The following is a 112,786-nucleotide window of genomic DNA, read 5'->3' as shown; positions in this document are numbered from 1 at the left end:
CCAGGGCGTTGCGCAGGATCTGCTCGTCCGCCAGGGTGCCCGGCGTGTCGATGAAGATGTGCTGGTACTCGTCCTTCTCGCCGAGGACGTCGAAGGTGCACGCCGCGAGGTTGACCGTGGTGGTGGTCTTGCCCACGCCGCCCTTCTGGTTGGCGATGACGTGGATCTTCGCGCCGGTCTTCTTGAGGTGGACGAGCTGTTCGGCCTGGTCGTGCGCCGCCATGAAGTCGAACGGCAGGTTGTCCCCGACCCGCTCGGCCCAGACGACGGCGGACCCCTGGGGGTCGGTGGACACGACAAGCACTGATGGCTTCATGATGTTCCGTTCTCTCCGTGGGCTTCCCGGGCGGTGTTGCCCGGTACTTCGGAATGCCCGCCGCTCAGAGCCATTGGACGGCGGACGGGGAACAGCATTCCAGATGATCAACTGAGAGCTCGACACGACCCGCGTGCGTTTGCGCACAATGATCGGTTTCGTGGGCCGGTTACGGGGGCCGATTCCGTGTCGGAAGCCGTGTCGGAAGCCGTGTCCGGAGCCGCGTTGGAAGCTGAGTCCCGTCCCGCCCGAGTGCTCGGCCGTGCACGCACGGCGGAGGGGGGGAGGAAACACGGAAAGGCGGTGTGAATGGGGTGGTCGTGACCGGCGGGTGGGGCGTGCGAATAATGCCTGCCGTGACTTCCGGCATGGGCGGGCTGTCCCCGGGGCGACGGCGCCGTTGAAAGGGGGGAGCCCGGGCTCGGTGTCTTCGTCGGGCCCAGGCTCCTGTGGGGTCGGCCGGTCCCCGTCAGACCTTGATGGTGAGCCAGGCGCCGAGGCCGCTGCAGCCGCGGGCGTCGTAGGAGGTGCTGCGGTAGCCGGCGGGGATCGGGGAGTACGGGCAGGTCCAGATGCCGTTGCGGACCAGTTCGTGGAACCAGGCGCCGACGCCGCTGCAGCCGCGGGAGTCGTAGTTCGTCAGGACGTAGCCGGAGACGATCGGTGAGCCGGAGCAGGTCCAGAGGCGGTTCTGGGCGGGCTGCTGGAACCAGGCGCCGTGGTTGTTGCAGCCACTGGCGTCGTACATGGTGATGACGTAGCCGGCCGGAACGGGCGCTCCGGAGCAGCTCCAGCCGCCGGTGGCGGAGGCGGTTCCGGCCGTCGTGCCGGTGAGGGCGGCCGCGAGGACGGCGACCGTGGCGGCCGCCCTTGCAGCCCGGGTGGTCAGCTGACGGAGGATCCTGGTCACGGTGACACCGTTCCGTTCGGTCTGCTCCCCTGCTGCGGGTACGGCCGCGGGGGAGGGCGTAACAACGGGGACGGGCCGCACCCTAGCGACGGGTGATCGGTTGCGGATAGGTCTGGATCGAAGGATCGGCGCACCTGACCGAAAACGATCGGGTCGGCGGGTGCGGGGGGCCTTGCGGGTGTGCAGGACGGCGGCGCCCGGGATCCCGGGTGGGTGGCACGGCGCCGTCAGGCCTCCAGGACCAGGTGCAGCAGTGCGCGCAGGTCCTCGCGCTGGCCCGTGCTGAGCCTGGCCAGGGGGTCGGCGGCGAAGGGCATCCGGGTGCGCAGGTCGGCGGCGACGCTGCGCCCCGCTTCGGTGGCGGCGACGCGCTTGACCCGGCGGTCGCCCGGGTCGACGCTGCGCTCCACCAGGCCCCGGGACTCCAGTCGGTCGATGATCACCGTCACGTTGGACGGCTCGGCGTGCAGCCGCTCCGCGATCCGGCGGGTCGGGACCGGCTCCTCGGCGGCGAGCAGCGCCTTGGCCTGCAGCGACGTGAGGTCGTGGGTCGCCGCGGCGGCCTCGAACTCCTTGGCGTAGCGGCGGGTGACGGCCGCGATGAGGCCGACGATCTCCCGGGTGAGCTCATCCGGTGGCTGGGACATGCCGTCCAGCATACCGAGGTACTTGACAGGCTGAACTATCGGGGAGCATAGTTATGACCCATATTGGTTATGAAACATAAGTAAGAGGGAGTTCCCACCATGACTACGGCGACCACCAAGACCGTCCTGATCACCGGCACCTCCTCCGGCATCGGCCTGGCCACCGCCGTCGCCGCCGCGCGCAGCGGCTGGCACGTGATCGCCACCATGCGCGACACCACCAAGGCGGACGCGCTGCTGGCGGCGGCAGCGGAAGCCGGGGTCACCGTCGACGTCCGGGCCCTGGACGTGACCGACCCGGCCTCCGTCGAGGCCTGCCTGTCCGGCCTCGACCGGCTGGACGCGCTGGTCAACAACGCCGGCGCGGGCCACGTCGGCACCCTGGAGCAGGAGAGCGTCGAGGACGTCCGCGCCGTGATGGAGGTCAACTTCTTCGGCGTCCTGCACGTCACCAAGGCCGCCCTGCCCCTGCTGCGGGCGAGCAAGGGCCGGCTGCTGACCGTCACCAGCGTCGGCGGCGTGGTCGGCCAGCCCTTCAACGAGGCCTACTGCGCCGCCAAGTTCGCCGTCGAGGGCTACATGGAATCCCTCGCGCCGGTCGCCGCCACCGCCGGCGTGTCCGTCAGCGTGGTCGAACCGGGCGCGGTGGCCAGCGAGTTCGTCAGCAACGTGCGCCTCGCCGAGGACCCGCTGGAGCAGGCCGGACCGTACGCACCGGCGCTGGCCGCCTACCTGGAGCGCACCCGTGGCGCCTTCGCCAACGCCCAGACCTCGCAGGACGTCGCCGCCCGGATCACCGACCTCCTCGCCGCCGAGCAGCCGCCCTTCCGCCTGCTCACCTCCGACGCCGCGCGCGCCTTCGCCGCCACCAAGCTCAAGGACCTCGACGGGTCGGCCGTCCAGACCCTGACGAGCGCCTGGGTCGCCTGAGGACGGACGGACCGTCGGTACGTCGACGAAGCCGGCGAGTTGGCGCGTCGCCGGCCCGGTCGTCGTCGCCGCTCCGGCACTGCTCCGTCGCTGCTTGGGCGCCGCTATCGGCCGCTGCCGAGCACGTCGTCGGCGAGGAGGGTGAGGCGGGTGCGGCTGCCGGTGGCCGGGAGGGCGGTGAGTGCGGCACGGGCCCGGTGGAGGTGGCGTTGGGCGATGCGGTGGGCCGCGGCCATGGCGCCGGTGCGGTGGACGACCTCGTGGATCCGGCGGTGTGCGGTGTGCGTGTCCAGGCGGCCGGCGAGCATCTGCTCGACGGTGTCGCGGTCGCCGGGGCTTGCCGTCCGGTGGGCCAGCAGGATCGGGAGGGTGGGGCGGCGGTTGCGCAGGTCGCTGGTGGCCGGCTTGCCGGTGGGGGAACGGTCGTGGTCGTAGGGCAGCAGGTCGTCCTGGATCTGGAACGCGGTGCCGAGTTCGTCCCCGTAGACGCCGAGCGCGTGGACCTCCTCGGGGGTGCCGCCGCCCAGGACCGCTCCGATCTGGCAGGCGCCCCGGATCCCCGCCGCGGTCTTGAGCCGGGTCATGGCGAGGTAGTCCTCCACGGTGCAGGAGGGGTCTCCGCCCAGCGCCAGTTCGACCGTCGCGCCGCGGCACAGGTCGGCGCCCATGTCGGCGAAGACGCGCAGGGCCTGGACGATCCGCTCGGTGGGGACGCCGCGGTCCTGGCATTCGGCCAGCCCCTGGAACATCGAGAAGATCATCCTGTCGCCGGCCAGGATCGCGCGGTCGATCCCGAACCGGTGCTGCACGGCGGGGCGTCCGCGCCGGGTGTCGTCCCCGTCGATGATGTCGTCGTGGATCAGGCTCGCCACGTGGCCGGCTTCGATTCCGAGCGCGGCCGGCATCACCTGGGCCGCCGTGCCGCCGACCGCGGCCGTCGACTCCAGGCAGAGCAGCGGGCGTACGAGCTTGCCCGCCGGGAGCAGCGCGTGGCGGCAGATCGTCTCCGGCTCCTGCTGTTCGGCGCCCCAGCGCCGCTCGACCTCGGCCCGGAGCTCGTCGCGGTAGGCCGAGAGCGTGCGCCGGTACCCGGCGCGGTGGTCCGGGGTCTCGGGCTGCCGGAGGGCGGCGGATTGCAGCGGGTGGGGCATGACGATCCTCTGATCTGCTCGTGGGGACCGCCGAGTGCTCGGCAGCGGCTTCCTTGACATCCCTGATGCCCAGCGCGCCCGCACGATATGGGCAGCCAGGTCACTCGAACGGGTGGGAATGGTGCGGCGCGGGCCCGCCGAACGGCTGGGTGGGCCCCCTCCGTTCGGCCGGAGCCGGCGCCGGGGCCGCCGATCGTCAGCAAGTTGCCACCCGATCGGCTTGATTGACGCTTCGACGGGTTCGTAGGTTGCCTACATACCGATTGTCTGATCATCAATCAGAAGAAAGCCGAGTTCCTGATATGAGCATCAAGGCCAAGCTCGTCGCCACCGTGACCCTGACGGCGGCGATCACCGCCGGCCTCGCCGCCCCCGCGGTCGCCGCCCCGGCCGCCCCGGCCCCGGCTGTTTCCGCCGCTGCTCCTGCCGTCGCGGCCGGCAGCTCGGTGAGCGAGCAGCAGTGGTTGGCTGACGTCACCGCGGCGATCGCGCCCGCCCGCGCCTACATCGAGCAGCGCACCGCCACCCCGAAGGCGGGCGAGAAGCCCGCGATCGTCTTCGACATCGACAACACCACCCTGGCGACGCACTTCCACCCGTTCACGATGCCGGGCATAGCGCCGGTGGTGGAGCTGGCGCAGTACGCCCACGCGCGCGGGGTCACGATCATCTTCGTCACTGCGCGCCCGGGCTTCATCGAATCCGTCACCCGGTACAGCCTGCAGAAGGCCGGCTACACCGTGGACGAGCTGCGCGGACGCGACCTGGGCGACCTGACCAAGCCGGTGCAGCAGTACAAGACGGAGGAGCGGATCAAGGTCGAGAACGAGGGCTACACGATCGTCGCCAGCGTCGGCAACAACTGGACGGACCTGAACGGCGGCCACGCCGAGAAGACCTTCAAGCTGCCGGACTACGACGGCCTGCTCTCCTGACCGTTCCCGCAGTGACGCAGTGACGCAGTGACGCAGTGACGCAGTGACGCAGTGACGCAGTGACGCGTCCGGGGCCCGGCCGTGGTGCCGGGCCCCGGACGATGCCTCGCCGCTACGGCGGTGGGGGAGGCTGGTGCTCCGCCCGGAAGGTTCGCCGGGTTGGTGGTGGGGGCGGTGGGCGGGGGCTGTCCGGCGCGGACGACGGCGCCGCCCCGGAGGCCCGATTCGGTCGGGTAGAGGGACGCCTCGAAGCCGCCCGAGGCGCAGTGGACCCAGGCGTCGCCAACGTTCATGCCGTTGTCGGTATCGAACACCTCTCAGGCCGAGGCGGTGGGGCCGCTGTAGTTGCCGGACTCGGTCGGGTAGAGCTCGATCTCGACCCCGCCGATGATGCCCATGCCGCAGCCGATGCTCGCACCGCCGTTGTTCCGGGCGCTCTGCGACCAGTCGTTCCAGTCGGTCCAGATGTTCTGGTCGGTGCAGTTGCTGACGACCTTGAGGTGGAAACGCTCGTCGGTCTTCGAGTAGCTGGTGTTCACCGACCAGGAGACCGTGGCGTGGGTCGGGTCGTTGTAGGTGAGGCAGACCCGGTACTCGGTGGCGTAGTTGCTCCACAGGTAGTCGGAGCAGTTGGTGCCGGCGTGGGCGGTGCCCGCGCCGAGCGCGATGACGCCGCCGGTCGCGAGCGCCAGCGCGGTCGCGGAGCGGGTGAGTGCGCGGAGTGCGCGTTTCATCGTTCCCCCAAGTGAGTAGTCTCTGGTGTTCGCGCGATGGGCTGTGAGCCGTGGGCTGTGGGCGATGGGCCGGGGGCGTGGGCGTGGGCCGTGGGCGACGCCCCGGTCAGCACCGGTAGCTTCCCCAGGTGTTCGGGGACGGCGTTCCGGTGTGGAAGTCCCACCAGGCGGAGCCCTGGTCGATCGAGCACGTGTTGTAGACCCAGCCCAGGAAGGCGGTGAACTGCATGCTCGGGTACCCGTCGATGGAGGCCGGCGGCGTCGTGTAGTCCGAGAAGGACGAGTTGCCGCTGGAGACGTTCCTGACGACGGCGGGCGCGGCCTTGTTGTTGTAGAGCGAGAGGTCCACGTTCCAGCCCGAGTGGTGGGACGTGAAGGTGGAGTCGACGTGGAAGTGCGCCTCGACGCTGCGGCAGGCCGGGGCGTAGAGGAGTTCCACGAAGCCGACGTACTCGCCCTGCGAGGTGCGGATGTCCTGCGTCCCGTAGCGGCCGGTGTAGGAGCACGAGGCCGCGGCGGCCGGGCTCGCCGCCGCGGTGTCCGCGATCCCGGCGAGGAGGGAGGCGCCGATCAGCGCCCCGATCATGAGCTTCCTGCGTATGGCGGGCATGAGGCCTTTCCGGGGGTGGGTGGGTTCGGCGGGGTCGGCACCAGGACGGCACCAGGACGGCACCGTGCTGGTCCCGCCCCTTCGTCCGCACACCAGGGTGCCGGTCACGAGGGGGACGGGGAACGACGTTGACCGGACGTTGGCCTGACACTCGCGGGCCCCGCCGCCCGGACCGTCCCTTTCCTCCCCCCTCCCCGGAGCGCCCGCCGTACGGAAGTGTCCGGTCAACGACGGGTCAACGTCGTGGTGGGCCGACACGTCCGACGGCAAGGATGGACGCCGAACCGCCCGCCACCACGCGGCAGTCGGCACCACCGGTGGTACGGCCGGCTCGCAACGGATCGTTCCTTCCGTCCGAATCGAAGGGGAAGACATGCAGTTCAAGTCGGGGCGTCGAGTCGCCTCCCTCGCCGCGGTGACCGCGCTGACCGTCACGGGGCTGGGGCTCGCCTCGGGAACCGCGTCCGCCGCGACCGGAGTCGACTCCAACTCCGCGCACGGCGTGGAGATCACGGGCTGGCACACGTCGGACGAGAACCCGTGGGTGTCCGCCCGGCTGTGCAACTACCAGAGCTCGGCGAACAGCTTCTATTTCTGGATCAGGGACACGGCGGGCCACTACGTCACCAGCCCGGGGCACGTCACCCCCGTCCTCGCGCCCGGCCAGTGTGACTACGTCTCCGGCGAGGGCTACGGCAGCACCCCGATCCAGGTCTACGCGAGGTCCGGAAGCTCCTGGACCTTCGGCACCGACCCGATCTACCTCGGCTGACAGCCGGACGGACACCGCTTCGGCCGAGCGACCCAGCCGGCCGATTCTTCACAGGAGGAAGACGTGAGAGCGAAACGACTCACGGCGCTCGGAGCTGCGGCTCTGGTGACCGCCGTCGGCCTGAACGTGGGTGTGGCCGGAACCGCAAGCGCGAACGGAGGTTGCCGCGGCCAGACGGACCCGGGCACCTACCCCGAGTCCATTCAGCTGAACCCGTGCATGGTCACGGACGGCGGATGGGTCGCCGGGGTCATCACGCCGGAGACGGACATCCAGGTGTGGTACTCGATCATGGACAAGCCGGCCTGGCAGTCAGGAGGGCCGATCTACACGGTCGTACCACCCACCAATCTGGGCATCATCGGTCCGGCCATCGGTCCCGACTGGGGCCGGAAGGTGTACAGCGGCCACATCGCCATGGCGACGAGCCACTGTTACTACCTGCGCGTGTGGTTCGTCGACGGATCGACCACGTACGGGTACGCGGAGTCTCCCGGCGCCTGTGTGTGAGCCCGGCGCTCCCGACACTAGCGGCGGCGCTTGCCGCGGTACTCCGGGCAGGGGCAGATCCTGCCGTTCGGGTACAGCTCGCCGACGTCGAAGTCGTCACTCCTCGCAGGCGAGCCTTCCCCACGCGTACACCGCCATCCGCCCTCCCTCGCTCTGCTCTCCGCAAGACATCCTGACGCCGTCCTGACGCGGACCTGACGGCCTCTCAGGCTGCCATCTCCCCGCGCGTCGCGGTACCCCCGGGCGCGTGCGGGTGGGTCAGCCGTGCTCCGCCGAGCCGGTGAGCCGGAGCTTGCGCTGGGCCCGCTGGTAGAACGTGGTCCGGCCGAGCCGCACCACGCGGGCGGCGGCGGGCAGCATGGTCACCTCGACGACGCCGCCCGGTGCGAGCCGGCCGACCAGGAGGCCGTCGGCCTCCACCGCGAGGTCGCCGCTGTGCGGCAGGACCTCCAGTTCGAGCCGTTCGCCGCTGGAGAGGAACACCGAGCGGTTGAAGGCGGCGTGCGGAGCCACCGGGGTGATCAGCAGCCCCTCCGCGTTGGGGGAGACGATCGGCCCGCCGGCGGAGAAGCTGTACGCGGTGGAGCCGGTCGGTGTGGCGACGACCACCGCGTCGGCGGTGTAGGCCACGAAGGGCTCGCCCTGCACCCGTACGGCCACCGCCGCGGACTTGTGCCCCGGGCTGCGCACGAGCACGACGTCGTTGAGCGCCGTCTCCTGCTGGGCGTTGCCGGTGTTCCCGGCGTCCCCGAAGCGGGCGTGGACGGCGGAGCGGGCCTCCAGCGTGAACCGCTGGGCGTCGATCGCGTCCAGCGCGGCCGGCAGCTCCGGGATGTCGACCTCGGCGAGGAAGCCCAGGCGTCCGACGTTGACGCCCAGGACCGGCGCATGGCCCCGGGTCGCCAGTCGCATGGTGCGCAGCATGGTGCCGTCCCCGCCGAGGCTGATCAGCAGGTCGGCGCTCGCGGTCAGCTCCTCGGGCCCGACCGGGATGGCCTCGCAGCCGATCCGGGCCACCTCCGTCGCCAGCCCCAGGACCTTCGTCCCCCGGGCCCGGCTCCACCGGACCACGGCGTCCACGGTGGGCGCGCAGGTGCGCTCGGGGTGGAGCACCAGCCCCACCGTGCCGATGAATCCCATTCCGGGCACCTCGATGTCGGCCAGGCCACTGTTGCTCCCTCCAGTCACGCACAGCCGCCCGCGGGCTTCAACGTCAACTTCAACGTCAACGTCAACTTCAACGGCAACGTCACCGCCGGCGATCTAGCATGGACAGAGCAATGTTTCGGCTCCGGGCCCGCGCCCGGGCCCGCGCCGCAGCGGCGGGGAGGTCGACATGGCGTTCGACACCACTGGCTTCGGGCAGGCGGAAAGCTCCCGCTACCTGCCGATCTCCGAGCACGGCCTGATCGGCGATCTGCGGACGACCGCCCTGGTCGGCACGAACGGCACCATCGACTGGTACTGCTGCCCGCGCTTCGACGCGCCCAGCGTGTTCGGGGCCATCCTGGACGCCGACCGGGGCGGGTCGTTCGAGCTGGCCGCGGACGTCCCGGCGCGCACCCGGCAGTTCTACTTCCCGGACACCAACGTGCTGATCACGCGGTTCTTCGCCGCCGACGGGGTGGCGGAGATCCAGGACTTCATGCCCGTGGCCGAAGGGTCGGCTTCGTCGACGGCATCGGCATCCTCGACGGCCTCGGCCGAGGCGGCCCGGCACCGGCTGATCCGGCGGGTCGTCTGCGTCCGGGGGACCCTCCCGTTCAGGGCGCGGATCGCCCCCCGCTTCGGCTACGGCGCCGAACCGCACACCGTGCACCTGGAAGGCGACAAGGCGGTGTTCCGCGCCCCCTCGCTGACGCTCGCGCTCACCTCCACCGCCCCGCTGGAGCCGGCGACCGACGGCCGGGACGTCTGGTCGCACTTCAAGCTCCTCGAAGGCGAGTCCCACGTGTTCGCGCTCGACCAGGTCGGCGACGACGTCCCGGTCCGCTCGTGCCCGCGCGCCGAGGCCCAGGAGGAGGCGGAGGCGACCGTACGGTTCTGGCGCCACTGGCTGTCCCGCTCCCGGTACCACGGCCGGTGGCGGGAGATGGTGCACCGTTCCGCGCTGCTCCTGAAGCTGCTCACCTACGCGCCGACCGGTGCGATCGTCGCCGCACCGACCACCAGCCTGCCCGAGCGGATCGGCGGCGGACGCAACTGGGACTACCGGTACGTGTGGGTCCGCGACGCCGCCTTCTGCGTCTACGCGCTGCTGCGCCTCGGGTTCACCTCGGAGGCCGAGGCGTTCATCGGCTTCCTCTGCGATCGCCTGCGCGGCCCCGCCGCCACCGGCCCGCTGCAGATCATGTACGGCATCGACGGGCGCACCGAGCTGCCCGAGTACGAGCTGCCGCACCTGGAGGGCCACCTCGGCTCCGCACCGGTGCGGGTCGGCAACGCCGCCACCGGCCAGCTCCAGCTGGACATCTACGGAGCGATGATCGACTCCGTCTACCTGTACGACAAGTGGGGCCAGCCCATCAGCAGCGACGCCTGGGAGGACATCGGCGCGGTGGCGGACTGGCTCTGCGAGCACTGGGACCAGCCCGACGAGGGGATCTGGGAGACCCGCGGGGGCCGCAGGAACTTCGTGTACTCACGGCTGATGTGCTGGGTGGCGCTGGAACGGGCGATGCGGATGGCGACCCGCCGCGGACTGCCCGCCGACCTGCCCCGCTGGCGGCAGTCCCGGGACGCGATCTACCACCAGATCATGCGGCGCGGCTGGTCGAGCGAGCGCCAGGCGTTCGTCCAGTCCCTGGACGACGGCGAGCTGGACGCGTCGCTGCTGATGATGCCGATGGCCAAGTTCCTCTCGCCCACCGACCCCAAGTGGCTCTCCACCCTGGACGCCCTCAGCAGCGGCCTGGTCTCCGACTCCCTGGTCTACCGCTACGACCCGACCACCAGCCCCGACGGCCTGCAGGGCCCCGAGGGCACCTTCTCCATCTGCTCGTTCTGGTACGTCGAGGCGCTGGCCCGGGCGGGCCGGCTGGAGGAGGCCCGGCTGGCCTTCGAGAAGATGCTCACCTACGCGAACCACGTCGGCCTGTTCGCCGAGGAGATCGGCCGCACCGGCGAACAACTCGGCAACTTCCCGCAGGCGTTCACCCATCTCTCGCTGATCAGCGCCGCCTTCAACCTGGACCGCGCCCTGGGGTGACGCGGCCACCGGGGGCTGCCCGGTCGACTGCGAGGTTCACCCGTCGGGTTCGCCCTTCGAGGCTCATCCTTCGGCGAGCTGCCGCGGTACGTGCACGACGGCCAGGGCCGCTGCCGCGGCCGCAAAGCCGAGGACGGCGCCGGCCGCGACGTCGCCCGGGTAGTGCACGCCCGTGTGGACGCGGGAGTAGCCGACGGCCACCGCCAGCGCCCCGAGCGGCACCGCCGCCGGGGGCAGCACGACGCTGACCGCGGTGGCGAAGGCCGTCGCCGACGCGGTGTGCCCGGACGGGAAGGACGCCGACTCCGGCATCGGCACCTGCCGGGACACGATCACCCGGGCCCGCTCCCGGTCGGGCCTGCGCCGGTGGACCATCCGCTTGCCGATCAGGTTCGCGGCCACCGAGGCCAGGGCGACGGCGGCGACCCCGACCACGGCCGCCTGCCGGGGCCGGCCGGGGACCAGGGCGAGGCCGGCGGCGACGGTCAGCGAGATCTTCGAGTGGTCGGCCGCGCGGGACAGTCGGCGCAGCGCCGAGTCCAGGGCCGGGGTGGGGGTGGCGGCCACGGCCGCGTAGAGGGCTCCGTCGATCGCGCGCAGGTCGGTGAGCACGTCGGCGGGGGATGTCGTCCGGTGGTTCCGCCCGTTCCGCTCGTTCCGCTCGTTCCGCTCAGTCATGGGCCTGTCCTCCGGAATCCCGTCCTCTGGAGCCCTGCTCGCCGGAGTCCCGCTCGCCGGAGTCCCGCTCGCCGGAGTGCCGCTCGCCGCGGTTGAACGCGAGGGCCGCGAGCAACCGCCAGTCCATCCGGGGGATGGCCGGGGCGCCGACGCCCGGGCGGTCGCGCGGCACCAGCACCCGCAGGGCGCCCGGGCGCAGCGTGCACACCACCGGTGTGGGCATCTGCAGCGCCTCGCCGTCGACGGCCACCGGGATCTCGTCCTGGTCGCGCTGAGGGTGGTCGGAGGTTACCTCGACCCGCCGCGCGGTCAGCACGGTCAGCCCGGTGGACTGCGAGCCCCGGACGGCCAGGTCCGCCGCCTGCGTCGCACTCTCCACCCGGACGCCCAGCACGCCCAGTACGCCGCCGTCGAGCCGCGACCGGCGGCCGCCGCCGTCCAGCTCCGTGGGGGAAGCGTACGGGTTGTTGCTGACCAGCAGCGCCTGCTGGCCCGAGAGCGAGGCGGGCGCGGGGTCGTCGACCCGGCCGTCGATGCGGGCGTCGACCCGCCGTACGCCCTCGCCCACCAGCAGGTCCGGCAGGAGGTTGAGCATGGTGCCCGCCTTGTCGTCGCGGTACTCGGGGCGCTGCACGATGTCCGCGTACACCCCGAAGGAGACGGTGTTGACGAAGGCCCGGCCCGCGACCTCGCCGAGGTCGACCCGCAGCTCCTCGCCGTCGGTCAGCGCGTCCAGGCAGCGCGCGGGGTCGGAGCGGTCGAGGCCGAGGTCCATGGCGAAGTGGTTGCGGGTGCCGGCGCAGATCACCAGGAACGGCAGTCCGTGCTCGGCGGCGACCGCCGCGACCAGGGCCTGGGTGCCGTCGCCGCCCGCGACGCCGAGCAGGTCGGCGCCGTCGGCCACCGCCTCGCGGGCGAGCGCGGCGACGTCGGCGTGGACGGCGGGGTCGAGCAGCACCACCCGGGCGCCGAGCCGCTCCGCCCGCTCCACCAGCCCGAAACGGCCGACCTTCCCGCCGCCCGACTTCGGGTTCATGATCAGCACCGGCCGCCGGGGCCGCGGCACCTGCTGTGGGCGCTGCGCCCGCTGGGCGTGCGCCCGGCGCAGTGCCTCCCGCGCGAGCACCAGCGCCGCGCCCCAGAGGAGGAAGAGGAGCAGCGCCGTCAGCCACAGGTCCCGGTAGACGAACAGCACCAGGACTCCGACGGGCGCCGCGACCGCGAGGAACGCCCCGAGGACCCGCACCAGTCCGCGGTACGCCACGAACCACCAGAGGCCGGCCGCCCAGACGACCAGTTCGAGGAACCCGGCCACGATCACCACCAGGCTGCCCGAGCCCACCGCGAACAGCAGCGCGACCACGGCGCCGACCGCGGCCAGCAGCGCACACCGCGCGAGCACCCGCGCGGTCAGGCTCCGCTCGGAGCTCACCTGCCGTGTCCCGTCGATCTCGTCCTCCCCATGCTGTGTTCGTGCCTTGAGTGCCTTGAGTGCCTTGAGCCCGTGTGAGCAGCCTGCCCATTTTCCGACCCGTGAGCACCTCGGCCGCGCCGTCCCGGTGAAGGGCAGTGGGCGACGCCGGGGTTGACACGGTCGGATCGAACCCGCAGCGGAGGCCGAACCGACCGGACCGACGAGACGACGTCACCCGGGTCACCTGCCCGGGACCAGGGGCGTGCGGCTCCCTCCCGGGAGGGAGACGGGAGCCCTCTGCGGCGGGATCCGCCCCGGGCGGCGCGCCGGTTGACTGGCGGTCGACGACGATCCGGGGAGGAAGACCCATGATGCGCACGCGAATCGGACGGCTGGTGGCGCAGGCCGCGGCGGTGGTGGTGCTGGCCGGGACGGCCGTGCTGCCCGCCGCGGCGGCTGCGCAGGCCGGCCCGGTCGGCTCAACCGGCTCAACCGGCTCAACCGGCCCGGCCGACATCCGGGCGGCCATCGAGGCGGTGCCGGGCCTGCGGATCGTGGAGGAGAAGCCGGCCGCGCCCGGGTTCCGGTTCTTCGTCCTGACGCTGCACCAGCCCGCCGACCACCGCCACCCCGAGCAGGGCGGCTTCGAGCAGCGCCTCACCCTCCTGCACCGCGGTACCGACCGCCCCACCGTGCTCTACACCAGCGGTTACGGACTCTCCACCGGCCAGTACCGCTCGGAGCCCGCCGAGCTGGTGGACGGCAACCAGGTCAGCACCGAGCAGCGGTTCTTCGGCACCTCCCGGCCCGAGCCCGCCGACTGGAACGACCTCGACATCCGGCAGGCCGCCGCCGACCACCACCACGTGATCGAGGCGCTGAAGGCCGTCTACCGGGCCCCGTGGATCTCCACCGGCGGCAGCAAGGGCGGCATGACCACCGTCTACCACCGCCGCTTCTACCCGCGGGACGTGGCCGGCTCCATCGCCTACTCCGCGCCGAACAACATCGACGACCGCGAGGACTCCGCCTACCTCGCCTTCCTGCGCACGGTCGGCACCCCCGAGTGCCGCACCGCCCTGCAGGCCGCGCAGCGCGCCCTGCTGGAGCGCCGCACCGCTCTGGTCGCCCGCTACCAGGCCTGGGCGGACGCCAGGGGTGACGGCTTCCGGCTGGTCGGCAGCGCCGACAAGGCCTTCGAGATCGCCGTCCTGCGCGCGCCGTTCATGTTCTGGCAGGGCCGGGGCCAGGCCGCCTGCCCGGCCGTACCGGCCCCGGACGCCTCCGATGACGCGCTCTACGGCTGGCTCTCCGAGGTCGCCCAACTGCCGGTCTACGCCGACTCGGTGGCGAACCAGTTCGTCCCGTACTTCTACCAACTGGGCACCCAGCTCGGCTACTTCCAGGTCGATACCGACCACCTCGCCGACCTGGTCCGCTACCCCGGTGCCACCGAACCGCGCACCTTCGTCCCCCGCGACGTCCCGCTGCACTACCGGCCGCAGGCGATGCGCGACGTGGACCGCTGGGTCCGGACCCACGGCGAGCACCTGATGTTCGTCAACGGCGCCGCCGACCCGTCCGTCGCCGAACCCTTCCGCCTCGGCGACGGTTCCCGGGACTCCTGCCTCTACCAGGTCCCGGGGGGCACGCACGCAGCCCGGATCGCCCAACTGCCCACCGCCGACGCCACCGCAGCCACCGCGACCCTGCGCCGCTGGGCGGGGGTGTAGCGGGCGACACCGGGCAGGCCCCTAGGAGGTCACCACGTTGGACGCCTCGTAGATCTTGGGCTCGGTCTCGGGCATCCCGGCCTCCCGCATCAGCGGGGCGATCTTCTCCACGAACCGCTGGAACGCCTCCTTGGACTCCCAGACGTCCGTCACGTGCCAACCGTCCGGGGTGGGTCCGGCGCAGTGCGAGATGAGCCCCGGTACCGGCCAGTCCGAGCGCGACCTCACGACGCCGCGCCCCCCGGTCATCTTGTCGGTGACCTCCTCGTACTGGGCCCGGGTGCCGCCCGGAATGTCGAACACGATGATGACGGCCATGCTGAACCTCACTTTCGATCGACTACCGCCGGTGCTACCGGCCGGGTCCAGCTGACCAGCCACGCCTGCGGTCGGCACGGGGAGCGCGGCCGTACGAGGGCTTCGCAGTCTTCGCGCGGCCCGGGGGTGGGGGCACGGGCACGGGCTGGTCGCCGTCGATGACGACTCATCGACGGCAGCTCATCGATGTCAACCCTGACGATCGTCAAGGTCGCTGCCTGGCTTTCGGGTCGGGTCCTGGCAGGCCCTGCGCTCCTACTGTCCCAGGCATGACGAGCATGACGACGAGAACGGGCAGGAAGAGGGCAGCCGGGAACGGCCCGGCCGCGGGTGTGCGGGTGGCCGGTGCGGCGGCGCTGCTGGGTACGGGCGCCGGCGTGGTCGGATGGCTGGCACCGGCCGGCGGGGGAGCGGGCGGGCCGCTCCGGGTGGTCACCGGTGCGTCCGCCTCCGGCTACCGGCGGGTGGCCGGTGCGGTCGCGGACGCGCCGGAGGCCGTGGCCGGGCTCCTGGCGCCGGCCACCGAGGCCGGGTTGCTGGTGCTGGGGCTGCTGCTGGCGCTGTGCTGGTGGTCGGCGCGCGGGCGCCGGGCGGCCGGTACCGTCGCGGGAGTGGTGCTCACCGGCCTCGGCACGGTGCTCTCGTACGGGGCGAGCGAGGTGCTGAAGGTCCTGATCGACGAGGAGCGCCCCTGCCGCGCCTTGCCCGGGCTGCCGGCCAGTGCTGCGGCCGACTGCCCGCCGCCCGGTGACTGGTCGTTCCCCAGTAACCACGCGACCCTGGCCGTGGCCCTGGCCACCGGTCTGGTGCTGCTGCGCCCGCGGTGGGCGTGGCTGGTCGTCCCGGTCGGCCTGGCGACGGCCGCACTGCGCGTGGCCGCCGGGGTGCACTACCCACACGACGTGGTGGCCGGGGCGGTGCTCGGCGGCACGGTCACGGCGGCGGTGGTTCTCGCGCTGCTGCCGTCCGTGACGGCGGCGGTCGGCGCGCTGGGCGGGGTCCGGTTGCTCGGCACGCTGCTGCTGGCGCCGGGGCGAATACCACCCACCACCGCCGTCCCCGCCGCTGTCCCCGCCTCCGTCCCCGTGCCGGCCTCCGTACCGGTGCCTGGCGTCGGCCCGGCCTCCGTGCCCGGGTCAGCCCCGGGCGTCGGCGCCCAGCCCGGCCTCGTGGGCGAGTACGGCGGCGGCCGCCCGGTTGGCCACCCCCAGTCGCGCCAGGACGGAGCTGACGTGGGCCTTCACCGTCCCTTCCACCACGCCGATCCGGCGGGCGATCTGCCCGTTGGACAGCCCGGCCGCGACCAGGGCCAGCACGTCCCGTTCCCGGGCGGTCAGCGCGGCGACCTGTTCCCGGGCGGCGGCGCGCCGGTCGGCCGGGCCGCCCACCCCGGTGGCGGCGAGGTGGGCCACCGCCCGGGCGGCCACCTTGGGTGAGAGGTAGGCGGCACCGTCCGCCACTGCCCGGACGCCGGCGATCAGTTCCTCCGGTTCGCCGGACTTGACCAGGAACCCGTTGGCGCCGCCGCCGAGGGCCCGCAGGATGTAGTCGTCCTCGCCGAAGGTCGTCAGCATGACGATCCCGGTGGCGGCCCCGGAGCGGGTGGTCGCAGCTGCCCGGCGGATCTCTGCGGCGGCGGCGATGCCGTCCGCGCCGGGCATCCGGATGTCCAGCACGGCGACGTCCGGGCGGTGCCGCCGGACCAGTTCGACCGCCTCGCGGCCGTCCCCGGTCTCGGCGACGACCTCGATCCCCGGATCGGTCGTCAGGACGGCGCGCACGCCCGCGCGCACCATCGGCTCGTCGTCCGCGATCACCACCCGGATCGCTGCGTCGGCCGTGGCCTGGGCCGCCGGTGCCGGGGTACCCGCTCCGCCGTTCAACGGGCGCTCACTCGACCAGGGCGTCCAGGGAGACCAGCACGTCCCCCCGGAAGCAGAGCCGGTACGCGTCCCCGGACCGGTCGTCGTCGAACGCCGCGGCCGTCATCGCGTAGTACTCGCACGTCACTCCTTCTGCCCGGGGCGGTGGATCGCCCACTGACGGATGGTACGGAACCTGGTGCTCCGGCAGGAACGGCTGCACCGTCGCCCGGTCCTGCCCGACCCGCAGCGACGCGTAGTCGGCCGGGTCCAGCACGGCGCGTCCGGCCGTGTGGACGGCCCACCCGCGCAGCACCGTGACCAGTGCCAGCGCGGTGAGCAGCGGCACCAGGACGACCGCCACCACCATCCGGACCACCCGGCGGCGGGCGTGGCGCAGTTCCCGGGCCGGCGAGACGGCCGCCGGCCCGGGCGCGGGGGAGGGGACGGACACGGCGGCGGAGCGCGGGAGGCGGGCGGACACCTCGAAGCCCCCGCCCCCGGCGCGGGGCCCGTGCTCGAAGGTGCCGCCCGCCAGGCGCACCCGCTCGGCCAGGCCGAGCAGGCCCCGGCCGCCGGTGCCCGGCACAGCCACCGGGGTGGCGGGCGGGGCGGCGGGCGGGGTGTTCACCGGGGCTGCCGGCGCGGCTGCCGGCGCGGCCGCCGTCGGGGCCACGGCCGGGGCGTCGTTGGCCACCCGGACGTGGGCGCCCTCCGGCGTGTACGTCACCCGCACGGTGACCGGCGCGCCCGCGGCGTGCTTGGTGGCGTTGGTCAGCCCCTCCTGCACCACCCGGTACGCGGCGTGCTCGGCCGCGCGCGGCATGCCGTCCGCCTCCCCGGTGACCGTGAGCCGCACGTCCAGGCCGGCCGCGGCCGCCTCCTGCACCAGCTGCGGGATGCCGGCATCCGCGGGGCCGGGGGCGGCTCGCCCCTCGGCCTCCTCGCGCAGGACGCCGATCACCTCGCCCAGACGCTCGACCGCGGCCGCCGCACCCGCCCGGATCTCCTGGGCCGCCTGCCGGTGCGGCGGGGCCAGGTCGGGTGCCAGCTTCAGTGCGCCGGCCCGCAGGGCGATCAGGCTCAGGTCATGGCCGAGGGCGTCGTGCATGTCCTGCGCGATCCGCGCCCGTTCGCGCAACCGGGCCTGCTCGGCGACCAGTTGCTGTTCGCGCTCGGCCCGCTCCGCCCGCTCCCACCCGGCCCGCACCAGTTCCTGCGACTGCCGCCAGAACCGGCCCACCATCCACGGGCCCATCCCGGCGCAGACCAGCAGGGACACGAACGACGTCCCCCGCACCGTCCACGCCGGTACCGCCACCACCGCCAGGACGCCGACGGCGACCAGCACCCCCAGCACCACCACCGCCGGCCGGGCCCGCTCCATGCGCAGGCCGGCCAGGAACGCCGCCGCGATCGCGGCCAACACCCACCAGATGGCCACCGAACCCAGCCCGACCGCGCCCGCCGCCACCGCCAGCAGCCCCCGGTCCACCCATCGCGTACTCGTCCACACCCCCCTGACCCTACGGATCACGCGGCGCCCGCCAAATCTGTCGAAAGTCATCTACTCGTCGGTCAACTACACCACCGACTTCGTCACGGTCTCGGCGCCGCAGGTCTACTTCGACCCCGGGTACGACGCGATCGACGGCGACATGACGGTGGGCGTGAACGGCGTCAACTACCTCTACTTCAAGAACAACAGGAACGGGACACTGCTGGGCACCCGCTCCACCTCGCTCGCCCCGGGCAGCTTCACGCCCTTCACCCCGGCCGTCTCACACGGCGGCACCGAGGCCCCTACCGTCGTCAAGTCCCTCACCTCCAGTACCTCCTGGATGTGGGGCGACACCTACACGCCCAACGGCGTCTTCTACTCCTGGCAGACCACCGACCTGGCGGTCGGCACCTGGACCCCGCTCGACCAGAAGACCTACACCCAGTCGCTCAACTCCAAGCACTGCGGCATCACGACCGTCGCCACCGCCGAGTACGACAACCTGCTCGCCAAGTGGGGTGCACCGGACTGGAACCGGCTCAAGTCATACAACTTCCCAACCCGGTACCTCCGGCACTCCGACTACCTCCTGCGCATCGACCCGATCTCGACGGCCACCGAACGGCAGGACGCGACCTTCCGCGTCGGCTACTGACGGCGCTCCCGGCTCCGACCGGCCAACGGCCCTGAGCTGCTCGCCTGGCAGTGAGTCAGCGATGCGGACCCCGCCGGCGGTGGTCCGTGGCACCGTGCCGCCGAGCAACGACCGATGGGGGCACGGCAGGATCGGGCACGGGGTTCCTCCGGATGGGGGGCGGTCAGCGGGGTGGCCGCGGGTGCGGGTGCGGGGGCGGCGGGTCGAGTCGGACGAGGTGCCGGTCCACGGTGCCGTCGGGCCGGTGCACGGTGCGGTAGGCGTACGGGACGGTGCTCTCGGGGAACGTGGCGACGCCCTCCTCCACGACGCACCGCTGCTCGGCGATCGCGCGCAGCCGCGCGTCGGTGTCGGCCGGCAGCTCCGGGGCCGGCGGGCGTCGGTGTCGGCCCATCGCCCTCACGCGCCGACCAGGGTGCGCGGGTCGAAGCGTTCGTCGTCCCAGCCGTGGGTGGAGAAGCCGCGTCCGCCCGAGAAGTGGAGGGTGAGGGCGGCGTGCGCGGTCGGGAACATCGGCAGCGGCGGCGCGTCGGCCGGGGACCAGGTGACGGCGAGGTGCTTGTCCGGCTCGGTGTTCGTCAGCTCGCCGCGCCAGGTGGTGGCGAGGAACACCGACAGCAGGAACGGGCCCTTGCCGTCCCAGCCGGCCCGGACCTGGATCGTGTGCACGAGCCGCAGGTCCTCCGGGTCGGTGATCAGCCCGGTCTCCTCGCGGAGTTCGCGGGCGGCGGCCTGGTCGAGGCGTTCGCCGACCTCGACCTTGCCGCCGGGGATCGTCCACGCCGGTGTCGTGCTCCAGCTGTTCGCGGCGTAGTGGATCGTCGCTACCAGCTGCCGGGCCCGGTCATGGGCGATGACCGCCACGGCTTGGCGAAGGCTCTCCACGGTGCTACCTCCGGGAGTGTTCGGGGACGGGGACTCGGGGTACTCGGGGGACTCGGTACGGCCGGCGCGTGCTCATGTCGGCCGGGTGGTGGTCGAAGCGGGTCACACGTTCTTCCCGCCGGGCCGGTCGGCCGCTGTGGCGAGCAGCGGCAGGTAGTGGGTCATAGCGTGTACGGCCCGTCAGAGCACGGCGAGCCGGTCCACGAGCAGGTCCAGCCTCGGCTCGGTGTCCTCCGGGGGCAGCCGTCCTGCGCGGGTCAGCGTGGCCAGTCCGTGCAGGGCCGCCCAGAAGGTCTCGGTGAACAGTCCGGGGTGGACGCCGTCCCCGGCGACCTCGCCGAGGCTTTCCAGCAGGGCGGCGAAGGCGTCCTTCAGGGGTTCCGGGGTGTCCTCGTGGGCGAAGGCCAGGCCGCCGTCGAGCTCGAAGATGGCGTCGTAGACCGCCGGGTTGCGGGCGGCGAAGTCGAGGTAGGCGCGGGCGAGGGCGGCGACCCGGGCGCGCGGGCCGTCGGCGGCCGAGGTCGCCGCCCGTACCGCCGCGGCCAGCTCGGCGGCGCCCTCCAGGGCGACGGCGCCGATGATCTCGCGCTTGCCGCGGAAGTGGCTGTAGAGGACGGGCTGGCTGTACTCGATGCGCTCGGCGAGCCGGCGGGTGGTGACCGCCTCCCAGCCGTCCTGCTCGGCGAGTTCGCGGGCCGTCGCCACGATGAGGCGCTCGCGCTCCGCCCGTTCGCGCTGCTTGCGTTCCTGTACCGACATGATTCGATCCTAGCACCGCTAGACAATCGAACGGCAGCAGTGCTAGCGTTGCCTTGGCATCTAGCGGCGCTAGATTTCGGCGGGGCGCCTTTCGGCGAAACCGACCCGACCTGTGGGAATGCAGCACCGCACGACTCAGCATGCTCCACGAAGCTCACCAAGCGGACGCGTGCGTAGCCGCCCTCCACCCGGAGCTACTGGCCGGCGCGGCGGTTGAGCCAGGACTTCTCCAACTCCGACAGCGGCGGGTCAGGCACAGGCCCGGTGTCGTTGTAGACAGCGATGGGGTCATCCGGTGCCGACCACGAGCCGACCGTCACCAGCCGGTACACATACTCGCCGCCTTCCGATAGCGGAGCCGTGATCGTCTCGGGAGCAGGCGGCCCGGGCACGCACCGGCCGACGTCCTCGCCGTAGGGCCCACCGCCGAAGAGCGCGTGCATCCAACCACATGGTGGTCTTCCGGTCACATCGAAGACGTCCTCCATACCCTCCCCTTCTGCCGCAAAGATCGTATCGGCGCCAGACCCCAGAGGTTCCACATCAAGATCGGCCGGACAGCTCCTAGCGCGCGGCTCCGGCCGCGCGGCGGAAGCTCCGGGCCACGTCGGCGAAGGGGAGGTCCTTCAGCACGTCGGCCGGTACCGAGGCGTAGTCCTCGCCGAACTCGGTCCGGAACTCGTCCGCGAAGCGCAGGCCCAGGCGGTAGTGCGCGCTGACGAAGTCGCCGTCCGGCAGCCGGAAGTCGTCCGGGACGCGCAGGCCGAGCCGGACCAGCACGAACCTCAGGAAGTCCACCACGCTGGGAACGGTCACCTCCCGGATCTCGTCCAGGCTGGGCACGGAAGCGGGCACGGGTGCGGTAGCGGTGACGGTGGCCGCGGGTGGCCGCCCGTTCGGCGTCACCGAGCGGGCGGACACGCGGCTGTCCCTCATCAGAACGGCCTGGACGACGGCCGCGCAGTACTCGTCCTCGAACCGGAAGGTCACCGGCCACGCCCGGTCGATCAGGAGCACGTGCAGGAGGTCGTGCTTGAGCACCCTGTCCTTCACCGTCCCGCACGGCAGGAAGTACGCGATGTCGAACACGGGGAGTGCACCCATCGACGCCGTCAGCACGTCGAGGACGCTGGAGGTCGGTTCCGCCATGGGGACAGGAAAGGCGGACCGCGCGGGGACCGTCAAGCGCTCAGCCGGAGGACGGCGGGATGCCGACGGCTGTCGGCCCGATGGCACCGGGGCCCGACAGCTGGCGGCGGGCGGTGCGCAGGAGGTCGGCGGCCTCGCGCAGGTGCCGGCAGGCCATGGCGGGGGCGGCGGCGCAGGACGGGGGCAGCAGCCAGCGTTCGGCGGCGTGGACGGAGCCGAGCGCGCCGGTCAGGGCGTGGTGGGCCGGGCGCAGTGCCGAGGACTCGGCGCTCTCGTGCACAGTGCGGGTGAGCAGGACGGCCAGGTCCTCGGTGTCCGGCCACGCACCGTCGGTGAAGTCGTGGCCCCACCAGGACAGTTGGGAGGCGCACACCTCGACCCATCTCTCCAGCCGATCCTCCCAGCTCGCGGCCCCGGTGCTCGCGGTCGCGGCGTTCGCGGGCCGGGCGGTCGGGGGCTGGGACTGGGACTGATGCTGGGGCGGGTTCGGGGTGATCGGCACACGGACATGATCCGCCCACGGAGTGCCGCCATGTGGGGGAATCGCGGGAATCCGTGCATGATCCGTTGCGCGACCGCGCACGCCACGCCCTGGGTCGCGCGCCCCCCGAAGCCGCCCGCCAGCCCCCAGCCCGACGGCCGGCCCGCCCGCTCGCCAGGGTCGTCCTGCCCGTACCGTCAGGCCCGCAGGTGCAGTAGGGCGGCCGTGGGCCGGGGGATGCGGCTGATCACCGAGCCGATCAGGGTGCCGACGGAGACGCCGAACACGGCCGACACGGCGGTCAGGACGGCGTGCGCCCCGTTGCCGACCTCGATCTGCGCGGTGTTGAGCAGGCCGAAGGAGCCGGGGACGACGATCCAGAAGGCCGGGAGGTAGAGCACCTGCCAGGAGGAGCCGCGCCGCAGCCAGTGCGCGACGGTGGCGGCGGCCGCGGCGGTGACCGCGCCGGCCAGGCCGCCGACCGCCGCGCCGTTGGCGGTGGTCACCGTGACCTGCACACAGGCCGTCACCGCAATCACCGCCACGATCCACGGGATGGCGGTCGGCGGGGTGTTGACGTTGATCACGACGCCGGCCACGGCGAGCGCCAGGCCCAGGCAGATCATCCACCAACTGGGCGTCGCCACCTGGGTGTTGGCCAGGGCGGAGGCGGGGACGCCGGTGGCGGTGGCGGCGGCGACCACGCCGGTGAGGAAGAGCGCCAGCTGGACGGAGCCGGACACCAGCCGGGCCGTCCCGGCGCTGGCCGCGCCCGCGGCGATCTCCGACAGGCCGGTCACCAGGAGGCCGCCCGGCAGCAGGATCGCCAGGGTGGCGACGATCGTGCGCAGCGGCCCGTCCAGCAGCGAGGCGCGGGCGGCGGCCAGGACGAGGACGGAGACCAGGAAGCCGGCGGTGACCGGCAGCAGCGGTCGCACCAGCCGCAGTCGGCGGGCCGTCATGGTGAGGCCCACCACGATCAGCGAGCCGATCGCGGTGACGAGGACGTTCACCGCCACCGGCTGCAGGTAGAGGCAGAGCCCGACCCCGACCGGCAGGATCCCCAGGTCGGCGACCCAGGCGGGCCAGCGGGCCGGCGCCCGGCGGATCGCGTCCAGGTCGCGCAGCGCCTGGTGCCCGTCGAGTCCGCCCGCGCGCAGCCGGTGCACCAGGTCGAGGACGTCGGCCGTCTGCTCGAACCGCAGCGCGGCGCCGACGGGCTCGAACGCGGCCGCGTCGTCCGCGTCCAGCGCGACGAAGAGCCCGGTGGTCAGGGCGGCGACCCGTACGTCGGGCGCCCCCAGGGCCCGTCCGAGCCCGCGCAGCTCCTCCTCCACGTCGTGGACGGGCAGGCCGCCGCTCAACAGGCCCGCACCGAGTTCGAGCAGGAGGCGGCGTCGCGGGTCGGGCGGGGAGGTGTCCCGATCCGGCGGAGATGTGCTGAACATGGCGGATATGGTCGCATGCGGTCGGTTTGCCGCCCCGGGCGGGCGCCGCTGAGGTGCATGACGCGCAATGCCGCAGGGGCCGCAGCGCCTGCGCGCGCTGCGGCCCCCGCGGTTCCTGTGGCCCGATGGTTCCTGTGGCCCGGTGATCCCTGTGGCCCCTGCGGGCGTCGGGGGACCGGTCAGGAAGTGGTGAGGGAGGTGTCGTCGATGACGAAGCTGGTCTGGAGGGAGGAGTCCTCGGTGCCGGTGAACTTGACGGTGACGCTCTGGCCGGCGAAGGCGGAGAGGTCGTAGCTGCGCAGGGTGTAGCCCGCGGCCGCGTTGACGTTGCTGAAGGTGGCCAGGGTGGTGGAGCCGGCCTGGACGGTCAGCTTGTCGTAAGCGGTGGAGCCGGACTCACCCGTGTCGATGTGCAGGTAGAAGCTGAGGGTGGCCCGGCAGCCGGACGGGATGGTGACGGTCTGGGCGAGCGTGTCGGTGTGGCTGGAGCCGTAGCCGTCGAGCCAGGCCTTCCAGCTGCCGCCGTGCGCGGGCTCGCTGCTGCTGTTGTCGATGACGCCGCTGGTCGCCGTCCAGGGGGAGGCGCTGCCGGTCTCGAAGCCGGGGTTGCCGAGCAGCTGGGTGCCGGTGCAGCCGCCGCCGGTGCCGGTGACGGTCCAGCCGAAGGTGGTGGAGCCGCTGGCGCCGGTGGCGTCGGTGGCGGTCACCGTCGCGGTGTAGCTGCCGGCCGTGCTCGCGGTGCCGGTGATCAGGCCGGTGCCGGAGTTGACGGACAGCCCGGTGGGCAGGCCGCTCGCGCTGTAGCTGAGGGTCTGGCCGGAGGCGGAGTCGGTGGCGTGGATCTGCAGGCTGACCGAGCCGCCCTGGGCGGTGGTCTGGTTGCCCGGGTTGGTGACGGTGACGGTGTTGCCGCCGGTGCTGCCGTTGGTGAAGGCGGCGGTGCCGTTGGGGGTGCCGAGCCCGGTCGGGCCGTCGTAGCCGCTGCCGGCGGTGCAGAGGTAGGACGGGGAGCAGCTGCCGTTGGCGCCGCTGGTCACGTCGAACAGCGAGCCGGTGTGCGCGTACGGGTAGGAGGCCGGGGTGGTGCCGGAGGCCGGAGTGCCGGCCAGCGCGTAGACGGCGGCGATGATCGGGGACGAGGCACTGGTGCCGCCGTAGACGTTCCAGCCGCTGCCGCCGTACGTCTGGTAGACGGCGACGCCGGTGGCCGGGTCGGCGACCGCGGAGACGTCGGCGACGGTGCGCTTGGCGCAGCCGGTGTCGTGCTGCCAGCTCGGCTTGGCGTCGTACGCGGAGCAGCCGGAGCCGGCGCCGTTGCCGCCGGAGCTGCTTCCCCACACGCTCTCGCTCCAACCGCGGGTGTTGGAGGCGCGGTTGAGGCTGGTGCCGCCGACCGCGGTGACGTACTGCGAGGCGGCCGGGTACTCGACGCCGTAGCCGGAGTCACCGGAGGAGACGGTGATGGCGACGCCGGGGTGGTAGAAGTAGCTGCTGTCCGAGCTGGGGTCGGTGGAGTCCTCGGAGCCGCCGTAGCTGTTGGAGACGTACTTGGCGCCGAGCGAGACGGCCGTGTTGACGGCGGCGCCCAGGTTGTCCATGGTCGCGCTGTCGGCTTCGACGAGGAGGATGTGGCAGTTGGGGCAGACCGCGCTGACCATGTCGACGTCGAGCGAGATCTCGCCGGCCCAGCCGCTGTCGGCGGTCGGGTAGCTGGTGCCGCCGCGCTGGTCGACCTTCTTGAAGCAGCCGTTGGCGGTGGTGCAGGCGGGCAGGTTGTACTGGGAGCGGTAGGTGGCGAGGTCGGACTCGGCGTTGGGGTCGTCGTTGGCGTCGACGATGGCGACGGTGGCTCCGGAGCCGGCCGAGGCGGGCAGCTTGTAGGCGGAGGTGAGGTCGCTGGGGCCGTAGCCGGAGGGGTTGATGTTCGGTGCCAGGCCGGGCTGCTGGGCGATGTCGGTGCGGGCCAGAGCGAGGCAGGCCATCTCACCGGGGTGGGTGGGGGCGGCGCAGAGCCGCTTGGTGGGGGCGGTCGTCGTCGCGGCGGTCGCGGTCGTCGTCGCGGTGGCGGGCTCGTTGGAGTGCGCGCCGGAGTGCGGCGCGGTGGCGGCCGCCGTGGCGCCGGGGGCGGTGACGAGCAGCCCGGCGCCGGCCATGGCCAGGGCGGGCAGGACGGCGAGGAGCTTGCGGGCTCTGGGCAGGCGCGGCCTGCCGGGGGACTTGAAGCGCAAGGATCGACCCTCCGTGGGGATGAGGGCGCGGCCGGTGCCGGCATTGGGGGGTGTGCGCCGGTACGGGCTCGGGCCCGTGCTGACGGATCGCGGCATGTGCGGGCCGGCCCCGGCGGATGGCCGCGGGCCGGCTTGGAGCTTGCGCTGGACGGGAGTTGGGGCCCCGGGGTGTTGGTGCCTGGTGCCTGGTGCCTGGTGCCTGGTGCCTGGTGTCAGTGGCAGGACGGGACAGGACGGGACGGGACGTTCCGACGTGCCGTCCCACGTCCGTGCCGGTGACCGCACCGCTCGCACGGCCCCGCCGGCGAGTTGGTGTGACCATGACGTTACTGACGGGTCGTCGACGGCCTCAAGATGGCGTTCGCAGCCTTTACCGGGCTTTGCCCATGAATTGCCCAAGGAGTGAGACGGCGGCCCCCCGGGACGGGCGCGGAAGGTGGCGGCGGGGCAAGTGGGCGGGAAGGGGCGGAAGTTGCCGCCTGCCCCGGACCTCGACCGGGCGGACCGACTGACCACCGGATCCGACGGACCGGAGCAATCTCGAAGTTGGTGCACCGGTGTGGCTGTCACGACGATGGAGCGCTGTCCATCCTTGATGGATCGCTCTCCATCCTTCCCCGACAAGGGAGTTCACCGTGCCGCACATCAGCATCGACAACGGTCTGCCGGGCATCAGCGGCCTGCTGACCCTGCGCCCGGACACCGCCGCCCCGCTGGGGATGCTCGCCGACGCGCTGCTGCGCAACCCCGCGCCGATGAGCCGGGGCGAGCGCGAGCTGGTCGCCGCCTACGTGTCGCGGCTCAACGGCACCCGCTTCTGTACGGGTGCCCACAGCGCCTTCGCCGCAGCGCAGTTGGAGGGCGGCGAGGAGCTGGTGGAGGCGGTCCTGGCCGACCCCGCGACCGCGCCGGTGACGGACCGGATGCGGGCCCTGCTGCGGATCGCGGCGGAGGTGCAGGGGGCGGTCGGGCCGGTCTCGAAGGAGGCGGTGGCGGCCGCCCGCGAGGCCGGCGCCGGCGACACCGAGATCCACGACACCGTCCTGATCGCGGCCGCGTTCTGCATGTACAACCGGTACGTCGACGGCCTGGCCACCGACCTGCCCGACGACCCGGAGTACTACGCCCAGGGGGCGAAGCGGATCGTCGACTCCGGCTACGGCGGCGGCAACTGAACCGCCCGGTGAGCACCTTCGCGTCGGGCCGGTCGGGCCGGTCGGGCCGGTCCGGCACACCGGCCCGCCACGGCCCGCGGCACCGCCCCTCCCGCACCTCACTGTTCGTCACCGGGGACTTCCCCGCGCGCCGCTGGCCCACCCTGCTGCTCGGCACCGCCGGCGGGCTCCTGCTGGCGTACGCCTGGAACGCGAAACTCGTCGACGACGAGATCGGTTTCAGCAGCGCCGACGCCCTGCTCGGGCACGACGCCCACGGCACGCCGATCACCGGGGTGCTCTCCGGCATCCTGTTCGCCTTCGTCTCCGGCCTGGCCGGCTCGTTCACCGCCTGCAACATCGCGGCCTTCGGCGCCGTCGGCCCGCTGGTCGGACAGACCCCGTCACGGCGCGGCCGCCTCCTGCACGTCGCCCGGCCGCTCGGCTGGATCTTCGCGGGCATGGCACCGGTGTCCGCCGCGTACGGGGCGCTGGTCGGCCTCGCCGGCACGCACATGCCGCAGTTCTCCACGGCCGCGGGCAAGGGCCTGACCCCCCGCTCGATCCAGTCGATGGCGACCTTCGGCCTGATCGGGCTCGTGATGGTCGTGCTCGGCCTGGCCGCCGTCGGCCTGATCAGGGATCCGCTGGCCGCACTGTCCCGCCGCTTCCCGAACGCACCGCTCGTCCTCGTCGGCGCCCTGATCGGTGGCTTCCTGATCGGCCGGCCGTACCCGCTCTTCCGTGACCTCTTCCGGCACGCCGCCAACACCCACAACCCGCTCTACGGCGCCGGCGCGTTCCTCCTCCAGTCGATCGGCAACATCGCGGTCATGGCACTGCTCTTCCTCCTGCTCGCCCGCGGCACCGGCGGCCGCCTCCAACGCCGCCTCGCCGCCGACCCCACCCGGATCAGCATCCTGACCGCCGCGGCCTTCCTCGTCGCCGGCGTCTTCACCCTCGTGTACTGGGACGTCCGGATGCTGGCCAGGCTCGGGTACCTCTGGTTCCCGCCCTCGCCCTGGGGCTGACCCCGCCACCGTTGCGGGGCCGGTCACCGGTGCGGACCCGGGGCACCGTTGCGGGGCCGGTCACCGACCGGCCCCGCCGCCGGGTTCACGCGTCGAGGGCGTGCCCGGTCGTCGCGTCCACGTGGTCGGGGATGTCGTCGTGGCGGTCGCCAACGGTGGGCGTGCCGGTCGGCTCGAACATGAGGATCGAGGCACCGGACGGGGCGGACGGCCTGTGCTCCGTGCCCCGCGGGACGGTGAAGACCGACCCTTGCGGCAGCACGACCGTGCGCTCGACCACGGGCGCGGCGCCGGGCCCGCTGCCGGCTTCGCCCCCGGGCTCGCGCAGGGAGATGCGCAACTCCCCGTCGAGCACCAGGAAGAACTCGTCGGTGTCGTCGTGGACGTGCCAGATGTGGTCGCCCTGCACCTTGGCGATGCGGACGTCGTAGTCGTTGACGCGGGAGACGATGCGGGGGCTCCACAGCGCGTCGAAGGAGGCCAGGGCCTGGCTGAGGGGGATGGGCTGGTTGCTCATGGGCCCCATCCTGGGGTGTTCCCTCCGGCCGGTGTGAGTGCTAGGAATCGCACATGACGCAAGGATCCTCGCACCGAGCTCGCGCAGCGGGCCCGCACCGGGTGGTCGTGATCGTGGACGCGAACTCGAACCCCTTCGAACTCGGCTGCGCGACCGAGGTCTTCGGCCTGCGCAGACCGGAGATCGGCCGCGAGCTGTACGACTTCCGGCTCTGCTCCCCCGAACCGCGCACCCGGATGCGGGACGGGTTCTTCACACTGACGGAAGTCGCCGACCTGGCGGCGGCCGATGACGCGGACACCCTGATCGTCCCCAACCGTCCCGACGTCGACGTGCCCCGCCGCCCCGCGGTGCTGGACGCCGTCCGGCGTGCGCACGCCCGCGGCGCGCGCCTGGTCGGCTTCTGCAGCGGGGCCTTCACCCTGGCCGAGGCCGGAGTCCTCGACGGACGCAGGGCCACCGCGCACTGGCAGTGGGCGGACGCCTTCCGGGCCCGCTTCCCCTCCGTCCACCTCGAACCGGACGTGCTGTTCGTGGACGACGGCGACATCCTCACCGCCGCGGGCAGCGCGGCCGCCCTCGACCTGGGGCTCCACGTGGTCCGCCGCGACCACGGCGCCGAGGTGGCCAACGCCGTGAGCCGGCGGCTGGTCTTCGCCGCACACCGGGATGGCGGCCAGCGCCAGTTCGTGGAGCGGCCCGTGCCCGACCAGCCCGACGAATCCCTGGCACCGGTGCTGGCCTGGGCGCAGGAACGGCTGGACTCGCCCCTCACCGTCCCGGACCTCGCGGCCCGGGCGGCCGTCAGCCCGGCGACACTGCACCGCCGCTTCCGGGCTCAGCTGGGCACGACCCCGCTGAAGTGGATCACCGGCGAACGGCTCGCCCTGGCCTGCCGGTTGATCGAACGCGGTGAGCACCGCTTCGAGCTGGTAGCGCGACACAGCGGGCTCGGCACTGCCGCCAACCTGCGCACCCTGATGCGCCGCGACACGGGCATCACCCCGTCGGCCTACAAGCGCCGGTTCGGGCGCGAGGGCACGACGGGATGGAACGACGGTTCGTCGGGGTACCAGTCGGAGTACTAGGCTGACCGGGTGTCGGCCAGCTCCCAGCGTGACGAGAGACGAGCAAGCCCGTACTCCACGGGTGGTGGCGGGACCGTACTGGAACACCGTTACGGCGCCCTGCTGTTGAGTCATCTGCTGACCGGCGATCCGCTCACCGAGCTCGGAGACGACGTCACACCGCACGAGGTCGCCTTCCAGGCGAGTGATGTCAGCGCGGTGGACGACTTCGTGGTGACCGGCTTCGCGCCGGACGGTACGGAGCGCACCGTGTCGATCGGCGTGCGGCGCGATCCCTCCTTCGTTCCCAGCGACACCGCCTCGGTCGAGCTGATCGGGTCCTACCTCCGTGTCCTTCGCGACCAGGCGCCCCGGGTGGCCTCGGGGCGGTGGCAACTCGGTCTGACCGTCGCCGGTTCCAACGCTCAGGTGAAGGAGATCGCCGACCTGGCGACCATCGCCCGGGACGTCGCGGACGAACGGGCCTTCCGTTCGGCCGTGGCGTTCCCGGGACGGACCAACCAGGCCAATCGGCGCCGACTTGAGTACCTCGACGAGGTCGTCGCCGCCGCTGCACACCATGTCGGCATTGACACCGCGTCAGCGGACGGGACCGAGCTGACCTGGCGCCTCCTCAGCGCGCTCACCGTGCGGGAGCTCCGCATGGAAGGCGTCGACCAGAGCGATCGTACGCACGCCGTCGCTCGACTCCGGCACGTCACGTCAGCCGGCACGGCGGAGGCAGCGGACGCCCACCGACGGTTCCGGTCGACAACCGGAGCACGGGGCAAGCGACTTCGGCCGCCGCCCCGGACGGCAGCACATCCCTGCCTGCGCAGGAGGCCACGCCTGCCCACCCGGTGGACGACGGCGCCGAACCGATCCGGGCCGAGCTGGTCCGGGCCGAGCTGGTCCGGGCCGAACAGGTCGCCCGGGAGATCAGCCACCCCTACCAGCAGGCCAAGGCCCTGATCGCCGTGGCGCGCAGGGCGGAGGCGGCGGCCGAACCCGAGCAGGCCGAACGCAGCATCGGCGCGATCACCCATCCACAACTGCGTATCGGAGGCTTCGCCGCACTCGCCCTGACCGTAGCCGGCAACGGCGATTCCGCACGGAGCAAGAGGCTCCTCGGACAGGCCGAGCTGGCAGCCGACTCGATCGCCAACACCCCCTACCGGGAGCAGGCCATCAGCGAGATCGCCCGTACCTGCGCGCAGGTGGGAGACCTGCCGCGGGCCGAGGAACTCGCCCGGTCCATCACCACCGAGCCGCTGCGGGCGACCACCCTGGCCGACGTCGCGTCGGTGATCGCCGCAGCCGGCGCACCCGACCGAGCCGCGTCGATCATCCACACCATCGACCAACCACGGACGAGAGCCAGGGCCCTCGCCGAGACCGTCCGGACCTGCCTCGACCTGGGCGACCAGGAGCAGGCCGAGCAGCTGGCCCGACTCATCCTCGAACCCCGCCCCCAAGCCGAGGCGCTGGCAGCCGTCGCCCATCACCTCGCCAAGGCCGGCGAACCGAGGCGCGCCGAGCAGCTTGCGCGGTCGATCGCGGACCCGTCCGAGCAGGCCCGCGCACTCGCCGCCATGGCCCCCGACCTCCCACCCGCCGACGGCCGCCGCGTCCTTGCCCACGCCCTGGTCATCGGACACTGGCAGCTGTGCCTGCCGACGCTGCTCCGCCTCGAACCCGGTGCGCTCGCAGTCCTCTCCGAGGAACTGTTGGACACCACCGACCAGGCCGACCCGGCGTGAACGCCCGCCGATCGGACGTCGCGGTGAGCGCCGGGCCGGGGCCTTCGACCGGCGTACGAGGGCGTGGCCGGGGGCCGATGGCGCTGTCGGTAGGATCGGGCGCCGGTGGGAGAGGGAGGACCGCGTGGTCGAGGCAGTTCGGAGCAGCGTCGAGTGTTGGTGCTGCTCGAACGGGCTGGTCGTCTTCTCCGTCGACACCGACGGGGGGCGTGTGCTGCTGGAGTGCGAGGAGTGCATGGCCGGTCGGTGGGCGCCGCCCGGGGAAGGGGCGCCGGAGGACGGCTTCGTGACCGTGGACCTGCTGACCAGGCCGGCGAGCCTGGGCGAGATCCGGGCGAGCGGGTGGGAACGGCTCATCCGGGCCGAGGGCGAGGTTCTCGCTGGGCCGACCCGGTGATCGAGGACGGACCGCCTGCGGCCGTGCCCCGTAGGCGGCGCAGACCGAGATGCTGACCGAGCGGTCCTGGCTCCGATCGGAGCGCGCCGCGCTCCTCGGGGGTTCTGGGAGCTGAGCTCACCGGGCAGGGCGGGGCCGTGTCGGGAACGTGGCCCAGGGGCGTGGTTCAGGCGAGGGGCATCCAGCCGGGCGGGGTGAGGGCGGTGTCGGCGAGGATCCGTCCGACCGTCCTGTCCAGGGTGCTGTGCTGGCCGATGACGACTTCGAGGCCGTGCGGGAGGAGGTCGTAGGGCTGGTACCAGTCGGCCATGGCCGCTGGGGAGAACTCGGCGGCCTGCGGGCGGGTGGCGTGTCGGCGGACGGTCTCCGCGAAGTCGACGTCCAGGTAGTAGAGGTGGCTGCGCCCCCGGTGGTCGGCGGCGAGCCGGGCCAGCATCTCCCGGTAGCGCTCGGCGGCGAGGACGCCCTCCACGACGACGTGGAAGCCGTGGTCGAGGGCATGTCGCGCGACCACGTCGATCAGGCCGATGTTGGCGCCCCCGGGGACGTCCCGCTCGCGCAGCACGGTGCGGCGCAGCAGGTCCTGGGCGACGACGGCCAGGCCACGCCCGTACGCGGTGCGCAGGCGCGCGGCGACGCTCGACTTCCCCGCGCCGCTCGGGCCGCGCGCACCACCACCAGCACCGTCTCCTGGCTGCCCGTCATGCCTGGCTGCACACTCCGATCGGCCAGTGCGGGCCGTCCGGGGTGTGGAGCCAGGCCCACTGCCTGTCGGGGGTGACGGTGATGCCGTAGTCGTAGCGGCTGGGGCGGCCGAGGGCGTCCCACTGGGACCAGGCGGTGAGCACCTCGTCGCCGATCGGGCGGGGGCCGCCTTGGAAGAGCAGGGCGGTGCCGTCGCCGCGGGCGGTGAGGGCCGCCCAGGAGCGGTCGCCGTCGTGGATCCAGGCGTTGACGCCGTCCTGGTCGCGGCCGGTGAGCAGCACCGCGTCCGGTACGGCGACCCGGATCGCGAACCGCAGGTGCCAGTCGTCCGCGAGCGGGGCCGGGTCGCGGTCCACCGGGCTGCGCGTCTGCGGTTCGCCGTCGCCGCGCACTGCCGCGTAGGCGAGGCGGCCGGCGGGCGCGGGGGCGGTGCGGTCGGCCATGAACCGGGCGAGGCCCTGCACCCACCCGGCGGCGCTGCGGCCGTCCTCGGCGCGGGTGAGGGCGACGTGCCCCAGCCGGCCCCACGGGTAGACGATCCGCCCGCCCGGTCGTACGGCTTCCACCCAGCCCCAGGGGACGGCCTCCACCGCGTAGCCGGCGTGGATCCGGTCCACCGGCCGGCCGCCGGGCGGTCCGTCCCGGGTGGCGTCGCCGGTCAGCACCTCGGCGTCGGCGCCCGCGGCCGCCAGTCGCCGGCGGGCGAACTCGGCCAGCCCGGCGTCGAGTTCGGTGGCGACCACCCGGCGGGGCCCGGCCCGGTGGACGGCGAGCGCGGTGGTCCAGCCCTGCCCGGCGCCGATGTCCCAGACCCGGTGGCCGGGCTCCAGCAGGAGGCTGTCCAGCATGTCGGCGACCACGGCGGGCGCGGACAGCGAGGAGGACGGCAGGCCGCCGGTGTCGAGCCGGGTGACGGCCGGGGCGTGGATGCCGCCGTACAGCTCCTCGGCCCAGCCGCGCGGATCGGTCGCCCGGTCGAGCGGTTCGTAGGCGCGGCCGTCCCAGCGCCACAGCCGGTCCGGCGCGAACCGGTCGCGCGGCAGCACGGCCATGGCCTCGCGCACCCAAGGCGAGTCGGCCGGCCACGCCCCGTCCTGCGCCATCGCCGCGTCCTGGCCCGCTCGGTGCGCGTCCAGAGCGGCGGTGTTGTGACGGCCGGTCACTTCTTCTTGTGCTTCCCGTCGCCTGGCGGCGGGGCCGGGACCTGCCCGTCCGCGTTGCCCGGCGGCGGGTCTCCCTGCCCCGGATCGGGTGCGGGCTTCTCGTGCTCACCCCTGGACGGCTGCATGCTGCTCCTTCCCGTAGGCGATGTGATCGGCTGCCCATCCTCGCGTCCCGTTCTGCCGCGCGGTAGACGGCGTGCGGGAGCACCGCGGGCGCGCCGCAGGGCCGTTGTGCGCCGAGGGATGTGCCGACGGATGGCGGGCTCGTGGCCGGGAAAGTGGTGGAACACTCCAAGACCGGGTCATGATCATTGTTGCTGGTGGGGACACCGCCCGCCCTCCGGCCTGTCGCAGACTGACGGGGACGCGGCGGCCCGGTCCGGCTGGGCGCTGCGCTTCCGGACCGTCGACCCAAGGACTGACTGCCATCGTGAGCGAGCGCGTTCCCGTCCCCCGCAACCGGGGCTTCCTCTTCCTCGACTCCCACCCGGCCGGCTGCGAGCGGGTGGTGACCGACATGTGGCAGGCCTACCCCGACCCGTCCGAGGCGCCGGAGGGAGCGGGGCCGGTGGCGCTGGTCATCGGTTCCTCGGCCGGGTACGGCCTGGCGGCCACCGTCGCGGGGCTCAAGCGGGCCGGCATCCGCGGCATCGCCGTCTCCTTCGAGAAGGCCCCCACCGAACGGCGGACCGCCACGGCCGGCTGGTATCGCACCGCCGCCACCGCCGAGCTCGCCCGCAGCGCCGGGCGAGAGCTGGTCTTCCTCAACGGCGACGCGTTCTCCGACGCGATGAAGGAGCAGGTCGCCGACCTCGTGGAGCAGCGCTTCGGCGGCAGGCTGGACTACCTGCTCTACTCGGTGGCCGCACCCCGGCGCACCGACCCCGACACTGGCGCCGGCTACGCCTCCGTCCTCAAGCCGATCGGCCGCGCCGCCCGCACCAGGACCCTCGTCTTCGACGACCAGGGCGTCCCCGAGGTCCGCGAGGTCGAGACCGAACCGGCCGAGGGCGACGACGTCGAGCAGACCGTCGCCGTGATGGGCGGCGCGGACTGGGAGCGCTGGATCGACCACCTGGCCGGCCGGGGCCTGCTCGCCGACGGCTTCACCACCGCCGCGCTGTCGTACATCGGCTCGCCGCTGACCGCGGCGATCTACCGGCAGGGCACCATCGGCGCGGCCAAGGCCCACCTGGAGGCCACCGCCCGCACCCTGGACGCGCGGCTCCGCACGACGGTGGGTGGACGGGCCGTGACCTCCGTCAACGGCGCCGCCGTCACCCAGTCCTCCACCGCCGTCCCCGGCATCGCCCTCTACACCGGCCTGCTGCGCGGCGTGCTCGGGGAGGAGATGGTCCCGCCGGTGCGTCAGCTCGCCGCCCTGTGGGACCAGCTCACCGGCGCCGCCCCGCTCGCCCTGGACGACGAGGGCCGCATCCGCCTCGACCGCTGGGAACTCACCGACGAGGTCCAGGCGGCCGTCGCCGAACGCTGGGCGGCCGCCACCACGGAGACCATCGCGGGCCTCGCCGACCTCGACTGGTTCCGCGCCGAGGTCCGGCGCCTGTACGGGTTCTCCGTCCCGGGCGTCGACTACACGGCCGCGGTGGCCACCGACGTCCCCTGGCCCACGCCGGCACCCTGACGCCCGGTGCCGCTGATCCTGCTCGGCCCCGCTCCCCTCGGGCTGCGCCGGATGTCCGCAGGAGTACCGGCAGGTCGTGGACCAGCTCTGTTCCTTCGCCGGCGAGTGCGCTGAACTCTTCGCCAGAACGGAAACCAGGGGCTGATCCTCCCGGCCTGACCGCTGGATGCCGACTGCTTCGGACTCCTCGGTAGAGTCTGGGCAATGACAGGAAACCAGGGCCGTCGGCCAGAGTTCGACCAGGATGGTGGCATCGAGGACGTGACACTCCTCATCCTGGAATGGCTGGGTGGGCAGGGCGTGAATGCCATGGTCAGGATTGACGCCGAGAGGGTGGCTGATAACGCGCCGGCGTGGACGTTCGCAGCCAGCGGCGGTCCCTTGGAGCATGGCCTGCGTGCCGATGGGAGGACTGTGCAGCAGTGCATGTCCACAGCCCTCTCCCAACTGCGCGAGGCCGGGCTGTCGGTTCCGTTTTGATCCTCTTGTGCCCCATCTGCCGAAGTCCGGAGGCCGGGGCGGGCGTTGGAGTGACCACCGAACAGTGATCAACGGGATCTTGTTCCGGATCCGCACAGGAGTCCCTTGGCGGGATCTGCCGAACCGGTTCGGGAGCTGGAAAACGGCCTATGAGTGGAGCGATAGCCCGCAGTTGATCCCAGTCCTCGAACGCATCCGGGTAAAGCGCCTCGGCGGTGGGCATCCAGGTACCCGTCCCGACCGCTTGGGCGGCGATAAGGCATACAGCTCCCGCCGTAATCGCTCGCGCTGGTGCTGGAGCATGGTGAGTCTGCTCCACCGGAACGCCACGGACGGTCACCGATGATCTGCTGGTACAGGCTCAGTGAGGGTTTCCGGTCGGCGGCCCGGGACGCGGTGGCCGGGATGGAAGTGTTGACGGCGTGGCTAGGTTTGGATCATGAGCGAACGCGGGGCGGACGGCAGCGCAGGGGATGCGGACTACGGCACGATAGGCGGCGGGTACGCCACCTACCGACAGCCGGACGCAAGGATCGAGCAGGCGATCACCGCCGCCCTGGGTGGGGCGCGCACGGTGGTCAATGTCGGGGCCGGGGCGGGGTCATACGAGTCGGCGACGCTGGAGGTGACGGCGGTTGAGCCGTCGGCGTCGATGCGTGCCCAGCGCCCCGCACACCTGTCGGCCGCCGTCGATGCTGTGGCCGAGAACCTGCCGTTCGGCGACGACGTGTTCGACGCGGCGATGACCACCTTCAGCGTGCACCAGTGGAGCGACTTCAAGGCAGGGCTGCGCGAGATGCGCCGGGTGGCGCGCGGCCCCGTCGTCGTGCTGACCTGCGACCCTGATCTCGTTCGGGACTTCTGGCTGTACGAGTACGCGCCGGAGGTGTTGGACACGGAGGCGCGCCGTTATCCGGTGATCGCGGATCTGACCGAGACTCTCGGCGGACACACGACGGTGACCCGGGTGCCGATACCCGTCGACTGCACCGACGGCTTCAACGAGGCGTACTACGCGCGCCCCGAGATGCTGCTCGACCCCGGTGCCCGGCAGGCGTGCTCGGCGTGGAGCTTCGTCGACGAGCAGTCGCGCGAACGATTCGCCGCGGATTTGCGGGGCGACCTGGACAGCGGAGCTTGGGACGCCCGGTTCGGCGCCCTGCGGCAACAGCCTTTCTATGACGGCTCGTTGGTTGTGATCCGGTCCGTTCCGGCCTGATACCTGCGTCGCGGTTCCGCTCGCGCCGTGACCCGAGAAGGGCCGCATGGGTTGGGTGAGTTGTGACGCTTACCTGGGCTCGTGCGGCCTGTTCCCATCCTGCCCTGTCCGGGGTCTCTCGCGGACATCTCGGTGAGTTGCCCGGAGAGTTGTCGCCACGTTGGTGGGCCCGGCGTGAGTCGGAACTTGGTCGACAGCGGGGCGGCGAGCGGCGCCGGGCGGAGGGAGCCGGCCGCAAGCCGAAGCTGGAGTTCGTCGACCGGCTGCTGGCCACCCACCAGCAGCCGAACCACCTGCAGGTAGATCGCCAATGGTGGAGTCGGGAATTGGAACCGCCCGAATGCCCTGATGGGATGGTCATGATCCGCATGTCTGGATCAGAGAGGCAAGGACTCCTGCCGGATCATGCAGCGGGCGGGCGCCATCGGTGACGACGCGACGTGTGCCAGGGTCGACGGGAATCCGGCCTCCCCCGTCTCAGGACGGGGGAGGCCGTTGCCGTGCGGAGCGGTGCTGCCGGCGGACGGGGTCACGCGTCGGTTGGTGCTCCGGGGGTGAGCAGGCGGAAGACGCCGACCTCCCAGCCGAATCCGACGATCAGCCGGTCCGCCGGGGCCGTGGCCAGGGCGTGGACCGGAAAGGGCAGGACCAGGTCGGGGCCGATCGGGTCGAGGGTGGCCAGGTCCCAGGTGCGGACGGTGCCGTCGGTGGTGCCGGTGATGAGGGCGGGTCGGCCTGCGACCTGGGTGGTGGTCAGCGCGGTGGGGCCGTCGTCGGCGGTGCGCAGGGGCGGGCCGGTGAGGGCACGGGTGGTCAGGTCCCAGAGGTGGACCAGGCCGTCGTCGCTGCCCACTGCCACCACCGGGCGGCCGTCGACCAGGGCCGTTGCCAGCGTCTCGATGCAGGGAGTGTCTTCGGCCTCCGGCAGGGCGAGCGGGGTGCCGAGCGGAACCCCGAGCGGGGTGCCGATCGGCGCGCCGGAGGCCAGGTCCCACAGCCGTACCGTTTCTTCGTCCGCCGTGACCGCGACCGGGCGGCCGTCGATGGTCGTGGTGGCCACCGCGATCACCTCGGATTCGTGTCCGGTCAGGGGGCCGTGCAGGTCCTCGCCGGTGGTGAGGTCCCAGACCCGGACGTCACCCTCCGTGCTGCCGGTGACGGCGACCGGGCGGCCGTCGAGCGTCGCCGTCGCCACGGCGTCCACCTCGGCGTCGTGGGGGAGGGGGTTGCCCGGGAGGGTTCCGCTGGCCGGATCCCAGAGCCGGAGCTCGGTGTCGTGCCAGGCGGTGAGCACCACGGGACGCCCGTCGATCACCGCCGTCGCCAGCGCGCGCACCGCGTCGCCGCCGCCGTACCCGTGATCGGTGTCGTCCTCGTCGCTGTTCTCGTCGTCGTACGCGTCGTCGTCCTCGGCGTCGTACGTGTCCTCGTCGTACCCGCCCTCGGTGCCGTCGTCGTCGCCGTCCCCTGTGAGCGGCAGGCCCGTTTCGGCGCCGGTGGCGAGGTCCCAGAGGCGTACCGTTTCGTCCCAACTGGCGCTGACCACCACCGTGGTGCCCTCGCCCGTCGTCACGGCCGTCACCGCCGTCACCGCCGTCACCGGGGCGCCGTGACCGGGCAGCGGGTGGCCGACGGGGCGGCCGTCGGTGGCCGGATCCCAGCGGTGGACCCTGCCGTCGTCGGTGCCGACGAGGACCACCGGCCGCCCGTCCGTCACGGTCAGGGCCAGCGCCCGCGTCTCGCCGAGGGGGCCGGCGAAGGCCTGGGCGGTCTGGCGTCCGGTGGCCGGATCCCAGAGCCGCACGATGCCGGTGTGGTCGCTGGTGACCACCACCGGGCCGGCCCCGGTCTGGGCCGCCGCCACCGTCTGGTCCCACGGGGTCGAGCCGGCAAGGCTCTCGCCGACCTGTGCGCCCGTCTCCAGGTCCCACAGCGTGGCCGTGCCGTCGGACCCGCCGACGACGGCCGTCGGGCGGCCGCCGACCGGCAGTACGGCCAGCGACTGCACCGCGCCGGTCCCCGTGGCCAGGGGCCTCCGCAGCTGGCGGCCCTTCTCGAGGTCCCACACCCGGACGGTCCCGGCGAAGTCACCGGTGACCGCGACGGTCCGGCGGCCGAGCTCCGTCGTGGCCACCGCCGTCAGCCTGCCCAGACGGGGGTTGCCGCGGTCGGCCAGCTCGCTCATCGGCCGGCCGACCGGGTCGCCGGTCGCCAGGTCCCAGACCCGGACGCTGCGGTCGTCGCCGCAGGTGACGGCCACCGGGCGGCCGCGCAGCGCGGCCGTGGCGACGCCGGTCACCCAGTCGGTGTGCCCGGCCAACGGCGGGTGCAGGAGCCGGTGCGTCGTCAGGTCCCAGATCCGTACGTCCTGGTCGGTGCCGGCCGACAGCGCCACCGGGCGGCCGTCCAGGTCGGCCGTCGCCACGGCGTAGACCGGCCCGGTGTGGTCGGCCATCGGCTCGCCGACCGGGTCGCCGGTGGCCAGGTCCCACAGGCACACGGTGCCGTCGTCCCCACCGGTGACCACGACCGAGGCCCGGGCCGCAGCTCCCACGGCGACCGCCGACACCCCCTGCGGGTGACCGGCCACGCTCCAGCGGCAGCCGCCGAGTTGGGTGCCGCTGGCCCACTCGACGCGCCGGCGCGGGGAGCCCTCGTCGGCCACCGGCACGGCGTCGATCCGGGCCGCCAGCTCGGGCTCCCCGTACCGGGCGGCGTCCAGCGCCAGCAGCTGGCGGCGCACCGCGGGGCAGGCGTCCCGGTGCCGGTGGGCGGAGGCCTGGTACACCGCGGCGCCCAGCCGCCCGAAGCCCCAGGCCTGGGGAATCAGGGCCTGTACGGTCGCCGGTTCGGCGTTCACCAGGAACCGGGCATCGGAGAAGGGGATGGACCCCAGGTAGACCTTGACGGCCTGGCGCAGGCCGGGGTCGGGCCCCTCGGCCGCGCGCAGCCACAGGGCGACGGCCTCCTCGACCTCGCCGTTCTCGGACAGCAGCGTCCCGAGCCGTTCCTCGGCCAGCTGCCGGTAGGGGTCGACCACCGACTCGACCGCGCCGCGCAGCAGGCGTTCGGCCTCCTCCCGGTCGCCGTCCGCGCGTGCCTGGTCGGCCTGGTCGATCGTCGCCGCGACGCCGACCAGGGCCTCGGCCAGGTGCGGGGGCAGCGAGGACAGGTCCACCAACTCCGCGGGCCTGGTCCACGCCTGTGGGTCCTCACCGGCAGCCGATCCGGGGGCCGAAACGGGGGCCAAGCCGGCGGCCGATCCGGCGGCCGAGCCGGGAGCGGCGGTCCGGTCCGGTGCGGCCTGCCCCGGTACGCCCTGCCCCGGTACGCCCTGCCCCGATACGGCCTGAGCGGGCGGCGTGTCACGCCCGGCGCGCGGACGGCGGCCGCCGCCGAGCAACCGGCCTATCCAGCCGCGCTGTTCCTTCGATCCAGCCATCGCTCTCCCCGACTCCCGCCTCTGCACTCCGGTACCGGTCCGGGCTCACCCTACTGATCCTCCGTCAGCGATCCGACGGGGAATCCGGCCTTGTCAGTGCCTCCTCATAGAGTGGGAAGCACGTCGGAGGGAGCGCCGGAAAGGCGCCGAAAAGGCGTCACGAGAGCGTCGACACGAGGGGTAGAAGCATGTCCGCGAACAGGATCAAGCACAAGGTCAACCACGTCTCGCTGGTGGTCGACAAGTCCGGCTCGATGCGCCGGCACGAGGCCCAACTCATCCGCGTCGTGGACGAGTTCGTGAAGGGCCTGCAGGAGGAGTCGGACCGGCTCGGGCACGAGACCCGGATCAGCCTCTACGCCTTCGACCACGAGGTGCAGAACCTGGTCTGGGACATGGACGTCAAGCACCTGCCGTCCCTTCGGGGCCTCTACGGGGTCGACAACGGCGCGACGGCGCTGATCGAGGCAGCGATCAAGTCCGTCGACGACCTGAAGAACATCTGGGAGGGGTACGGGGAGCACTCCTTCCTCCAGGTCGTCGTCACCGACGGCGAGGAGAACGCCTCCGGCTACTCGCAGAACGGCCAGATGCACACCCGCATGACCGGCAGCCAGGGCGCGAAGGTCCTGCGCACGTGGAAGGACCGCATCCACGGCGCCATGGACGACCTCCCCGACCACTGGACCTCGGCGATCCTCGTCCCCAACTCCCTGGCCAAGCGCACCGCCCAGGAGTACGGCTTCCCCGCGGGCAACATCGCGATCTGGGACGCGGACTCCAGCGAGGGCGTCGAGGAGGCCATCGGCACGGTCAAGTCGGCCGCCACCAGCTTCCTGCGCGGCCGCGAGCAGGGCGTGCGCGGCACCAGGAACCTCTTCGCCATGGGCCAGGACCTGAGCACCGCCGACGTCGCGGCCAACCTCGACGCCCTGGACTCCGGCAAGTACATCCTGATACCGGTCGACCGGCAGACGCCGATCCGCGACTTCGTCACCAGCACCGGGCACCCGTACACCACCGGCTGCGCCTTCTACGAGCTGTCCAAGCGCGAGAAGATCCAGGGCAGCAAGCAGCTCGCCGTGGCGGAGAAGGACCCGGACACCGGCCGGATGACGGGCCGCGTCTTCTCCGGCCCGGCGGCCCGCCGGCTCCTCGGCCTGCCGGACTCGGAGGTCACGGTGAAGCCGGGCGACAACCCGTCGTACACCGTGTTCGTCCAGTCGACCTCCGTCAACCGCAAGCTGGTGCCGGACACCAAGCTGCTCGTCATGCTGTAGCAGCTGCACGAGCCGGCCGCAGCAGCCGGCTGTACGCGAGGGGCGACCCGGGACGAAACCGTTCCCGGTGACGGCCCGGTCACCGCTACGCTCCGTGCATGACCGAGGCCTCCCGTCCCGTCCGTGTCCGATTCGCCCCGAGCCCCACCGGCATGTTCCACGTCGGCGGCGCCCGTTCGGCCCTGTACAACTGGGCGACGGCGCGACAGCAGGGCGGCACCTTCGTGCTGCGGATCGAGGACACCGACGCCGCCCGCAACCGGCCCGAATGGACCGCGGGCATCATCAGCGCCCTCGCCGCGATCGGCATCCACGCGGGCGACCCGGCCTTCGAGGGCCCTACTTCCAGTCCGCGAACGCCGAACGGCACCGTGCCGCCGCCGAGAAGCTGCACGCCGCCGGCCGCGCCTACCACTGCGACTGCACCCGCGAGGAGCTGGCCGAGCGCACCGGCTCGGCGCAGCTCGGGTACGACGGCTTCTGCCGGGAGCGGGGCCTGGGCCCCGCCGGGGGGCGCGCCCTGCGCTTCCGCACCCCGGACGAGGGCGCCACCGTCGTGGTGGACCTGATCCGCGGGGAGCCCGCCTTCCCCAACTCCGCCATCGAGGACTTCGTGATCGCCCGGGGCGACGGCAGCCCGGTGTTCCTGCTCGCCAACGTCGTCGACGACCTGGAGCAGGGCATCACCCAGGTCGTCCGCGGCGAGGAGCACCTGTCGAACACGCCCAAGCAGCAGCTGCTGTGGGAGGCGCTCGGGGCGGTGCCGCCGGTCTGGGCGCACCTGCCGGTGATCGTGAACGAGAAGCGGCAGAAGCTGTCCAAGCGCCGGGACAAGGTCGCGCTGGAGGACTACCTGGCGGACGGCTACCTGCCCGAGGCGATGGTCAACTACCTGATGCTGCTGGGCTGGGGGCCGAAGGACGACGTGGAGCTGCGCCCCTACGCCGAGCTGGAGCAGTCCTTCCGGGTGGCGGACGTCAACGCCGCCTCGGCGTACTTCGACGTGGCGAAGCTGCGCTCCTTCAACGGCGAGTACCTGCGGGCGATGGGGGAGGAGGAGTTCACCGCGGCCTGCCGCCCGTGGCTCACCGCACCCGAAGTGCCGTGGGCGGCCGAGGACTTCGACCCGCAGGCCTTCGCCGTCCTCGCCCCGCTCGCCCAGTCCCGGATCGCGGTGCTCGGCGAGATCGTCCAGCAGGTCGACTTCCTCTTCCTGCCCGAGCCGGTGCGCGACGAGGCCTCCTGGGCGAAGGCGATGAAGGACGGGGACCGCTCGGCCGCCCTGCTGCGCACGGCCCGGGAACGGCTCGCCGCGACGCGGCCCTGGGAGGCCGGGGAGCTGCGGGCGGCGCTGGAGGCGGTGGCCGCCGAGCACGGGCTGAAGCTGGGCAAGGCCCAGGCGCCGGTGCGGGTGGCGGTGACCGGCCGGACGGTGGGCCTGCCGCTGTTCGAGTCCCTGGCGGTCCTGGGCCGTGACCGCACCCTGGCCCGTCTGGACGCCGCCGTACGGCGGCTGGCGATCGGGTGACTGCGGCGGGGCGATCCTTCCGGGGCGCCCTGCCGCAGTCATCCGAACAGGAGGCCCGTCAGCCCCAGGTGCCCACCAGCGGGACGTCGCCCGGGTTGCCGAACTGCTTGCTGTAGATCACCAGGTCGGAGTTCTCGGCGGCCCCGTAGAAGGTCTGGTCACCGGGCCGGTAGACGCCGATGGTCTCCTTGCCGGTGCCGTCCCAGTCGCCCTTGACGGGAACGTCGCCGGGGTTGCCGAACCTGACGCCAGGCCGCGGGTGCTCCGTCTGGTTGGAGTCGTTCAGGTAGAAGGTCTGGGTCTGCGGGTCGTAGACGGCGACGGTGGTGGTGCCGTTGCCGTCCCAGTCGCCGACCAGCGGCTTCCAGCCCGCGTTGCCCAGCTTGATCCGGTACTTGACGGTGACGTTGTCGTCGGACAGGTAGAAGACCTGCTCGCCGGGCCGGTAGACGCCGACCGTGGTCCGTCCCTGCCCGCTCCAGTCGCCGACCAGCGGGACGTCACCGGGGATCCCGAAGGGGAAGGTGGCGGCCACGGTGGCGTTGTCGTTCGACAGCTGGAAGGTCGCCGTTTCGGGGTGGTAGACGCCGACGGTGTCGGTGCCCGGCCCGTTCCAGTGGCCGGTCAGCGGGACGGCGTTGCCGCCGCCGCCGAACACGCTCTGGCCGGTGTACCAGCCGTTGTGGGCGGCCTCGCCGAAGCTGCCGTCGGACGGCCGGTAGACGCCCACCGAGGCGGGCACCGGCGTGGGCGTGGCGTTGACCACGGCCGCGCCGATCCGCTTCTGCGCCGCGACGGTCAGCGGCACCTTGGCCGGCTGGTCCGGGCCCAGCCAGCGGAAGTTCTGCAGGTAGACGACGCGCGGGTCCTGCGCGGCGATCCCGCGGTACTCGGCGTTGAACGCCGCGACGTCGGCGTCGGTCCGGTCGGGGAAGCAGTTGTCGGCGATGCCGGTCTGGTTGGTGGACTCCGGGAAGAGCATCAGGTGCTGGTCCGGCGAGGAGAGGAAGGTCTTCAGGTGGTCCAGCCGCCACTGCACCTCGTGCCGGCCCTTGCAGTAGTAGTCGAAGCCGACGATGTCGACGGTGGACGGGATCGGCGCGGTCTGCTCGGCGTTCCAGCGGTCGAGGCTCATGATCAGCAGCTTGTCCGGGAACGCGGCCCTGATCTGCTGGGCCTGCGTCATGACCTCGTCGGCGCTCAGACCGTGCGAGTAGGCCTCGTCCGTCATGTCGACGGCGCCGATCTTGTCGATGTTCGAACCGATGCGCTGCACCAGGTCGAGCAGGTTCTGCGCGGCGTTCGGGTTCGGGTTGACCTGCCAGTCATTGGGCGAGCGCGGGACCACCGTCTCCTGGTTGAGGTCGATCACGCAGGAGCCCGGCAGGCACTGGTCCAGGAACTCCAGACGGCGGTCCTGGTCGCGCAGGTAGTTGTTGAAGTTGGTCCACTGCGCCACCTCCGGCGCGTGGTTGGCGCCGTAGTTCGGCGAGTTCGGATCCCGGATGTCGAAGAACCCGTAGTAGCCGAGCCCGCCCAGCATGGTGACCCGCAGGCCGTCCACCGTGGTGACCTGGCCGGCCGCCGAGTGGTGGGCGCCGAGCGAGACGTAGCCGTCGCGGGGCAGCTGGGCGGCGGTGCGGCCGGAGAAGACCGTCGCGCCGTTGACCTTCACGGTCGCCTGCTGCCGGTCGCCGGTGGCCAGGGTGAGCGACACCTCGTAGGAGCCGGCCGGCCGGGCGGCGGTCGGGACGGCATTCGGCGGGACGGCGGCCAGTGCGGTCGGGGTGCCGCCCTGGAAGAGTGTCAGCCCGCCGTCGGCCTGGACGCGCAGGCCGATCGCGACGTCCTCGGCGTCCACGGCACCCGTGCCGCCCGAGGCGTTGCTGACGGCGAGCGAGGCCCAGTCCTGGCCGGCGGCGCTGCCGGCGCCCGGGGTGCTGCCGACGACCGGTGTCAGGACGGCGTGCACCGTGTAGGCGCCGGTCGGGACGTCCGAGGTGGCCGGCCTGTTCAGCCGGACGGCCGAGGTGCCCTTCGGGAACGAGAGCACGTTCGGGTGGGCCGGGCTGTTGACCTGCACCGAGCCCGCCGGCGGGTCGACGGCCAGGCCCTTGACACCCGAGACGGCGCTGTAGTTCGCCGAGACCAGGCTCGGCTGGCGGGCGCTGAGGTCCCGGTTGAGGCCGAAGTCGGCAGTGGCGTTGGGCGCGCCGTCGAAGGTGTCGACGAACGGCTTGGCGCTGCGGGTGGCCGTGGTGTCGATCCGGCTGACGTTCAGGCCGTGACCGGCGCCGTCGCCGAAGGTGGTGACGCGGTCCCCGCTGGAGAGGTAGGCGCCGAGGTAGAGGAACTCGCTGCCCGGCCAGCGGGTCACCCCGGCCGGCGCGGAGACGGTGAACGGGGTGCCGTTGACCGTCAGGGTGACGGCGCGGTCGGCGCCGGTGGAGACGGTCAGCGAGACGGCGTACTGCGCCGTGGGCGCCACCGTGCCGGTCCAGAAGGGAGTCTCGCCGCTGCCGCCGTGGAACAGGGCGAGCTTGCCGCCCGAGGTGACGGTCAGGCCGAGGTCGACGTCGCCGCCGGTGACGTAACCGTTGCTGCGGTGGCTGCGGCTCAGCACGATCGAGCCCCAGTCACTGCCGCCGGTGTCCCCGACGACCGGGTCGATGACCGTCGAGACGGTGTAGTGGCCGCTGTCGTCCGCGACGGCCGGCGCGCCGAGCATCACCGCGGAGACGCCCTTGGCGAACAGCAGCTTGTTGGGGTGATCCGGGTGGCTGGTCTGGACGAACCACTGGTCGGGCGCCACCGAGGTGTCCCAGCGGCCGGAGACCCGGGTGTAGGAGATCCCGTGCTGACCGGCGGGCGGCGACTGCCGGGCGTCGAGCCCGACGTTCAGCCCGTACAGCGGGTCGGTGTCCAGGGCCGGGTCCAGCCGGAAGGTGTCCGAGAAGGCGCGCGTGGCATCGAGGTCCACCGGCGTCGGCCCGGACCCGTCCCCGGCTGAAACGTCGGACGGCGCGGCGGCGGCCGTCACGGGCGCGAGGCCCGCCGGCAGCAGCGCCAGCGCGAGCGCCGAGGCGCCGGCCAGCAGCCCGCGGCCCAGGCGTTGAGTGGGTATCACCGAGAGTTCGTCTCCCGCTCGTCGGATCGGCGACGCGGTCCCGCGCCGCCGAAGGGAGAGCGGACACAGCGGTGTCGTACCAGCCCAGCGACCTGTCCCCCCAGGGCTGGATCATAGAGGGTGGATACGAACGGCCTCGTCGACGCCCGGCCGCCGCAGCTCCTTCTGCCTGGTCAAGCCTGGTCGGGCCTGGTCAGGCCCCGGCCGCCTCCGTTCCGGCCGCCTCCGTTCCGGCCGACCGCAGGGAGGCCGACAGGGCCCGGGCCTCGTGCTCCGTCATCCGATCGGTCTCGTACGGCACGGCGTTGACCCAGCGCTGCGTCAGCCGGGCGATCCGCTCGCCGTACCGCCGCGCGGTGATCAGGTCACCGCGCGACCCGGCCTGCTCCGGGCCCTGGTCGGCGTGGCTCTGGCTCATCAGGCCCAGCCACGAGCCCAGCCGGTTCACGTCGTCGCGCGAGCCACCGCTCCAGTTGTTGCCCGGCATGTCCCCCACGCCGATCCACTGCATCCCCAACTGCGCAGCGAAGACCGCCAGTTGCTCCAGCACCGCCAGCTTGTCGCCACTCTGCGAGGCGGACATGGTGAACCCGCCGGCCAGCTTGTCCTTCCACGCCTGCGTGACGAACGGCGTGAACGCCGCCTCCATGAACGCCTTGAACACCGCCGACACACTGCCCATCAGCGTCGGACACCCCAGCACGATCGCATCGGAGCGCTCCAGCAGCGCCAACACCTCCGCATCGTGCCAACGCCCCGCGACCACATCCTCGGCCCGCACCTCCACCAGGTGCACCCGGGCCCCCGGCACCAGCCGCGCCCCCTCGGCAAGGTGCTCGGCCAACACCCGGGTGTGTCCGTGCACCGAGTGGTAGACCACCGCCACCGTGACCGCCGGCGCCTCCTCATTGTCCACGCCGACGCCAACGTCCTTGACTGCCATGCCTGTTCACTACTTCCATTGCTCGGGAACTCGCTGCTGCCCACCCATCACACCCCCACGCACCCCACCGCATCAACGCCGAACTCCGACCCGCAGCGATCGGCCCCACCGATCGATCGCGCTAACCTGCTCCGGTGGACCGGATCGAGCTGGAAGCATTCGTCGTCGTCGCCGAGGAACTGCACTTCGGCCGGGCCGCCGCGCGGCTGCACCGGGGGCAGCCCACCGTCAGCGACGCCGTCAGGCGGCTGGAGAACGCCCTGGGCGGGCGGCTGTTCCACCGCACCAGCCGCCGGGTGGAACTGACCGAGCTCGGCGAGGCGCTGCTGCCCGACGCCCACGCCGCCCTCGCCCAGCTGCGCCGCTTCCAGCAGCGCGGACGCGCGCTCGCCGCCGGCGGCCGGGCGGCCACCACCCTGGTCGTCGCCCACGCCGAATACACCGGCCACCAGCTGCTGTTGCGCTGCCTGCCGCAACTGCGCGAGCGCTTCCCCGACGTGGCGATCGTGCCCGAGACCATGCCGACCACCGCCCAACTCACCGCCCTGCGCGCGGAGTCGATCGGGCTGGGCATCGGCTGGGCGACCGACGGCATCACCGGCGTCCGCGCGACCGTCCTGTCCACCGAGCGGTTCATGGCGCTCGTCCCGGACGCCCACCCCCTCGCCGGCCGCAGCGAGCTGAGCGCCGCCGAACTCTCCACCACCGGCCTGCTCACCTGGCCCCACCAGATCAACAGCGGCCTCTGCGACCGCCTCCTGTCCGCCTTCCACATCGGCGGGGCCGACCTGCGCATCATCAGGACCGCCGACAGTGTGCACGACATCGCTGCCCACGTCGCCGCCGGTACGGGCATCGGCATCACCGTCGAATCCGCCCTCGACCACCGGCCCTCCGGACTGCGCGTCATCCCCCTCACCGGCCCCTCGACCACCGCCGACCAGGTCGTCCTCACCCCCGCCGAACCGTCGGAGGCCGCCACCGCCCTACGCGACCTGCTCCTGCAGGCCGCGGGTCAGACGGCCGCCGCGAGGCGCTGAGCGGGTGGTGTTCCGCGGGCTGGGCTCATGCCCGCCGAGCACGCCTGCGCGAAGGGTCCGCATCGGGGCGGGCCGCCGGCCGGCGAAAGTCGGGTGACCCTGCCGAGGGCATCGGCGACACTGACGCCATGACTGGTTCTGCACGGCCACGACTGCCGCAACTGCCCAGACTGCCCCAACAGCCCCAACAGTCTCGACTGCCTCAACTGCTTCGACCGCGTGCCCTGGTGCCCGGGGACCTCGTCGTCATCGCCTCGCTCTCCGGTCCGTTGGAGGCCGCTCACGAGCCCAACGTCGAGCAGACGGTGGCCGTGTTCGAACGGATGGGGTTCCGGGTGCGCCGGGCGCCGCTGCTCGAAGCAGGACGCCGCCAGTGGTGGAGCGCGGCCACGCCGGCGGAGATCGCCGGGGAGCTCAACGGTCTGCTGCGCGATCCCGAGGTGCGCGCGATCGTCGCGAGTGACGGCGGACAGACGGCGCTCGGCTATCTGGACCTGATCGACGTCGAGGCGATCAGGGCCGACCCCAAGCCGATCCTCGGCTACAGCGACATCTCGCTGCTGCACCTGGTGCTCCATGCGCGCACGGGTTTGGTCGGGTTCCATGCCGACATGGCCGTCCCGGGCTTCGGCGGGCACTGGCAGTCCGCGCCCGTGGCGCGCCGAGCGGAACTCGTCGAGCTCTACGCCAGGTTGCTGACCGGGACCGAGGCGATCGGTGCGCTGCCGGCGAGCCCGACGTGGGAGTGCTGGCGTCCTGGCCGTGTCGAGGGCCCGCTGATCGGCGGGGTGATCAATCGCATCGTGCTGGCGCAGGCGACGCGTTTCGCGCTGCCGCTCGAACGGTTCGACGGTGCGGTGCTGTTCTGGGAGGAGATGGGCGGACTGGCCTCGTACGTGTGGAGCTACCTGCAGGTGCTGCGGCACAGCGGCATCCTCGATCGGATCTCCGGCATGGTCGTGGGTGTGCCGCGCGGGATCGGCGGACTGGAGCCCGGCGCCTCCCCCACTCTGCCCGAGCTCGTCCTCGACGTCCTCGGCGACCGTGACATCCCGGTCCTGGGCAACGTCGACTTCGGGCACGCCGGCCCGAACCTGCCGATGCCGGTCGGCATCCGTGCCGGCCTCGATGCGCAGCAACGGACCTTGTCGCTGCTCGAACCGGCGGTACGGCCCTGACGGCTCCGACCCGTGCAGGAGGGGCCGTGAGCACGCCGGCGGCGCGGCGGTCCTCTTGCGCGCCTTGGGCGGGACGGCTCAGGCTGCGCGAGCCTGTTTGGCATGTCATCGTCAACCAGGGAAGAGTGAAGTCGTTGCGGCTCACGAAAACCGGTCACAGCAGCGGTATCGGCGGCGATCTTCGGTGCTCTCGCACTGGGCGGCCTGGCCGGGCCCGCCCAGGCCGCTGTCCGCGTCCCGTCCGCTCCGTCCGTCCCGTCCGCTCCGGATGCTGTCGTCGAGCCCAGCCCGGCGGCCGGGAGCGTGCCGTGCTGGACGTCCTTCAAGCCGTCGAATCCCCACGGCGCACCGCTGGACCAGTACTACAACTACCGCTAGTCGACGCCGCTGACCTGCCGAAACGCTAACTTTTCGGCCAGGGAGGGCACATCGGGGGCACAACGCTGGACGATGCGCGCAGCCAGAAGCGTGTCGACCAGCCCCCCGGTGTGCCCCCGGGCGTCGGGCGCTAATCGGCTCATTCGGCGCCAGCCCCGCGCCCCCTTGACGCCACACGCATCGGAAAGACCGCCTCGGGAATCCCTATGTGATCAAACGGTCACGCAAAACCACCGAACGGCGTAGCCTGTTCTCGGCCTGCAGGGTGGCCTGCTGGTGAGGATGAGGGGGCAGCGTGAGTCAGGAGCAACCGCTGTGGCGACTGGAGGTGCTCGCCGGCGGCGACACACTCCGCCAGGAACGTCTCACTCGGGACCTGCAGGACGCGCTCCGTCGCGCTGGCACACCCGAGACGGCCTACCTGACCGCCGAGACCACGCCTGCGGACGACGGCCGCAAGGGCGGGGCACTCAGCGAGATCACAGCCCTTGGGCTCGCAGCCGCCGCGGCTCGGCCGGCATCCCGCATCCTGATCGAGTTGATCAAGGAATGGTGCGCCAAGGACCGCCACCGGAAGGTCGAGATCACTGACGGGGAACGGTCTCTCACGGTGACCGGTCGGCCTGACGAGGCGCAGGAGCGGATCATCCAGGCCTTCCTCGACCAGGCCGACGAGTCGGACACCCCCGAGGGCGAGCAGGCGTGAGTCGCTTGGTGCGGCGCCGCGCGCTGCTGATCGCCAACGAGAACTACGACGACGGCCGCTTCGGCCGCCTGCCCTCCACCAAGGCGGACGTCTGGCACTTGGGGCAGGTGCTCGAACATCGCAGCATCGGTGCCTTCGTCTCGGTGAAGACGGTCGCCGACCTCACCGCGGACGACATGCAGTACGAGATCAGCGAGTTCCTCGAAAGCTGCGATCAGGACGAACTCGCACTCCTCTACGTCTCCGGCCACGGCACCAGGCTCTCCGCTCGCGCGGGTGGAGAGTTCCACTTCGTCGCCAAGGACACCGACCACGACCGGGTCGCCGCGACCGCAGTGGGCGCGGGCTTCGTCAACGAGCGACTGGAGTCCTGTTGGGCACGGCAGAAGGTCGTGATGATCGACTGCTGCCAGAGTGGTGGTTTCGCAGTCGGCCTGCGGACCACGGACCAGCCGAGCGCACCGGCCGCGAAGTCGGGTGCGGACTCGCCCCTGCGCAGCCACGGCGTGTACGTGCTCTCGTCCTCGCGCGTCGGTGAGGACTCGTACGGTGGCTCCGAGGCCGGTGGCGTGATCGAGCCGTCCGCCTTCACTGCGGAGGTTGTCGAAGCGCTACGCACTGGCAAGGTCAGCAAGAGCGGGACTGGAGAGGTCTCCGTCGGCGACCTGTTCGACTACGTCGTCCGACGCATGCGCGCCAAGGGATCGGCACAGATCCCGGTCAAGTCCGCCCACGGCGTCGATGACCGGATGATCCTGGCCAGTTGCCCCGTCGGCAGCGCCCCGCGACTCACACCGCTCACTCGGCGAATCACTCCTGAGTCCCCGTCGACCGAGCAAACTCCCAAGGCGGCCACACCGGGTCGAAGCCAACCGGGGTGGCCCGAACTCCTCGCCTACTACCAGCAGTGCGTGCTGTCGGATCAGGCGGACACGCCACTCATGTCCGTCTACGACCACGGCACCAAATATGTCTGCCTCACCGGATCAGAGCGCCTGCTGTCCGGCGAGTTGGATGAGGACGACTGCACCGAGGTGCCCCAAGAGGCCGTGGAGTTGATCGAGGCAGCCGCAGCTCAGGATGCGGACCTCTGGGCCGGCTACCCCGTTGTCCTCCTCAACGGCCCTCGAAACGGAAAGAGCTGGGCGGCTCCGAAGTTTGCCCCGCTGCTCGTACGCCGGGTCGAGGTGGTGCATCACGAGAACAGCACCCGACTCAAACCCTACGGCCCGGTCATGCCGCACCCGCGGCTGGCCGAAACGTGGCTCGGCAAGGAGCAGGCCGCAGAGCTCTCGGAGACCTACCAGCCCACCTGGCATGCGGGACAGCATGATCGAATGGCTGTGGACGTGCGCAACCTCCTGATGCAGGAGTACGAGTTGCCGTGCGTCCATGAGCCCCGCCCCGACCATTTGGCCGACAGGATCGACGTCAGAACGCCTGGCAACGGTGCGCGCAACTCAGCAGTGCTCTTCCTGGCTCCACGTGATCCCACGGGGCCGACTAAGAAGCTGTTGGCCGACTTCAAGGACATCACCAAGAAGGTCCCCGAGGTCGGGCGCACTGCACTCGCCGCGCTCTCACCGGTTCAGGCCGAGCGTGCGGAGTCCCAGGCAACGGCCCCGAAGCCGGTCCGCCTGGTGACCCCACTGCCCTCCAACGAGGCACAGTCAGCCGTGCTGCGGTCAGCGATGACGCGTCGGCTCACCGTAGCGACTGGCCCACCCGGAACCGGTAAGAGCCAGCTGGTGGCCAACCTCGTCGCAACAGCCCTGGCCGCGGGCGAACGCGTGCTCATCGCCTCCACCAATAACCAGGCCGTCGACGAGGTCTGGCAACGATGTGAGCGGCTCTCGCCCGGCAGCGTCGTTCGCACCGGCTCCTCCTGGGGCGAGACCGACTATCGAGGGATCGAGGACGCCACCCTTCGCAAGCTGTTGGAGGTCCCAGAGCCATTTCGCAACCTCAGGACCGCCGAGCTAGAGGTCGACGTCGCGACCGACCGCCTCTCGAAGCTGCAGAAGGAGTTCGCCCAGGCAGCCGCTCTTGAGCGGGCCTTGCGTCAGAGCGGCGAGGCTCGGGAGCAGCACGCCGACCGACTCGGCTTGCCGGTCGGTGACCTAGGCGAGCTCCTGGCCACCGATGATCTGGAGAGGCTGTCGCGAAAGGCCGCCGGCCTGTCACGTGCCTGGTTCCTCGGCGAGCGACGCCGCAAGAAACTGCTGCGTCGGATCGGAGTCGAGTCCAACGGACAGCCGACCTCCGAACTGTGTTCGGCTCTGTCGGACTTCGCCACGACTGAACAAGGTTGGCGCAGGGGGCGCGAGCGCGCGCTGGCCCTGCCGAACGACGCAGTGCTGTCGGAGGCACTCGACAACGTCGAGGCCGGGGTCCGCTCCACCAGCAGTGTGCTACTCGACAGCGCCGTGAAGACCGCAGCCCGTACGGGGCGGCAGGCCATCATCAAACTGCTCACAACTCGCGACGCCAACGGAAACGACTGGCCGGCGGTCAGGTCGGTGCTGTCCGCTGCCCGGGGCTGGGCAGTGACCAGCCTCTCAGCCCGGAACTTTCCGCCGGATGCCGGGCTCTTCGACCTGGTCATCGTCGACGAGGCCAGCCAGTGCTCCATCCCCGCCGTGCTGCCGCTGCTCTTCCGAGCACGCCGCGCCCTGATCATCGGGGACGCCATGCAGCTGCCGCACATCACCAAGATCGGCCCGGAGCGCGAGTCGATGATCCGGCGAAGCAGCGGACTTCGCTCGGACTGGCTCGAGCGCCACCAGCTGGCCTACCGGCGGCACAGCGCTTTCCACGCCGCAGAGCGGGCCGCAGGAGCCAGCCTGCTCCTGGACGAGCACTTCCGCTGCCACCCGGCGATCGCGGATGTCTCCAACCGTCTCTTCTACGACGGCCAGCTGACCGTGCTCACGGACGTCCGCTCGCGCCCATCGCTGGACCGGCCGGCGATCGTCTGGTCGGACGTCCGGACGCCCGCGACAAGGCCGCGCTCTGGCGGCTCCTGGGTCAACGACGGTGAGACCGAGATGGCCGAGAACTTCGTCCGGAGTCTGCTCCGCGATCTTCCGGCTGAGGCCACCATCGGTGTCGTCACCCCGTTCAAGGCCCATGAGGAGGCGCTGCAACGCCGCCTCGGCCGCACGGACCCTGCCCGGGTCCGAATCGGCACCGTCCACACATTCCAGGGCGGTGAACGCGACGTCGTGGTCTTCTCACTCGTCGCGGGCGGCGGGATGCACCCTGGTGCGGTCAGCTGGGTGGACCGACAGATCAACCTGTGGAACGTCGCCATCACCCGTGCCCGCTCACACCTCATCGTCGTCGGCAACGCCGACCTGTGGCAGCAACGAGGCGGCGTTGGCACCGCGCTGTTCCGAGCAGCCACGGCGGCAAGCCCTCCTGGCCCATCGGAGCACGACGGGCACGGCGAGTTGATCAAGCGGCTATACACCCGCCTGTCGGCTCCCCCTGGGGCAACCGTCGAGCTCGACGCCGTAGTAAACGGCCATCGAGCTGACGCCGTCGTTCGAAATGGCCAGGACCGGATAGCCGTTCTACTTGACCCCGGGCATGACGATGCAGATGACGCGGCTCGCCATCTGCGCCTCATGCTGCGTCGGCGGCAGTTGCTCGACGTCGAGGGCGGCCGAGCCGCTGAACGGGTCCCGGCCTGGCGGCTGTTCGACATGGCCACCAGGCCCGATCAGCAGTGATGTTCAAATCGAGCTGATCGCCACCTGACCGCGCGGAGGACACATCGAGGGCACAGCACTGAAGACCGCCTCGATCGCCGCCCTCGTTGTGTCCTCCTCATCCGGCCACAGGTGCGTGTAGGTGTTGAGCGTGATCGACGGCTTGGCGTGGCCAAGCCGCTTCTGCACCGTCTTGACGCTCTCGCGGTGCTTGATCAGCACCGAGGCGTAGAAGTGCCGGAGGTCGTGCATCGTGGCGTCGAGGAGGACAGCTGCGGCGGAGCGAGGATCCTCGCCGACATCCGCCGGATCTTCTTCGCCCACGGCGATCCGCCGAGCCGCCGCTGACCGCAGCCAGACCATCGCCCGCTTCTGCGCCACCGGCACCCTCAACGACGCCCGTGGCCTGAGTGCCGGCGATCCGCAAGACCGCCTCGACCGCGCCGTCGACGAACTGGCCGCCAGCCGCGCTCAACTGGCCCGGGTCGGCAACAACCTGAACCAGATCGCCTTCGCCCTCAACGCCCACGGCTTCCTCCGCCCCGCCGAACTCGACGCGGCCCTGGGTCTCGTCCGGCGAGCTGTCTCCCAGGTCGACACCGCCGCCGCCGAACTCGTGGGGCGGTAGGAGCCGGGTGGCAAACGTCGACAGCACCGCCACAGCACAACACAACCACCTTGACTGCTACAGCAGTTGATGTCGATTTGGTGTCGCTATCGGTGATCGGGAACATTCCCGAGCAGGGATGTCTTGTGTCGGGTTCCCACCGACCCGCACCCCTGGAGGCGCCCGTGCCCGACCCCGCCAACACCGCCCGCCCCGTGATCCGCGCTGTCCCCCACCCTGACCCGCTCAACCCGCTCGGCACCACCATCACCTGCCCACTGTGCAACGCCGCCCGCGACTGGCTTCTCCTGAACGTCCGCGCCCACGTGTTCGTCCGTTGCCGCTGCGCCCACGAATGGCACCAGCCCGACCTCACCCGCGACTACTTCGATCAGCACTTCACCGACCCCGAAAACGAGTGGGACGACTTCAACACCGCCATGCGGGCGCTCGCATTCGACGGCCTTCTCGCCGGGGCGATCTGGGACTAGCGGGGCACTCACCGCACCCCCGCTGACGCGCAGGTCAGCCGGGGCGCGGCGACCTGACTGCGACCGCAAACCTCGGACCGAAGGCTGGCGGCACGAGTGCATCCAAGTGGCTTTCCACAACTGCCACTTGGGTCTCTTCGACAGCCACGTTTGACCGTTTGAGGCGTGATGCTGATCGCTCGCCGATTGCGTCGATCTTCGATCGGAGCGTGTGCTACGTTCCGTAATCCAACCGAAAATAGGCGACCCCGGCGGTGCGCTAACACCCCGGGGTCCGGCACCAGGAGCGGTAACTCCCGATGCGGGTCCATCGTAGCGCCCACGCGCGCAACTTCACCGTGCTGCCCAACTGCATGCTGCAGTACCGGCAGCTGTCCTACACCGCCCGCGGCCTGCTCGCCGACCTCCTCTCCCGCCCGGACGGCTGGCGCGAGGACGGCCGGCACATGGCCGACACCAGCCCGCAGGGGCGCGGCGCGATCCGCAAGGCCCTGAAGGAGCTGACCGACGCCGGTTTCTACCGCGTCGAGAAGATCCGCATGCCCGACGGCACCATCCGCACCGAGACCCACGTCTACGACACGCCGCAGCTGGTGGTGCCGGGTGCCACCCGTCCGGTCCGCGGTGAAGCGACCTCCGGTGATGCTGGCGTCCTTGTAGTAAAGAACCGGTACCAAGAACCCTCCCTCCCCACCGACCCTGCCGACATTCGGACGGCCGCCGATGAGGCGGGCGACGAGCAGGGTGGGCGGGAGGAGGACCGCAAGGAGGCCGAGGACGCGCCGACGGTGCCGGACGGGCAGGTCGGCGAGGCGGTCGCCACGCTGTTTCGGGTGATCTGGCCTGAGCCGCGCCTGCACCTCGGCGAGCCCGAAGCGCGCACGCTTGCGCCGCTGGTCGCCAAGTGGCTGGAGCGCGGCGCGACCCACGCCGACCTTGCCGCTGCCCTCCTGCCCGGCCTGCCCGTCCCGGTCCACTCGCCGGTGGCGGTGCTGCGCAACCGCTTGGAGCGCAAGATGCCACCCGTACCGGCCCCTGTGCGCCCGGTGGCGGGCCGGTACGCCGAGTGCGCCAAGTGCCACGACCCCGTGCCCCAGCCGGGCATCTGCCGACCCTGTGCGGGCCTCGAAAGCCGCATGCTCACCGTCGGAGGCGGCGACGCGGTCACCCGCGCCGGTGCCGCACGCGCCCGAGCCGCACTACGTACCGCGAAGACGGTCGGTCTGAACCTGGGTAGCCTGGCAGCCACCGTCGGGTAGGGAGCGTCTGCCCCCGGGGGGTGCCAGGCCCGGCATGCGGAGCGCATCGTCCGGGTTGGCCAGCCCCGTCAGAGTGCTGCTGAAGCGAGCGCGTTCTGCTTGAGGCGGAGGTACGCGGGCTCGTCGCCGAAGAGATCGGGCTCGGGGGTCAGCTGGATTCCCGTAACCTCCTGCACGCTCTCGGCGACCGTCCTGGATGCCTCGGCGAACGCGCTGGCGGTGGCGTGGCCCTCGGCGACGAGCGTGAAGTGCTTGGTCGACATCCGGATGCCAGGGGCGATCGGCTGGCCGAGAGCGAACCCGGCGGCCTTGATCAGCCAGCTGGCGCTGACCCTGGTCAGGCCGTCGGGGAAGGCGTTCACGGGCGCCTGCTCGGCCCGGAGCGTCTCGGCCTGCTTCTCGTCGATGACGGGGCTGAGGAAGACGCTGCCGACGTTGCGGTTGTCGCTGTCTCCGGGGTCGAGAACCATGCCCTTGCCGCGTCGCACAGTCAGTACGGCGGCAGCGGCGTCGGCAAGGGGGACGGCCGTGCCCTTGGGGACGTCGAGGACCCTGGCGACCATCCCGTACATGATCGGGGTGCTCAGCTCGGACGGCCGCAGCCGGAACGTCACCGTGAGGAGCGTCCAACGGGTGGAGTGCTTGAAGATGCTGGTTCGGTGCCCGAGCCGGCAGTCCTCGGCCGACAGCGTGACCTCGCGGCCGGTGACCCAGTCCCAGGCTGTGACGCGTACGAGGATGTCCGCGACTTCCTGCCCGTAGGCGCCGACGTTCTGGACGGGGGTGGCGCCGACGGAGCCGGGGATGCCGATGAGCGTCTCCATCCCGGTCAGGCCGTTGGAGATGGTCTCCTCGACCAGGGATTGGAGCATGTGGCCGGCCTGGACGGTGGCAGTGACGGCCTCGCCGTCGTCACCGCGCTCGAACACCGCGCCCTCGGTGGCCATGCGTACGACAGGCACGCCGCATCCGGCGTCGGCGACGAGGATGTTGCTGCCGCCGCCGAGGACCAGTGGCCGGGCGCCCTCCCGACGGGCCAGGCCGACGATGTCGGGAAAGTCGGCGGGGTCGGTCAGCTCGGCGAGGACTGCGGCGTTGCCGCCGATGCCGAGCGTGGTGAGCGGAGCCAGGGGGACCTGTGTGCGGACGTACATGCGGTTCCTCGGGTGCGTGCGGAAGGCCAGGCTACGCGGCCAGGACGGCGCCGATCTCGTCTGTGACGTCGCACGCCAATGGGCTGTCGGAGTGCTCGAACTCGTGGCGTAGGCCGGCCATCCGCTCTCTGGCGCGGCCGGAGTCGAGGTACGAGCGGAGATCAAGGGCCTGGCGGGTGGCCTCGGCGGCGCCGTCGAGGTCGTGCCGCCGCAGCCGGGCTTCTGCCAGGGACATTGTGTGCAGCAGCCGGTTCCGGGGCTGCTCGTCACCGAACAGCTGAAGGCCGCGCAACAGGTGCTGTTCGGCGACCTCGGGGCGGCCGAGTTCGAGCCAGGCTCGGCCGGCGTCAGCGGCCAGGACGGCCGGCGTCACCCAGTAGGCCCATGGGGGTGTGCTCTCGTCAGCTGCGGACTCGACCAGGGCGGCTGCCTCGTCGAGGGTCCGGGCGCAGTCGTCCAGCTGGCCCAGCTGGGCGTGGGCGCGAGCCTGCCGGGTGGCGAGGAGTGCATGGACAGCTCCACCGGGTGGACCGCCGACTCCCTGACGGGCGATCTTGATCAGGCGAAGCGCCTCGTCGTGCGCGCTGCGCCAGGTGGCCTGGTAGCTGAGGCAGGAGACGATGTTCGCTCCGAGCGCGCGATTGTTGGCCGTGTGCGCGGCGCGGAGTCCGAAGAGGAGGTAGCGCTGGCCGAGGGCGTTGCGACCGAGGTCGCAGGCGAGCCAGCCGGCCAACTGCGCGAGCTCGGCGAGCACGCTGTGGAGGCGTTGCCCTATGGCTGGATCGTAGGTGCCGTTGCGGGCCAAGTGGGCGGCCCAGTTCAGGTCCTGGGTGATCCAGTCCAGCACGAGCGGGCCGCCCTGGGCGTCGTCGAGCCGGCGGAGCTGGGCGACGCGATCGGCAAGGACATCGATGGCCTGGGGGCTGATTGCCTCGCCAATGGGCCGTCCGGCGACTGGCGCGTCCGGTGTTGTCAGCCAGTCGACGGCTGGGCCGATGAGTCCCTGGCCCGACAAGGGCCGCGACACGCCGAGGCCGGAGCGGAGGGGACCGGCCGTGAATGATCCGAGTCCCTCCCAGGTGCCGTCCTGCGACCAAGGCTGCTGTAGCCAGCCATCGGCACCGGGCGCAGTGGCTTTCGCTGGCCACAGGACCTCGGCGGTGATCGTCTCCCTCAGGTGGTGCGAGAGGATCGACGCGACGATCTGGGGAAGCGAGCCGCGCGGCGTGGAGCCCTTGAGCCAGCCGTAGGGCGCCTTCGGGCTGATGCTGTTCGGGCGCACCCGGTTGATCTCGCGTGCCAGTTTGTCGGGCGACCAACCGAGTCGCTTGAGGCAGTCGCCGAGAACAGACCCTTCGTCCACAGGTGACCTCGAAGTCCGATGCTGCTGACGGTTGGACGCCAACGTACAGCAGCCCTCGGGGCCGCCCTCCGTCATTGGGTGAATCTGACCATTCTGACCAACACCTGACCTGACTGACCGCCACCAGCCCTTCCCGGCTGGGGTTGCGGTGCGTGATGGTTTCGACACGCCCCGGCCGCCATCGAGAGCGAGCCTCACCACCGATCGACCGTTGGGCAGCGCGCGCCTTGATCTGCGCGCATCACGTACCTCGTTCACACTCGGCCAACCGTTGGGGGACTTCAATGCAGCACGTGGCAACACCAGGACGCGCCCCGTCCCGGGCGGTCGTCACCGGCGCCGCCGGCTTCATCGGCTCGCATCTGATCGACGCCCTCCTCGCCGAGGGGACCACCGTCATCGGCGTGGACCGCCGCGACCCCCGCACCGACCCCGGCGCGGCGGCCAACCTCGCGGGAGCCCTCGACCACCCCGGCTTCACCTTCGTCGCCGCAGACTTGAGGACCTGCCCGCTCGCGGCGCTGTTCCTGCAGGCCGATGCGGTGTTCCACTTCGCCGCCCTGCCGGGCGTCCGCAGCTCCTGGGGCGAGCGGTTCGCCGAGTACACCGCCTGCAACGTCTTCGCCACCGAACGCGTGCTGGCCGCCTGCGAGGACGTTCGCGTTCCCAGGCTGGTCTACGCGTCCTCCTCCAGCGTCTACGGGACCAGCAGCGGCGGCGCCACCGGCGAGCAGAGCGCCCCGAGCCCCGAGTCGCCGTACGCGATCAGCAAGCTCGCCGGCGAACAGCTCTGTGTGGCCCACGCAGGCAAGGCCACCTCCACCGTCACCGCCGTGGCACTTCGGCTGTTCACGGTCTACGGTCCTCGCCAGCGCGGCGACATGCTGATCGGCCGCGCGCTCACGGCGGCGCTCGGCGGACCTGCGCTGAACCTCTACGGCGACGGCAGCCAGCGCCGGGACTTCACCTACGTCGGCGACGTGGTCCGTGCCGCCATCGCCGCCGCGACCGCGCCGATCGGCACGACGGTCCTCAACGTCGGCGCCGGCGTCAGCACCAGCGTGCTGGACGTGCTGAACGCGGTCGAGGAGTTGACCGGCCACCCAGTGCCGGTCGACCGGCTGCCCGCCCAAGCCGGCGACGTGGACGCCACCCTCGCCGACCACTCCCGGGCCGCCGACCTCCTGGGCTGGAAGCCCCGCACCGCGCTCACCCAGGGAATCTCCCGCCAGCTCGCCCACCTCACCGCCAACTCCCCGCAGCCCGTGGGTGCCTGAACGATCCTACCCCGTCGTTCCACCGGAGGAATCGTGTTCGTCACCACCGCGGACAGCGCGAACGCGCTGTTCACCCGCGCCAGCAAGGCCATCCTGAGCCAAGGCCGCAGCGTCGCGCCGCGCGGCATGGCCACCGCCGAACTCATGGGCGCCTACCTCAAGCTGGCCAACCCGGCCGCACGCATGGTCCACCTCGGCCCGTACCGGGTGCTGAACCCCGCGTTCGCCGCCGCCGAGACCGTGTGGATCCTCTCCGGCTCCAGCGCCGACTGGATCCACGACTTCAACAGCCGATTGGCCTCCCTCACCGACCACGGGGCCCTCCAGGGCACCTACGGGCCTCGCCTGCGTCGCTGGCACGGCCAGCTGGACCAGCTCGATTACGTCCGTCGGCAGCTGACCCGCGACGGCGAGAGCCGCCGGGCCGTCGTCCAGATCTTCGACCCCGCACGCGACACCGCTGGCCACAAGGACGTGCCCTGCACCCTCGGCTACCGCTTCTACCTGCGCGAGGGCCGCCTGGAGATGCACACCAGCATGCGAAGCCAGGACGTGTGGCTCGGCCTGCCGTACGACCTGATCACCACCACCGTCCTGCACGAGCTGATGGCCGGCTGGCTCGGCGCCGACGTCGGCGACTACCACCATCACGTCGACTCCCTGCACCTGTACGCCCAGCACCAGGACACGGCCTGGAGCCTCGCCGCCGACGCGCCCGCCTCGCCCACGTGGCAGCCGCTCGGCGTCCCGTGGGAGGACTTCGACCTGGTGTTGAAGCAGGTCACGGCGGGAGAGGCGGTCGGCCATCAGGTCTGGGACGGCTTCGCCGCCGTCCTGGCCAGCTACCGGCTGTGGAAGGACGGACGCCGCGACGAGGCCCGCGCGAGGGCCGCCGAGGCGACCGGGCCGCTGCCCGAGGCCCTGGCGCTCTGGTACGACCAGCGCGAGCAGAAGATCCCGCTCGCGGCCATGCCCACCCCGGCGATCCCGGCGAAGAGGTGACCACCGTGGCCGCGAATCGCGACGTCGTGCTGGGCCTGTGCTCCTACACCCACGACTCCGCCGCCGCCCTGCTCGTCGACGGCCAACTCGTCGGGTTCGTCGAAGAGGAGAGGCTCAGCGCGGTCAAGCACGACAAGAGCTACCCGGCCAAGGCCATCGAGTGGCTCCTCGACGAGGCGGGCCTGACCCGCGCCGACATCGGCACCGTCGCGTACAACTTCACCCCGCGGCACTACCTGCGGGCGATCCCCTCCGCTCTCACCCACACCCTGCGGCCGGTCACGGCGGCCAGGGCCCTGCCCCGGGCCCGCTCGTTCGCCCAGGTCGCCGCCAACACCCGCCGACGCCTCGCCCGCCTGGCCGGGACCTTCCCGAACGCCGCCATGGAGCCCGTCCTGCACCACCGCGCCCACGGGCTGTACGCCTTCGCCGCCTCCGGCTACGAGGAGGCCGCCGTCCTCGTCGTGGACAGCCTCGGCGAGACCCAGACCACCACTATTGGCCGCGCGAGGCAGAGCCCGGGCGGCTGCTCGTACCGGATCGTCCACGCCCTCGACGACCCCGCCTCCCTCGGCTACCTGTACGGCGCCGTCACCGAGCACCTCGGCTGGCGGCGCGGGGACGAGGAGGGCACCGTCATGGCGCTCGCCGCCCTCGGCGACCCGAAGCGGTTCCGCGCGCTGTTCGCCAAGGCCGTCCGGCTCACCACCAACGGATTCGCCCTCGACCACCAGCTGATCGGCCTGCGGGTCATGGACCGCCGCTACCCCCGGCTGACCGCCGCTTTCACCGCACTCGCCTGCCCGCCCAGACACCCGGACCAGGAGGTCGCTCCGGTCCACGCCGACCTCGCAGCCGCTCTTCAGGAGCGCACCGAGCAGGTGATGCTGCACCTGGCGCGGATCGCCCGCGACCGCACCGGAGCCCGGCTGCTGTGTGTGGGTGGCGGGGTCGCGATGAACTGCGTCAGCATCGGGAAGATCATCGCCTCCGGTCTGTTCGACGAGGTCGCCGTACCGCCCGCGCCCGGTGACTCCGGCACCGCAATGGGCGCCGCCGCCGCAGTCCACCTCGACCGGCACGCTGACCTCCCGACCGGGCTGGCACGGGCCTGCTACCTCGGCCCGTCCTTCCCCGGCCTGGAGCTACCGGCCCAGCCGCAGCCGGGGATGACCGCCCAGCGCCTCGACGACCCGGCCGGGTTCGCGGCCCGCGAGCTGGCCAAGGGCACGATCATCGGCCTGTTCCAGGGCGAACTGGAGGCAGGCCCGCGCGCTCTCGGGCACCGCTCGATCCTCGCCTCACCACTGCGGTCCGGGGTCGCCGACCGGCTCAACGCCACGGTGAAGTTCCGCGAGCCGTTCCGGCCCTTCGCCCCTGTGGTCCTGGCCGACAAGGCGGCGGACTACTTCACCCTCGGCCAGGAGGCCCCGTTCATGTCGATGGCCTCCCCGGTCACCGACCTGGCCCGCGAGACGATCCCGGCGATCGTCCACGCCAACGGCACCGCCCGGGTGCAGACCCTCGCCCCCAGGGACAACCCGCTCCTCGCCGACATCCTGACCGCCTTCGCCGAGCTCACCGGCGTGCCGGTCCTGATCAACACCTCCCTGAACGTGAAGGCCAAGCCGATCTGCGGCACGCCGGAGATGGCGCTGGACTGCCTGGCCGAGTCCGGGCTCGACGCGCTCCTCATCGAGGACTGGTGGGTGACCAAGGCATGAGGATCGGGTACAGCTTCTGGGGCTTCCTGGGCTCCGGGATCACCGACACCCCTGACGGCGGACGAAGCCACCGCCGCACCCTGGTGGACGGGCTGCTCGCCGCCGGTCACGAGGTCGTCTTCCTCCAGCCCAACCGGGACCTGGCCGAGGCCGGCACCGACCTCACCGGCACCTATCGATGGGACGGCGGCCTGCCGGAGATCGACGCCCTGTTCCTGGAGTGGCGCTGGCCGATCCCCGGTCGCAACACCAGCGCCTGCGGCACCGAAGGGCACACCTGCGACCTGCACCGTCAGCAGGAGATCCTCGACCACTACACCCACCGGTACGGCGTCCGAACGGTGCTGTGGGACAAGGACCAGCAACTGCCCGCCGACGACCGGCTGAGGACCGTCGGACAGGTCCAGGTCTGCGAGCCGGCCCTGTACCCGTCGCCGGGCGCGGCCAGCCTGCTCTTCCCAGTCGCCGACGACGCGCTCGACCGGGCCTACCCCGCCGCGCTCGCCGCCGAGAAGCGCGAACTGCCGCTGGTCTACATCGGCAACCAGTACGACCGCGACACCGCCTTCGGCGAGTTTTTCGCCCCGGCCGCCGCCCAGCTGCCGCACCAGGTGGCCGGGAAATGGGGCGCCACCGCCCGCTGGCCTCAGGTGAACTTCACCGGCCGCATCCCCTTCGACGAGGTCATCCCCACCTACCGCTCCGCGGTGGCCACCGTGCTCCTCGCACCGGACCGGTACGCGCGGACCGGCCAGTTCACCCAGAGGCTCTTCGAAGCCGTCCTCGCCGGCTGCCTGCCGCTGGCCCCGCGCACCCTGCGGGCCGCCGAAACGGTCGTCCCGCGTGAGCTGATCGTCACGAGCGCGGCGGACGTGGTGGCCACCGTCACCGCGCTCGCCCGGCTCGCCGGCAGCCAAGCCCACGCCGACCTGATCGCCCGCTGTATCGACCGGCTCGACCCGTTCCGCCTCACCCGCCAGCTCCGCACCCTCGACGCCGTCCTGGCCGGCACCGCCGTCCCGCCCCTGCTGCTCGAAGGAGACCACACATGACCGCCCCCGTCCTCCCGGGCATCCAACGGGTCGACAAGCTCTACTTGGAGCTGCTGTTCCGCTGCAACTTCTCGTGCACCACCTGCTACCACGGGGAGGACCTCAAGCGCCCCGACACCGTCACAGTCGAGCAGGCCGCCGCAGCCCTCACCTACTTCGCCGCCGCCTACGACTGCCGCTGGGTGTGCCTGCTCGGCGGCGAGCCCCTCCTGTTCGAGGGGCTGCCGACCGTGCTGACCGCCGCCAAGTCGCTCGGTTACCGCACCGAGGTCTGCACCAACGGCTACAAGCGGCGCGCCTTCCTCGCCCAGGCCGCCGAGCGCCTCGACATGCTCCGCGTCTCCCTGGACGGCGGCACCGCCGAGGCCCACGACCGCATCCGCCGCCCGGGCTCCTTCGACGCGGCCTTCGACACCCTCGCCTGGGCCCTCGGACGGAACCTGCCCTTCGGCGCCACGTGCACGCTCACAGGCGAGAACATCCACACGATCCCCGCCCTGGCCGAGCGGCTGCGAGACCTCGGCGCCGGCGACCTGATGCTCCACCGCGTCCGCCTGGTCGGCAACGCCGCCGAGAGTGGCATCACGCCCGTCACCTGGGAGCAGGCCCGGTACCTCCACGAACAGCTGACCGGCATGGACCTGGGCCAGATGAAGGTGAACACCGACATCCTGCTGCCCGAACGGTGCCCGCCGCCCAGCGACGTCGTCGAGAAGCTGGAGATCTCGCCCGACGGCAGGGTCTACCTGTCGTGCGCCGAGGTCGCCGGCCCCGGCCGCGTGGTCCGCTACGACTTCGACCGGGCCGCCCTGGTCACCGTCGCCGCATGACCGGCGCGAAGCGTCCTGGGCCGGGCCCGGGACGCACCCCACGCGGCCCGAAGAGAGCGCGGTCCGGCCCGTCGCACGGCTCGGTAGCCTGTAGCGACATGGACAGGATCGCCATCATCGGCTGCGGCGGCAGCGGCAAGACCACCCTCGGACGCCAGCTCGCCGAGAGGATCAACGCCCCCGTCACCCACCTTGACGGCGTCTACTACGACTCCGACTGGAACACCCTCCCGCCGGAGAAGTTCGCCGCCCTCCAGGAGGAGCTGGTCGCCGAGCCGCGCTGGGTGATCGACGGAAACTTCGCCTCCACCCTCCCCATCCGCCTCAAGCGGGCCGACACCGTCGTCTTCCTCGACATCCCCCCGATCGTGTGCCTGTGGGGCATCCTCCAGCGCCGTCGCCGCTACCGCGGCGGCCAGCACACCGAGCAGGGCGTCTTCGACCGCATCCACTGGGGCTTCATCCGCTACATCCTCGGCTTCCGGCGCCAGATGCGGCCCAAGGTCCGCGCGCTGATCGCCGAGCACGCCGGCCACGCCCGCGTCGTCACGATCACCAGCCGCCGGGCCGCCCGCCGCTTCCTGGCCACCGTGCCGCCACAGACATGACCTGACCCACATCGCACCGGGAAGGCTCCACCTGTCCATGACCGCCAACCCGTTCCTCGACACCGACCGAATCCGCCACGACCTGTACGCCGACGCCGGCCGCATCGCCCAGCGCACCGGCGCCCTGGCCCGCGCCAAGAGCGCAGGCCCCCACCCCGCCACCGTCATCGCCGACCTCGCCGCCACCGGCCTGCGTGGCACCGTCCTCGACATCGGCTGCGGACGCGGCACGACCACCCTCGCCTTGGCCGAGCGGCTCGACCCGCCGAGGCTCATCGCCTTCGACCAGTCCACCGCCCTCCTCGCCGAGGCCCGGAGCCGCCTCGCCGACCGCCTGGGCGTGGAGTTCCTGCGCGGCGACTTCCACGCCATCGACCTGCCCAACGCCTCCGTGGCCGTCGCGGTGGCCGCGTTCTGCCTCTACCACTCGCCCCGGCCGGCAGCGGTGATCGCCGAGATCGCCCGCTGCCTGGCACCCGGCGGGCTGTCGATCACGGTCACCAAGTCGCCCGACAGCTACCGCACGTTGGACGAGGTGATCGCCGCCAGCGGCCTGGACCCCGAGGCCGCCAGTCGGCCGAGCCTGTACGAGACCTTCCACAGCCACAACCAGGCCGACATCGTCGCCACCTGCCTCGACGTGCAGCAGGTCGTCCACCACGAGCACCGCTTCCGCTTCATCGACGCCGACCACATCGCGGAGTACGCAGCCACCAACCCGAAGTACCAACTCGGTGGTGACGTCGAGGAGATCGCCCGCCGGCTTCGGGAGACGATCGGCAACGGCCCGCTGGAGACCACCTCTACCGTCACCTACGTCGTGGCCGCCCGCCGATGAGGACCTTCACCAAGACCTACCCCAACCCCGAGGCCATGTGTCGGGCGCTGGCCCACCACCAGTGGATCGGCCACGCCAACCCCGACGTGCGCATCCCCCAGGTCCTCCACGTCCGCCCCACCGAGATCGACTTCGAACACATCGAAGGACGGCATGGCGGTCCCGACGACCTCATGGCCCTGGCCAGCCTTCTCGGGCACCAGCACGCCACGGCGTACACCCGGCAGCTGCGCGCCGCCCCTCTCGACACGCCGCACACCCACCGCACCGTCACCATCGCCGGCTTCACCGCCGGCCGCCGCGAACGCCTCCAGCAACTCCTGGCCTCCGGCACCGTGCCGGAGCCGGCCCTGACGTCCGAGGCCGCCGACGACTGGCTGGAGCGGGCCGCGACTATGCCGGCCGCCTTCTACAAGGACGCCAACCCGCGCAACTTCCTCATCACCGACGCCGATGTGGCCGTCATCGACTTCGACTCCCTTACCCTCGCGCCGTTCGGCTACGACCTCGCCAAGCTCGTCGTCAGCACCGCCATGACCACCGGCCCGCTGCCCGAGGACACCATCCGCCGGGCCGTGGACTCCTACAACCACCATCCCCGGCAGCGCGGCCTGCCCGGATGCTCCTGGCGCGAGTTCGCCGCGTGGTGCGAGTTCCACCACGTCCTCACCACGCCCTATCTCGGCACCAACGGCTACCGGTTCAGCTGGCACACTGCCAGACCGACCTGGACCACCGACATCCTCCGACACCTCGACAAGGAGTCCGCACCGTGACGCACAACGGCGTGATGAACAGCCGGAACTCGGTCTGCGTGATCGTCCACGACAAGAGCACCGACACGATCGCCGCCGTGCACTACGCCGCCCGCAACTGGTCCCCACACCCCGCCTGGACCGTCCCGGGCGGCAAGGCGGAGCCCGGCGAAGCCCTCGACGAGGCCGCCGCCCGCGAACTCAAGGAGGAGACCGGCCTGCTCGTCGACCCGGCGGACCTCGAACTCGTCCACGTCATCCACGTCGAACAGGGCTGGGACCAGGCCGGCCAGTTCGTCCTCTTCGTCTTCGCCACCGACAAGTGGACCGGCGACCTCACCAACACCGAGCCCGACAAGCACCTCACCGCCCGCTGGGTTCCCGCCAACCACCTCCCCGAGCCGGCCTTCCCCACGGCCACCCAGGCGCTCACCGCCTACGGCGCTGGCGGTCCCGCCTTCTCGCGCTACGGCTGGGAGCCGGCAGCGGCATGACGACACGGACGGGTGAGCTCGTCGAGAGACTATGTCGACGAGCCCACCCCACCGTCCGGCGCCACGCCCCCAACCGCTACGTCTTGCTCCGCTCGTTCGGGGTGAGAGATCCCGCCTCGATCCAGTGCTCGTATTGCCGCCCTAGACTGCGCTTGCCGAGCTACGGGCCACATCGGCTGGCTGGGAGCTGTCTGATTCGGAACTGCCAGGTGGCGGCTGACGGATCACCGACTGGTTATGCGCCGCCCCGCCGCTAGGGGCTGCCTGAGGCTCAGATGGAGCGTCGCCGTTGCGTACGGATCTGAGGGTCGCGGTGAGCCGAAGGGCTTCGGCCAACCCATAGCGGTAAGCCAGAACAAGGAAGGCGACGAGTGGCACCGAAAGGGTGGCGAGGGGTGCGTTCACATACGTCGGCAGGCCAAGGTAACTGATACCCCATGCCAATAGGGCGGTCAGAACCAGAGCCATCATGGCGGCGACAGCCAGCCTTCGTCCGTCGGTTCGGTCGGGAGATTCCGGAGCCGCTGGCGGGAGCTCCGGTGGTTGCCCGATTGGCCCGAGGAGATTGGTGAACCGCCCGTCCGCAGTCTGGTGAGCTATCGCAGCGGCGTAGCAGGCCAAGGATGCGGTTGCCCGCTCACGACCTGGCAACAGCTCGTCGGCAGTGCGTTCAAGCAAGGCAGCGACCCTCCGCGCATGCTCTCGTGTCGAGGCACGAGTTGCGCTGCGAGAGCCGTAGTCGCTGGCCGCGTGACCTGATCCGTCCACTACTGCTTGGCCAAGCGCTGCGGCCTTCTTGCTGAGTTCTGCCGCCGCTTGGTGACCTCCGAGAACCTGGACCTGTCCACATGCGCCGAGCACCTCCAACGCCGGTATCAGTGCCTGATAGCAGTACTGCACCCGGACTCCCGTTCTGGCGCTCCTCGTTACTGAGGCCACCCACAGGGCGAGAGAGACGGTCAGGACCACAAGTCCGGCCGAAACCTTCTCGTGGTGAGTCGGGCACGCAGCTAGGCTGCCCCCGCCGCTGGGCAGTAGTCCACCAGTGGTACACGCCCCTTTCCACGTCGCGAGTACCACTGAAAGGAAGATGAAGTCGAAGCCCCCGATCGCGATCAGGGCCATGGGGCCGAGGCCTCCGTCGTACTGGAGGGCGCGTCGGAACAGATCAAGGTCGAGCGGAGTGGACAGGAGCGACGAGGATCGGACTGCGTCGTCAATCTGCTTCTCGATGAATCGGTGGTGCAAACGTCGTAGCGGACGCCACAGGGGAGGAGGCACCACCGCAGATGTGGACGGACCAGTCGGCATGCTGATCAGCATGCCGCATCCGACTGCACGACATCCGCGAATCACGCATCTTCCATGCGATGCGGGCAGGGGTACCCGAAACCTGACCTGAGGTTGCCCCTTCAGCGCCTGTCAGCCGAGGAGCTGGCACCCAAGCAGGTCCGCCGCCACTTCATCCCTCGACGCCCGGCGCCGACCTGGGTTCGCTGGCTACCGTCGTCGCCATGAACGACTCCCAGTCCCGCGAGGTCGTGGCCCAGCCCCGCACCGCCGCCGGCGTGCTCTTCTTCGACGAGGACGACCGTGTCCTCCTCGTGAAGCCGACCTACAAGCCCGGCTGGGAAATCCCCGGCGGCTACCTGCACGCCGGCGAGACCCCGAGCGAAGGTGCGGCCCGAGAGGTCAAAGAGGAGCTTGGCATCAACCCGCCGATCGGCCGCCTGCTCGTCGCCGACTGGGCGCCCCATCCCACCGAGGGCGACAAGCTCCTCTTCGTCTTCGACGGAGGTATCCTCCCGGCCGACGAGCTCGCACACATCACCGTTGACCAGGTGGAGATCGGTGAGTACGCCTTCCACACCACCGACCAGCTCGACGCACTCCTCATCCCACGCCTCGCCCGCCGCATCCACTCCGCCTGCGTCGCCAGGACGCAGTCCGCGACCGTCTACCTGGAACACGGAGCGATCCGCCCGTAGGCCGACGCCTCGTGCTGACAGCGCGGGGGTTCGTTCGCTACGGCCAGCAAACGTGATCAAGGTCGCTCCGCACCAGCGCAGCTTGTCTGCCTTGGCGTTGTGGTGCGGGGGATCGAATCTTGTTGCCAGATGACCCTGGCGCGAGGATCCTCTCCATACCCACCCAAGACGCTGGAACGCCCAGAGAGCAGCGGTGATCGCAATGCACGTCCCCGAGTCAGTCTCCGCGGAGCTCAGGCCCATCGGCGAGGAGGTCGCACGGGTCGAGGAAAGCACGCGACATAGCGCACAAGGCCAGTTCGAACAGATGAAGCTTTGGCGAGCTACCAACCTCCTTCTCGGGGTGCCCGCTACTGGCCTCTCCGCAGCCGCCGGAGGGACCTTCCTCGCTGATGCTGGGCAGGCCCAGCTGGCCGGCGCACTTGCACTCATCGCTGCCGCCCTGACAGCGGTCAGCACCACCGTGAACGCAGCCCGTCGGGCAGAGGGCGCAGGAGCTGCCGCCAACTCCTACCTGGATCTACAGACCGATGCCCGGCAGCTGCTGCTTGTCGATCTCCCTCACCTGACATTCGATGAGGGGCGAGAACGACTCTCGCAGCTCACTCAGCGCCGCAGCGAGGTCAACGCGAACGCCGACCCACCGTCGCGGTGGGCGCGACGAAAGGCAGAGAAGAACCTTGCCGAGGGCGGCCAGGACTACGAGATCGATCGGAGCGCTGAGGGTGCCTAAGAGCTTGGCTGTTGCTATCGACGAGTTCCTGACCAAGATGACACCGTCCGCTTCTCAGTTCTCGGCTTCCAGCCGACACAGAGCGGAGGTGGAGGGTTGCATCAACGCCGCCATTGGGCTGAACCGCTCCGTTGAGACCGGGTCGTTGCGACACGGGACGGGCGTGAGCGGCTACAGCGACGCCGATTACCTCGTCAGTCTGAAGGGAGACATGCCATCATCCCCTGAAGCCATCCTGGCGAAGATCAGGGACGCCCTCGCCTCACGCTTCTGGGCCACACGCATCAGGGTCTCCCGACCAGCCGTAGTGTGCGCGTTTGCTAACGGTACGGAGACAGTCGAAGTGACCCCCGGCTACTTGCACGGGACCGGAGAGTACTTCAGTTACTACATCCCCCAGCCGGGTGGCACCTGGATGCTCTCTTCTCCTGACGCCCACTTGGCCTACGTGAACGAGTCAGCAGCACGTTTCCCCTCCGGCAAAGTGAAGGCACTCATCCGACTACTGAAGGCGTGGAAGTACCTGAATGACGTGCAGATGTCCTCGTTCTACCTTGAGATGCGTGCCGCACAGCACGCAATGGGCGAGTCCGCCATCGTGCACCTGATCGATCTGTGCATGGTCTTCGAGGACTTGGCGGCCCGAGCCCTGCCCGACATGAACGATCCGAAGAGGGTCGGAGGCCGCTTCTCGGCTTGCAGCTCAGACCCCAGGAGGCTCGAAGCGCTGTCGAAGATCCGGACAGCTGCCACGAGGGCCCGGAGGGCAGTCGATGCCTCCGCCCGGGGCGACGAGGTCGCAGCCTTCGAACAGCTCAACCTCCTCTTTGCCGGAAGGTTCCCGAAGCGGTGGTAGCGCCTGGCCGATTCGGACGTGACTGTGAGCGGCACATACCTCCGGAGACTCACCCATGAGACTCGGCAAGGATGGTCGCCGGGGCACATCCAGGGCACATGGGGGCGGAAAACGGCGTTGACCAGTGAAAACTCCATACATGAGTTTTCCCAGGTCAGCGCCATGATCGCTACAAACTCGCAGGTCAGCGCCGCGCTGGTCCAGTTCGTGAACAACTGTGCCAACCACGGGGACTGGGTATGCCCGCGGTGGTACGACGGCAGCGGCGGGTACCAGGACTGGGTGGGCGCGTCCAGGGTGTGGGCGCCTGCCTACTACACCGTGACGTGGCACTACAACTCCACCTACACGTACGGCTGGTACACGACGATCTTCTGCTGAACCCACTGCTGCCAGGTGCACCTTCCGGCGCCGGGAGGTGCCCGTTCAGCCCGCGCGCACCGAGGTCCGGCCCCACCCCGCTCCGATCGGGGTGGGGCCCGAGCGACGACACCGCCGGGAACGACGTTGACCGGCCGTTCCCCTGACACTTCGCGGCTCGACGTGGCGCCGCCACCGGCCTCCCGCTACGGTCGCCAACTGCGGTGGCGGGGAAGCTCGTTACCGGACTTCGAGCGGGAGGCAGAGGCAATGGGCAGGTTGGGCAGGTTGGGTGGACTGGGTAGGTTCAGGAAGGCTGCGGCTGTGGCGGCACTGTCGGCTGCGCTGGCCGGGGGGATGGTGACGGCCGGCGCAGCGCCCGCGTCGGCGAGCGGCTTCAACTGGGACGACCAGTTCGGTCCGACCGGCAGCGGGTGCTACTTCTGGACGACGTGGAGCGCCAACATGGTGACGCCCCACGGCTACCAGCAGACGGGCGACGCCCCGTCGAATTGGTGCATGCTGTCGGTGAGTCACATCGGGTACAACGCCGACGGGACCATCGGCTACAGCAACACCTGGGGGCCGGGCACCACCACCGGGCCCGGCAGCGAGATGGACGGCCCGAGCTGGTACTACGGCCCCTGGGGCAATGGCGGTTACATGTGCGTCATCATCGGGGTCCGGGACTACCGGCTCGACGTCGGCAGCAGGGGCCCCAGCGTGGTGTACTGCCCGTGACGTACTGCCCGTGACCTACTGCGCGTGACGTCCTGCCCGTGAGCCGAGGTCCGTGGTCGCGGTTCGTAGCGGGCGCGGTCCGCGGTGGTGCCGGCCGGACATGACGGTCGGGGCGGGCGGTCTTACCGTGGATCCATGGGCACGATCCGTGCGGGAGCCATCCCCGGCGGTGCCCGGCAGCGCCGGTTCGTCGACGCGGTCGAGACATCCGAGGCAGTCGAGACGGCGGCCGGACCGCGAGTCCTGGACGTGGCGCCGCTGGACCTGGTCGCCCTCGGCGGCCTGATGGCGCGCACCCGTGGACGGCCGGAGACGGTCGTGGGGCTCGTGGACGGCCCGGTTGCCGTCGCACACCCCGGGCTGCGGACCGCGCGCCTGCGTGAACTGCCCGGTGACGTACCGACGCGGTGCGCCGAGCCGGGCAGCGAGCAGTGCCGGCACGGCACCTTCGTCGCCGGGATCCTGACCGGGCGGCGCGGTACTGGCGCTCCGGCGGTCTGCCCCGACTGCACGGTGCTGCTGAGGTCGGTGTTCGCGGAGGGGGCGGGGTCGGCCGAGGGCGCGGGGCGGGCCGGCCTCCCGTTACGGAGCGGCTTCCCGCTGCCGACGGGCCCCGAACAGCTTGCCGCGGCCATCGTCGACACCGTCGACGCCGGTGCCAGGGTCGTCAACGTCAGTGCGGACCTGAGCTGGTCGGCGGTGCGCGAGGGCCGGTCCCTGACCGAGGCCCTGGACCACGCGGCGCGACGCGGCGTGATCGTCGTCGTCGCCGCGGGCAACCAGGGGGTGGTCGGCGGCTCGGTCCTCACCCGGCATCCGGCGGTGATCCCGGTCGCGGCCTGTGACCGCCGCGGCCGCCCGGCGCCGTACTCCAACCTGGCCGGGTCGATCGCGAGGGCGGGCCTGAGCGCACCCGGCGAGGGGATCACCAGCCTGGCCACGGCCGCCCGCCAGCCGCCGATCCGCGGCACCAGCGTCGCCGCACCCCTGGTGACCGGGGCCATCGCCCTGCTGTACTCCGAGTTCCCGCACGCCGGCGCGGCCGAGATCCGCCGGGCGCTGTGCGGCACCACCCACCCGCGCCGGGCGCTCTGGCCCGACCTGCTGGACGCCGCGCGGGCCCGGGAGCGGCTGGCCCGGTGGACCGGCGGCACACGGACGGCAAGGAGGACGGGATGAGGGACAGGACGGCCGGCGACAGGCTCCACGGCGGCTCCGGACCGCCGACCGGCGAACCGGCACGGCCGCGACCACGGGTGCGGCTGCCCGGCTTCGTCAACGAGGAGGACATCGGCCTGGGCGACGTGATCAAGCGGGCGACCGGGGCCGTGGGCATCCGCCCCTGCGGTTGCTGCGGCCGGCGCGCCGAACGGCTCAACCGGTGGGTGGGCTTCCGCGGCCGGTCGTCGCGGTGAGTTGCCCCTCGACGGGATGACAGCAGTGGCGGCGGGCAGGAGAAGGGAGCGGAGCAGTGGAGGAGTCCAACACCGAGCGCACGGACGCGGGCTTCACCGTGGAATCCACTGGGCCTGTGGGGCCCGTGGAGCCTGTGGAACTCGCTGAACCCGGCGGGCCGGTCGAGCCGGTCGGGCCGGTCGGGCCGTTGGGTCAGACCGTCCAGATGTCCGCCGAGGACCTGTCTCCGGCCGGCGGGTGCGGGTGCGGCTGTGGCTGTGGCCACGGCGACGGCTCGGCCCGGGCGCAACCCGCGTACCTCTACGCCGTGGGCCGCGTCGAGCCGCGCTTCCCGACCCTCGGGGTGGAGAAGGAGTTCGCCCAGGTCCTCGGCCGGGCGGACGTCGCGGGGCTGACCGACCGGGAAGCGCTCCAGGCTGTGCTCTCCGAACAGGAAAACCGTTACCTGGCACGGCAGTTGTGCTGGATCCTGACCATCGAGGGCCTGGAGACCTACCTCCTGCGGCCCCGCGATCCGGCGGACCTGTCACTGCTGGTCGACGCCGTACGGCCGCGATCCGACGGCGGCGACGTGGACGTGGTGATCGGTACGGTCGGCCCGATCGCCCCGCCCGAGGTCTGCAACGGGCTGATGGTGCCGACGGCGGTCGTCGACCAGATCTACTCCTTCGACCGTGACACGCTGCTCGCCAGCCTCCCCGTACCGAAGGGGGCCGACGCCGACCGGTTCCGCTCCGCGGCGGCCGAGGTGTTCGACCGGGTCGTCCAACTCTCGGACAACGCCGGTGCGACGGACGAGCACCGGGCGCTGAACTACCTGGCCGTCCGCTACCCGGCAATCTACGCGAGGGCGGCGGAGGCCTTCGACCGCAACCAGTCCATCACCGCCGTCGAGGTCCGCCCGTCACGGCTCGGCGGGGCCAGGACGGTCGTCGACGTGGTCTTCTCCTACACCGGCCGCGACACGGACGTCACGGAGAAGGCGTTCGCCCGGGTCGACGTGACGGAGCGGCACCCGTTCCTGGTCACCCGACTCCAGCCCTACTACGACAGATGACACACCGGACACACGGGACACACGAAGAACAGAGGACAGAGAACAGAGGACAGAGGACACGGAGGAGGAGGCACCCGAGATGAGGACCCCAGGCTTCACCGCAGAGCAGTCCCTGGACGCCGCCGCGCCCCGCTACCGGGCGGCGGCGGCCGGTGGGGTGCGCGAACCGGGCGGCGTGGAACCGAGCCGCGTACGGCCCGCGGGCCTGAACATCCGCTGCGGGACCCGGCGCCGGGCGGGGGCGGTCCGCAGGGACTTCGCGGAGGTGATGACGGTGACCTGCGAGCCGGGTTCGTCCTCGGTCTGCGAGGACTACTGCGCACACGCCGGCGGAGGCATGTCCAGCAACCCCGACGGCTCGACCACCTGCACGGTCATGTGACTTCCGCTCCCCGGCCTCAGGGCCGGGGATTCCCACCACGGTCGGGTGACCGTCTCGGCGGGTTATCGCTTCACCACCGGGCTGAAGCCCGGTGCACTGCGATTAGTGCCGGTAGCCGGAAGCGGCGGGCTCCGGCGGGCTCCGGAGCCCGCCGCCGTGTACGGGGGTCAGGTCTCCAGGAGTTCGCGCTTCACGTCCTCGTAGTCCGCCAGCGCCCGCGGGTCGCCGCGGTGGTAGTCGGTCCAGAACCCGGGCCGCTGCCAACGGGAGTCCGCGAGGCGGGTGCGGCCGTCGGCGATCACCAGGGTCCAGCCGGGTGGCATCCGGGTGTCCACCGTCTCGAAGTCGGCGGTGTCCCAGAGCAGTCCGGGGTCGGGCGTGCCGGGGCCGAGCACGCGGATCTGGCAATCGATGTCGTGGGCGACCAGCTCCAGCACCGGGTAGACACCGCCCACCCGGATCCCGTCGTACTCCGGGACCGGGAGACCGGCCGAGGGGTGGATGATCCGCAGGCATCTGACTCTCATGGCACCGTTCCCAAGAAGGCTTCCCAGGGGGTTGAACCTACCGGGTGGCACTACGGCCCGACGGTGGAGAGGATGCGGTCGACCACCAGGTCCGGTTGGTCGGTCGGCAGTGCGTGGCCGGCGCCGGGCACGATCTCCACCCGGGCCGAGGGCACGAGCCTGCCGAGGCGGTCGGCGACCTTGCGCGAGTCGTGCATGGCGCTGCGTGCCCCGAGCAGGAACAGCGCGGGGACACGCAGACGGCGCAGCTCCTCGTCGGAGAGGATCGGAGGAACCGGGAGTGCGCGGCGAAACCCCATCGATGCGCGCATCAGGTTCATGAGTTCGGTCTCCAGGATGGCGCTGTTGCCGACCAGGCGGGCCAGCGGGGGGCGGAGCGGGCGCGGCGCTGTTGCGGCGAGGGCGCCGGCGATCAGCCAGGTGTAGAACCGGGGGCCGAAGTCGGCGAAGCCGGCGGGATCCACGAGGGTGAGGGTGGCGGTGCGGCCGGGGTGGTGGATCTGGTGGTTGAGTGCCAGCCAGCCGCCGTAGGAGCAGCCGACGAGATGGGCGTCCGTCACGTCCAGTGCGGCCAGGAGTTCGTCCAGCCAGGCAGCGCCGTCCCGGCCGGCGCAGATCGGCGCGGTTTGTACGCTCGCGCCCGGCTCGCCGACCGTGTCGACGGCGATGACCGGGTGGTGCCGGGCCAGCGTGTCGATGTACCGGTGCCACATCAGTGCGTTTCCGCCCGAGCCGGGTAGCAGCACGATCGGCTCGCCGGTCTGTGGCCCGGTTCGGTAGGCGCGGGTGGTCCCGAATGTGTCGGAAGGTCCAGCGCCGTCCGTGGCCCCGGCCACAGTTCCGCGAGAGTGCGCTCGTAGGCGGTGCGGAATCGGTCCCCGGCCTGGTGGGTCTTGAACTGGCTGATTCGCATGATACATGTGTATCACGCAATGATACGGGTGTACCAGGGAGGTGGGGCCATGAACGCACGGGTCGATCACGAGGAACGCCGACGGCAGATCGCCGAGGCGCTGCTGCGGATCGCCGACACCCAGGGGCTGCAGTCGGCCAGCATGCGGGCGGTCGCCGCCGAAGCCGGCGTCTCCCTGCGACTGGTGCAGTACTACTTCGAGACCAAGCAAGGGCTCCTGCTGGATGCGCTGGCCAGGCTGTCCGTCCAACTCCAGACCCGCATGGAGAACTGGATCAGGGCGGCGGGCACCCCACCGACACCGCGCGGCACCGTGACCGCGATCCTGTCGTGCATCCTGCCGACCGATCCGGAGAGCCGCCGGATCACCAGGACCTATGCCGCCTACTACGCCCTGGTGCTCAACGACCCCGAGGTGTTGGAGAAGCACGGAGCGCGGCAGCCCGAGCTGCTGGAGGGCTTCCTCGCGAAGCAGATCCGCACAGCCCAGCAGGCCGGGGAGATCGACCCCGGGAAGGACCCCGAGATCGCCGCCGCCGGACTGCTGGCCATGGTCAACGGTCTGGGCTCAAGCGTGCTGGGCGGCCAGCGCACCGGCGACGCCGCGCTGGCGATCCTTGCCCGCCATCTGGACGAACTGTTCCTGACTCCGTGAGAGACGGCGAGGGCCCTTCCGGGATCCCGCCCAAGGGGGGGGAGCGGCGGCGCGGCGGGAGCCCGGGGGCGTGGGGTCAGGGGGTGTAGCTGACCCAGCCCTTGGTGACGGTGGTGTTCGGCGGGCAGTACAGCATGACGTTCAGGAAGGTGGTGTGCGGGCCGTCGGTCCGGAAGGAGCCGTCCGAGCAGTTGACGTTCACCCACCACTTGGTGGTGCCCCATGCGTCGCACGAAATGCCGTAGTACCACTGGCCGTTGAGGAATCCGATGGTCGGGGTGGAGCAGTTGAGGCTCTCGACCCGGGCCGGTGATGCCGACTGCGCCTCGGCGGCGGGCGCCGCGACGACGCCGGCCGCCGCGAACCCGGCCAGCAGACAGGCGGCGATTCCGAGCCTCTTGCTCCTGGTGTTCCTGTGCACGATGGTTCCGCCCTCGTTGTCGGTGGTGACACATGCCGCTGCGACCCGCGGCCGGGACGTGCCTCGCAGACGTACTCCGGCGAATGGTAGGGAGGGATGGTGAACCTCCGCATATGACAGCGGAAAAGTCGCCACGCAGCCGCACGCTGCCGCGTCCCCCGCGCCGGGCGACGCGGCGCGCCACCCGAGGCGTACCGGGCCGCCCACGTCACGCGAACCGCAGCCGACCCGCCCGCTCATCGGCCGAAAGCCGCTCTCCTCCGGACGGCGGAGCGGCGCGCCGCCAACCTCGCCCGCACCCTGCACGCCATCGGCCGCGCAACCGAAGCCGCCGCCCTCCGCGCCCACGCCCTTGACGGCCTCACCCACCACCTGGGCCCCGACCACCCCGACACCTGGGCCGCCCGCGCCGGCCACGCCCTCGACCGCGACCTGGAACTCCAGTCGGTGTAGGCGGTGCGGACGGGTGCTCGGATCGGTGCGGACGGGTGCTCAGATCGTGCCGGTGATGAAGACGTCGAGGGCCTGGGTGACGGTGTCGATCTGGTTCGAGAACGACCGGCTCAGGTTGTTGGTGCCGGCGAAGTGCAGGCCGATCGGATTGCGGTTCTCGTCGTCGGTCCAGACGATCGCGCCGGAGTCCCCGGGCCCGGTGAAGGGAAGGCCGAGGCTGGAGCTCCCGGTGATGGCGATGGAGCCGGAGAAGAACGCGGAGTTCCCGCCCGGGTAGCCGACCCAGTGCGAGGCGCCGACCTCCTGGACGGTGCCCGCGGTGACCTCCGTCGTCCGGCCGCTCTTGCCGACGGCCGCGCCGACCGTCGCCGCCGCGGTGGTGGAGCTGATCGCCAGCTCGAAGGTTCCGCCCGGCCCGCGGGCCAGCACGTTGGGGCTGACATTGGCCGCGTCCGCCCAGGCCGTCGCGCAGTCGACGCTGTTGATGGGGCCGCCGAAGGTCACGGGGACGAAGCGCTCCAGGACCGCGATGAGATCGTCCGGGCAGACCCCCGCGTCACCGGTGGCGGGCTGGTCGACGCAGTCGCCGAGCCGGCCCAGGTTGCTGTTGGCGAGGATGTGGTTGCAGCTGAGGATGAGCGTCCGCTGGTCCCGCGGGGGAGTCCGGCCGGTGGTCAGACAGCCCAGCGTGCCGAAGCCGAGGGCGTTGGGGTCGCTGAGCACCGAGATCCCGCCCGGCGCGGGCCGCTGCTGGAAGTCGAACAGCTGCGCCTCGATCGGGCCGGTCACCACCGGCACCACGACCACCCTCGGTGACGCGGCGGCGCCGACCCCCATGCGGTCGACGAGCACCGCCTTGACGTCCTCGGCGGATCGAGGCTGGGCCAGGTAGACGGTCAGCGTCGGCTGCCCCGGCTCCACCGCATCGGCCTGCGGCCCGAGCTGCGACAGGGTGGCCCTGCCGATGCCGATCCCCTGGATGTTGGTCAGTTCCGTGACGTCGTCCGCGGACCGGATCCCGCTGCGCTCGTCCCCCTGGCCGCTCAGCACTTCCTCGATCGCGGCCCGCGCCTCCAGCAGCTCCGGCGGGAACTCGGCGGGGTCGAAGCCGAGGTCTTCGGGCAGGTCCCGCGGGGGCGGCAGCACGACGTCCTCACCGGACCGTGCGAAGCCTTCGGGCGGCGGCTGGCTGGGCCCTGGCATGGCAATGCTCCTCACAGATGTGCACTGAAGGCGCTACGACCATGCTCCCACCCCGGCAAGTCGTCCGCCTCCCAACGGGTGAGCGGGAGCCGGGGCGACGCGCCGGGGTGCAGCGGGACGGTCAGCGGGACGGTCAACGAGGCGGCCGACGAGGGGGTCAGCGGGGCGGGATGATCCCCGTCAGCCACTTGAAGGTCGGCACGACCAGCGGCTTCCACGTCGACGTCAGGTGCGCCCCGGTGGTCTCGGCCGGCGTGACGACGGTCGGGCTCTTCGCCGCCTGCTGCAGGGCGGTGGCGTCCTCCAGCCCGTCGCCCCGCTTGCCGGTCACGTAGAGTGCGACGTTCGGCGGGGTCGGGGCGTGGGTGAGGATGTAGAGGGGGTTGGAGGTCTCGCGCAGCTTCGGGTCCTTGGCGGTCAGCGAGCTCGGTTCGCCGGCCGGGTTGTTGTAGCCGGACATGCTGATCGCGGCGCGGTACCGGTTCGGGTGGGCGAGCGCCAGGCGCAGGGCGCAGTGGGCTCCGGCCGAGTAGCCGGACAGGGCCCAGCGGTCCGGAGTGGTGTCGGCCCGGAAGTTGTCCACGATCATCTGCGGGACGTCCCGGGAGAGCCAGGTCTCGGCGTTGACCTTGCCGGGGACGTCGGCGCAGCCGGTGTCGGTGTTGCCGAGCAGGGTGACGCGCGGTGACACCAGGATGAACGGCGTCACCTGCCCGGACTTCATCAGCGGTTCGAGCTGCTTGGTCGCGTCCATGGTGTCGCCGAACCAGGCGCTGGAGGAGCCGGGGAAGCCGACGAGCAGTTCGACCACCGGGAAGGTCTTGTCCTTGTAGGCGGGGTCGTCGTACTGCGGAGGCGTCCAGACCAGCACCTCGCCGTCGACCCCGGAGAGCCGTCCCTTGAGGTCGGCCTGCTTCACCGTCCTGGGCACGGAGTCGGAGTCGGGCGCGTGGAAGGCCTGCGGCACCTTGGGCACCGGCGCCGCGGACGGCTCACCGGGCGCGGCCGTCCGGTCCCCCGCCAGCCCCTCGTCCTTCGGCGGCACGGGTACGGCCCGCACGTGGCTGGCGGTGCCCAGCAGGTCGCCCCAGCTGTCGTACAGCTGGTTCTCGTCGTTGACGACCACGAAGACCAGCGCCACGGCGGTGAACTGGCAGAGCAGCACCGTCCCCAGGTACGAGAGCGCACGCAGCGGCCTGCGCCGCTGCTCCGCCGTCCGCTCCCGCACCCGTCCGAAGTAGGCTCCGCGGCCCAGCCATTGGGCCATGGCCAGGGCGATCGAGGCCGCGAACAGCACTGTCGCGAGGACGAGCAGGGGAGTGCCAGTCAGGTTCATCGTTGTTCGACGCCGGTTTCTGTCCCGCCGGGCCCGCTTGCCCGGTCACATGGGGGACTCCGGGGAACACCCGTTCAGTTGCCTCTCCCTGGGAATTTCCTGGGAGCATCTTTTGGGCCCTGCCGACCGACCTGCCGACCGGCGGGCGCGGCTGCCTGATGCACCATTGGGAAACTTTCCTAACGAAAGCCATTGACCCCGGGGCCCGGGTGCCCCGATTCTGTGAGACACCCGCTGTGGGGCGTCGCGCTCCGTTCCGGGATTGCTCCGCCGCCCTGAACTGCCGTCACCGTTCTGCTGGTTCGCCCGGATCAACCGGAATCAACCGGATCAACCGGTTCGCCTGGATCAACCGGTTCGCCTGGATCGACTGGATCGACGAAAGTGAGTTGGCATGCGCAAGACCATCGGAGTCCGTCTCACCGCCCCGCTGCTGGCTGCCGCGCTCGGCCCGGCCGCGCTGCTGCTGGCCCCCGCGGCCACCGCCTCCGCTTCGGCGGCGGCCGTGCCCGGTATGGCCGCCGCGCCGTACGAGTACCTGGGCTGGGGAAGCCCGCAGAAGCCGACCGATGTGATGAAGGCGGCCGGGGTCAGGTGGTTCACCCTGGCGTTCGTCCTCTCCGACGGCGGGTGCAACCCGAAGTGGGACGGCAGCCGGGCGCTCACCGGGGGCTCCGACGAGGCGGCGATCAAGTCGATCCGGGCGGCCGGCGGTGACGTCGTGGTCTCGGTCGGCGGGTGGAGCGGCAACAAGCTCGGCGAGAAGTGTTCCAGTGCCGGCGCGCTGGCCGGCGCGTACCAGAAGGTGATCGACGCCTACGGGCTGAAGGCGCTCGACATCGACATCGAGAACACCGAGTTCGGCAACGCGACGGTCCGTCAGCGGGTCGTCGACGCACTGAAGATCGTCAAGACCAAGAACCCCGGCATCGTCACCTACGTCACCATGGGCACCACCCCGACCGGCCCGGACGCCACCGGCAAGGACCTGATCAAGCGCGGCGCGGCCGCCGGCCTGGCCAACGACGGCTGGGTGGTGATGCCGTTCGACTTCGGCGGCCACAGCGGCAGCATGGGGCAGGCGACGGTCGAGGCGCTGGAAGGCCTGAAGGCGGCGGTCAAGAGCGCGTACGGCTACGGCGACGACGCGGCGTACCGGCACATCGGCGTCTCCTCGATGAACGGCAGGACCGACGAGGCCGGGGAGACCGTCACCACCGGCGACTTCCGCACCATCCTGGGGTACGCGCAGCAGCACCACCTCGCCCGCTTCGCCTACTGGGCCGTCAACCGGGACCGCGCCTGCGGCTCCGGCACGGACGCCGACGCCTGCAGCGGAGTCGCCCAGTCCCCGTACGAGTTCACCAGGATCGTGGTCCAGTACCAGGGCTGAGGTCGCCGTGGCTGAACCCCTCAGAGGGCGTCGATCAGGCCGCCGTCGATGACGAAGTCCGCACCGGTGACGTTGCCGGAGCGGGGGCCGGCGAGGAACAGCACGAGGTCGGCGACCTCGGCCGGCGTGGTGAAGCGGCCCGTCACGGCCTGGGCCTGCGCCATCCTGGCGACCTCGGCCGGGTCGACGCCGAGGCTCTGGCCGACGGTCGCGGCCACGCCCTCCGCGCCCTTCCACAGCGCGGTCTCCACCGGGCCGGGGCTCACACAGTTGACGCGGACGCCCTGCGGTCCGACCTGCTTGGACAGGGCCTTGCAGAAGTTGCTGAGGGCCCCTTCGCCGCGCTGTAGTCGAGGACCAGCGGGTCGGGCAGCCGCGCGTTGACGGAGGAGACGGTGACGATCCTGCCGTCGCCGCCGGCGGTCAGGTGCGGCAGCGCGGCACGGGTGGCCCGTACCGCCGCCAGGAAGTTGATGGTGAGCGTCCACTCCCAGTCCGCGTCGGTGATGGCGGCGAAGCCGTCGAGGCGGGGCCGCACCGCGCCCACGTTGTTCACCAGGACGTCGACGCCGCCGTGCGCGGCGACCGCGGCGGCGACCAGTTCGGCGGGGCCCCCGGGCGTGGCGAGGTCGACCTCCACGACGGTGAGATCGGCGCCCCGCCGGACCAGCCCGTCCAGCGCCTCGCTGCGCCGCCGGCTTCCGGCGACCACTCGGGCTCCGGCGGCGAGGAACCCTTCGGTGACGGCGAGTCCGATGCCGCGGCCGGCACCGGTGACCACGACGCGCTGTCCCGCGAGTCCCAGGTCGAAGGGGGTCGCGCTCGGAACGGACATGACGGTGCCTCCCGGTCGAGGGGGTGGAGTTCCCACATCCTCCGGTCGGCCGACCGCCCGCCGCCCCCGAACCGGGGACGACACCCGGGCGCCAGGGCGGATTCGCCTGTCCGGTCCATCGGAGCGGACTCGCAGCGCTGGAATCCCGGTCGCCGACCCGCGGGTAGACCACTGGTGATCCACACGATGCGGCTGCTGCCGGCCTGGGTGGTCAACCAGTGGTGGGCGCGCACCGGAGCGCGGAATCGACCCGGCCTCAAGGCTCACGGTTCTCCGGCTCCGGCCGGACCTCGCGCTTCTCCCCACGTGACACCTGTGACACCTGTGACACGTGTACGGATGCGCCGGGGCCGGTCGGGCCCGCTACCGCTCGGCCGCTACTGCGCGGCGCGCAGCGTGAGGACGTACGCCGCGGTGAGGGCGACGGCGCGGTCCTCGTCGTGGGAGAGGTCCGTGAGGGCGCGGGAAGCCGTGGCTCCGGGGATGTCGGCGAGCGCCTGGGCGAGCCAGCGGCGTGCGGACGGGCCGGCGGTGCCGTGGGCGAGGCAGTCGGCGAGCAGGGTGGCGATCGGCTCCGCCCGTGCGGGGTCGGCCGCCAGTGCGGCCAGCGCGTCGGCCGCGTCGGCGTCCTTGCGTTCCTCGACGATCATCTCGATGAGCGTCGGGACGGCGTCGGCCACCCCGCGCGCCGCGAGCGCCAGGGCCGCGTACTCGCGGACCACGACGTCCGGGTGCGCGAGGGAGTCCTGCAGCAGTGCGGTCGCCGCGTCGTCCTCGAACTCGGCGATCGACTGCACGGCGCGCTTGCGGACCTCGGCCTCGGGGGAGTCGAGGGCCTGTGCCAGCAGCGCCGCCGCGTCGCCTCCGGACTGGGCGAGCGCCCAGCGCAGGGCCCCGGAGACGACCGGGTCCGACTCGCCCAGGACGGCCTCGGCCAGTGCCTCCACCGGCACCGCGGCCCCGTCGGCCGCCCCGTCGGCGGCGGACAGGGCCGCGCGCTGCCGGGCCCCCGGGCTCTTCGACTCCAGGGCCTGGAGGAGCGCGACGATCCGTAGCACGTCCTCCCAGCCGGCCGGCCCGGCGGCGCCGATCCGGCGCAGCCGGGTGAGCAGTTCGGTCTCCGCGGCGATGCGCTCCAGCGTCCGGTCGATGAGCTCGTCCACGAGCCCCGAGGGCGTGAAGCCGGGGTCGTCCAGCGCCCGCCCGACGTCGCCCAGCGACAGGCCCAGCGACCGCAGGCTCTCGATGTGGAAGATCCGCCGGATGTTCTCCTCGGAGTACTCCCGGTAGCCGGTGCCGGTCCGGCCCGAGGGCCGCACCAGCCCGAGCGATTCGTAGTGCCTGAGCATGCGGGCACTGACCCCGGACCGCTGCGCCACCTCGCCGATCAACACTGCCTACCGCCCCTCCTGGTCGTCCGGGCCGAGGACCGCGATGCGCTTCGCCTCCTCGACTGCGAACTCGAATCCGGCATCCGGGTCGCGCCACAGCCGTTCGGTGGCGATCGCGTGCGCGCGCACCCGCAGGTCGGGGTCCGCCGTCGCGGTGCCCAGCACCGGCACCACCGCCTCCCCGAGCGAGATCAGTGCCCGGCTGAGGCTCAACTGCGTCTCGCGACCGCCGCGTCCGAGCTGCGTCGCCAACAGTACGGCCAAGCCGTGCTCCGCCCCGTCGGGGACGAGCACGACCGCCGCCCGCCAGGCGCTGCGGGCCACCTCCTCGTCGGCGTCGGCCAGCAGGGCCGGCGTGACCGCGGGCCACGCCCGCCGGTCGCCGATCTTGGAGAGCGTGTGCAGCGCCTGGCTCCGGGCCTGCGCCTGCTCCGCGCGGACCTCGTCGAGCAGCGGCGGCACCGTCAGCGCCGCCGGGTGGCGGGTGAGCGCCCAGGTGAGCATCTCGCGGACGTGGAAGTCGGGTTCGACCGCGCACCGCCCGACGAGCGGGCGCACCGACGCGGGGTCCGGGTTCGTGCCGACTGCCAGCGCCGCCTTCAGCCGCACCGATGGGTCGTCGTGTCCCAGCGCCCGAATCGCCCCCGTCGTGCCCGTCCTGGCGTCCGTGCTTGCGGTCGCGTCCGTGCCTGTGCTCGTGCCCTCTGCCGACCTGGTCATGGGGACCACCTCCTCGGCCACAGTGAAGGGCTTGTCACCGTGTCAAGGTCAAACGGATCCGGGTCGGGCGCCGGGAGTGCTACGCCTCGCGGCGGTCGATCTGGTCCTCCCGGACCAGCCAGAGCGCGAGGCCCGCGCCGACCAGGCTGACCAACCCGCCGAGCAGCAGCACGATGTTGAGCCCGTCGAGGAAGCCCGCCCGGGCTGCAGCCTCGGCTGCCTCGCGGGCCGGTGCGGGGAGTGCCTGCAGGGCCTGCGGGAGGCTGCCGGAGGAGGAGGCCTCGATCAGTTCGCGCGGGTGGGGGCCCTCCGCGATCGGGGTGCCGGCGGCCAGTTCGCGCACCTTGTGGGAGCCCCGGCCGACGAAGATCGCGCCCCAGACGGCGATGCCCACCGCGATGCCGACCTGCCGGAAGGTGTCGTTGATGCCGGCCGCCATGCCGCTCTTCTCCTTGGGTACCACGCTCACCGCGACGTCGGCGATCACCGGGTTGATCAGGCCGACGCCCGCGCCGCCGACCAAGAAGCCGGCCAGCAGCCCGGTCCAGGTGTCCTCGGGCTGGATGTCGCCCATCAACAGCAGGCCCGCGCCGACCGCGACCAGGCCGACGCAGAGCATCAGCCGGGCCGGCACCCGGGAGAGCAGCGCCCCGGCCACCGGCGCCACGACGAAGCTGAGCACGGTGATCGGCAGGTAGCGCACGCCGGCCGCGAACGGGGACAGCCCGAGGTAGTTCTGCAGGTACAGCGTCAGGTAGAGGAAGAGGGCGAACAGCGAGCTGGAGACGGCGAACGCGGCCAGCTGCACCCCGGTGAAGGCGTGCCGGCGGAACAGCCCGAGCGGCAGCATCGGCTCGGGGACGCGCCGTTCGACCAGCACGAAGACGACGAGCAGGGCGCCCGCGGCGACGAACAGACCCACGATCAGCGCGCTGCCCCAGCCCTCGGTGTTGCCCCGCACCAGCGCGAGGACGAGCAGGAAGAGGCCGCTGCTGAAGGCTGCGACCCCGGCCCAGTCGATCCGGGTGGCGTTCGGGTCGCGGCTCTCCGCCAGCTTGAGGAGGGTGACGGCCAGGGCCGCGGCGCCGATCGGCACGTTGAGGTAGAAGATCCACTCCCAGCCGAGCGAACTGGTCAGCGCCCCGCCCACCAGCGGCCCGACCGCGACGGCCACCCCGATCGTCGCCCCGTAGACGCCCATCGCCGTGCCGCGCTCGCGGCCGGGCGGGAACTCCTGGGCGACCAGGGCCAGCGAGACGGCGAACATCACCGCGCCGCCGACGCCCTGCACCGCGCGGGACACGTTGAGGAACACCGGGTTCGGCGCCAGCGCGCAGAGCAGCGAGGCACCGGAGAAGATCACCAGCCCGGCGGCGAAGGTCCGGCGCCTCCCGAGCCGGTCGGCCAGCGAACCGGCCGTCAGCACCAGGGTGGCGAGCGAGAGGGCGTAGGCGTCGAACACCCACTGCAGGTCGGTGAAGCTTGCCCCCAGGTCCTTGCGGATGGAGGGCAGGGCGACGTTGACCACCGTGATGTCGAGCAGCAGCATGAACGTCGCGACCGAGACGGCGAGGAGCGTCCACCACTTGCGTTGCACGGCTGCCGGTCTCCTTCGACGGAGGGGTGGTTCCGCCGACCGCTGTTCGGGTGGCGATGGCGTCGACCGTACGCACAGCCCCCGCCCGAACGCGGGCCGACGCGGCCGGACGCGCCCGGGGGTAGCCCCGTCCGGGCTCTGCCCGTGGCGAATCTGCGGCGGGCAGAGATACCGCATCGGCGGGCCCCGCCGGGTCGAGAGTGGAGGGCGAGGGCACACCCGCCTCCCGGCCTCGACAAGGAGACCCGATGACTCCGTTCACCACGCTCGCGCCCCGCGCGGAGGAGGGCGACACGGCGCCCAGCCGCTTCGACGACCACCTCGCCGCGCAGCTGCTCGCCCGGCGGATCGTCCTGCTCGGCACGCAGGTCGACGACGTGTCGGCCAACCGCGTGTGCGCGCAGCTGCTGCTGCTGTCCGTGGAGGACCCGCGCAGCGACATCAGCCTGTACATCAACAGCCCCGGCGGGTCGGTCACCGCGGGCCTCGCCATCTACGACACCATGCGGCTCATCCCGAACGACGTCTCGACCCTGGCGATGGGCTTCGCCGCCAGCATGGGCCAGTTCCTGCTCACGGTCGGGGCACCCGGCAAGCGGTTCGCGCTGCCGAACGCGCGGATCATGATGCACCAGCCCTCGGCGGGCATCGGCGGCTCCGCCGCGGACATCGAGATCCAGGCGGAGAACCTGCAGTTCACCAAGAAGTCCATCGAGCGGATCACCGCCGAGCACACCGGGCAGAGCGAGGAGACCATCGCGCGCGACGGCGACCGGGACCGCTGGTTCACGGCCGAACAGGCCAGGGAGTACGGCATCGTGGACCGCGTCGTGGAGTCGCTCACCGACATCCGCCCGGCCGCCTCGCACCGACGGATGGGGCTCTGACATGGCGTCGTACCCGATTCCCTACGTCGTGGAACGGACCGCTCAGGGCGAGCGCTCCTTCGACGTCTTCAGCCGGCTGCTGAACGAGCGGATCATCTTCCTCGGCACCGAGATCGACGACGGGGTCGCCAACGTGGTCATCGCGCAACTCCTGCACCTGGAGTCGGCGAGCCCGGAGCAGGAGATCGCGATCTACCTCAACTCGCCGGGCGGATCGTTCACTTCACTGATGGCGATCTACGACACGATGACCTTCGTGCAGGCGCCGATCTCCACGTTCTGCGTCGGCCAGGCGGCGTCCACGGCGGCCGTGCTGCTGGCCGGGGGAGACCCCGGGCGGCGCTTCGTCCTCCAGCACGCCCGGGTGCTGCTCGGCCAGCCCGCCAGCGGCGGCCGGCAGGGGACGGTCTCCGATCTCAGCCTCGCCGCCAAGGAGATGGTCCGCATCCGCTCGCAGGTGGAGGAGGTGCTGGCCCGGCACACCGGCCACGACACGGCGACGCTGCGCGCGGACATGGACCGGGACAAGGTGTTCACCGCCGAGGAGGCCGTCGCCTACGGGCTCGCCGACGAGGTGCTGAGCCGCCGGCTCCCGTTCGGGTAACCGCCGCTCGCCGGGCGGTCGGAACGGCTGTGGGCACGGCGGTGCACCACGGCCGTTCCGACCATCGGCCCGCTCGGTTCGCTCGGTTCGCTCGCTCGCTCGTTCGCTCAGGCGACGAGGCAGAGGCCGTCGTTCTGCGCCGTGGAGGACGGCCGGCCCCGGACGGCGGTGCTCACGCTGCTCACGCTGCTCGCACGAGCGACCCGCCTGCGGGCGGTGTGTCGGGCCAGGTCGTCCTGGGCGAGCGAGAGCAGGTCCCCGAGGCCGAGCCCGAGGGCCCGGGCGGCGGCCGCGAGCACCTCGGAGGAGGCCTCCTTGCGCCCGCGCTCCAGCTCCGACAGGTACGGCATCGAGATCCGCGCCGCCTCCGCGACGTCCTTCAACGTCCGTTCCTGCGCGAGCCGTTCGCGCCGCAGCACCCCGCCGACGAGGTCGCGCCACAGCGGCTCCCTGGCCGGCTCGGGCGCCGGTGCCGGCGGGGCGCCCGCCGGTCGCAGCGGTGGCCGGGCCGGGCCGCCGGATGCCGGGCCACCGGAAGCAGGGACGCCGGACGCGGGCGGCGAGGCCTGCGGGCGCAGGGGAATGACGCGGGCTTCGTTCGGCGCTTGAGTGCTCACCCCTTCAGCCTAGGGATTCAGGGCGCCGGGGGAAGGCATCGGCGTTCTGCCCTGGGTGAAGCCGGGCGTCGGCAGTGCGTCAGCAGCCGTTCCCCGAGCTCAGTCCGCCGCCTCCGCCTCCGCTGCTGCCAGCGCCGCCAGCCAGGGATGGCCGGGGTGCACGAGCTCCAGCCACCCGCCGAGGGCGTCCCGCCGGGGCCGGTTCAGCAGCGGCAGCACACCTTCGAAGTCCGCCACGTCCTTGGGCCGGGTCGCCTTCGCCTTGAACAACAGCACCAACTCCGGTCGCAGGTAAGGGATTCCGTCCACGGTGTGCTCGATGATCTCCTCGTACGGCAGCCGCACGCGCTCGTCCCGCCGGCAGATCCACGTCCCGCCCTCGTGCGGCTCACGGAAGACGTCGAACAGGAACCGGTCGCTCGCCGGATCACGAGCCCAGGTCTGGTGCACGGCCGCCAGCGCCTCGGCTTCCGCCGCGGGCCAGACCTGCCCCCAGCCCACCGCGTCGAAGACGTACTCGGGGAAGTGCTCCCGGACCTCCGGGAACCGCGCCGCCGGCACCGCGATCTCCAGGTCCTCGTGCGGCCGCGACTGCCTTCCCCGGAACAGGTCCAGCGCCCATCCCCCTGCGACGCACCAGGTCACCCCGACCCCGACCAGCCGCTCGGCCACCTGCTCAGGCCGCCAGGCCTGCGCCCACCGGGCGTCCAGTTCGTCCTCGTCGAACACCACACCGCCGGGTGGGAGGGATTCCGTCATGGCCCCAACGTAATGCCGAAGCACGCCCGTTGTGGGATCCCGGGGATGCTTCGCCGACGCGCAGCAACCAACCCGTCCTCCGGGAAGGCCGCCGGACGGCTCAGTGCGGGGCGTCCCGGTCCGCTCGCCGGTGGCGGAGGCCATCCTGGGAGTCGACGTACTTGAGCAGGAGGCGGGCGAAGTCCAGTCGTTCGCGCTCGGTCCAGTCGGCGGTGACGTACTCGAAGGCCGAGCGCTGGTGGCGGCGGAAGCGGGCCATCAGTTCGCGGCCCTCGGGGCTGAGGTGCAGGACCGTGCGGCGGCCGTCCTGCTGGGAGGCCGCGCGGATCAGGTAGCCGGCCGAGATGCAGTCGGAGACCATGCGGCTGGCCACCGACGGGTCCACGCCGACGTGCTGACGGTCCTGGCCGCCAACGCCGATGGCGCTGCCCTGGCCGACGCCATCGGGACGGTCGTCGCCGACGGCTGGGTCGCCCGCCCGGAGCCGGGCCGCCTCGCCCTGACCGGCGTCGGCCGCGCCCGTCTCGCCGAAGTCGCCGAAGGGGTCGGCACCTTCCGCGAGCTGTCGACGGCGGGCATCTCGCCCGAGGAGTACCGGACTGCCGTCACCGTCCTGGAGCGGATGACCCACAACCTGGAGGGCCGAGCGGGACGGTGACCCACCGGGGGTCGCCCGGCCCTGACCGAGGGCGTCGGGGCGTGGGCGTGGGCCCGGCGGGGGCGCGGTCACAGCTGGTCGTAGACGGCGGCCAGTTGCCGGAGTACGTCGGTCGCGATGTCCAGGCCGGCGGCGTCGTGGTGGGCGAGGGCGGCGTCGAGGGCCTGGGTCAGGACGGCGTGGCGTTCGTGGTGGCGGCGCCGGCCCGCGTCGGTGAGGGTGACCAGGACCGACCGCTTGTCGCCCGTGGGGCGTTCGCGGGTGACGTAGCCGGCGGCGACGAGGCCGTTGACCAGTTGGGTGGTGGCGGCGCCGGTGGTCTCGGTGGCGGCGGCCAGTTGGCCGATCGACAGCGGGCCCGTCTCGACCAGGACGCGCAGTGCGCGCGCGTGGGTGAGGGAGAGTGCGCCGGGGGTGCGGGTGGCGCGGCCGCGCAGGCGGGAGTCGGCGGCGCTGAGGCTGTAGGCGGCGCGGGTGAGGTCGTCGAGGGCGTGGTCGCGGGTGCGGGCGGGCTGCGGCTCGGGCACGGGGCGGTCTCCGTGGGGTGGGCGGATCGGCGGTGGGTTGACAGCAGCTTAGCCTAAGTACTTAATGAATAAGTACTTAGGCAATTGCGCGGCGGACGCCGTGCGGCCGAGCACCCATCGAGAGAGGACTTCCGTCATGACCGTTCGTTCGACCGGCCAGAGCTGGGCCCTGGACATCGCCCTCGCCCAGGGCGGCTTCGACGCCCTGCACCCCCAGGCCAAGGGCACCCTGGAGCAACTCGGCCACGACCACACCGACTTCGACAAGGTCTTCGAGCTGGTGAGGAGCGGCGCGATGCTCCCCAAGGCCTGGGCCACCGTGGCCGGGCAGGCCGAGGAGCGCGCCGCCCACCACGAGCGGGGCGGCTTCGCCCAGACCGCCGCCGACCTGTACCTGCGCGCCGCGGTGATGTGGGGCCGCGCCCAGTACTCCGTCTTCGACGCCGCCGACCCGCGTAAGCGCGCCTTCCGCGAGCACGCCGACCACTGCGTGGAGCGCCTGGGCGCACTGCGCGACAACCGGGTCCGCCGGGTCGTCCTGGACTTCGAGGGCCACCGGATCTTCGGCCTGCTGCACCTGCCGGCCGGCGAGGTGCGGAACGCCCCCGCGGTGATCCTCGGACCGGGGATGGACATGATCAAGGAGGACTACATCTGGGCGGCCGAGCGCTACTACACCTCGCGCGGGATGGTCGCCCTCTCCATCGAGGGCCCCGGCCAGGGCGAGAGCCGGGCCGGCGGGCTCACCGTCGACCTCACCAACTACGAGCGGGCGATCGGCCGTTACATCGACCACCTGGCCTCGCTGCCGGAGGTCGACCCGGCCCGGATCGGCATGTTCGGCATCTCGATGAGCGGCTACTGGGGCTCGCGCGCCGCGGCCACCGACCGCCGGCTCGCCGCGCTGGCCGCCTTCGAGGCGGTCACCGGCGACTTCCGGACGATCTTCGAACGGGCCCAGCCGACCTTCAAGAACAACTACATGTTCATGGCCGGCTACACCGACGAGGACGCCTTCGACCGCGAGCTGGCCGACCACATGCCGCTCGGCGACCTCGTCCGGGAGATCACCTGCCCGGTTCTCTACGGCATCGGCGAGTTCGACGAACTCACGCAGCTGGAGCAGGCCCTGGCCAACTACGAGCTGATCCGCGCGCCCAAGGAGCTCCGCGTCTACGAGAACGAGTTCCACCCGCTGGGCGGGGCCGCCGCCGAGGTGTTCCGCTTCGGTGCCGAGTGGATCGAGCGCGCCCTGAGCGGCGCGTTCTGCGAGCCCGGCCGCGACGTGCGCCACTACGTGCACCGCGACGGCCGCACGACCGACGGCACCGCCGACCCCGCCTGGTGGCTCGGCACCGTCCCCGCCGGGGTCGCGGAGGCCCGGATCGCCGGGGCCCGTCAGGCCTGACGTCGGCCTGACGCCGGCCTGACGCCGGACCGGCGTCGGACCGGCGTCGAATGCCGGTCCGTCGTCAGGCCGGCCGGGAGGTGATCGTGCACAGGCGCTTGGTGGCCCGGGTCAGGGCCACGTACAGGTCCCTCTCCCCGCCGGGGCGGGCCGTGATGATCTCCTCGGGGTTCAGGACGACGACCCCGTCGAACTCCAGGCCGCGGGCTTCCGACGCCGGCACGATGCGCGCGTGCTCGGCGATGCCCCGGGCCGTCAGCTCGCCCACCCTGCCGTCCGCGCAGACCACTCCCAGGAGCTCGCCCGGGTGCGCGCTGCGCTGGGCGCGGAGTTCCTCGACAACGGCGGCGACCAGCCCCTCCGGAGGCGGGGTCACGGTGCGCGGGCTCTCGCCGCTGCGCAGTGACCGGGTGGGCTTCTGGTCCGGAGCGATCCGCGCGAGCAGGCCCCGGACGTTCTCCAGGATCTCCTGCGTGGTGCGGTAGCTGACCGTCAGGTCGTGCAGTTGGAACCGCGGTCCGACGTGGGGGCCCAGCGCCTCCTTCCAGTCGCGTGCGGTCGCCACCGGACCCGCCTGGGCGAAGTCGCCCACCAGCGTCATCGCCCGCGCCGGGCAGCGGCGGACGATCATCCGCCACTGCATGGCGGTCAGTTCCTGGGCCTCGTCGACGACGACGTGCCCGTACGTCCGCTCCGGCGGGCCGTCGACCAGGCTCGCCGCCTCGTCCAGCAACGGCACGTCGGCATCGGTCCACGGGTCGTCCGGACCGCGCAGCAGGAGGGAGCGCTCCTGCGCGGTCAGGCCGGGCAGGTGCTCGGCGAGCGCATCGGCGTCCGTCAGGAGCGCGTTCACGAGGTCACCGGGTGCCAGCCGCGGCCACAACGCCTCGACGGCCCGGTCGACGCCGGCGTCGTCCAGGAGCTCGGACCGGACGGCGTCCAGGTCCAGCTCGTGGGCCGGACCGGGGTCGGCCGCGCCCTCGGTACGGCGCTGGGCGGCTCCCGTGAACCGGTCGAGGTCCAGGCCCGTCATCCTGGCGGTGTCGGCGTCGATCTGCTCCAGGACGTCGCCCACGTCCCGTTGCATCGCGTCGGCGACGGCGTCGACCAGGAGCTCCCGGAACACCTGGCGCGCGGGGTTGTGCCCCGGTACGGCTGCCACGGCGGCGTCGCGTGCGGTGGCGACCTCCTCGCCGGACAGGTGGACCAGGTCCTGTCCGACCCGCACGGTGAAGTCGCCGACGGGGGCCTGGTGGACGCGCAGCAGGCCGGCCAGGGCGTCGGCGAGGGCGGAGCTGCCCTTGAGCCGCGCCGTGTCGAACGGGGCCACCGTGTCCGGCGCTTCCAGCATGTCCGTGGACACTCCGGCCAGTTCCCGGCAGGTCGCCAGCACGACGTCGTTCTCCCCGAGGGAGGGAAGGACCTGCGAGATGTAGTCGAGGAACCGGGCGTTCGGGCCCACCACCAGGACGCCCTCCTCCGCGGCGCGCGGGAACGCGTACAGGACGTAGGCCGCCCGGTGCAGGGCGACCACCGTCTTTCCGGTGCCGGGCCCGCCCTGCACCACGGTCACCCCGCGGTGGGCGGAGCGGACGATCTCGTCCTGTTCGGCCTGCAGCGTCGCGACGGCCGCGTGCATCCTGCCCGTGCGCCGGGCCGACAGGGCCTCGGCCAACGGGCCGTCCCCCACGACGTCCTCGTCGGTCGGGGCGGTCCCGTCCAGCAGTTCGTCGCTCACCGAGACGACCGTGCGCTCCTCCAGGCGCAGGTGCCGGCGCCGCCGCAGGCCCATCGGGTGGACGGGCGTCGCCTCGTAGAAGGGCCGCGCCGCGTTCGCGCGCCAGTCCACGAGCAGCGGCAGGTCATCCTCCTCCGTGTGCAGCCCGATCCGCCCGATGCGCAGGGCCATGCCGTCCGTCCAGTCGATGCGCCCGAATACCAGCCCCTTTTCCGCGCCCTCCAGCCGGCCGATTTCCTTGGCCAGCCGGTCGGCGGCGATTTCCCGCTCGTGTGCCTCTCCGGCGCTGTCCGCCGGGGCCTTCAACAAACTCGCCCGGTGTGCCCGCGCCTCGGAAAGCCGCTCGGTGAGCACCTCATAAAGGGAGGACACATAATCCCGCTCCGAGTCAACTGCGCGCACGGCGGAATCATTCGTTTTCGACAACAGGAGCTCCTTCGATTCGACCGATACCATACGGTCGAATTCCCCGGAAGATAAGTCTTGACTTGCTTGTCGAAGATATGGCCCTGTGGCCGAATAAACGTGGCGGGCGCGGGGTGGTCAGGGGACCTGCCGATGGCAGGCTTTGCCAAACGGTCGACCACCCCGTGCTCCCGGTCGGGTAGCTTCCGAGGCATCCAGTGATCGTGATGCGCGGGCCCGGTCGGCAGGACCGATCGGGGTCGTGGGGGAGGGTTGTGCCGTGAGTGTGGTCGATCTGGTGGCGACGGCGGCTGGTCTGCCGAAGGCGTGGAGCTCTCGTCGGCTGGGCCGGGTGGGGACGGCCTGCGTGAAGGTGCTGCGCATGGACGAACTGCCGGTGGAGGAGGAGAGCCACGGCGCCGACGAGGCACTGCTCGTGCTCGACGGCCGGCTGGAACTGGAGGTCGACGGCACGCCGGTGACGGTGCGGGCGGGCGAGCTGTACCTGGTGGCGGCGGGAACCGTGCACGCGGTCCGCCCCGGAAGCCGTGGCACGCTGGTGATCGTGGAGCCGACCGACGATTGACGGCCCGTCAGGCGGCAGGGGGTCGGCGGGTCGGCCACCCGGCCCGGGTGCGGATCCTCGGGTCAGCGCCCGTCGGGGCCGGCCGGCTGTGCGTCCACCAGGACCTGTCCGGCGGCGGTGCGGTAGTAGAGGACGGAGCGGCCCGCGCGCCGGCGCTGGGCCAGACCGGCTTCGTGCAGGATCCGCAGGTGCCGCCCGACCGCGCCCAGGGGTCGGCCGGTGAGGGCGACCAGCTGGGTGGTGCTCTTCGGCGCGGCGAGCAGGGTGAGCAGTTCGGCGCGGGCGGAGCCGAGCAGCGCGCCCAGCGGCGACGGCCCCGGGCGGCGTTCGCCGTCCGCCAGGACTCCCGCGCACGGGTAGACGACCGCGTACCGCCTGGTGCTCCGGGCGGGGCCCGGGTGCGGGCCGTCGAACGCCGAAACGTCCCAGCAGAGCCAGCTCTGGGCCGGGGTCACCGGGACGAACAGCAGCTGGGCGTCGGAGAGTTCCAGCGGCGGGCTGTCGCAGCCGGTGATCTGCAGGCGGTCCTGCCCCAGCCAGCGCATCCCGGGGCGCATCCCGTCCAGCGTGGCGGCCCAGCCGTGCCGGCCGAGCCGGGCCGTCCGGGCGACGATGTCGGCCTCGATGATCCGCCGCCGGCGCGGCCAGGAGGGCCGGACGGTCCGCGTCCACACCCACTGCAGCAGGTCCGCAGCGCGATCGGCCAGGTCGTCGCGGTGCAGCAGCGGCGGCAGCGGGCCGTCCAGGGCCTGCACGAGGTCGGCCCGGACGACGGCGGGCGGGGTGGCCCGGACCTGTGCCAGCTCCTGCGCGAACGTGCGATCGCCGAACACGGGATCGCCATCGCCGACTCCCGTCGCAGCCGCCGGAGCCGGAGCCGGAGCCGGCGTGAGGAAGGTCGCGTTCCAGCGGGGCCTCAGCGCGGCCCCGACCAGCGCCGCCGTGACCGGGTCGCCGGCCAGGCGGTCGCGGTAGTCGGCGAGGTGGGCGGCGAGCCACCGGTGTTCGCCGGGGTGGGCCGCGCCGGCGCGGTGCAGCGTCTTCAGGGCGGCCAGCGCCTCGGCCAGCGGGGAGACCACGAACCGGCTCCCGGCGAGGGTGTCCGCGTCGATCCGCCACCAGCTGATTGGTTTCGCCTCCCCGCGAAACTCTAACGGTCCGCCGCCCGTCCCGGGGAGGGTCTGCCGCATGCGGACGTATCAGGAGTTGTTCCACACCCGGGAGTTCACCCCGCTGTTCCTCGCCTCGGCCGGGCAGAACGCGGCCCAGACGGTGGGCGGGCTCGCCCTCGGGATCCTCGTGTTCGAGCGGACGGACTCGGCACTGCTGTCCTCCCTCGCCATGTTCGGCCCCGCGCTGGCGCAGCTGCTCGGCGCCGTCACCGTGCTGTCCGCGGCCGACCGGCTGCCCCCGCGGGCCGCCATGACGGGCCTCGCCCTGCTGTTCGGCGCGGGCACCGCCCTGCAGGCGGTTCCCGGGCTGCCCCTGGGGGTGCTGTTCGCGGTGCTGCTGGGCCTCGGCCTCGCCGGGTCGGTCGGCGGCGGGGTGCGGTACGGGCTGCTCAACGAGGTGCTGGCAGGCGGCGGTTACCTGCTCGGGCGCTCCGTCCTCAACGTGTCGGTCGGCGTCCTGCAGATCTGCGGTTTCGCGGCCGGCGGGGCGCTGGTGGCGGCGCTCTCGGCGCGCGGCACGCTGCTGCTCGCCGCCGGCCTGCATCTGCTGGCCGCCCTGGTGGCGCGGTACGGGCTCACCGCCCGTCCGCCCCGCGGCGCCGGACGGGCGTCGGTCGCCGAGACCTGGCGCACCAACGCCCGGCTCTGGTCCAGCGCACCGCGCCGGTACGTCTACCTCGCCCTGTGGGTGCCGAACGGCCTGATCGTCGGCGTCGAATCGCTCTACGTCCCGTACGCGCCCGGCGACGCGGGCCTGCTGTTCGCCGCCGGGGCGCTCGGCATGCTGGCCGGCGACGTCGTCGCGGGCCGCTTCCTGCCCGCCCACCGGCGGCACCGGCCGGCCGTCCCGCTGTGCGTCCTGCTCGCCGCCCCCTACCTGCTCTTCGCGTTCCGCCCGGCACTGCCGCTCGCCCTGGCACTGGTCGCGCTCGCCACCTTCGGGTACGCGTCCGGACTGCTGCTGCAGGACCGGCTGATCGCCCTCACACCCGACGGCCTGAGCGGGCAGGCGCTCGGCCTGCACAGTTGCGGGATGCTCGCCATGCAGGGGATCGGCGCGGCGGCGGCCGGCGCGGTCGCCGAACTGACCTCCCCCGCCACCGGTATGGCGGCGACCGCCGGCGCCTCCCTGGCCGCCACCCTGCTGCTGGCCCCGGGGCTGCGCGGGGCGGGTGCGGCGGTCGGCCGTACCGGGACGGACGGCGTTGACGGGTTACGGCGGGCAGAAAAACCGGGTGCACCGGCCGTACCGGGTGAGCTACCCTCGCCGGCATGAACGTCATGGGCCGAAGCACCACCGCAGCCGCGCGAGCGACCAGCTCGCCGGTTGCCGCCGCCTGACGTACTCCCCTCCCCGGCGACCGGACACGGTCTGCCGGGTGATCCCACGGCGCTCCTGCGCCCGTCCCTGACGATCCGGCGGACCAGTCGTCCGGTGCCTCCCCGCCCCACGCGAAGGAGCACCCCGTGAACACCCCCGTGAACACCGACCTGACCACCGACCGGATCGTCCGCACGTTCATCGAGTACTTCGAGGACCGCGGCCACCACCGGATCACCGGCTCGACCCTCCTGCCGCCGCCCGGAGACCCGGTGCTGTTCACCACCTCCGGCATGCACCCGCTCACCCCGTACCTCGAAGGACGCCCGCACCCGCTCGGCAAGCGCCTCGTCAACGTACAGCGCTGCCTGCGCACCACCGACCTGGACGAGGTCGGCGACACCACCCACCTGACGGTCTTCGAGATGCTCGGCACCTGGTCGCTCGGCGACTACGAGGGCCCGCAGAGCCTCGACTGGGGCTACGGACTGCTCACCGACGGCTTCGGCATCGACCCCCGGCTGCTCCACGTCACCGTCTTCGGCGGCGACGACCGGACCGGTCCCGACACCGCCTCCCTGGAGCTGTGGCAGGACCGCGGCGTGCCGGTCGAGCTCACCGTCGAGGACAACTGGTGGTCCAACGGCCCCACCGGCCCGTGCGGCCCCGACTCCGAGATCTTCCTGTGGACCGGCGACACCCCGCCCGAGTCCACGCCCACCGGTGACGACCGCTGGGTGGAGGTGTGGAACCACGTGATGATGCGCCACCGGCGACTGGACGACGGCTCACTCGTCCCCCTGCCCCAGCGCAACGTCGACACCGGACTCGGCCTGGAACGCCTCGCCTCGCTCCTGCAGGGCCGGCGCTCGGTGTTCGAGTGCGACGTCTTCGACCCGTGGCGCCGGATCGTGCCGATCCTGTGGCACCTGGACGACCCGTCCCTGCGCGTGGTCTGCGACCACCTGCGCTCGGCCGTCGTGGTCATCGGCGACGGCGTACGCCCGTCCAACACCGGCCGCGGCTACGTCCTGCGCCGACTCGTCCGACGGGTGCTCACCGTCCTGCGCCGCGACGACCCGCGAGTCGGCCTCGGCGACCTGCCGCGCGAACTGATCGAGCACACCCTCGACCGCTTCCGCCAGGCCGGCGACCCGGACACCGTACGGCGGATCCTGCTCGACGAGGAACACCGCTTCGACCGCCTCCTCGAACGCGGCCGCCGGATCCTGACCCGCCCCCGCTTCCACGGCCCGCTGACCGAGGACGACCTCCACTACCTCCACGACACCCACGGCCTGCCCCGCGACCTCATCCTCGACCTGCGCCGCCAGTGAGGGCCCTCGACCCCGACGGCGGCCCGGTGGCCGAACGCCCTTGGAAAATCCGGGACTCGGCGGGCCCGCTGCTGGGATGCTGGTGGCCGCGGAGCTCGCTGCCGTGCCGTCCGACGTCGAGGGGGAACCCCGTGCAGTGTCCGAACTGCGGGTCGCTCATGCAGGATCAGGGTAGGCAGCTGGCCTGCGGGCAGTGCGGCGCCGTCATCGGCCGCGCGGTGCCGTCGGGTCCGCAGGCCGCTTCCGTCGTCCCTGTCGTCCCCGTCGTTCCGTCCCCGTGAGGCTGAGGTAGGCATGAACTCTCCCCGTTGCGGCAAGTGCAGGCAGCCCGTCAGCCACGGGCCGCAGGGAGGGTACGTCTGCGGGTCGTGCTGGTACGTGGTGCCGCCGCCGGCGAACGTCGCCTCGCGGGAGGTCACCACGCGGGAGGTCGGCGTGTCGGGGATGAACTGCGCGCAGTGCGGGGCGGAGATCAACTACGGGCCGGAGGGCGGCTACGTGTGCGGCAACTGCAACTTCGTCGTGGAGCCGCCCAGTGCGGCGCAGGCGCGCAAGGACGCGGCGAAGGACCGGGCCAACCGGCAGCGCCGTGCGGCGGAGGACCGGGCGATGCAACGGCGCTGACAGGGGAATCGGGCGAGGAGAGGGGGGCATATGACGGAGCGTGAGCGGGTCGCGGTGCGGGGCGGGGTCGTGGCGCTGGCGGTCTGGTGGCTGTGGATGCCGCTGGTCGCGCTGCTGGTGTGGGCGGTCAAGCACTTCGCGTTCGGCGGGTTCGGGCAGCAGGACCAGAGCTACGTGCTGCTGCTGCGGCAGGAGTTCTTCCCGCACGGCGGGATCCTGGACGCGACGCCGCTGTTCTGGGTCTGGGTCGCGGTGGGGCTGTGCGGCACGGTGGGCGTGGTCGTGTACGTCGCGCAGGAGTCCGGGGCGGGCTTCCGCGGGTGGCGGGCGCGGCTGACGCTGGCGGCGGTGCTGCTGGCGGTGGCCGGCTCGCTCGTGCGGGTGGGCACCGGGCTGTGGGACGACGACAAGGACGCGGGCCGCTTCTACGCGGCGGCGACGGTGCTCGACGTCCCGGCCGGCGGCGCGGGCACGCCGCGTTCGGTGCTGCCGGTGACCGAGCACACCCGCGCGGGCGACGGCGGCCGCTGCGACCTGGTGGGCACCGCGGACGTACCGGCCTGCGTGAAGACCGCGCCGATGCCGGACTTCGACTTCGAGGCGCGCACCGCCTCCTACGCGGCGGCGACCAAGGCGCTCACCGACAGCGCCGGCCTGACCTCCGGGGTCCACCTGATGGGCCACAGCCTGCACTACCTGCCCGACGCCTCGCAGGGCGGCGGGGTGTGGACGGCCGTCCTGGACGGCTCCGGCGAGCAGCCGATGGAGGGCGTCGCCGTCTGGGACGGCCGCTCCAACTCCGTGGCCACCTGCGCGTTCCGCGGCGACCACGCGTTCGGCCGCGCCTTCGCCGGCACGGGAGCCGTCAGCCTGCGCAACCTGCTCGCCGAGCGCTTCCCGGACCTGGTCTACAGCGACCAGGACATCTGGGGCTACTGCGACGGCCCCGACCCGCGCACCGCCCGGCCGGTGGTGGTGGTCTCGGTGGCGCGGCAGGCCGGCTGGCGCCAGCGCACCGTGCTGGAGCCGGCCGGGGTGCTGGTCCTGCGCGGCTCCCCGGACGGCCGCCCCGACACGACGTACCGGGCGAGCGTGGCGCCGGGCGACCTGCCCGGGGCGGTGTACCCCGCCTCGGTGGTGCGGGCGCAGATCCACGAGGTGCAGTGGCTCGGCGGGCGCGGCGCGAAGGACGACCGCGGCTTCGGCTACGCGCACACCTCGGCGGCGACCAACGCCGTCAACCCGGGGGAGTTCCTGCTGCGCTCGAAGGCGGACGGCCACCTCTACTACGTGACCCCGCTGGTGCCCCGGGAGAGCTCCTCGCAGCTGGTGGTGGCGTTCGCCGTCCTGCAGGCCGACCGGGCCGGCGGCGGCCTCAACGACCTGCACGTGTACGTGCGCGGCGACGACGCCCCGTCGGTGAACCTGGACGTGCTGGCCAGCCGGATGGTGTCGTACATGGCCCAGCAGACCTCGATCACCATCAGTGCCGGCCAGGGCGGCGCGCTGCAGGAGATCGTTCCGTTCGGCCGGGACATGTGGCGCGGGTTCGTGGACTTCAACGGGCAGACCCAGGACTACATCGACCTGTCCGGCGATGCCACGGTGACGCCCAACCTGGTGTCGCTGAACGGCCCCATCACCCCGCCGGGCGGCGGTCAGCCGGCCCCGGCGCCCGGTACGCCTGCGCCCGGTACACCTGCGCCGGGTGCGCCGACTCCGGGTGCGCCCACGCCGTCCGGTGCGCCGCCGGTCGTACCGGCGGGCGGCTGCGGCGGCGATCCGGGGCAGCTGTCCACCGGGCAGCTCGCGGCCTGTGTCGCGGAGCTGTCCCGGCAGCTGCAGGGGCGCGTCCAGGATCCGGCGCCGGCCCGGCCCTGACGGGGCCGAAAAAAAATCCCGGTCCGATGTCGCCCACCCTGTCGATCCGGGGCTGCGCCGTTCGACCTGGGACTGAGAGGGTCGAGGAACGGCCCTCCGAACCACCCGAACAACCCGAACGACCTGGACAAGGAGAACGATCATGGCGAAGTACATGCTGATCATGCGGGGCACCGACGAGTCCGTCGAGAAGATGATGGGGACGCCCTTCGAGGAGATGCTCGAAATGGTCGGCCGCTTCAACGAGGAGCTGATCCGGGCCGGCGTGCTCGTCGCCGCCGAGGGACTGGACGACCCGTCCCAGGGCGTGGTGGTCGACTTCAGCGGGGAGACCCCCGTGGTCACCGACGGCCCGTACGGTGAGACGAAGGAGCTCTTCGGCGGCTTCTACCTCATCGACGTCGCCTCCAAGGAGGAGGCGGTGGCGTGGGCCAAGCGGCTCCCGGCCGTCCCCGGCTCGAAGTGCGAGGTGCGCCGGGTGCCCAGCATCGAGGAGTTCCCGCAGGACAACGAGTGGATCGTCAAGGAGCGGGCGTGGCGCGAGCGGACCGGCCAGCTGTGACACACCCCGCGGACGGCCCGCCGGCCACCGACGGGCCGCCCGCCACCGACGGCCCGCCGGTCGCCGAGGCGGCGCGGCGGGCCGTCGAGGCCGTCTGGCGGATCGAGTCCCCGCGGATCGTCGGCGCGCTGGCCCGCTACACCGGGGACTTCGCGCTCGCCGAGGACGTCGCGCAGGAGGCGCTGGCGGAGGCGCTCGTCGCCTGGTCGCGGGACGGGGAGCCGGCCAGCCCGGTGGGCTGGCTGCTGTCCACCGCCCGGCGGCGGGCCATCGACGCCTTCCGCCGCCGGTCCGCGCTGGACGAGCGGTACGCGGCGCTCGCGGGCCCGCTCGCCGAGGGCGAGTTCAGCGCGGGCGCGGGCGGGACCGCCGCCTCCGAGCGGCCGGACGACCTGCCCTGGGACGCCGACCGGGTGGACGACGACGTGCTCGCGCTGATGTTCACCGCCTGCCATCCCGTCCTCTCGCCCGAGGCGCGGGTGGCGCTGACCCTGCGCGTGGTGGGCGGACTGTCCAGCGAGGAGATCGCCCGCGCCTTCCTGGTGCCCACGGCGACCGTCCAGGCCCGGATCACCCGGGCGAAGAAGACGATCGCCGCCGCCCGCGTGCCCTTCGAGCTGCCGCCGCAGCAGGAGCGGCGCGGGCGGCTCGGCGCCGTGCTGAGCGTCCTGTACGTGATCTTCACCGAGGGCTCGACGGCGACGGCCGGCGACGACCTGCTGCGCCCCGACCTCGCCTACGAGGCCGTACGGCTGGCCCGGACGCTGGCCGCCCTGCTGCCCGCCGAGCCGGAGGTGCACGGCCAGCTCGCGCTGTTCGAGCTCACCGCCGCACGCTTCCCGGCCCGCACCGGGCCCGACGGCGAGACGGTCCTCCTGGAGGACCAGGACCGCCGCCGGTGGGACCGCTCCGCGATCCGCCGCGGCCTCGCCGCCCTCGGCCGGGCCTCCACCCTCGGGTGGGGCCTCGGCCGGGGTCTGGGACCGTACGGTCTTCAGGCCGCGATAGCCGCCTGCCACGCGACGGCGCCCTCGGTGGAGGAGACGGACTGGGAGCGCATCGTGCTCCTCTACGAGGCGCTGGGCCGGGTGGCGCCGTCACCCGTGGTCGACCTCAACCGGGCGGTGGCCGTCGCGATGGCCGGCGGGCCGCAGGAGGCGCTGGACATGGTGGACGACCTGGTGGTCTCCGGCCGCCTGTCGGGTTCGCACCTGCTCCCGACCGTGCGCGGCGAACTGCTCACCCGCCTGGGCCGCACCGCCGAGGCCAAGGCGGAACTGGAGCTCGCCGCCCGCCTGTGCCGCAACACCGGCGAACGGTCGGTGTTGCTGCGCAAGGCAGCCGCCCTGGGCTGACGGCGGCCCGGGTCAGGCGTTCGCGGCGGCGCGGTCGGAGTCGGCGTCGGCGGTGCGGTCGGAGTCGCTGCGCAGGACGCAGAACTCGTTGCCCTCGGGGTCGGCGAGCACCGCCCAGCCCGAGCCGTCGGGGTTGCGGTGGTCGCCGACCCAGGTGGCGCCGAGGGCCAGCAGCCGCTCCACCTCCTGGTCGCGCGAGGTCTCGGGGCGCAGGCACAGGTGGACCCGGTTCTTGACGGTCTTGGGCTCGGGCACCTGGTTGAAGTACAGCACCAGGCCCTCCGTCAGCTGGACCGCCGTCTCCCGCGAGCCCGGCCCGTCCTCCGGATCCAGCGGCCGGCCCGTCACTTTGCTCCAGAACAGGGCCAGTTCATAGGCGTCCGCACAGTCGACCGCGACGTTCTGCACTACCGAGACCATGCGTGCGAGTCTTCCCGATCGCTGCGCCGAACGCCACCGAGTCGTGTTCCCGGGGTGCGGGTGCAGCTCACATCGGCATGGCCGGCGGCATGGACAGCCCTGGCAGCAGGCCCGGGTTCCAGGGCACGAAGCAGGCGTAGCCGATCAGGGCGACGCCCAGGACGAGGCTGAACGCCTTGCCGTGGCGCCAGGTCTTCTCCAGGAACACGGCCACGGCCAGACCGGCCATCCAGGCGAGGTTCATCACGCCGACCACGATCAGGACGACCATCAGGCCCCAGCAGCAGCCGACGCAGTAGCCGCCGTGGTAGAGGCCGACGCGCAGGTCACGCAGCCGTCCGGTGTAGCCGCCGAAGTGCAGGAGGAAGCCGACGGGGGAGCGGCAGTGGCTCAGGCAGCGGTCCTTGAGCGGGGTCAGCTGGTACAGGCCGGCCCCAGCCAGCAGGAGGGCGCCGATCCAGGGCGCGGCGCCGGGCGCCCTGGCGGCGAGTTCGCCGCCCGCCCAGGCCGCGCCGTACGCGCCCAGCCCGAAGGCCTCCCAGGCGAAGAGGTAGCCGACGACCAGACCGGTGCTGCGCCCTGCCCGGGTCCAACCCGTCGCGTGGGCGCGCAGGGTCCGCAGGTACAGCGAGACGACGGGCGTGACGGAGGGGAGCATCATCGCGGCCATCATCAGCCCCCACAGGACCAGGAAGCCCCACAGGTCGCGCCCCATCGTGCCCGGCCCGGGCGCCATGCCGGAGGAGCTGCGGACCGTCAGCACCCAGGCCAGCACTGCCGCAGCCAGGAGCGCTGCGGAGCTCGCCGGCAGGACGGTCCGTCGGGCCCGTCGGGCAAGCGGTGGCGACATCGGCGACATTCAGGCCGCCCAGGAGAACGGCGCCGAGAAGGCGTTCTTCCCTTCGTTTCCGAATTCAAGGCCGAAGGCGTTGACCCGCGACCTCGTCGCGACTCCGGCCGCGAGGGTGTCCGCAGGGAATCCGACCCCGCTGACCCTGACGCCCTTCCCGGTCGCGTCGAGCGGGGAGACGAAGTCCTCGACTTCGATGTCGATCGCGTCACCGATCGTCACGCGGTGGTTGCGGCCGTCGTCGGCGTAGTCGATCCGGGCGGTCTCCAGTCCGAGCATCTCGCCGACCAGCGGTCCGAGGGCCTCCATGGGGCCGCCGCGCTGACCGGAGAAGACGGCCCCCAGGGCTTCGGCCTGCTCCGGCGAGGCGGCCTCGTCCATGATCACGCCCATCCGCCAGTTGCCTTCGCTCATGAGCGGCGGGGCATCGCCCACGACCGCGACCGTCAGTCCGCTGACGTCGACGTCGTCGACCCGGCCGGAGTCGACGTGGAAGGCCAGGACGACCCGGCAACGGTCGTAATCCGCCGGTGCCGTGAGGCCGGAGGTGGAGCAGGGGCACACCATGTCGCAATTGCAGTTCTCGAAATACGTCCCCTCGATACGCCATGCCATCGGAAGCTCCCTTCCTGAGGCCGAGGAACACGTTCGGTCATTCCATTCTCCGTCCGTGACGATCACCCGGCAATGCACGGGCGGGGCCCTGCTAGGATCCGCGGGCCGAGAAGCGGATCACGGGGGACACGGGGTTGACGATGGACGAGCAGGGCGGGCCGGACGAGCAGGGCGGGCCGGACGAGCGCGTGGAACTCGCGTACACGCTCACGGTCGAGGACTTCCGCGAGGCGCTGGCCGCGCGCACCCGCGCCACCCCGGCGGGGCGGCGCGGGCGGGTGCTGCTGTACGTCGTCCTGGCCTGCTGCCTGGCCAGCGCTGCCTTCGGCCTCGCGGGCGACGGGAGCGTGGACACGCCGCTGGTCGTCATGGGTATCGCCTGCGTCCTCGCGATGTTCGGCCTGCCCCGGCTGCAGGCGCGCCAGTTCCAGCGGCTGAGCGCCGAGAAGGGCGAGTTCGGCGCCGTGGTCGACCGCGCCGGGGTCACCGTCACCAACCGGCACTCCACCAGCACCCTCAGCTGGCAGGCGGCGCCCCGGTACGTGGAGACCCCGCAGCTGTTCGTGCTGCTCAGCGGTGACAAGAACGCGTCCTGCCTGACCATCCTGCCCAAGCGCGGCACCGCCGAGCCGGACCGCCTCGGGGCCCTGCTCGCCCGGCAACTGCCCGCCTCCGCACAGCAACTGGCCGCCTCCGCATAGTTGCGGCCAGTGGACCGTCAGTTGACGGTCAGGACGATCTTGCCGGTGGTACGACCCTGCTCGCCGAGCTCGTGCGCCTGCGCGGCCCGCGACAGCGGCAGGACCGTCTCCACCACGGGCCGCAGCGCGCCCCGCTCGACCAGGGCGGTGATCTCGCGCAGGCCCTGGTGGTCCGGTTCGACCAGCACCCACAGGGCGCGCACCCCGTCCGGGGCGGCGGGCACGTCGTCCGGCCCGGGCAGGGTGATCAGCCGGCCGCCGGGCCGCAGCACCTTCAGCGAGCGCTCCGCCGTCTCGCCGCCGAGCCCGTCCAGCACGACGTCGACATCGGACACGGCGTCCTCGAAGCGCACGGCCCGGTAGTCGACCACCTCGTCCGCGCCCAGCTCCCGCAGCAGCCCGTGCTTGCCGGCGCTCGCGGTGCCGATCACGTAGGCGCCGCGGGCCTTGGCGATCTGCACCGCGAGGTGGCCGACCCCGCCGGCGGCCGCGTGCACGAGTACCCGCTCGCCGGGGCGCACGTCCGCCGTGTCCACCAGCGCCTGCCAGGCGGTCAGCGCGGCCAGCGGCAGCGCCGCGGCCTGCACGTGGGTCAGGCCGGCCGGCTTGGGAGCGAGGTGGCGGGTCGGCGCCACCACGTACTCGGCGTACGCGCCGGCCTGGCGCGGGAACAGCGGCATCCCGAAGACCTCGTCGCCGGGGCGGAACAGGCCCACGCCCGGCCCGACGGCCTCGACCGTGCCGGACACGTCCCAGCCGACCGCCGGGACCTCGCCCCACTCGATCAGGGCGCCGCCGGCCCGGGTCTTCCAGTCCACCGGGTTCACGCCGGCCGCGTGCACCCGCACCAGGACCTCGTTCATCCCCGGCTCGGGGCGCTCGACCTCGCGCTCGACCAGGTTCTCGGGTCCGCCCCACCGCTCCACGACCACTGCTCGCATGCCGTCCTGCCTCGTCCTTCGTTGCGTTCCGTAGCTCTCCGTGCGTCGCCGGATCCCCGGCGGCGCAGTCCACGATCCGGCATCGCGGGCCTCGGCGGCGTTGGCCGTCCGGCCACTATGTGACAGGATCTGGCCATGGTCAGCAGGACAGGCGTGTGTACGGATGCGGCGCGGACGACAGGGCGGCCACGGCGTCACCGGATCGCCGTGCTCGCCCTGCCCGGCGTCCCGCCCTTCGAGCTCGGGATCCCCTCCCGGGTCTTCGGCAGCGCGCAGGACGCCGACGGCCGCCCGCTCTACGACGTCGTGGTCTGCACCGCCGACGGCGCCCCGGTCCTCAGCGACGCCGGCTTCACCGTGCAGCCGGCCGCCGGGCCGGAGGCGCTGGCCGGGGCGGACACCGTGATCGTCCCGCCCACCCACGCCATGCCCGAGCTGGGCCACGGCGGCCCGCTGCCGCCCGAGGTCGGCGCGGCCATCGCCGGCATCCGGCCCGGCACCCGGCTGGTGTCCATCTGCTCCGGCTCCTACGTGCTCGCCGCGGCCGGGCTGCTCGACGGCCGGCCCGCCACCACGCACTGGAACCTGGCCCCGGAGTTCCGCCGGGCGTACCCGAAGGTCAGGGTCGATGAGGAGGTCCTGTTCGTCGACGACGGCGACGTGCTGACCTCCGCCGGTGTGGCCGCCGGCGTCGACCTGTGCCTGCACGTGATCCGGCGCGACCACGGAGCCGCGGTCGCCAACCGGGCCGCCCGGATGTGCGTGGTGCCGCCCTGGCGGGACGGCGGGCAGGCCCAGTACATCGACCGCCCGGTCCCCGAGCCCACCGTCGCCACCACCACGGCCACCCGCGCCTGGGCGCTGGAACACCTCGGCGAACCGCTGTCCCTCGCCCGGCTCGCCGAGCACGCCCGGATGAGCCTGCGCTCCTTCACCCGGCGCTTCCGTGACGAGGTCGGCATGACGCCGGTGCAGTGGCTCACCGCCCAACGCCTGGAAATGGCCAAGCAGTTGCTGGAGACCACCGACCTGTCGATCGACCTGGTCGCCCACCGGGCCGGCTTCGGCTCCGGGAACTCGCTGCGCGCGCACATGCGGACGGCCTTCGGGGTCTCCCCGGCCGCCTACCGGCGCACCTTCAGCCCGCACGAGCCGGGCACGCCGGCCGCACCGGCCGCCGCCGTCGGCTGACCAGCCGTTCCGGCTCAGTCGCGCCGCCCGGCAGGGGGCGCAGCGGCGGCGTGGCCGGAGACGGCCACCACCAGCACGCGGGTGCCGGGGCTGGTGCTGCGCCAGCGGTGGCGGACCCCGCCGGCCAGGTAGAGGGTGTCGCCGCGGTCCAGCCGGTAGAGCCGGCCGTCCGCCTCGACCTCGGCGGCGCCGTCCGCGACGTACATCAACTCGTCGTCCGGGTGCAGGAATTCGCGGTCGGCCTGCTGGTCGCCGGTGAACTCCAGTGCGTGCAGCCGGCGTTGTCCGCGCACCAGGGGGCGGACCCCGGAGCCCGGCGACAGGCCCGCGTCGTCCAGCGCGAGGACGATGTCCACCGGGTGGCCGACGGGGTCGGCGGAGGCCAGCAGTTCGACGGCCGTGGTCTCCAGCCCGTCCGCGATGCGCTGGAGCGACCGCATGCTGGGCCGGGCCCGGTCGTTCTCGATCTGGCTGAGGAAGGGCACGGACAGGCCGGTGCGCCGGGCCACCTGGGCCAGGGTCAGGTCGAGGGCCCGGCGGCGCTGCCGGATCGGGCCACCGAGCCGCGGCTGCGCCGCTTCGCCGCCGCCGGTCCCGCGCCCGCCCCCGCCCTCGCTGCCGGTCCCGGATCCCGGCTCCGCGTCACTCATGATCAGCTCCTTCTTCCCGCGGCCACCTTACGCACCGGCGCGATGCGCCCGCCGCCACGTTTCGCACGGCTGCAACAGAGCCGTCACATGACGCTCCTATCGTCGAAGCAGTTTGACAGCATCAAAAAAACTTTGATCGGAGTGGATCCATCATGCCGCCCCAGCCCCGCATCGACCAGAACCAGCGCCGCCGCCGCGGCACCGGGCTCATCGCCCTCGACCCGGAGGCCGCCTTCCCCGGCTTCACCCTGTTCGCCCCGCTGACCGGCGGCGGCGAGGTGTACCTGGTGGACCTGCACGGCACGACCGTGCACCGCTGGAGCCTGCCGTACCGGCCCGGCCGGCACGCCCGGCTGCTGGCCGGCGGGCAACTCGCCTACAACGGCGTGCTGCCCGGGCAGCAGGCGCTGTTCCCGATGTGGCACAAGTACCGGGGCGGGGTGATGCTCCGCGCCGCACCCGACGGCACCGTGCTGTGGGAGCACCGCGACCCGCGCCAGCACCACGACGCCCACCACCTCGACGACGGCGGCGTCCTCTACACCGAGATCGAACCCCTGCGCGGCGCGGAGGCGAAGGCCGTCCTCGGCGGAGTCCCCGGCTCCGAGGCCGGCGGGGAAACGGTGTGGGCCGACACCATCACCGAGGTCGGCGCGGACGGCGCCACCCGCTGGTCCTGGCGGGCCGCCGAGCACCTCGACCGCGCCGACTACCCGCTCCACCCCGACTACGCGCGCGAGCACTGGCCGCTGATCAACAGCGTCACCCCGCTCGCCGACGGCAACATCCTGGCCAGCCTGCGCAGCGTCTCGGCGGTCGTGGTGATCAGCCGCGCCACCGGGAAGATCCTGTGGCGCAGCCGGCCCGGCACGGTCTCCCAGCAGCACAACCCCACCGAACTCGCCGACGGCCGGCTGCTGGTCTTCGACAACGGCGTCTTCCGCCCCGGCCACGACGTGCCGTACTCCCGCGTCATCGAGATCGACCGGGCCCGGGACGAGGTGGTGTGGGAGTACCACGACCCCGCCCGCGAGTCCTTCTTCGCCCCGTTCATGGGCTCCGCCCAGCGGCTGGCCAACGGCAACACCCTGGTCACCGACTCGCCGGCGGGCCGCCTCTTCGAGGTGACCGCGGACGGCTACCTCTGCTGGGAGTACGTGGTGCCGCACTTCGGCGCCTACACCGAGAGCGAGGTCCGCACCCTCTTCCCGGCCGAGCCCAACGCCGTCTTCCGCGCCTACCGCTACGCCCCCGAGGAGATCCCGTGGCTGGAGACCCGGCCGTGACCACCCCCGCGACCCCCGCCGACGCGACCCCCGCCGTACCGCCCGCCGACGAGCGCCTGCCGCTGCGGCGACTGCTCCCGCTCGCCCTCCAGCACGTGCTCGCCATGGCGGCCACCCCGGTGTCCACCGTGTTCCTGATCGCGGCGCCGCTGCGGCTGACCCCCGCCCAGACCTCCTCCCTGCTGGGCGCGGCGCTCGTGCTGTCCGGGGCGGGCTCGGTGCTGCAGTCCCTCGGCGTCTGGGGCTTCGGTGCCCGGCTGCCGTTCGTGATGCTGCCGGGCGGGGCCGCCACCGCGCTGTTCGTCCAGATCGCCCACGACCACGGGCCCGCCGTCGCCTCCGGCTCGGTGCTGCTCGCGGCGGCGCTGCTGCTCGCCGTCACCCCGCTGTACGGCCGGGTGGTGCGGCTCTTCCCGCCGGTGGTCACGGGCGTGACGGTGCTGCTGGTCGGGATCTCCATGGTGCGGGTCAGCACCCAGCTGCTGTCCGGCCCGGGCGGCCGGGCGGCACCGGGCGCCCTGGCCGCCGCCGGGCTCACCGTCGCGGTCACGCTCGTCGCCCACCTGCTGCTGCGCGGCGCCTGGCGCCAGTCCGCCGTCCTGATCGGGCTCGCCGGCGGCGCCCTGCTCACCGTCGCCACCGGCCTGGGCGCGCTCGCCCCGGCCACCGGGGCCGAGGTCCTGCTCCCGCACCTCCTGCCGTACGGCACCCCGCGGCTGGACCTGCTGGCGGCGCTGCCGCTGCTGCTCTTCAGCCTCACCTCGCTCGCCGAGGCCACCGGCCAGACCGTCCTCAACAGCGACGTGCCGGACCCGGGCCGGGACGTCCCGCGGGTGGCCCGCGCCGACGCGCTGATCTCGCTGCTCGGCTCGGTCCTCGGCACGCCCACGATGGTGACCAGCTCCGAGAACATCGGCATCAACCGGCTCACCGGGGTGCGCAGCCGCTTCGTCACGGCAGCGGCCGGGGGCCTGCTGATCGCGGCGGGCCTGCTCTCCCCGCTGTCCCGGCTGGTCGCCGCCCTGCCCCCGGCGGTCGTCGCGGGCTCCGCGCTGGTCGTGTACGCGGTGATCACCGTCATGGGCGTGGAGATGCTCGGCCGGGTGCGGGTGGGTGACTCCCCGGACACCCTGGTCGTCGGCCTGGCGCTGACGGCGGGCCTGCTCCCGGTGGTCGCCCCCGCGCTGTACACGGGGTTCCCCGCCGCGGTCCGTACGGTCCTCGGGAACGGGGTGGTCGCCGGCACCCTGGCGGCGGTCCTGCTGCACGCCCTGCTCATCGCCGTCCGCAGCGGTACCCGCGACGGCAGCCGTAGCCGCAGTGGCAGCCGCAGCCGACGGCCCTGGCGCGCGGGCGCCCTCGGCGACGGCCAGGCGCCCTGACGCGCCCCGACCGTACGGCCGGGAACCCGGCGCGTGCCCGGCCCGCCGGGCGGAGGATCATGGCCGGTGCGATTCGCGTCGAAAGGGAGCAGATGAGCCTCATCCCGGTGGAGATCGACACCCCGGACATCATGGTCGAGCTGGGCGTGCTCGAACGGAACATCGAGCGCATGGCGGCCGCCCTGCGGGCCAAGGGCCTGCGGCTGCGGCCGCACGCCAAGACCCACAAGATGCCCGAGATCGCCGCACGGCAGCTCGCGGCCGGGGCCGTCGGGCTGACGGTGGCGACCATCGGGGAGGCCGAGGTCTTCGCCGAGCACGGCGCCACCGACCTCTTCATCGCCTACCCGCTGTGGATCGGGCCCCGGCAGGCCGAGCGGCTGCGCCGCCTCGCCGGCCCGGTGCGGATCGCGATCGGTGTGGACTCCGTCGAAGCGGCCGAGGCGGCGGGCCGGCACCTCGGCTCCGCGGCCGGTGACATCGAGGCCGTGGTGGAGATCGACAGCGGGCACCACCGCAGCGGCGTCCGCCCGGAGCAGGCCGTGGCGGTGGCCCGGGCGGCGGCCGGCGCGGGGCTGCGCGTCGGCGGGGTGTTCACCTTCCCGGGCCACGGCTACGCACCGGGCATGCCCGCGAAGGCGGCCGAGGAGGAGCAGCAGGCCCTCGGCCGGGCCGCCGAACTGCTCGCCGCGGCAGGCTTCGAGCTCACCCGGGTGAGCGGCGGCTCCACCCCGACCGCCGAGCTCACCGGCGCCGCCGAGCAGGCCGGGCCGTCGGCGCTCACCGAGGTGCGCCCCGGCGTCTACGTGTTCGGCGACGCCCAGCAGCTCGAACTCGGCCGGTGCACCGCAGCGGACATCGCGCTCACCGTCGCAGCGACCGTCGTCAGCCGGCACGAGGGGGACGACGCCACACCCCGACGGCTCGTCCTGGACGCGGGCAGCAAGGTCCTCGGCGGCGACCGCCCCGCCTGGGCGACGGGCTACGGCCGCCTCATGGACCACCCCGAAGCCCGCATCACCGCGCTCTCCGAGCACCACGCCACCGTGGTCTGGCCCGAGGGCGTCGACCTCCCCGCCCTGGGCGAGCGGCTGCGCGTGATCCCCAACCACGTCTGCGTCGCCGTCAACCTCGTCGACGACGTCGCCGTGGTCAGCGAGGGCAGGCTCGTGGACCGCTGGCGCGTCGCCGCCCGCGGCAGGAACAGCTGACCCCGGGCGCCACCACGCAGGTGCCATCGGTCGCTGACCTGCACCGCTTCGGGCAGGGCCCGGCGTATGGCCTCGCCGTAGGATCCGGAGCCGTCCCGGCAGGCGACCTCCGCGCCGGGGTGCTCGCGCAGCCACGTCTCCGAGGCGTTGGCGCCTCGGCCGGGGAGTACGTCGATCCGCTCGCCGGTCTCGGCGTCGATCAGGACGGTGGCGTACCGGTGGCGGCGCTTGAGGGCGAAGTCGTCCACACCGAGAACCCGTGGCGCCTGCCGCGTGGGCAGCGGCAGGCGCATCAGTGCCCGCAGTGCTGTCGAGCGGGACGCCGGGACCGCCAGGGCGTGCAGCAGCCGGGAGCCGGCG

The 112,786-nt window shown here is 72.3% G+C and carries 108 protein-coding genes and 6 pseudogenes (2 of these 114 only partly in view); 63 read left to right on the top strand and 51 right to left on the bottom strand.

Features of this window, described 5'->3' with window-relative positions:
* The 3 genes from CRP52_RS36685 to CRP52_RS36675 form a co-directional block, all read right to left on the bottom strand.
* On the bottom strand, window positions 1–295 hold the 5' end (the start) of the coding sequence (locus CRP52_RS36685; protein ID WP_218893225.1) for a ParA family protein. 344 nt of this gene lie to the left of the window's left edge; the window shows 295 of its 639 coding nt (coding positions 1–295); its start codon is at window positions 293–295; the stop codon falls past the left edge of the window.
* A gap of 490 nt (window positions 296–785) precedes the next feature.
* A complete protein-coding gene (locus tag CRP52_RS36680; protein WP_257033242.1) occupies window positions 786–1,226 on the bottom strand; it encodes a hypothetical protein in 441 nt (146 codons plus the stop codon).
* A 227-nt stretch (window positions 1,227–1,453) separates the two neighbouring features.
* Window positions 1,454–1,873 (bottom strand): MarR family winged helix-turn-helix transcriptional regulator, encoded by a 420-nt coding sequence (locus CRP52_RS36675; RefSeq protein ID WP_097241200.1) that lies wholly within the window; start codon window positions 1,871–1,873, stop codon window positions 1,454–1,456.
* Between the two features lie 99 nt (window positions 1,874–1,972).
* On the opposite strand from CRP52_RS36675, the gene CRP52_RS36670 reads away from it, so the two are divergent.
* Complete coding sequence (locus CRP52_RS36670) at window positions 1,973–2,803, top strand: SDR family oxidoreductase (protein ID WP_097241152.1); 831 nt, start codon at window positions 1,973–1,975, stop codon at window positions 2,801–2,803.
* A gap of 104 nt (window positions 2,804–2,907) precedes the next feature.
* Here CRP52_RS36670 and CRP52_RS36665 read toward each other — a convergent pair whose 3' ends face one another.
* Window positions 2,908–3,954, bottom strand: coding sequence for a polyprenyl synthetase family protein (locus tag CRP52_RS36665; RefSeq protein WP_179853163.1), 1,047 nt, complete (start codon window positions 3,952–3,954; stop codon window positions 2,908–2,910).
* A 302-nt stretch (window positions 3,955–4,256) separates the two neighbouring features.
* On the opposite strand from CRP52_RS36665, the gene CRP52_RS36660 reads away from it, so the two are divergent.
* Complete coding sequence (locus CRP52_RS36660; RefSeq protein WP_097241150.1) at window positions 4,257–4,889, top strand: HAD family acid phosphatase; 633 nt, start codon at window positions 4,257–4,259, stop codon at window positions 4,887–4,889.
* A gap of 317 nt (window positions 4,890–5,206) precedes the next feature.
* Here the strand turns inward: CRP52_RS36660 and CRP52_RS36655 are convergent, their stop codons facing one another.
* Window positions 5,207–5,623, bottom strand: coding sequence for a hypothetical protein (locus tag CRP52_RS36655; RefSeq protein WP_097241149.1), 417 nt, complete (start codon window positions 5,621–5,623; stop codon window positions 5,207–5,209).
* A 106-nt stretch (window positions 5,624–5,729) separates the two neighbouring features.
* The gene (locus tag CRP52_RS36650) at window positions 5,730–6,233 is read right to left on the bottom strand and encodes a hypothetical protein (RefSeq protein WP_143685936.1); all 504 of its coding nucleotides are present in this window, start codon (window positions 6,231–6,233) and stop codon (window positions 5,730–5,732) included.
* 373 nt (window positions 6,234–6,606) lie between these two features.
* Here CRP52_RS36650 and CRP52_RS36645 point away from each other — a divergent pair, with 373 nt between their 5' ends.
* Both CRP52_RS36645 and CRP52_RS36640 read left to right on the top strand, forming a co-directional pair.
* Window positions 6,607–7,005 (top strand): hypothetical protein, encoded by a 399-nt coding sequence (locus CRP52_RS36645; RefSeq protein ID WP_097241147.1) that lies wholly within the window; start codon window positions 6,607–6,609, stop codon window positions 7,003–7,005.
* 105 nt (window positions 7,006–7,110) lie between these two features.
* Complete coding sequence (locus tag CRP52_RS36640) at window positions 7,111–7,515, top strand: hypothetical protein (protein ID WP_097241146.1); 405 nt, start codon at window positions 7,111–7,113, stop codon at window positions 7,513–7,515.
* A 258-nt stretch (window positions 7,516–7,773) separates the two neighbouring features.
* Here the strand turns inward: CRP52_RS36640 and CRP52_RS36635 are convergent, their stop codons facing one another.
* The gene (locus CRP52_RS36635; RefSeq protein WP_218893224.1) at window positions 7,774–8,655 is read right to left on the bottom strand and encodes an NAD(+)/NADH kinase; all 882 of its coding nucleotides are present in this window, start codon (window positions 8,653–8,655) and stop codon (window positions 7,774–7,776) included.
* Between the two features lie 196 nt (window positions 8,656–8,851).
* Here CRP52_RS36635 and CRP52_RS36630 point away from each other — a divergent pair, with 196 nt between their 5' ends.
* A complete protein-coding gene (locus CRP52_RS36630; RefSeq protein WP_097241145.1) occupies window positions 8,852–10,723 on the top strand; it encodes a glycoside hydrolase family 15 protein in 1,872 nt (623 codons plus the stop codon).
* Between the two features lie 63 nt (window positions 10,724–10,786).
* On the opposite strand, the gene CRP52_RS36625 is transcribed toward CRP52_RS36630, so the two are convergent.
* On the bottom strand, window positions 10,787–11,401 hold the full coding sequence (locus tag CRP52_RS36625; protein ID WP_097241144.1) for a phosphatase PAP2 family protein: 615 nt from the start codon (window positions 11,399–11,401) through the stop codon (window positions 10,787–10,789).
* A complete protein-coding gene (locus tag CRP52_RS36620) occupies window positions 11,394–12,833 on the bottom strand; it encodes a diacylglycerol/lipid kinase family protein (RefSeq protein WP_097241143.1) in 1,440 nt (479 codons plus the stop codon). Before CRP52_RS36620 ends, CRP52_RS36625 begins: the two co-directional genes overlap by 8 nt.
* Window positions 12,834–13,183: 350 nt before the next feature.
* On the opposite strand from CRP52_RS36620, the gene CRP52_RS36615 reads away from it, so the two are divergent.
* Window positions 13,184–14,548 carry a S28 family serine protease gene (locus tag CRP52_RS36615; protein WP_097241142.1) on the top strand — a complete coding sequence of 455 codons (1,365 nt, stop codon included), beginning with the start codon at window positions 13,184–13,186 and terminating at the stop codon, window positions 14,546–14,548.
* A 21-nt stretch (window positions 14,549–14,569) separates the two neighbouring features.
* On the opposite strand, the gene CRP52_RS36610 is transcribed toward CRP52_RS36615, so the two are convergent.
* Window positions 14,570–14,866, bottom strand: a complete 297-nt coding sequence (locus CRP52_RS36610) for a hypothetical protein (RefSeq protein ID WP_097241141.1) — start codon at window positions 14,864–14,866, stop codon at window positions 14,570–14,572.
* A gap of 158 nt (window positions 14,867–15,024) precedes the next feature.
* Here CRP52_RS36610 and CRP52_RS36605 point away from each other — a divergent pair.
* A pseudogene (locus CRP52_RS36605) lies at window positions 15,025–15,759 on the top strand (phosphatase PAP2 family protein); the annotation flags it as partial.
* Window positions 15,760–16,002: 243 nt separating this feature from the next.
* On the opposite strand, the gene CRP52_RS36600 reads toward CRP52_RS36605, so the two are convergent.
* Window positions 16,003–16,749 (bottom strand): response regulator, encoded by a 747-nt coding sequence (locus tag CRP52_RS36600; protein WP_373560590.1) that lies wholly within the window; start codon window positions 16,747–16,749, stop codon window positions 16,003–16,005.
* 7 nt (window positions 16,750–16,756) lie between these two features.
* A complete protein-coding gene (locus CRP52_RS40705) occupies window positions 16,757–18,172 on the bottom strand; it encodes a sensor histidine kinase (RefSeq protein WP_179853162.1) in 1,416 nt (471 codons plus the stop codon).
* Window positions 18,173–18,305: 133 nt separating this feature from the next.
* On the opposite strand from CRP52_RS40705, the pseudogene CRP52_RS36590 reads away from it, so the two are divergent.
* A pseudogene (locus tag CRP52_RS36590) lies at window positions 18,306–18,884 on the top strand (AbfB domain-containing protein); the annotation flags it as partial.
* A 163-nt stretch (window positions 18,885–19,047) separates the two neighbouring features.
* On the opposite strand, the gene CRP52_RS36585 reads toward CRP52_RS36590, so the two are convergent.
* The 8 genes from CRP52_RS36585 to CRP52_RS36550 form a co-directional block, all read right to left on the bottom strand.
* On the bottom strand, window positions 19,048–19,278 hold the full coding sequence (locus CRP52_RS36585; RefSeq protein WP_097241139.1) for a hypothetical protein: 231 nt from the start codon (window positions 19,276–19,278) through the stop codon (window positions 19,048–19,050).
* A 5-nt stretch (window positions 19,279–19,283) separates the two neighbouring features.
* On the bottom strand, window positions 19,284–19,769 hold the full coding sequence (locus tag CRP52_RS36580; RefSeq protein WP_097241138.1) for an NUDIX domain-containing protein: 486 nt from the start codon (window positions 19,767–19,769) through the stop codon (window positions 19,284–19,286).
* Window positions 19,770–19,949: 180 nt separating this feature from the next.
* Complete coding sequence (locus tag CRP52_RS36575; RefSeq protein WP_097241137.1) at window positions 19,950–20,528, bottom strand: TetR/AcrR family transcriptional regulator; 579 nt, start codon at window positions 20,526–20,528, stop codon at window positions 19,950–19,952.
* 194 nt (window positions 20,529–20,722) lie between these two features.
* On the bottom strand, window positions 20,723–20,971 hold the full coding sequence (locus tag CRP52_RS36570) for a hypothetical protein (protein WP_097241136.1): 249 nt from the start codon (window positions 20,969–20,971) through the stop codon (window positions 20,723–20,725).
* A 121-nt stretch (window positions 20,972–21,092) separates the two neighbouring features.
* On the bottom strand, window positions 21,093–21,677 hold the full coding sequence (locus CRP52_RS36565) for a hypothetical protein (protein WP_097241135.1): 585 nt from the start codon (window positions 21,675–21,677) through the stop codon (window positions 21,093–21,095).
* 40 nt (window positions 21,678–21,717) lie between these two features.
* A complete protein-coding gene (locus CRP52_RS36560) occupies window positions 21,718–22,179 on the bottom strand; it encodes a hypothetical protein (RefSeq protein ID WP_097241134.1) in 462 nt (153 codons plus the stop codon).
* Between the two features lie 176 nt (window positions 22,180–22,355).
* Window positions 22,356–23,606, bottom strand: coding sequence for a threonine/serine exporter family protein (locus tag CRP52_RS36555; RefSeq protein ID WP_097241133.1), 1,251 nt, complete (start codon window positions 23,604–23,606; stop codon window positions 22,356–22,358).
* 179 nt (window positions 23,607–23,785) lie between these two features.
* Window positions 23,786–25,759, bottom strand: a complete 1,974-nt coding sequence (locus CRP52_RS36550; protein WP_097241196.1) for a putative Ig domain-containing protein — start codon at window positions 25,757–25,759, stop codon at window positions 23,786–23,788.
* A 710-nt stretch (window positions 25,760–26,469) separates the two neighbouring features.
* Between CRP52_RS36550 and CRP52_RS36545 the strand changes: the two genes are divergently transcribed.
* Window positions 26,470–27,009 (top strand): carboxymuconolactone decarboxylase family protein, encoded by a 540-nt coding sequence (locus CRP52_RS36545; RefSeq protein WP_097241132.1) that lies wholly within the window; start codon window positions 26,470–26,472, stop codon window positions 27,007–27,009.
* 8 nt (window positions 27,010–27,017) lie between these two features.
* Entirely contained in the window at window positions 27,018–28,019 is a 1,002-nt protein-coding gene (locus tag CRP52_RS36540) for a hypothetical protein (protein ID WP_257033241.1), read from the top strand.
* A gap of 85 nt (window positions 28,020–28,104) precedes the next feature.
* Here CRP52_RS36540 and CRP52_RS36535 read toward each other — a convergent pair whose 3' ends face one another.
* Window positions 28,105–28,536 (bottom strand): cupin domain-containing protein, encoded by a 432-nt coding sequence (locus CRP52_RS36535; RefSeq protein ID WP_097241131.1) that lies wholly within the window; start codon window positions 28,534–28,536, stop codon window positions 28,105–28,107.
* A 53-nt stretch (window positions 28,537–28,589) separates the two neighbouring features.
* Here CRP52_RS36535 and CRP52_RS36530 point away from each other — a divergent pair, with 53 nt between their 5' ends.
* From CRP52_RS36530 to CRP52_RS36515, 4 genes are all read left to right on the top strand, one after another.
* Window positions 28,590–29,624: a GlxA family transcriptional regulator gene (locus CRP52_RS36530; RefSeq protein WP_097241130.1), complete on the top strand. Its 1,035-nt coding sequence runs from the start codon at window positions 28,590–28,592 to the stop codon at window positions 29,622–29,624.
* A 105-nt stretch (window positions 29,625–29,729) separates the two neighbouring features.
* Window positions 29,730–30,575 (top strand): hypothetical protein, encoded by an 846-nt coding sequence (locus tag CRP52_RS36525; protein ID WP_097241129.1) that lies wholly within the window; start codon window positions 29,730–29,732, stop codon window positions 30,573–30,575.
* Window positions 30,464–31,363 (top strand): hypothetical protein, encoded by a 900-nt coding sequence (locus CRP52_RS36520; RefSeq protein WP_097241128.1) that lies wholly within the window; start codon window positions 30,464–30,466, stop codon window positions 31,361–31,363. Before CRP52_RS36525 ends, CRP52_RS36520 begins: the two co-directional genes overlap by 112 nt.
* Before the next feature lie 124 nt (window positions 31,364–31,487).
* Window positions 31,488–31,760: a hypothetical protein gene (locus CRP52_RS36515; RefSeq protein ID WP_097241127.1), complete on the top strand. Its 273-nt coding sequence runs from the start codon at window positions 31,488–31,490 to the stop codon at window positions 31,758–31,760.
* A gap of 166 nt (window positions 31,761–31,926) precedes the next feature.
* Here CRP52_RS36515 and CRP52_RS36510 read toward each other — a convergent pair whose 3' ends face one another.
* The 3 genes from CRP52_RS36510 to CRP52_RS40280 all read right to left on the bottom strand — a co-directional run bounded on the left by CRP52_RS36510 (window position 31,927) and on the right by CRP52_RS40280 (window position 33,753).
* Window positions 31,927–32,385, bottom strand: a complete 459-nt coding sequence (locus CRP52_RS36510; RefSeq protein WP_306458946.1) for a kinase — start codon at window positions 32,383–32,385, stop codon at window positions 31,927–31,929.
* Between the two features lie 76 nt (window positions 32,386–32,461).
* The gene (locus CRP52_RS36505; RefSeq protein ID WP_257033240.1) at window positions 32,462–33,628 is read right to left on the bottom strand and encodes a protein-L-isoaspartate O-methyltransferase family protein; all 1,167 of its coding nucleotides are present in this window, start codon (window positions 33,626–33,628) and stop codon (window positions 32,462–32,464) included.
* Window positions 33,625–33,753 (bottom strand): hypothetical protein, encoded by a 129-nt coding sequence (locus tag CRP52_RS40280; RefSeq protein ID WP_257033239.1) that lies wholly within the window; start codon window positions 33,751–33,753, stop codon window positions 33,625–33,627. The genes CRP52_RS36505 and CRP52_RS40280 overlap by 4 nt, the downstream gene beginning before the upstream one ends.
* A gap of 305 nt (window positions 33,754–34,058) precedes the next feature.
* On the opposite strand from CRP52_RS40280, the gene fabV reads away from it, so the two are divergent.
* From fabV to CRP52_RS36485, 4 genes and pseudogenes are all read left to right on the top strand, one after another.
* Window positions 34,059–35,273, top strand: a complete 1,215-nt coding sequence (fabV, locus tag CRP52_RS36500; RefSeq protein ID WP_097241126.1) for an enoyl-[acyl-carrier-protein] reductase FabV — start codon at window positions 34,059–34,061, stop codon at window positions 35,271–35,273.
* Window positions 35,274–35,477: 204 nt separating this feature from the next.
* Window positions 35,478–35,753 (top strand): hypothetical protein, encoded by a 276-nt coding sequence (locus CRP52_RS36495; protein ID WP_097241125.1) that lies wholly within the window; start codon window positions 35,478–35,480, stop codon window positions 35,751–35,753.
* Window positions 35,754–35,760: 7 nt separating this feature from the next.
* Window positions 35,761–35,904 (top strand): annotated as a pseudogene (locus CRP52_RS41010) (transposase); the annotation flags it as partial.
* A 288-nt stretch (window positions 35,905–36,192) separates the two neighbouring features.
* A complete protein-coding gene (locus CRP52_RS36485) occupies window positions 36,193–36,972 on the top strand; it encodes a class I SAM-dependent methyltransferase (protein ID WP_097241124.1) in 780 nt (259 codons plus the stop codon).
* A gap of 529 nt (window positions 36,973–37,501) precedes the next feature.
* Here the strand turns inward: CRP52_RS36485 and CRP52_RS36480 are convergent.
* Window positions 37,502–40,150, bottom strand: a complete 2,649-nt coding sequence (locus CRP52_RS36480) for a hypothetical protein (protein ID WP_257033256.1) — start codon at window positions 40,148–40,150, stop codon at window positions 37,502–37,504.
* Window positions 40,151–40,602: 452 nt separating this feature from the next.
* On the opposite strand from CRP52_RS36480, the gene CRP52_RS36475 reads away from it, so the two are divergent.
* Window positions 40,603–41,694 (top strand): vWA domain-containing protein, encoded by a 1,092-nt coding sequence (locus tag CRP52_RS36475; RefSeq protein ID WP_097241122.1) that lies wholly within the window; start codon window positions 40,603–40,605, stop codon window positions 41,692–41,694.
* A gap of 152 nt (window positions 41,695–41,846) precedes the next feature.
* Window positions 41,847–43,222: pseudogene (gene gltX / locus CRP52_RS36470) on the top strand (glutamate--tRNA ligase).
* Between the two features lie 58 nt (window positions 43,223–43,280).
* On the opposite strand, the gene CRP52_RS36465 reads toward gltX, so the two are convergent.
* Together CRP52_RS36465 and CRP52_RS36460 are read right to left on the bottom strand one after the other, a co-directional pair.
* Window positions 43,281–46,349, bottom strand: a complete 3,069-nt coding sequence (locus CRP52_RS36465) for a hypothetical protein (RefSeq protein WP_097241121.1) — start codon at window positions 46,347–46,349, stop codon at window positions 43,281–43,283.
* 193 nt (window positions 46,350–46,542) lie between these two features.
* Window positions 46,543–47,292 carry a flavodoxin family protein gene (locus CRP52_RS36460; protein ID WP_097241120.1) on the bottom strand — a complete coding sequence of 250 codons (750 nt, stop codon included), beginning with the start codon at window positions 47,290–47,292 and terminating at the stop codon, window positions 46,543–46,545.
* Window positions 47,293–47,426: 134 nt separating this feature from the next.
* On the opposite strand from CRP52_RS36460, the gene CRP52_RS36455 reads away from it, so the two are divergent.
* From CRP52_RS36455 to CRP52_RS36440, 4 genes are all read left to right on the top strand, one after another.
* Window positions 47,427–48,332, top strand: coding sequence for a LysR family transcriptional regulator (locus tag CRP52_RS36455; RefSeq protein WP_097241119.1), 906 nt, complete (start codon window positions 47,427–47,429; stop codon window positions 48,330–48,332).
* A gap of 197 nt (window positions 48,333–48,529) precedes the next feature.
* Window positions 48,530–49,510, top strand: a complete 981-nt coding sequence (locus tag CRP52_RS36450; protein WP_097241193.1) for a S66 peptidase family protein — start codon at window positions 48,530–48,532, stop codon at window positions 49,508–49,510.
* 673 nt (window positions 49,511–50,183) lie between these two features.
* On the top strand, window positions 50,184–50,594 hold the full coding sequence (locus CRP52_RS36445) for a hypothetical protein (RefSeq protein WP_097241118.1): 411 nt from the start codon (window positions 50,184–50,186) through the stop codon (window positions 50,592–50,594).
* Window positions 50,591–54,328 (top strand): caspase, EACC1-associated type, encoded by a 3,738-nt coding sequence (locus tag CRP52_RS36440; RefSeq protein ID WP_097241117.1) that lies wholly within the window; start codon window positions 50,591–50,593, stop codon window positions 54,326–54,328. Before CRP52_RS36445 ends, CRP52_RS36440 begins: the two co-directional genes overlap by 4 nt.
* Window positions 54,329–54,331: 3 nt before the next feature.
* Here CRP52_RS36440 and CRP52_RS36435 read toward each other — a convergent pair whose 3' ends face one another.
* Window positions 54,332–54,559: a tyrosine-type recombinase/integrase gene (locus CRP52_RS36435; protein ID WP_373560588.1), complete on the bottom strand. Its 228-nt coding sequence runs from the start codon at window positions 54,557–54,559 to the stop codon at window positions 54,332–54,334.
* Window position 54,560: 1 nt separating this feature from the next.
* Between CRP52_RS36435 and mobC the strand changes: the two genes are divergently transcribed.
* The 3 genes from mobC (at window position 54,561) to CRP52_RS36420 (ending at window position 56,664) form a co-directional block, all read left to right on the top strand.
* Entirely contained in the window at window positions 54,561–54,935 is a 375-nt protein-coding gene (gene mobC, locus CRP52_RS36430) for a plasmid mobilization relaxosome protein MobC (RefSeq protein WP_179853161.1), read from the top strand.
* 164 nt (window positions 54,936–55,099) lie between these two features.
* Window positions 55,100–55,405 carry a hypothetical protein gene (locus tag CRP52_RS36425; protein WP_097241116.1) on the top strand — a complete coding sequence of 102 codons (306 nt, stop codon included), beginning with the start codon at window positions 55,100–55,102 and terminating at the stop codon, window positions 55,403–55,405.
* Between the two features lie 299 nt (window positions 55,406–55,704).
* Window positions 55,705–56,664 (top strand): hypothetical protein, encoded by a 960-nt coding sequence (locus CRP52_RS36420; protein WP_097241115.1) that lies wholly within the window; start codon window positions 55,705–55,707, stop codon window positions 56,662–56,664.
* 68 nt (window positions 56,665–56,732) lie between these two features.
* Here CRP52_RS36420 and CRP52_RS36415 read toward each other — a convergent pair whose 3' ends face one another.
* Both CRP52_RS36415 and CRP52_RS36410 read right to left on the bottom strand, forming a co-directional pair.
* A complete protein-coding gene (locus CRP52_RS36415; protein WP_097241114.1) occupies window positions 56,733–57,818 on the bottom strand; it encodes a UDP-N-acetylmuramate dehydrogenase in 1,086 nt (361 codons plus the stop codon).
* Window positions 57,819–57,849: 31 nt separating this feature from the next.
* Window positions 57,850–59,181 carry a hypothetical protein gene (locus CRP52_RS36410; protein WP_143685933.1) on the bottom strand — a complete coding sequence of 444 codons (1,332 nt, stop codon included), beginning with the start codon at window positions 59,179–59,181 and terminating at the stop codon, window positions 57,850–57,852.
* A gap of 284 nt (window positions 59,182–59,465) precedes the next feature.
* On the opposite strand from CRP52_RS36410, the gene CRP52_RS36405 reads away from it, so the two are divergent.
* The 18 genes from CRP52_RS36405 to CRP52_RS36320 all read left to right on the top strand — a co-directional run bounded on the left by CRP52_RS36405 (window position 59,466) and on the right by CRP52_RS36320 (window position 75,294).
* On the top strand, window positions 59,466–60,458 hold the full coding sequence (locus tag CRP52_RS36405) for an NAD-dependent epimerase/dehydratase family protein (RefSeq protein ID WP_097241112.1): 993 nt from the start codon (window positions 59,466–59,468) through the stop codon (window positions 60,456–60,458).
* 33 nt (window positions 60,459–60,491) lie between these two features.
* A complete protein-coding gene (locus CRP52_RS36400; protein ID WP_097241111.1) occupies window positions 60,492–61,460 on the top strand; it encodes a thymidylate synthase in 969 nt (322 codons plus the stop codon).
* 5 nt (window positions 61,461–61,465) lie between these two features.
* The gene (locus CRP52_RS36395) at window positions 61,466–63,184 is read left to right on the top strand and encodes a carbamoyltransferase family protein (protein WP_306458943.1); all 1,719 of its coding nucleotides are present in this window, start codon (window positions 61,466–61,468) and stop codon (window positions 63,182–63,184) included.
* Window positions 63,181–64,236 (top strand): glycosyltransferase family protein, encoded by a 1,056-nt coding sequence (locus CRP52_RS36390; protein ID WP_097241109.1) that lies wholly within the window; start codon window positions 63,181–63,183, stop codon window positions 64,234–64,236. The genes CRP52_RS36395 and CRP52_RS36390 overlap by 4 nt, the downstream gene beginning before the upstream one ends.
* A complete protein-coding gene (locus CRP52_RS36385; RefSeq protein ID WP_097241108.1) occupies window positions 64,233–65,066 on the top strand; it encodes a radical SAM protein in 834 nt (277 codons plus the stop codon). The genes CRP52_RS36390 and CRP52_RS36385 overlap by 4 nt, the downstream gene beginning before the upstream one ends.
* 98 nt (window positions 65,067–65,164) lie before the next feature.
* Window positions 65,165–65,674 carry a topology modulation protein gene (locus CRP52_RS36380; protein WP_097241107.1) on the top strand — a complete coding sequence of 170 codons (510 nt, stop codon included), beginning with the start codon at window positions 65,165–65,167 and terminating at the stop codon, window positions 65,672–65,674.
* A gap of 37 nt (window positions 65,675–65,711) precedes the next feature.
* A complete protein-coding gene (locus CRP52_RS36375; RefSeq protein WP_097241106.1) occupies window positions 65,712–66,512 on the top strand; it encodes a class I SAM-dependent methyltransferase in 801 nt (266 codons plus the stop codon).
* A complete protein-coding gene (locus tag CRP52_RS36370; RefSeq protein ID WP_097241105.1) occupies window positions 66,509–67,288 on the top strand; it encodes a phosphotransferase in 780 nt (259 codons plus the stop codon). The genes CRP52_RS36375 and CRP52_RS36370 overlap by 4 nt, the downstream gene beginning before the upstream one ends.
* On the top strand, window positions 67,285–67,761 hold the full coding sequence (locus CRP52_RS36365) for an NUDIX domain-containing protein (protein WP_097241104.1): 477 nt from the start codon (window positions 67,285–67,287) through the stop codon (window positions 67,759–67,761). Before CRP52_RS36370 ends, CRP52_RS36365 begins: the two co-directional genes overlap by 4 nt.
* Before the next feature lie 1,514 nt (window positions 67,762–69,275).
* Window positions 69,276–69,749: an NUDIX domain-containing protein gene (locus CRP52_RS36360; protein ID WP_097241103.1), complete on the top strand. Its 474-nt coding sequence runs from the start codon at window positions 69,276–69,278 to the stop codon at window positions 69,747–69,749.
* A 202-nt stretch (window positions 69,750–69,951) separates the two neighbouring features.
* Entirely contained in the window at window positions 69,952–70,482 is a 531-nt protein-coding gene (locus CRP52_RS36355; RefSeq protein ID WP_097241191.1) for an SLATT domain-containing protein, read from the top strand.
* Entirely contained in the window at window positions 70,475–71,338 is an 864-nt protein-coding gene (locus CRP52_RS36350; RefSeq protein ID WP_097241102.1) for a nucleotidyltransferase domain-containing protein, read from the top strand. The genes CRP52_RS36355 and CRP52_RS36350 overlap by 8 nt, the downstream gene beginning before the upstream one ends.
* Window positions 71,339–71,500: 162 nt before the next feature.
* Window positions 71,501–71,719 carry a hypothetical protein gene (locus CRP52_RS36345; RefSeq protein WP_143685932.1) on the top strand — a complete coding sequence of 73 codons (219 nt, stop codon included), beginning with the start codon at window positions 71,501–71,503 and terminating at the stop codon, window positions 71,717–71,719.
* Between the two features lie 303 nt (window positions 71,720–72,022).
* Window positions 72,023–72,439: a hypothetical protein gene (locus CRP52_RS36340; RefSeq protein ID WP_097241100.1), complete on the top strand. Its 417-nt coding sequence runs from the start codon at window positions 72,023–72,025 to the stop codon at window positions 72,437–72,439.
* 135 nt (window positions 72,440–72,574) lie between these two features.
* The gene (locus tag CRP52_RS36335; RefSeq protein WP_218893223.1) at window positions 72,575–73,618 is read left to right on the top strand and encodes a S8 family serine peptidase; all 1,044 of its coding nucleotides are present in this window, start codon (window positions 72,575–72,577) and stop codon (window positions 73,616–73,618) included.
* A complete protein-coding gene (locus CRP52_RS36330; RefSeq protein WP_143685931.1) occupies window positions 73,615–73,854 on the top strand; it encodes a hypothetical protein in 240 nt (79 codons plus the stop codon). The genes CRP52_RS36335 and CRP52_RS36330 overlap by 4 nt, the downstream gene beginning before the upstream one ends.
* Before the next feature lie 134 nt (window positions 73,855–73,988).
* Window positions 73,989–74,912 carry a hypothetical protein gene (locus CRP52_RS36325; protein WP_306458942.1) on the top strand — a complete coding sequence of 308 codons (924 nt, stop codon included), beginning with the start codon at window positions 73,989–73,991 and terminating at the stop codon, window positions 74,910–74,912.
* A 79-nt stretch (window positions 74,913–74,991) separates the two neighbouring features.
* The gene (locus CRP52_RS36320) at window positions 74,992–75,294 is read left to right on the top strand and encodes a hypothetical protein (protein ID WP_097241098.1); all 303 of its coding nucleotides are present in this window, start codon (window positions 74,992–74,994) and stop codon (window positions 75,292–75,294) included.
* Between the two features lie 167 nt (window positions 75,295–75,461).
* Here CRP52_RS36320 and CRP52_RS36315 read toward each other — a convergent pair whose 3' ends face one another.
* Window positions 75,462–75,821 (bottom strand): hypothetical protein, encoded by a 360-nt coding sequence (locus CRP52_RS36315; RefSeq protein WP_097241097.1) that lies wholly within the window; start codon window positions 75,819–75,821, stop codon window positions 75,462–75,464.
* Window positions 75,822–75,871: 50 nt separating this feature from the next.
* Window positions 75,872–76,534, bottom strand: a complete 663-nt coding sequence (locus CRP52_RS36310) for an alpha/beta fold hydrolase (RefSeq protein ID WP_257033238.1) — start codon at window positions 76,532–76,534, stop codon at window positions 75,872–75,874.
* Window positions 76,535–76,783: 249 nt separating this feature from the next.
* Here CRP52_RS36310 and CRP52_RS36305 point away from each other — a divergent pair, with 249 nt between their 5' ends.
* Window positions 76,784–77,389 carry a TetR/AcrR family transcriptional regulator gene (locus CRP52_RS36305; RefSeq protein ID WP_097241096.1) on the top strand — a complete coding sequence of 202 codons (606 nt, stop codon included), beginning with the start codon at window positions 76,784–76,786 and terminating at the stop codon, window positions 77,387–77,389.
* A gap of 76 nt (window positions 77,390–77,465) precedes the next feature.
* Here the strand turns inward: CRP52_RS36305 and CRP52_RS36300 are convergent, their stop codons facing one another.
* From CRP52_RS36300 to CRP52_RS36290, 3 genes are all read right to left on the bottom strand, one after another.
* Window positions 77,466–77,810 (bottom strand): hypothetical protein, encoded by a 345-nt coding sequence (locus CRP52_RS36300; protein WP_257033237.1) that lies wholly within the window; start codon window positions 77,808–77,810, stop codon window positions 77,466–77,468.
* 492 nt (window positions 77,811–78,302) lie between these two features.
* A complete protein-coding gene (locus CRP52_RS36295; RefSeq protein ID WP_097241095.1) occupies window positions 78,303–79,466 on the bottom strand; it encodes a hypothetical protein in 1,164 nt (387 codons plus the stop codon).
* A gap of 157 nt (window positions 79,467–79,623) precedes the next feature.
* Window positions 79,624–80,802 (bottom strand): alpha/beta hydrolase, encoded by a 1,179-nt coding sequence (locus CRP52_RS36290; RefSeq protein WP_097241094.1) that lies wholly within the window; start codon window positions 80,800–80,802, stop codon window positions 79,624–79,626.
* Window positions 80,803–81,196: 394 nt separating this feature from the next.
* Between CRP52_RS36290 and CRP52_RS36285 the strand changes: the two genes are divergently transcribed.
* Window positions 81,197–82,195: a chitinase gene (locus CRP52_RS36285; RefSeq protein ID WP_097241093.1), complete on the top strand. Its 999-nt coding sequence runs from the start codon at window positions 81,197–81,199 to the stop codon at window positions 82,193–82,195.
* Between the two features lie 20 nt (window positions 82,196–82,215).
* Here the strand turns inward: CRP52_RS36285 and CRP52_RS36280 are convergent.
* The 4 genes and pseudogenes from CRP52_RS36280 to CRP52_RS36265 form a co-directional block, all read right to left on the bottom strand.
* A pseudogene (locus CRP52_RS36280) lies at window positions 82,216–83,030 on the bottom strand (SDR family oxidoreductase).
* A gap of 377 nt (window positions 83,031–83,407) precedes the next feature.
* Window positions 83,408–84,424, bottom strand: a complete 1,017-nt coding sequence (locus tag CRP52_RS36275; protein ID WP_097241092.1) for a MerR family transcriptional regulator — start codon at window positions 84,422–84,424, stop codon at window positions 83,408–83,410.
* Between the two features lie 3 nt (window positions 84,425–84,427).
* A complete protein-coding gene (locus tag CRP52_RS36270) occupies window positions 84,428–85,141 on the bottom strand; it encodes a HEAT repeat domain-containing protein (protein WP_179853160.1) in 714 nt (237 codons plus the stop codon).
* A gap of 79 nt (window positions 85,142–85,220) precedes the next feature.
* Complete coding sequence (locus tag CRP52_RS36265; protein ID WP_218893222.1) at window positions 85,221–86,738, bottom strand: MFS transporter; 1,518 nt, start codon at window positions 86,736–86,738, stop codon at window positions 85,221–85,223.
* Window positions 86,739–86,986: 248 nt separating this feature from the next.
* Between CRP52_RS36265 and CRP52_RS36260 the strand changes: the two genes are divergently transcribed.
* Together CRP52_RS36260 and CRP52_RS36255 are read left to right on the top strand one after the other, a co-directional pair.
* Window positions 86,987–87,625, top strand: coding sequence for an ATP-dependent Clp protease proteolytic subunit (locus CRP52_RS36260; RefSeq protein ID WP_097241090.1), 639 nt, complete (start codon window positions 86,987–86,989; stop codon window positions 87,623–87,625).
* A 1-nt stretch (window position 87,626) separates the two neighbouring features.
* A complete protein-coding gene (locus CRP52_RS36255) occupies window positions 87,627–88,229 on the top strand; it encodes a ClpP family protease (protein ID WP_097241089.1) in 603 nt (200 codons plus the stop codon).
* A 107-nt stretch (window positions 88,230–88,336) separates the two neighbouring features.
* Here the strand turns inward: CRP52_RS36255 and CRP52_RS40700 are convergent, their stop codons facing one another.
* From CRP52_RS40700 to CRP52_RS36240, 3 genes are all read right to left on the bottom strand, one after another.
* Complete coding sequence (locus CRP52_RS40700) at window positions 88,337–88,846, bottom strand: helix-turn-helix domain-containing protein (RefSeq protein WP_097241088.1); 510 nt, start codon at window positions 88,844–88,846, stop codon at window positions 88,337–88,339.
* Between the two features lie 99 nt (window positions 88,847–88,945).
* Window positions 88,946–89,605 (bottom strand): nucleotidyltransferase domain-containing protein, encoded by a 660-nt coding sequence (locus CRP52_RS36245; RefSeq protein WP_097241087.1) that lies wholly within the window; start codon window positions 89,603–89,605, stop codon window positions 88,946–88,948.
* A gap of 100 nt (window positions 89,606–89,705) precedes the next feature.
* Window positions 89,706–89,978, bottom strand: coding sequence for a MarR family winged helix-turn-helix transcriptional regulator (locus CRP52_RS36240; protein ID WP_306458941.1), 273 nt, complete (start codon window positions 89,976–89,978; stop codon window positions 89,706–89,708).
* Window positions 89,979–89,996: 18 nt separating this feature from the next.
* Between CRP52_RS36240 and CRP52_RS38815 the strand changes: the two genes are divergently transcribed.
* Complete coding sequence (locus CRP52_RS38815; RefSeq protein ID WP_179853139.1) at window positions 89,997–90,263, top strand: hypothetical protein; 267 nt, start codon at window positions 89,997–89,999, stop codon at window positions 90,261–90,263.
* 68 nt (window positions 90,264–90,331) lie between these two features.
* On the opposite strand, the gene CRP52_RS36235 is transcribed toward CRP52_RS38815, so the two are convergent.
* Window positions 90,332–90,790 (bottom strand): MarR family winged helix-turn-helix transcriptional regulator, encoded by a 459-nt coding sequence (locus CRP52_RS36235; RefSeq protein WP_097241086.1) that lies wholly within the window; start codon window positions 90,788–90,790, stop codon window positions 90,332–90,334.
* Between the two features lie 136 nt (window positions 90,791–90,926).
* Here CRP52_RS36235 and CRP52_RS36230 point away from each other — a divergent pair, with 136 nt between their 5' ends.
* Window positions 90,927–92,198: an alpha/beta hydrolase gene (locus CRP52_RS36230; RefSeq protein WP_097241085.1), complete on the top strand. Its 1,272-nt coding sequence runs from the start codon at window positions 90,927–90,929 to the stop codon at window positions 92,196–92,198.
* A gap of 64 nt (window positions 92,199–92,262) precedes the next feature.
* Here the strand turns inward: CRP52_RS36230 and CRP52_RS36225 are convergent, their stop codons facing one another.
* Window positions 92,263–94,308, bottom strand: coding sequence for a HelD family protein (locus CRP52_RS36225; RefSeq protein ID WP_257033253.1), 2,046 nt, complete (start codon window positions 94,306–94,308; stop codon window positions 92,263–92,265).
* A gap of 313 nt (window positions 94,309–94,621) precedes the next feature.
* On the opposite strand from CRP52_RS36225, the gene CRP52_RS36220 reads away from it, so the two are divergent.
* Window positions 94,622–94,927, top strand: coding sequence for a cupin domain-containing protein (locus CRP52_RS36220; protein WP_097241083.1), 306 nt, complete (start codon window positions 94,622–94,624; stop codon window positions 94,925–94,927).
* A 62-nt stretch (window positions 94,928–94,989) separates the two neighbouring features.
* Here CRP52_RS36220 and CRP52_RS36215 read toward each other — a convergent pair whose 3' ends face one another.
* A complete protein-coding gene (locus tag CRP52_RS36215; RefSeq protein WP_097241186.1) occupies window positions 94,990–96,054 on the bottom strand; it encodes a winged helix-turn-helix domain-containing protein in 1,065 nt (354 codons plus the stop codon).
* Window positions 96,055–96,115: 61 nt separating this feature from the next.
* Here CRP52_RS36215 and CRP52_RS36210 point away from each other — a divergent pair, with 61 nt between their 5' ends.
* From CRP52_RS36210 to CRP52_RS36185, 6 genes are all read left to right on the top strand, one after another.
* The gene (locus tag CRP52_RS36210) at window positions 96,116–97,375 is read left to right on the top strand and encodes an MFS transporter (protein ID WP_097241082.1); all 1,260 of its coding nucleotides are present in this window, start codon (window positions 96,116–96,118) and stop codon (window positions 97,373–97,375) included.
* 215 nt (window positions 97,376–97,590) lie between these two features.
* Window positions 97,591–98,757 (top strand): alanine--tRNA ligase-related protein, encoded by a 1,167-nt coding sequence (locus CRP52_RS36205; RefSeq protein ID WP_097241185.1) that lies wholly within the window; start codon window positions 97,591–97,593, stop codon window positions 98,755–98,757.
* A 294-nt stretch (window positions 98,758–99,051) separates the two neighbouring features.
* Window positions 99,052–99,381 (top strand): hypothetical protein, encoded by a 330-nt coding sequence (locus CRP52_RS36200; protein ID WP_143685930.1) that lies wholly within the window; start codon window positions 99,052–99,054, stop codon window positions 99,379–99,381.
* A gap of 30 nt (window positions 99,382–99,411) precedes the next feature.
* Entirely contained in the window at window positions 99,412–101,262 is a 1,851-nt protein-coding gene (locus CRP52_RS38810) for a hypothetical protein (protein WP_097241080.1), read from the top strand.
* 142 nt (window positions 101,263–101,404) lie between these two features.
* On the top strand, window positions 101,405–101,824 hold the full coding sequence (locus tag CRP52_RS36190; RefSeq protein ID WP_097241079.1) for a YciI family protein: 420 nt from the start codon (window positions 101,405–101,407) through the stop codon (window positions 101,822–101,824).
* On the top strand, window positions 101,797–103,179 hold the full coding sequence (locus CRP52_RS36185; protein ID WP_179853158.1) for an RNA polymerase sigma factor: 1,383 nt from the start codon (window positions 101,797–101,799) through the stop codon (window positions 103,177–103,179). Before CRP52_RS36190 ends, CRP52_RS36185 begins: the two co-directional genes overlap by 28 nt.
* Before the next feature lie 12 nt (window positions 103,180–103,191).
* On the opposite strand, the gene CRP52_RS36180 is transcribed toward CRP52_RS36185, so the two are convergent.
* From CRP52_RS36180 to CRP52_RS36170, 3 genes are all read right to left on the bottom strand, one after another.
* Window positions 103,192–103,599 (bottom strand): VOC family protein, encoded by a 408-nt coding sequence (locus CRP52_RS36180; protein ID WP_097241077.1) that lies wholly within the window; start codon window positions 103,597–103,599, stop codon window positions 103,192–103,194.
* 67 nt (window positions 103,600–103,666) lie between these two features.
* Window positions 103,667–104,449: a DUF2182 domain-containing protein gene (locus tag CRP52_RS36175; RefSeq protein WP_097241076.1), complete on the bottom strand. Its 783-nt coding sequence runs from the start codon at window positions 104,447–104,449 to the stop codon at window positions 103,667–103,669.
* Window positions 104,450–104,458: 9 nt separating this feature from the next.
* Window positions 104,459–105,064, bottom strand: coding sequence for a DUF1326 domain-containing protein (locus CRP52_RS36170; protein WP_097241075.1), 606 nt, complete (start codon window positions 105,062–105,064; stop codon window positions 104,459–104,461).
* A 140-nt stretch (window positions 105,065–105,204) separates the two neighbouring features.
* Here CRP52_RS36170 and CRP52_RS36165 point away from each other — a divergent pair, with 140 nt between their 5' ends.
* Window positions 105,205–105,765, top strand: coding sequence for a YcxB family protein (locus tag CRP52_RS36165; RefSeq protein ID WP_097241074.1), 561 nt, complete (start codon window positions 105,205–105,207; stop codon window positions 105,763–105,765).
* Between the two features lie 17 nt (window positions 105,766–105,782).
* Here the strand turns inward: CRP52_RS36165 and CRP52_RS36160 are convergent, their stop codons facing one another.
* Window positions 105,783–106,706, bottom strand: coding sequence for an NADP-dependent oxidoreductase (locus tag CRP52_RS36160; protein ID WP_097241073.1), 924 nt, complete (start codon window positions 106,704–106,706; stop codon window positions 105,783–105,785).
* 135 nt (window positions 106,707–106,841) lie between these two features.
* On the opposite strand from CRP52_RS36160, the gene CRP52_RS36155 reads away from it, so the two are divergent.
* Window positions 106,842–107,897 carry a GlxA family transcriptional regulator gene (locus CRP52_RS36155; RefSeq protein ID WP_097241072.1) on the top strand — a complete coding sequence of 352 codons (1,056 nt, stop codon included), beginning with the start codon at window positions 106,842–106,844 and terminating at the stop codon, window positions 107,895–107,897.
* Window positions 107,898–107,911: 14 nt separating this feature from the next.
* Here the strand turns inward: CRP52_RS36155 and CRP52_RS36150 are convergent, their stop codons facing one another.
* Window positions 107,912–108,547 carry a helix-turn-helix domain-containing protein gene (locus CRP52_RS36150; protein ID WP_097241071.1) on the bottom strand — a complete coding sequence of 212 codons (636 nt, stop codon included), beginning with the start codon at window positions 108,545–108,547 and terminating at the stop codon, window positions 107,912–107,914.
* Window positions 108,548–108,699: 152 nt separating this feature from the next.
* On the opposite strand from CRP52_RS36150, the gene CRP52_RS36145 reads away from it, so the two are divergent.
* From CRP52_RS36145 to CRP52_RS36135, 3 genes are all read left to right on the top strand, one after another.
* Window positions 108,700–109,833, top strand: a complete 1,134-nt coding sequence (locus CRP52_RS36145; protein ID WP_097241070.1) for an aryl-sulfate sulfotransferase — start codon at window positions 108,700–108,702, stop codon at window positions 109,831–109,833.
* Complete coding sequence (locus CRP52_RS36140; RefSeq protein WP_257033236.1) at window positions 109,812–111,215, top strand: solute carrier family 23 protein; 1,404 nt, start codon at window positions 109,812–109,814, stop codon at window positions 111,213–111,215. Before CRP52_RS36145 ends, CRP52_RS36140 begins: the two co-directional genes overlap by 22 nt.
* 92 nt (window positions 111,216–111,307) lie before the next feature.
* Complete coding sequence (locus CRP52_RS36135; protein WP_097241069.1) at window positions 111,308–112,426, top strand: D-TA family PLP-dependent enzyme; 1,119 nt, start codon at window positions 111,308–111,310, stop codon at window positions 112,424–112,426.
* Window positions 112,427–112,443: 17 nt separating this feature from the next.
* Here the strand turns inward: CRP52_RS36135 and CRP52_RS36130 are convergent.
* Window positions 112,444–112,786 (bottom strand): annotated as a pseudogene (locus tag CRP52_RS36130) (transposase) (its annotated part continues 56 nt past the right edge of the window); the annotation flags it as partial.

Source organism: Streptomyces sp. 1331.2 (assembly GCF_900199205.1).
Taxonomy (GTDB): Bacteria; Actinomycetota; Actinomycetes; order Streptomycetales; family Streptomycetaceae; genus Kitasatospora.
This window is presented reverse-complemented; position numbering and strand designations above follow the sequence as displayed.

Coding starts and splice junctions, on each gene's coding strand:
- CRP52_RS36675 (WP_097241200.1), bottom strand. CDS start 1,873: ATGTCCCAGCCACCGGATGAGCTCACCCGGGAGATCGTCGGCCTCATC.
- CRP52_RS36670 (WP_097241152.1), top strand. CDS start 1,973: ATGACTACGGCGACCACCAAGACCGTCCTGATCACCGGCACCTCCTCC.
- CRP52_RS36665 (WP_179853163.1), bottom strand. CDS start 3,954: ATGCCCCACCCGCTGCAATCCGCCGCCCTCCGGCAGCCCGAGACCCCG.
- CRP52_RS36660 (WP_097241150.1), top strand. CDS start 4,257: ATGAGCATCAAGGCCAAGCTCGTCGCCACCGTGACCCTGACGGCGGCG.
- CRP52_RS36655 (WP_097241149.1), bottom strand. CDS start 5,623: ATGAAACGCGCACTCCGCGCACTCACCCGCTCCGCGACCGCGCTGGCG.
- CRP52_RS36650 (WP_143685936.1), bottom strand. CDS start 6,233: ATGCCCGCCATACGCAGGAAGCTCATGATCGGGGCGCTGATCGGCGCC.
- CRP52_RS36645 (WP_097241147.1), top strand. CDS start 6,607: ATGCAGTTCAAGTCGGGGCGTCGAGTCGCCTCCCTCGCCGCGGTGACC.
- CRP52_RS36635 (WP_218893224.1), bottom strand. CDS start 8,655: ATGGGATTCATCGGCACGGTGGGGCTGGTGCTCCACCCCGAGCGCACC.
- CRP52_RS36630 (WP_097241145.1), top strand. CDS start 8,852: ATGGCGTTCGACACCACTGGCTTCGGGCAGGCGGAAAGCTCCCGCTAC.
- CRP52_RS36625 (WP_097241144.1), bottom strand. CDS start 11,401: ATGACTGAGCGGAACGAGCGGAACGAGCGGAACGGGCGGAACCACCGG.
- CRP52_RS36615 (WP_097241142.1), top strand. CDS start 13,184: ATGATGCGCACGCGAATCGGACGGCTGGTGGCGCAGGCCGCGGCGGTG.
- CRP52_RS36610 (WP_097241141.1), bottom strand. CDS start 14,866: ATGGCCGTCATCATCGTGTTCGACATTCCGGGCGGCACCCGGGCCCAG.
- CRP52_RS36585 (WP_097241139.1), bottom strand. CDS start 19,278: ATGGGCCGACACCGACGCCCGCCGGCCCCGGAGCTGCCGGCCGACACC.
- CRP52_RS36575 (WP_097241137.1), bottom strand. CDS start 20,528: ATGTCGGTACAGGAACGCAAGCAGCGCGAACGGGCGGAGCGCGAGCGC.
- CRP52_RS36570 (WP_097241136.1), bottom strand. CDS start 20,971: ATGCACGCGCTCTTCGGCGGTGGGCCCTACGGCGAGGACGTCGGCCGG.
- CRP52_RS36565 (WP_097241135.1), bottom strand. CDS start 21,677: ATGGCGGAACCGACCTCCAGCGTCCTCGACGTGCTGACGGCGTCGATG.
- CRP52_RS36555 (WP_097241133.1), bottom strand. CDS start 23,606: ATGTTCAGCACATCTCCGCCGGATCGGGACACCTCCCCGCCCGACCCG.
- CRP52_RS36550 (WP_097241196.1), bottom strand. CDS start 25,759: ATGGCCGGCGCCGGGCTGCTCGTCACCGCCCCCGGCGCCACGGCGGCC.
- CRP52_RS36535 (WP_097241131.1), bottom strand. CDS start 28,536: ATGAGCAACCAGCCCATCCCCCTCAGCCAGGCCCTGGCCTCCTTCGAC.
- CRP52_RS36530 (WP_097241130.1), top strand. CDS start 28,590: ATGACGCAAGGATCCTCGCACCGAGCTCGCGCAGCGGGCCCGCACCGG.
- CRP52_RS40280 (WP_257033239.1), bottom strand. CDS start 33,753: ATGCAGCCGTCCAGGGGTGAGCACGAGAAGCCCGCACCCGATCCGGGG.
- CRP52_RS36495 (WP_097241125.1), top strand. CDS start 35,478: ATGACAGGAAACCAGGGCCGTCGGCCAGAGTTCGACCAGGATGGTGGC.
- CRP52_RS36485 (WP_097241124.1), top strand. CDS start 36,193: ATGAGCGAACGCGGGGCGGACGGCAGCGCAGGGGATGCGGACTACGGC.
- CRP52_RS36475 (WP_097241122.1), top strand. CDS start 40,603: ATGTCCGCGAACAGGATCAAGCACAAGGTCAACCACGTCTCGCTGGTG.
- CRP52_RS36460 (WP_097241120.1), bottom strand. CDS start 47,292: ATGGCAGTCAAGGACGTTGGCGTCGGCGTGGACAATGAGGAGGCGCCG.
- CRP52_RS36435 (WP_373560588.1), bottom strand. CDS start 54,559: ATGCACGACCTCCGGCACTTCTACGCCTCGGTGCTGATCAAGCACCGC.
- CRP52_RS36420 (WP_097241115.1), top strand. CDS start 55,705: ATGCGGGTCCATCGTAGCGCCCACGCGCGCAACTTCACCGTGCTGCCC.
- CRP52_RS36415 (WP_097241114.1), bottom strand. CDS start 57,818: ATGTACGTCCGCACACAGGTCCCCCTGGCTCCGCTCACCACGCTCGGC.
- CRP52_RS36405 (WP_097241112.1), top strand. CDS start 59,466: ATGCAGCACGTGGCAACACCAGGACGCGCCCCGTCCCGGGCGGTCGTC.
- CRP52_RS36390 (WP_097241109.1), top strand. CDS start 63,181: ATGAGGATCGGGTACAGCTTCTGGGGCTTCCTGGGCTCCGGGATCACC.
- CRP52_RS36385 (WP_097241108.1), top strand. CDS start 64,233: ATGACCGCCCCCGTCCTCCCGGGCATCCAACGGGTCGACAAGCTCTAC.
- CRP52_RS36380 (WP_097241107.1), top strand. CDS start 65,165: ATGGACAGGATCGCCATCATCGGCTGCGGCGGCAGCGGCAAGACCACC.
- CRP52_RS36375 (WP_097241106.1), top strand. CDS start 65,712: ATGACCGCCAACCCGTTCCTCGACACCGACCGAATCCGCCACGACCTG.
- CRP52_RS36370 (WP_097241105.1), top strand. CDS start 66,509: ATGAGGACCTTCACCAAGACCTACCCCAACCCCGAGGCCATGTGTCGG.
- CRP52_RS36360 (WP_097241103.1), top strand. CDS start 69,276: ATGAACGACTCCCAGTCCCGCGAGGTCGTGGCCCAGCCCCGCACCGCC.
- CRP52_RS36355 (WP_097241191.1), top strand. CDS start 69,952: ATGCACGTCCCCGAGTCAGTCTCCGCGGAGCTCAGGCCCATCGGCGAG.
- CRP52_RS36345 (WP_143685932.1), top strand. CDS start 71,501: ATGATCGCTACAAACTCGCAGGTCAGCGCCGCGCTGGTCCAGTTCGTG.
- CRP52_RS36335 (WP_218893223.1), top strand. CDS start 72,575: ATGGGCACGATCCGTGCGGGAGCCATCCCCGGCGGTGCCCGGCAGCGC.
- CRP52_RS36330 (WP_143685931.1), top strand. CDS start 73,615: ATGAGGGACAGGACGGCCGGCGACAGGCTCCACGGCGGCTCCGGACCG.
- CRP52_RS36320 (WP_097241098.1), top strand. CDS start 74,992: ATGAGGACCCCAGGCTTCACCGCAGAGCAGTCCCTGGACGCCGCCGCG.
- CRP52_RS36315 (WP_097241097.1), bottom strand. CDS start 75,821: ATGAGAGTCAGATGCCTGCGGATCATCCACCCCTCGGCCGGTCTCCCG.
- CRP52_RS36310 (WP_257033238.1), bottom strand. CDS start 76,534: ATGTGGCACCGGTACATCGACACGCTGGCCCGGCACCACCCGGTCATC.
- CRP52_RS36305 (WP_097241096.1), top strand. CDS start 76,784: ATGAACGCACGGGTCGATCACGAGGAACGCCGACGGCAGATCGCCGAG.
- CRP52_RS36295 (WP_097241095.1), bottom strand. CDS start 79,466: ATGCCAGGGCCCAGCCAGCCGCCGCCCGAAGGCTTCGCACGGTCCGGT.
- CRP52_RS36290 (WP_097241094.1), bottom strand. CDS start 80,802: ATGAACCTGACTGGCACTCCCCTGCTCGTCCTCGCGACAGTGCTGTTC.
- CRP52_RS36285 (WP_097241093.1), top strand. CDS start 81,197: ATGCGCAAGACCATCGGAGTCCGTCTCACCGCCCCGCTGCTGGCTGCC.
- CRP52_RS36270 (WP_179853160.1), bottom strand. CDS start 85,141: ATGACCAGGTCGGCAGAGGGCACGAGCACAGGCACGGACGCGACCGCA.
- CRP52_RS36260 (WP_097241090.1), top strand. CDS start 86,987: ATGACTCCGTTCACCACGCTCGCGCCCCGCGCGGAGGAGGGCGACACG.
- CRP52_RS36255 (WP_097241089.1), top strand. CDS start 87,627: ATGGCGTCGTACCCGATTCCCTACGTCGTGGAACGGACCGCTCAGGGC.
- CRP52_RS36245 (WP_097241087.1), bottom strand. CDS start 89,605: ATGACGGAATCCCTCCCACCCGGCGGTGTGGTGTTCGACGAGGACGAA.
- CRP52_RS36230 (WP_097241085.1), top strand. CDS start 90,927: ATGACCGTTCGTTCGACCGGCCAGAGCTGGGCCCTGGACATCGCCCTC.
- CRP52_RS36210 (WP_097241082.1), top strand. CDS start 96,116: ATGCGGACGTATCAGGAGTTGTTCCACACCCGGGAGTTCACCCCGCTG.
- CRP52_RS36200 (WP_143685930.1), top strand. CDS start 99,052: ATGAACTCTCCCCGTTGCGGCAAGTGCAGGCAGCCCGTCAGCCACGGG.
- CRP52_RS38810 (WP_097241080.1), top strand. CDS start 99,412: ATGACGGAGCGTGAGCGGGTCGCGGTGCGGGGCGGGGTCGTGGCGCTG.
- CRP52_RS36190 (WP_097241079.1), top strand. CDS start 101,405: ATGGCGAAGTACATGCTGATCATGCGGGGCACCGACGAGTCCGTCGAG.
- CRP52_RS36180 (WP_097241077.1), bottom strand. CDS start 103,599: ATGGTCTCGGTAGTGCAGAACGTCGCGGTCGACTGTGCGGACGCCTAT.
- CRP52_RS36175 (WP_097241076.1), bottom strand. CDS start 104,449: ATGTCGCCACCGCTTGCCCGACGGGCCCGACGGACCGTCCTGCCGGCG.
- CRP52_RS36170 (WP_097241075.1), bottom strand. CDS start 105,064: ATGGCATGGCGTATCGAGGGGACGTATTTCGAGAACTGCAATTGCGAC.
- CRP52_RS36165 (WP_097241074.1), top strand. CDS start 105,205: ATGGACGAGCAGGGCGGGCCGGACGAGCAGGGCGGGCCGGACGAGCGC.
- CRP52_RS36160 (WP_097241073.1), bottom strand. CDS start 106,706: ATGCGAGCAGTGGTCGTGGAGCGGTGGGGCGGACCCGAGAACCTGGTC.
- CRP52_RS36155 (WP_097241072.1), top strand. CDS start 106,842: ATGGTCAGCAGGACAGGCGTGTGTACGGATGCGGCGCGGACGACAGGG.
- CRP52_RS36150 (WP_097241071.1), bottom strand. CDS start 108,547: ATGAGTGACGCGGAGCCGGGATCCGGGACCGGCAGCGAGGGCGGGGGC.
- CRP52_RS36145 (WP_097241070.1), top strand. CDS start 108,700: ATGCCGCCCCAGCCCCGCATCGACCAGAACCAGCGCCGCCGCCGCGGC.
- CRP52_RS36135 (WP_097241069.1), top strand. CDS start 111,308: ATGAGCCTCATCCCGGTGGAGATCGACACCCCGGACATCATGGTCGAG.